At 50.4% G+C, this 115,343-nt stretch carries 108 protein-coding genes, 1 other RNA gene, 1 pseudogene and 1 other annotated feature (1 of these 111 cut by a window edge); of the genes and pseudogenes, 43 read left to right on the top strand and 67 right to left on the bottom strand.

All coding sequences use genetic code 11. From position 1 onward, the window contains the following. The 12 genes in view from sseF to spiC are tightly spaced (at most 52 nt apart) and all read right to left on the bottom strand, a layout consistent with a single transcriptional unit that may run on beyond the window. Positions 1-417 carry the 5' portion of a type III secretion systems effector SseF gene (gene sseF, locus F4V72_RS04780; RefSeq protein WP_063390402.1) on the bottom strand. It extends 372 nt beyond the left edge of the window, so only the first 417 of its 789 coding nucleotides appear in the window; its start codon is at positions 415-417; its stop codon lies beyond the left edge, outside the window. A gap of 15 nt (positions 418-432) precedes the next feature. Next, complete coding sequence (locus F4V72_RS04775; protein WP_023248077.1) at positions 433-867, bottom strand: SycD/LcrH family type III secretion system chaperone; 435 nt, start codon at positions 865-867, stop codon at positions 433-435. A gap of 52 nt (positions 868-919) precedes the next feature. Then, positions 920-1,336 (bottom strand): pathogenicity island 2 effector protein SseE, encoded by a 417-nt coding sequence (locus tag F4V72_RS04770; RefSeq protein ID WP_024149672.1) that lies wholly within the window; start codon positions 1,334-1,336, stop codon positions 920-922. A gap of 2 nt (positions 1,337-1,338) precedes the next feature. Further along, positions 1,339-1,929, bottom strand: a complete 591-nt coding sequence (sseD, locus tag F4V72_RS04765; protein WP_136058251.1) for an SPI-2 type III secretion system translocon protein SseD — start codon at positions 1,927-1,929, stop codon at positions 1,339-1,341. 15 nt (positions 1,930-1,944) lie between these two features. Next, complete coding sequence (locus F4V72_RS04760; protein WP_114048777.1) at positions 1,945-3,402, bottom strand: type III secretion system translocon protein; 1,458 nt, start codon at positions 3,400-3,402, stop codon at positions 1,945-1,947. 2 nt (positions 3,403-3,404) lie between these two features. Beyond that, on the bottom strand, positions 3,405-3,878 hold the full coding sequence (gene sscA / locus F4V72_RS04755) for a CesD/SycD/LcrH family type III secretion system chaperone SscA (RefSeq protein WP_023248073.1): 474 nt from the start codon (positions 3,876-3,878) through the stop codon (positions 3,405-3,407). Beyond that, positions 3,875-4,465, bottom strand: coding sequence for an SPI-2 type III secretion system translocon protein SseB (gene sseB / locus F4V72_RS04750; RefSeq protein WP_023248072.1), 591 nt, complete (start codon positions 4,463-4,465; stop codon positions 3,875-3,877). Before sseB ends, sscA begins: the two co-directional genes overlap by 4 nt. A 6-nt stretch (positions 4,466-4,471) precedes the next feature. After that, the gene (gene sseA / locus F4V72_RS04745) at positions 4,472-4,798 is read right to left on the bottom strand and encodes a type III secretion system chaperone SseA (RefSeq protein ID WP_023248071.1); all 327 of its coding nucleotides are present in this window, start codon (positions 4,796-4,798) and stop codon (positions 4,472-4,474) included. 34 nt (positions 4,799-4,832) lie between these two features. Continuing rightward, entirely contained in the window at positions 4,833-5,084 is a 252-nt protein-coding gene (gene ssaE, locus F4V72_RS04740) for a type III secretion system chaperone SsaE (RefSeq protein WP_023248070.1), read from the bottom strand. Positions 5,085-5,091: 7 nt separating this feature from the next. Then, entirely contained in the window at positions 5,092-6,303 is a 1,212-nt protein-coding gene (sctD, locus tag F4V72_RS04735) for a type III secretion system inner membrane ring subunit SctD (protein WP_023248069.1), read from the bottom strand. Beyond that, entirely contained in the window at positions 6,284-7,777 is a 1,494-nt protein-coding gene (locus F4V72_RS04730; protein WP_023248068.1) for an EscC/YscC/HrcC family type III secretion system outer membrane ring protein, read from the bottom strand. The genes sctD and F4V72_RS04730 overlap by 20 nt, the downstream gene beginning before the upstream one ends. A 1-nt stretch (position 7,778) precedes the next feature. Continuing rightward, positions 7,779-8,180: an SPI-2 type III secretion system protein SpiC gene (gene spiC, locus F4V72_RS04725; RefSeq protein WP_136058250.1), complete on the bottom strand. Its 402-nt coding sequence runs from the start codon at positions 8,178-8,180 to the stop codon at positions 7,779-7,781. 399 nt (positions 8,181-8,579) lie between these two features. Here spiC and F4V72_RS04720 point away from each other — a divergent pair, with 399 nt between their 5' ends. From F4V72_RS04720 to mlrB, 4 genes are all read left to right on the top strand, one after another. After that, a complete protein-coding gene (locus tag F4V72_RS04720) occupies positions 8,580-11,330 on the top strand; it encodes a two component system sensor kinase (protein WP_053529785.1) in 2,751 nt (916 codons plus the stop codon). A gap of 43 nt (positions 11,331-11,373) precedes the next feature. After that, the gene (locus F4V72_RS04715; RefSeq protein WP_023248065.1) at positions 11,374-12,012 is read left to right on the top strand and encodes a two component system response regulator; all 639 of its coding nucleotides are present in this window, start codon (positions 11,374-11,376) and stop codon (positions 12,010-12,012) included. A gap of 179 nt (positions 12,013-12,191) precedes the next feature. Beyond that, positions 12,192-12,920: a MerR family transcriptional regulator gene (locus F4V72_RS04710; protein ID WP_023248064.1), complete on the top strand. Its 729-nt coding sequence runs from the start codon at positions 12,192-12,194 to the stop codon at positions 12,918-12,920. A 174-nt stretch (positions 12,921-13,094) separates the two neighbouring features. Further along, positions 13,095-14,054 (top strand): transcriptional regulator MlrB, encoded by a 960-nt coding sequence (mlrB, locus tag F4V72_RS04705; RefSeq protein ID WP_023248063.1) that lies wholly within the window; start codon positions 13,095-13,097, stop codon positions 14,052-14,054. A gap of 122 nt (positions 14,055-14,176) precedes the next feature. Here mlrB and fumD read toward each other — a convergent pair whose 3' ends face one another. The 3 genes from fumD to ttrS all read right to left on the bottom strand — a co-directional run bounded on the left by fumD (position 14,177) and on the right by ttrS (position 16,860). Further along, the gene (gene fumD / locus F4V72_RS04700; RefSeq protein ID WP_023248062.1) at positions 14,177-14,389 is read right to left on the bottom strand and encodes a fumarate hydratase FumD; all 213 of its coding nucleotides are present in this window, start codon (positions 14,387-14,389) and stop codon (positions 14,177-14,179) included. Between the two features lie 97 nt (positions 14,390-14,486). After that, on the bottom strand, positions 14,487-15,107 hold the full coding sequence (gene ttrR / locus F4V72_RS04695) for a tetrathionate respiration response regulator TtrR (protein WP_023248061.1): 621 nt from the start codon (positions 15,105-15,107) through the stop codon (positions 14,487-14,489). Next, positions 15,082-16,860: a tetrathionate respiration histidine kinase TtrS gene (gene ttrS, locus F4V72_RS04690; protein WP_077950775.1), complete on the bottom strand. Its 1,779-nt coding sequence runs from the start codon at positions 16,858-16,860 to the stop codon at positions 15,082-15,084. The genes ttrR and ttrS overlap by 26 nt, the downstream gene beginning before the upstream one ends. 181 nt (positions 16,861-17,041) lie before the next feature. Between ttrS and ttrB the strand changes: the two genes are divergently transcribed. The 10 genes from ttrB to lpp all read left to right on the top strand — a co-directional run bounded on the left by ttrB (position 17,042) and on the right by lpp (position 28,818). Next, on the top strand, positions 17,042-17,776 hold the full coding sequence (gene ttrB / locus F4V72_RS04685; RefSeq protein ID WP_343230078.1) for a tetrathionate reductase subunit TtrB: 735 nt from the start codon (positions 17,042-17,044) through the stop codon (positions 17,774-17,776). Then, complete coding sequence (gene ttrC, locus F4V72_RS04680) at positions 17,777-18,799, top strand: tetrathionate reductase subunit TtrC (RefSeq protein WP_121767723.1); 1,023 nt, start codon at positions 17,777-17,779, stop codon at positions 18,797-18,799. It abuts the gene before it with no gap. Further along, positions 18,792-21,854, top strand: a complete 3,063-nt coding sequence (gene ttrA, locus F4V72_RS04675; protein WP_063390395.1) for a tetrathionate reductase subunit TtrA — start codon at positions 18,792-18,794, stop codon at positions 21,852-21,854. Before ttrC ends, ttrA begins: the two co-directional genes overlap by 8 nt. Before the next feature lie 312 nt (positions 21,855-22,166). Next, positions 22,167-23,393: a PfkB family carbohydrate kinase gene (locus F4V72_RS04670; RefSeq protein WP_136058249.1), complete on the top strand. Its 1,227-nt coding sequence runs from the start codon at positions 22,167-22,169 to the stop codon at positions 23,391-23,393. A gap of 11 nt (positions 23,394-23,404) precedes the next feature. Further along, positions 23,405-24,142, top strand: coding sequence for a glutamine amidotransferase (locus F4V72_RS04665; RefSeq protein ID WP_053508094.1), 738 nt, complete (start codon positions 23,405-23,407; stop codon positions 24,140-24,142). Positions 24,143-24,200: 58 nt separating this feature from the next. Then, on the top strand, positions 24,201-25,094 hold the full coding sequence (locus tag F4V72_RS04660) for a proline iminopeptidase-family hydrolase (RefSeq protein ID WP_136058248.1): 894 nt from the start codon (positions 24,201-24,203) through the stop codon (positions 25,092-25,094). A gap of 21 nt (positions 25,095-25,115) precedes the next feature. Further along, positions 25,116-26,459: an APC family permease gene (locus F4V72_RS04655; protein WP_079836406.1), complete on the top strand. Its 1,344-nt coding sequence runs from the start codon at positions 25,116-25,118 to the stop codon at positions 26,457-26,459. 163 nt (positions 26,460-26,622) lie between these two features. Continuing rightward, the gene (locus tag F4V72_RS24710; RefSeq protein WP_418895915.1) at positions 26,623-26,853 is read left to right on the top strand and encodes a hypothetical protein; all 231 of its coding nucleotides are present in this window, start codon (positions 26,623-26,625) and stop codon (positions 26,851-26,853) included. A 7-nt stretch (positions 26,854-26,860) separates the two neighbouring features. Continuing rightward, positions 26,861-28,273: a pyruvate kinase PykF gene (gene pykF / locus F4V72_RS04650; RefSeq protein WP_023248052.1), complete on the top strand. Its 1,413-nt coding sequence runs from the start codon at positions 26,861-26,863 to the stop codon at positions 28,271-28,273. Between the two features lie 308 nt (positions 28,274-28,581). Beyond that, positions 28,582-28,818, top strand: coding sequence for a murein lipoprotein Lpp (gene lpp, locus F4V72_RS04645; RefSeq protein ID WP_001082307.1), 237 nt, complete (start codon positions 28,582-28,584; stop codon positions 28,816-28,818). Between the two features lie 68 nt (positions 28,819-28,886). On the opposite strand, the gene ldtE is transcribed toward lpp, so the two are convergent. The 7 genes from ldtE to sufA form a co-directional block, all read right to left on the bottom strand. Then, positions 28,887-29,888: a L,D-transpeptidase LdtE gene (gene ldtE, locus F4V72_RS04640; RefSeq protein ID WP_070801183.1), complete on the bottom strand. Its 1,002-nt coding sequence runs from the start codon at positions 29,886-29,888 to the stop codon at positions 28,887-28,889. A 154-nt stretch (positions 29,889-30,042) separates the two neighbouring features. Further along, positions 30,043-30,459, bottom strand: coding sequence for a cysteine desulfuration protein SufE (gene sufE, locus F4V72_RS04635; RefSeq protein ID WP_079796286.1), 417 nt, complete (start codon positions 30,457-30,459; stop codon positions 30,043-30,045). A 12-nt stretch (positions 30,460-30,471) separates the two neighbouring features. Next, positions 30,472-31,692, bottom strand: coding sequence for a cysteine desulfurase SufS (sufS, locus tag F4V72_RS04630; RefSeq protein WP_023248049.1), 1,221 nt, complete (start codon positions 31,690-31,692; stop codon positions 30,472-30,474). Continuing rightward, a complete protein-coding gene (gene sufD, locus F4V72_RS04625) occupies positions 31,689-32,960 on the bottom strand; it encodes a Fe-S cluster assembly protein SufD (protein WP_053508100.1) in 1,272 nt (423 codons plus the stop codon). Before sufD ends, sufS begins: the two co-directional genes overlap by 4 nt. Then, positions 32,935-33,681 (bottom strand): Fe-S cluster assembly ATPase SufC, encoded by a 747-nt coding sequence (gene sufC, locus F4V72_RS04620; protein WP_023248047.1) that lies wholly within the window; start codon positions 33,679-33,681, stop codon positions 32,935-32,937. The genes sufD and sufC overlap by 26 nt, the downstream gene beginning before the upstream one ends. A 16-nt stretch (positions 33,682-33,697) precedes the next feature. Beyond that, positions 33,698-35,185, bottom strand: coding sequence for a Fe-S cluster assembly protein SufB (sufB, locus tag F4V72_RS04615; protein WP_053508102.1), 1,488 nt, complete (start codon positions 35,183-35,185; stop codon positions 33,698-33,700). Positions 35,186-35,193: 8 nt separating this feature from the next. After that, the gene (gene sufA / locus F4V72_RS04610) at positions 35,194-35,562 is read right to left on the bottom strand and encodes a Fe-S cluster assembly scaffold SufA (protein WP_023248045.1); all 369 of its coding nucleotides are present in this window, start codon (positions 35,560-35,562) and stop codon (positions 35,194-35,196) included. A 426-nt stretch (positions 35,563-35,988) separates the two neighbouring features. Here sufA and F4V72_RS04605 point away from each other — a divergent pair, with 426 nt between their 5' ends. Beyond that, the gene (locus F4V72_RS04605) at positions 35,989-37,335 is read left to right on the top strand and encodes an L-cystine transporter (RefSeq protein WP_136058247.1); all 1,347 of its coding nucleotides are present in this window, start codon (positions 35,989-35,991) and stop codon (positions 37,333-37,335) included. 287 nt (positions 37,336-37,622) lie between these two features. Here the strand turns inward: F4V72_RS04605 and F4V72_RS04600 are convergent, their stop codons facing one another. The 3 genes from F4V72_RS04600 to ydiJ all read right to left on the bottom strand — a co-directional run bounded on the left by F4V72_RS04600 (position 37,623) and on the right by ydiJ (position 41,373). Then, complete coding sequence (locus F4V72_RS04600) at positions 37,623-37,811, bottom strand: YdiH family protein (protein ID WP_001537749.1); 189 nt, start codon at positions 37,809-37,811, stop codon at positions 37,623-37,625. 98 nt (positions 37,812-37,909) lie between these two features. Beyond that, the gene (gene menI, locus F4V72_RS04595; protein ID WP_023248043.1) at positions 37,910-38,320 is read right to left on the bottom strand and encodes a 1,4-dihydroxy-2-naphthoyl-CoA hydrolase; all 411 of its coding nucleotides are present in this window, start codon (positions 38,318-38,320) and stop codon (positions 37,910-37,912) included. Next, positions 38,317-41,373 carry a D-2-hydroxyglutarate dehydrogenase YdiJ gene (gene ydiJ / locus F4V72_RS04590; RefSeq protein ID WP_150342427.1) on the bottom strand — a complete coding sequence of 1,019 codons (3,057 nt, stop codon included), beginning with the start codon at positions 41,371-41,373 and terminating at the stop codon, positions 38,317-38,319. The genes menI and ydiJ overlap by 4 nt, the downstream gene beginning before the upstream one ends. Before the next feature lie 264 nt (positions 41,374-41,637). On the opposite strand from ydiJ, the gene ydiK reads away from it, so the two are divergent. The 3 genes from ydiK to aroD all read left to right on the top strand — a co-directional run bounded on the left by ydiK (position 41,638) and on the right by aroD (position 43,866). Beyond that, entirely contained in the window at positions 41,638-42,756 is a 1,119-nt protein-coding gene (gene ydiK / locus F4V72_RS04585) for an AI-2E family transporter YdiK (protein WP_023248041.1), read from the top strand. A 182-nt stretch (positions 42,757-42,938) separates the two neighbouring features. Further along, positions 42,939-43,046: antisense sRNA RprA (gene rprA / locus F4V72_RS04580), an RNA gene on the top strand. A gap of 61 nt (positions 43,047-43,107) precedes the next feature. Then, complete coding sequence (gene aroD / locus F4V72_RS04575; RefSeq protein ID WP_053508108.1) at positions 43,108-43,866, top strand: type I 3-dehydroquinate dehydratase; 759 nt, start codon at positions 43,108-43,110, stop codon at positions 43,864-43,866. A 99-nt stretch (positions 43,867-43,965) separates the two neighbouring features. On the opposite strand, the gene ppsA is transcribed toward aroD, so the two are convergent. Then, on the bottom strand, positions 43,966-46,344 hold the full coding sequence (ppsA, locus tag F4V72_RS04570; protein WP_136058246.1) for a phosphoenolpyruvate synthase: 2,379 nt from the start codon (positions 46,342-46,344) through the stop codon (positions 43,966-43,968). Between the two features lie 336 nt (positions 46,345-46,680). Between ppsA and ppsR the strand changes: the two genes are divergently transcribed. The 3 genes from ppsR to hemP all read left to right on the top strand — a co-directional run bounded on the left by ppsR (position 46,681) and on the right by hemP (position 49,063). Next, positions 46,681-47,514 carry a posphoenolpyruvate synthetase regulatory kinase/phosphorylase PpsR gene (gene ppsR / locus F4V72_RS04565; protein WP_023248038.1) on the top strand — a complete coding sequence of 278 codons (834 nt, stop codon included), beginning with the start codon at positions 46,681-46,683 and terminating at the stop codon, positions 47,512-47,514. A 155-nt stretch (positions 47,515-47,669) separates the two neighbouring features. Beyond that, positions 47,670-48,716: a 3-deoxy-7-phosphoheptulonate synthase AroH gene (gene aroH / locus F4V72_RS04560; protein ID WP_023248037.1), complete on the top strand. Its 1,047-nt coding sequence runs from the start codon at positions 47,670-47,672 to the stop codon at positions 48,714-48,716. Positions 48,717-48,871: 155 nt separating this feature from the next. After that, entirely contained in the window at positions 48,872-49,063 is a 192-nt protein-coding gene (gene hemP, locus F4V72_RS04555; protein WP_023248036.1) for a hemin uptake protein HemP, read from the top strand. A gap of 35 nt (positions 49,064-49,098) precedes the next feature. Here the strand turns inward: hemP and selO are convergent, their stop codons facing one another. The 6 genes from selO to btuC form a co-directional block, all read right to left on the bottom strand. Next, the gene (selO, locus tag F4V72_RS04550; protein ID WP_023248035.1) at positions 49,099-50,541 is read right to left on the bottom strand and encodes a protein adenylyltransferase SelO; all 1,443 of its coding nucleotides are present in this window, start codon (positions 50,539-50,541) and stop codon (positions 49,099-49,101) included. Positions 50,542-50,605: 64 nt separating this feature from the next. Then, positions 50,606-51,316, bottom strand: a complete 711-nt coding sequence (ydiV, locus tag F4V72_RS04545) for an anti-FlhDC factor YdiV (RefSeq protein ID WP_023248034.1) — start codon at positions 51,314-51,316, stop codon at positions 50,606-50,608. Between the two features lie 311 nt (positions 51,317-51,627). Then, positions 51,628-52,092 (bottom strand): C40 family peptidase, encoded by a 465-nt coding sequence (locus F4V72_RS04540; RefSeq protein WP_023186823.1) that lies wholly within the window; start codon positions 52,090-52,092, stop codon positions 51,628-51,630. 76 nt (positions 52,093-52,168) lie between these two features. Beyond that, complete coding sequence (gene btuD / locus F4V72_RS04535; RefSeq protein ID WP_023248033.1) at positions 52,169-52,918, bottom strand: vitamin B12 ABC transporter ATP-binding protein BtuD; 750 nt, start codon at positions 52,916-52,918, stop codon at positions 52,169-52,171. After that, positions 52,918-53,469 carry a glutathione peroxidase gene (locus F4V72_RS04530; RefSeq protein ID WP_080070601.1) on the bottom strand — a complete coding sequence of 184 codons (552 nt, stop codon included), beginning with the start codon at positions 53,467-53,469 and terminating at the stop codon, positions 52,918-52,920. The genes btuD and F4V72_RS04530 overlap by 1 nt, the downstream gene beginning before the upstream one ends. A 91-nt stretch (positions 53,470-53,560) precedes the next feature. Next, on the bottom strand, positions 53,561-54,541 hold the full coding sequence (btuC, locus tag F4V72_RS04525; protein ID WP_023248031.1) for a vitamin B12 ABC transporter permease BtuC: 981 nt from the start codon (positions 54,539-54,541) through the stop codon (positions 53,561-53,563). Between the two features lie 680 nt (positions 54,542-55,221). Between btuC and F4V72_RS04520 the strand changes: the two genes are divergently transcribed. Further along, positions 55,222-56,580, top strand: a complete 1,359-nt coding sequence (locus F4V72_RS04520; protein ID WP_080168442.1) for a hypothetical protein — start codon at positions 55,222-55,224, stop codon at positions 56,578-56,580. A 989-nt stretch (positions 56,581-57,569) separates the two neighbouring features. Here F4V72_RS04520 and F4V72_RS24315 read toward each other — a convergent pair. Continuing rightward, a pseudogene (locus tag F4V72_RS24315) lies at positions 57,570-58,156 on the bottom strand (phage portal protein); the annotation flags it as partial. A 154-nt stretch (positions 58,157-58,310) separates the two neighbouring features. On the opposite strand from F4V72_RS24315, the gene F4V72_RS04505 reads away from it, so the two are divergent. Next, complete coding sequence (locus tag F4V72_RS04505; protein WP_023248028.1) at positions 58,311-58,451, top strand: Hok/Gef family protein; 141 nt, start codon at positions 58,311-58,313, stop codon at positions 58,449-58,451. Between the two features lie 354 nt (positions 58,452-58,805). On the opposite strand, the gene ihfA is transcribed toward F4V72_RS04505, so the two are convergent. From ihfA to F4V72_RS04460, 9 genes are all read right to left on the bottom strand, one after another. Beyond that, positions 58,806-59,105 (bottom strand): integration host factor subunit alpha, encoded by a 300-nt coding sequence (gene ihfA / locus F4V72_RS04500; protein ID WP_001229266.1) that lies wholly within the window; start codon positions 59,103-59,105, stop codon positions 58,806-58,808. A 4-nt stretch (positions 59,106-59,109) separates the two neighbouring features. After that, entirely contained in the window at positions 59,110-61,497 is a 2,388-nt protein-coding gene (gene pheT, locus F4V72_RS04495) for a phenylalanine--tRNA ligase subunit beta (RefSeq protein WP_053529796.1), read from the bottom strand. Between the two features lie 15 nt (positions 61,498-61,512). Continuing rightward, positions 61,513-62,496, bottom strand: coding sequence for a phenylalanine--tRNA ligase subunit alpha (gene pheS / locus F4V72_RS04490; protein ID WP_000018570.1), 984 nt, complete (start codon positions 62,494-62,496; stop codon positions 61,513-61,515). 62 nt (positions 62,497-62,558) lie between these two features. Then, positions 62,559-62,683: a sequence feature (Phe leader region), on the bottom strand. Further along, positions 62,634-62,678, bottom strand: a complete 45-nt coding sequence (gene pheM / locus F4V72_RS04485; RefSeq protein ID WP_001386830.1) for a pheST operon leader peptide PheM — start codon at positions 62,676-62,678, stop codon at positions 62,634-62,636. Its footprint overlaps the feature before it by 45 nt. A gap of 115 nt (positions 62,684-62,798) precedes the next feature. After that, entirely contained in the window at positions 62,799-63,155 is a 357-nt protein-coding gene (gene rplT / locus F4V72_RS04480; RefSeq protein WP_000124850.1) for a 50S ribosomal protein L20, read from the bottom strand. Positions 63,156-63,205: 50 nt separating this feature from the next. Next, on the bottom strand, positions 63,206-63,403 hold the full coding sequence (rpmI, locus tag F4V72_RS04475) for a 50S ribosomal protein L35 (protein WP_001124225.1): 198 nt from the start codon (positions 63,401-63,403) through the stop codon (positions 63,206-63,208). A gap of 95 nt (positions 63,404-63,498) precedes the next feature. After that, the gene (infC, locus tag F4V72_RS04470; protein ID WP_001574431.1) at positions 63,499-64,041 is read right to left on the bottom strand and encodes a translation initiation factor IF-3; all 543 of its coding nucleotides are present in this window, start codon (positions 64,039-64,041) and stop codon (positions 63,499-63,501) included. A gap of 3 nt (positions 64,042-64,044) precedes the next feature. Continuing rightward, a complete protein-coding gene (gene thrS, locus F4V72_RS04465; RefSeq protein WP_053509387.1) occupies positions 64,045-65,973 on the bottom strand; it encodes a threonine--tRNA ligase in 1,929 nt (642 codons plus the stop codon). A gap of 259 nt (positions 65,974-66,232) precedes the next feature. Then, positions 66,233-67,087, bottom strand: a complete 855-nt coding sequence (locus tag F4V72_RS04460) for a DNA/RNA non-specific endonuclease (RefSeq protein ID WP_070803562.1) — start codon at positions 67,085-67,087, stop codon at positions 66,233-66,235. A gap of 453 nt (positions 67,088-67,540) precedes the next feature. Between F4V72_RS04460 and F4V72_RS04450 the strand changes: the two genes are divergently transcribed. Continuing rightward, positions 67,541-68,500, top strand: a complete 960-nt coding sequence (locus F4V72_RS04450; protein WP_023248023.1) for a lipid A deacylase LpxR family protein — start codon at positions 67,541-67,543, stop codon at positions 68,498-68,500. A gap of 48 nt (positions 68,501-68,548) precedes the next feature. Here F4V72_RS04450 and F4V72_RS04445 read toward each other — a convergent pair whose 3' ends face one another. After that, positions 68,549-69,307, bottom strand: coding sequence for a DUF481 domain-containing protein (locus tag F4V72_RS04445; RefSeq protein ID WP_023248022.1), 759 nt, complete (start codon positions 69,305-69,307; stop codon positions 68,549-68,551). A gap of 288 nt (positions 69,308-69,595) precedes the next feature. Between F4V72_RS04445 and pfkB the strand changes: the two genes are divergently transcribed. The 3 genes from pfkB (at position 69,596) to F4V72_RS04430 (ending at position 71,882) form a co-directional block, all read left to right on the top strand. Beyond that, positions 69,596-70,528, top strand: a complete 933-nt coding sequence (pfkB, locus tag F4V72_RS04440) for a 6-phosphofructokinase II (RefSeq protein ID WP_136058245.1) — start codon at positions 69,596-69,598, stop codon at positions 70,526-70,528. Positions 70,529-70,624: 96 nt separating this feature from the next. Then, positions 70,625-70,915 carry a type V toxin-antitoxin system endoribonuclease antitoxin GhoS gene (gene ghoS, locus F4V72_RS04435; protein WP_053509393.1) on the top strand — a complete coding sequence of 97 codons (291 nt, stop codon included), beginning with the start codon at positions 70,625-70,627 and terminating at the stop codon, positions 70,913-70,915. Between the two features lie 106 nt (positions 70,916-71,021). After that, positions 71,022-71,882, top strand: coding sequence for a fructosamine kinase family protein (locus F4V72_RS04430; protein WP_053509395.1), 861 nt, complete (start codon positions 71,022-71,024; stop codon positions 71,880-71,882). A 57-nt stretch (positions 71,883-71,939) separates the two neighbouring features. Here F4V72_RS04430 and F4V72_RS04425 read toward each other — a convergent pair whose 3' ends face one another. Next, on the bottom strand, positions 71,940-72,476 hold the full coding sequence (locus F4V72_RS04425) for a YniB family protein (protein WP_000222158.1): 537 nt from the start codon (positions 72,474-72,476) through the stop codon (positions 71,940-71,942). 148 nt (positions 72,477-72,624) lie between these two features. On the opposite strand from F4V72_RS04425, the gene hxpB reads away from it, so the two are divergent. From hxpB to tcyP, 3 genes are all read left to right on the top strand, one after another. Continuing rightward, a complete protein-coding gene (gene hxpB, locus F4V72_RS04420) occupies positions 72,625-73,293 on the top strand; it encodes a hexitol phosphatase HxpB (RefSeq protein WP_053529799.1) in 669 nt (222 codons plus the stop codon). A 137-nt stretch (positions 73,294-73,430) separates the two neighbouring features. Continuing rightward, entirely contained in the window at positions 73,431-74,030 is a 600-nt protein-coding gene (locus F4V72_RS04415) for a metal-dependent hydrolase (RefSeq protein ID WP_024149668.1), read from the top strand. 136 nt (positions 74,031-74,166) lie between these two features. After that, positions 74,167-75,558 carry a cystine/sulfocysteine:cation symporter gene (gene tcyP, locus F4V72_RS04410; RefSeq protein WP_001010654.1) on the top strand — a complete coding sequence of 464 codons (1,392 nt, stop codon included), beginning with the start codon at positions 74,167-74,169 and terminating at the stop codon, positions 75,556-75,558. Between the two features lie 102 nt (positions 75,559-75,660). Here the strand turns inward: tcyP and cedA are convergent, their stop codons facing one another. Next, complete coding sequence (gene cedA, locus F4V72_RS04405; protein WP_000977509.1) at positions 75,661-75,903, bottom strand: cell division activator CedA; 243 nt, start codon at positions 75,901-75,903, stop codon at positions 75,661-75,663. Between the two features lie 217 nt (positions 75,904-76,120). On the opposite strand from cedA, the gene katE reads away from it, so the two are divergent. After that, a complete protein-coding gene (gene katE / locus F4V72_RS04400; RefSeq protein WP_136058244.1) occupies positions 76,121-78,373 on the top strand; it encodes a catalase HPII in 2,253 nt (750 codons plus the stop codon). A 43-nt stretch (positions 78,374-78,416) separates the two neighbouring features. Here the strand turns inward: katE and chbG are convergent, their stop codons facing one another. From chbG to osmE, 7 genes are all read right to left on the bottom strand, one after another. Continuing rightward, the gene (chbG, locus tag F4V72_RS04395) at positions 78,417-79,175 is read right to left on the bottom strand and encodes a chitin disaccharide deacetylase (RefSeq protein ID WP_023248014.1); all 759 of its coding nucleotides are present in this window, start codon (positions 79,173-79,175) and stop codon (positions 78,417-78,419) included. A gap of 12 nt (positions 79,176-79,187) precedes the next feature. Next, complete coding sequence (locus F4V72_RS04390) at positions 79,188-80,543, bottom strand: 6-phospho-beta-glucosidase (protein WP_053509405.1); 1,356 nt, start codon at positions 80,541-80,543, stop codon at positions 79,188-79,190. Between the two features lie 124 nt (positions 80,544-80,667). Next, positions 80,668-81,510: a transcriptional regulator ChbR gene (gene chbR / locus F4V72_RS04385; RefSeq protein ID WP_023248012.1), complete on the bottom strand. Its 843-nt coding sequence runs from the start codon at positions 81,508-81,510 to the stop codon at positions 80,668-80,670. Between the two features lie 10 nt (positions 81,511-81,520). Beyond that, the gene (chbA, locus tag F4V72_RS04380) at positions 81,521-81,868 is read right to left on the bottom strand and encodes a PTS N,N'-diacetylchitobiose transporter subunit IIA (protein WP_000459884.1); all 348 of its coding nucleotides are present in this window, start codon (positions 81,866-81,868) and stop codon (positions 81,521-81,523) included. 50 nt (positions 81,869-81,918) lie between these two features. Further along, positions 81,919-83,277 (bottom strand): PTS N,N'-diacetylchitobiose transporter subunit IIC, encoded by a 1,359-nt coding sequence (chbC, locus tag F4V72_RS04375; protein ID WP_053529803.1) that lies wholly within the window; start codon positions 83,275-83,277, stop codon positions 81,919-81,921. 82 nt (positions 83,278-83,359) lie between these two features. Beyond that, complete coding sequence (chbB, locus tag F4V72_RS04370) at positions 83,360-83,680, bottom strand: PTS N,N'-diacetylchitobiose transporter subunit IIB (protein ID WP_000412161.1); 321 nt, start codon at positions 83,678-83,680, stop codon at positions 83,360-83,362. Positions 83,681-83,980: 300 nt separating this feature from the next. Beyond that, a complete protein-coding gene (gene osmE / locus F4V72_RS04365) occupies positions 83,981-84,322 on the bottom strand; it encodes an osmotically-inducible lipoprotein OsmE (RefSeq protein WP_001039301.1) in 342 nt (113 codons plus the stop codon). A gap of 216 nt (positions 84,323-84,538) precedes the next feature. Between osmE and nadE the strand changes: the two genes are divergently transcribed. Next, complete coding sequence (gene nadE, locus F4V72_RS04360) at positions 84,539-85,366, top strand: ammonia-dependent NAD(+) synthetase (RefSeq protein WP_023248010.1); 828 nt, start codon at positions 84,539-84,541, stop codon at positions 85,364-85,366. Between the two features lie 120 nt (positions 85,367-85,486). Beyond that, positions 85,487-86,368, top strand: coding sequence for an excinuclease Cho (gene cho / locus F4V72_RS04355; RefSeq protein WP_053529805.1), 882 nt, complete (start codon positions 85,487-85,489; stop codon positions 86,366-86,368). Positions 86,369-86,442: 74 nt separating this feature from the next. Here the strand turns inward: cho and spy are convergent, their stop codons facing one another. The 6 genes from spy to astC all read right to left on the bottom strand — a co-directional run bounded on the left by spy (position 86,443) and on the right by astC (position 93,291). After that, positions 86,443-86,928: an ATP-independent periplasmic protein-refolding chaperone Spy gene (gene spy / locus F4V72_RS04350; RefSeq protein ID WP_001229001.1), complete on the bottom strand. Its 486-nt coding sequence runs from the start codon at positions 86,926-86,928 to the stop codon at positions 86,443-86,445. 335 nt (positions 86,929-87,263) lie between these two features. After that, the gene (gene astE, locus F4V72_RS04345) at positions 87,264-88,232 is read right to left on the bottom strand and encodes a succinylglutamate desuccinylase (RefSeq protein WP_070803566.1); all 969 of its coding nucleotides are present in this window, start codon (positions 88,230-88,232) and stop codon (positions 87,264-87,266) included. Then, positions 88,225-89,568, bottom strand: a complete 1,344-nt coding sequence (gene astB / locus F4V72_RS04340) for an N-succinylarginine dihydrolase (RefSeq protein WP_063390380.1) — start codon at positions 89,566-89,568, stop codon at positions 88,225-88,227. The genes astE and astB overlap by 8 nt, the downstream gene beginning before the upstream one ends. Continuing rightward, positions 89,565-91,043, bottom strand: a complete 1,479-nt coding sequence (astD, locus tag F4V72_RS04335; RefSeq protein ID WP_080070597.1) for a succinylglutamate-semialdehyde dehydrogenase — start codon at positions 91,041-91,043, stop codon at positions 89,565-89,567. Before astD ends, astB begins: the two co-directional genes overlap by 4 nt. Next, a complete protein-coding gene (astA, locus tag F4V72_RS04330; RefSeq protein WP_136058243.1) occupies positions 91,040-92,074 on the bottom strand; it encodes an arginine N-succinyltransferase in 1,035 nt (344 codons plus the stop codon). Before astA ends, astD begins: the two co-directional genes overlap by 4 nt. Further along, positions 92,065-93,291, bottom strand: coding sequence for a succinylornithine/acetylornithine transaminase (gene astC, locus F4V72_RS04325; protein ID WP_136058242.1), 1,227 nt, complete (start codon positions 93,289-93,291; stop codon positions 92,065-92,067). Before astC ends, astA begins: the two co-directional genes overlap by 10 nt. 445 nt (positions 93,292-93,736) lie before the next feature. Here astC and xthA point away from each other — a divergent pair, with 445 nt between their 5' ends. Further along, positions 93,737-94,543 carry an exodeoxyribonuclease III gene (gene xthA, locus F4V72_RS04320; protein WP_023248003.1) on the top strand — a complete coding sequence of 269 codons (807 nt, stop codon included), beginning with the start codon at positions 93,737-93,739 and terminating at the stop codon, positions 94,541-94,543. Positions 94,544-94,615: 72 nt separating this feature from the next. Continuing rightward, positions 94,616-95,032: a pyrimidine (deoxy)nucleoside triphosphate diphosphatase gene (locus F4V72_RS04315; RefSeq protein ID WP_053509420.1), complete on the top strand. Its 417-nt coding sequence runs from the start codon at positions 94,616-94,618 to the stop codon at positions 95,030-95,032. Here F4V72_RS04315 and F4V72_RS04310 read toward each other — a convergent pair. After that, the gene (locus tag F4V72_RS04310) at positions 94,992-95,267 is read right to left on the bottom strand and encodes a YnjH family protein (RefSeq protein ID WP_023248001.1); all 276 of its coding nucleotides are present in this window, start codon (positions 95,265-95,267) and stop codon (positions 94,992-94,994) included. The two genes, F4V72_RS04315 and F4V72_RS04310, sit on opposite strands and share 41 nt — an antisense overlap. A gap of 238 nt (positions 95,268-95,505) precedes the next feature. Between F4V72_RS04310 and gdhA the strand changes: the two genes are divergently transcribed. After that, positions 95,506-96,849 (top strand): NADP-specific glutamate dehydrogenase, encoded by a 1,344-nt coding sequence (gdhA, locus tag F4V72_RS04305; RefSeq protein ID WP_053509427.1) that lies wholly within the window; start codon positions 95,506-95,508, stop codon positions 96,847-96,849. A gap of 29 nt (positions 96,850-96,878) precedes the next feature. On the opposite strand, the gene topB is transcribed toward gdhA, so the two are convergent. The 3 genes from topB to F4V72_RS04290 all read right to left on the bottom strand — a co-directional run bounded on the left by topB (position 96,879) and on the right by F4V72_RS04290 (position 100,545). Next, complete coding sequence (topB, locus tag F4V72_RS04300; RefSeq protein ID WP_023247999.1) at positions 96,879-98,828, bottom strand: DNA topoisomerase III; 1,950 nt, start codon at positions 98,826-98,828, stop codon at positions 96,879-96,881. A 4-nt stretch (positions 98,829-98,832) separates the two neighbouring features. Further along, positions 98,833-99,876, bottom strand: a complete 1,044-nt coding sequence (gene selD / locus F4V72_RS04295) for a selenide, water dikinase SelD (RefSeq protein WP_053509430.1) — start codon at positions 99,874-99,876, stop codon at positions 98,833-98,835. 117 nt (positions 99,877-99,993) lie between these two features. Beyond that, positions 99,994-100,545, bottom strand: coding sequence for an NAD(P)H nitroreductase (locus F4V72_RS04290; RefSeq protein WP_023247997.1), 552 nt, complete (start codon positions 100,543-100,545; stop codon positions 99,994-99,996). Between the two features lie 173 nt (positions 100,546-100,718). Here F4V72_RS04290 and sppA point away from each other — a divergent pair, with 173 nt between their 5' ends. The 3 genes from sppA (at position 100,719) to pncA (ending at position 104,366) form a co-directional block, all read left to right on the top strand. Beyond that, entirely contained in the window at positions 100,719-102,575 is a 1,857-nt protein-coding gene (gene sppA / locus F4V72_RS04285; protein ID WP_114048762.1) for a signal peptide peptidase SppA, read from the top strand. A 92-nt stretch (positions 102,576-102,667) separates the two neighbouring features. Beyond that, positions 102,668-103,684: an asparaginase gene (gene ansA, locus F4V72_RS04280; RefSeq protein ID WP_053529810.1), complete on the top strand. Its 1,017-nt coding sequence runs from the start codon at positions 102,668-102,670 to the stop codon at positions 103,682-103,684. Positions 103,685-103,709: 25 nt separating this feature from the next. Further along, positions 103,710-104,366, top strand: coding sequence for a bifunctional nicotinamidase/pyrazinamidase (pncA, locus tag F4V72_RS04275; RefSeq protein WP_053509437.1), 657 nt, complete (start codon positions 103,710-103,712; stop codon positions 104,364-104,366). A 154-nt stretch (positions 104,367-104,520) separates the two neighbouring features. On the opposite strand, the gene F4V72_RS04270 is transcribed toward pncA, so the two are convergent. Beyond that, positions 104,521-104,799: a YeaC family protein gene (locus F4V72_RS04270; RefSeq protein WP_053509439.1), complete on the bottom strand. Its 279-nt coding sequence runs from the start codon at positions 104,797-104,799 to the stop codon at positions 104,521-104,523. Between the two features lie 41 nt (positions 104,800-104,840). Continuing rightward, positions 104,841-105,254 (bottom strand): peptide-methionine (R)-S-oxide reductase MsrB, encoded by a 414-nt coding sequence (gene msrB, locus F4V72_RS04265; RefSeq protein WP_023247992.1) that lies wholly within the window; start codon positions 105,252-105,254, stop codon positions 104,841-104,843. Positions 105,255-105,595: 341 nt separating this feature from the next. Between msrB and gapA the strand changes: the two genes are divergently transcribed. Then, positions 105,596-106,591, top strand: coding sequence for a glyceraldehyde-3-phosphate dehydrogenase (gapA, locus tag F4V72_RS04260; protein WP_000153505.1), 996 nt, complete (start codon positions 105,596-105,598; stop codon positions 106,589-106,591). A 335-nt stretch (positions 106,592-106,926) separates the two neighbouring features. Next, positions 106,927-107,811 carry a D-hexose-6-phosphate mutarotase gene (locus F4V72_RS04255; RefSeq protein WP_023247991.1) on the top strand — a complete coding sequence of 295 codons (885 nt, stop codon included), beginning with the start codon at positions 106,927-106,929 and terminating at the stop codon, positions 107,809-107,811. Between the two features lie 98 nt (positions 107,812-107,909). Here F4V72_RS04255 and F4V72_RS04250 read toward each other — a convergent pair whose 3' ends face one another. The 3 genes from F4V72_RS04250 to F4V72_RS04240 all read right to left on the bottom strand — a co-directional run bounded on the left by F4V72_RS04250 (position 107,910) and on the right by F4V72_RS04240 (position 111,093). Next, on the bottom strand, positions 107,910-108,767 hold the full coding sequence (locus tag F4V72_RS04250; protein ID WP_136058241.1) for an aldo/keto reductase: 858 nt from the start codon (positions 108,765-108,767) through the stop codon (positions 107,910-107,912). 94 nt (positions 108,768-108,861) lie between these two features. Beyond that, positions 108,862-110,058: an anaerobic sulfatase maturase gene (locus F4V72_RS04245; protein ID WP_136058240.1), complete on the bottom strand. Its 1,197-nt coding sequence runs from the start codon at positions 110,056-110,058 to the stop codon at positions 108,862-108,864. Between the two features lie 288 nt (positions 110,059-110,346). Next, on the bottom strand, positions 110,347-111,093 hold the full coding sequence (locus F4V72_RS04240) for a MipA/OmpV family protein (RefSeq protein WP_053509447.1): 747 nt from the start codon (positions 111,091-111,093) through the stop codon (positions 110,347-110,349). A gap of 422 nt (positions 111,094-111,515) precedes the next feature. Here F4V72_RS04240 and yeaG point away from each other — a divergent pair, with 422 nt between their 5' ends. Together yeaG and F4V72_RS04230 are read left to right on the top strand one after the other, a co-directional pair. Continuing rightward, positions 111,516-113,450: a protein kinase YeaG gene (gene yeaG, locus F4V72_RS04235; RefSeq protein ID WP_079806029.1), complete on the top strand. Its 1,935-nt coding sequence runs from the start codon at positions 111,516-111,518 to the stop codon at positions 113,448-113,450. Positions 113,451-113,572: 122 nt separating this feature from the next. Beyond that, entirely contained in the window at positions 113,573-114,859 is a 1,287-nt protein-coding gene (locus F4V72_RS04230) for a YeaH/YhbH family protein (RefSeq protein ID WP_023247987.1), read from the top strand. The last annotated feature ends 484 nt before the right edge of the window (positions 114,860-115,343 follow it).

The raw sequence follows: 115,343 nt of genomic DNA, 5'->3' as shown, positions 1-115,343 counted from the left end.
CGCCAGCTTACTGACCACAAGAGCAACGCTATCACTGGAAGTTTGTAACGGCTCCTTTTGCTGACATATCAATTGATAATTATGATACGCACAGCAAGCATCCCCGGTGGCAATCACTAGCGCAGCACCCGCAAGAATAACAATGGGTAACCCTGCCCCGCCAGAAATTACCGCTGCAGCGACCGATAATCCGAACACGACTGTCGCACCCAGCGCACGAATAGTGTATTGAATAAAATGCATAGCATAATCCCTCTGTTGCTTTACCTGTTCAGGCGTAAGCAACACAGATGTTATGGGGGCATCAGGGACTGGAATTTCAGGGGGAGGAAACGATGTCCCCTCCGCTTGCATATCGGAAGGAATACTATTATTCCCGGCTATATTGCTTGCCGCTGGTGGAATATGAACCTCCATATTTCGCCCTGTTATTTAAGCAATAAGAGTGTCAAACATTGTTTGAGCATTCTGGCGAATCTCACTCCATGAGGCATCCGCATAACTCATCTTGATTGCAGTTTGGAAAGCCTCCCTCGCCAGCCCTGATTCCCCCATCATTTTGAGACAGACGCCTGTTTGGTAAACCGGTTCTGGATGACTGACATCCAGCATCAATGCATGGCCATAGAAATTGATGGCCGTTGAGTATTCTTTAAGCATCATCCAGGCGCCAGCTAATGCAATATGGGCACGCCAACTCCATGGCTGGGCCATCACCAGCCAGCTAAAATCGATTACGGCGCGCGAATAATCCCCCTCCTGCCATGAGGCATAACCTCTGGCATAGACGGTTTCTGGATCAACAGATAAGAGCTGTTCCAGAATTTCTTCCGGTACTTTGTTTTTCTGATTTTCACTCATCATCATACCTATTGATTGCTATTTTTCCCTTAATAGAGGTTTACGCCAGGGATGTCATTTAAAAACGCCGCTGGGTAAGATGCTCGGCGGATAAAATTGTCCAGCTATCGCCATCCAGCAGGCTAAAGGTCGCTCCCATTACTGTCAGGATGCGCAATAATTTCCTGCGTAACAATGATTGTTTTTCATCCAGAACATCGGTGATTATTAACATCTTTAAACATGTTAACTGCGGGTGATGAACAAATATCCCGCGTAAAAGCCCCAGTAAGTGAAACAATTGCTGTGGTCGGGGCTGCCCGGACGTCAGGCGCCTTAACTCACAAATAATCATTTCCTCTGCCTCAATACGATATACCACCAGGTAAGGCGATAATATAAACTGCTGCCCAAGCAATATAGAGGTTTCCCCTAAATATGCAGGCTCAGTTAACACCTGATGCCGGCGCAACCATTGCTCTATTTCTTGCACTATTTTTACCTCGTTAATGCCCGGAGCATTTGAGCAAGAATATCGACCATTGACGTCCCCATACCCATGATTTGCTGCATGATTTCAACCGCTTTCTCCATAATATCCATCAAGTTTTTGTTATAAGAGTTGGCCCCATTTTGTTGCAGCTCGGCAATCGCTTTATCTTGATCGCTTTGACGTTGCGCTACACCAGCCCCCTGGCCCATGACGCCCCCAGCAGTGTGTCCCATGGCTTGACCTAATATAAGGCCGGTTTCCCCGCCTGCAGCCCCGAGTCCTATCGTCAGCACTCCTGAGAACATTGCGCCACCCGCAGTAATCATTGATGCTTTAAACGCTTGATCAATCGTTTTCATTTGCGTCTGTAAGACATTGACCTGCAGTTCCCAAGTCAACCTCTGCCTTGTTTCATTATAGGTACGCATAATATCGCGCAGCTTTTTGGCAAGCTCTATTAGCTTCGTCCAAATTACATCAAATAACAGAAGCAATGATTCAGTATCCACTCTCTCCCCGGATTGAGATTGAGCCGAAGAAGGCGCTAACAAGGAAGACAACATTGGTGATGCTGGTGCTACGTTACTCGCTTCCATATTTTTATCCTCGGATTAAGCGCGCCAGCCAGCCATTTTCGACTGAACGCTACCATAATTATCAATGGTATCTAATGCATCTTTAAGCGCTATGCCGCTATCTTTATAAAGCGCCTGTAAGCGTTTTTGTTCCATCTTTTTTTGGCCTTCCGTTTGTTCTATTATGAAATCCAGAAACCATTGCTGAGCCATTAATTGCTCTATTTTTTTTTCGAGCTTCGCTTTTTCTACTTTAACCACGCCTGTATTTATCTGATTACCTCCCTCGGTTACACATCTGATAGCCTGTAAGCCTTTAAATGAACAATCCCTCAGTAATGCATTCATAATTTTTTTAAACATATTGAAGAGGACCTTATTACGAAAACTTTTTGACAGAAAGTTTTCCCCTTCTTGCGCACATTTTTCCATGGCTTCTTTTGCCGCTTCTTTCGCCATGGCTTTCACCCCTGCTTTGGTAAAGCTTTTTCCTGCGCTTCGCGTCATATTTTGTTCTACGTCATGAGAAAACTCGGCAGACTCCTGTGCCATCTCATCCGTCATCACCATTTCACGTTCCAGCGGCTCAAATTGTTGGGAAAATTTTTCGCTCACCGCGTCGCCAAACTCTTCAGCCAACGCCTCCATTTCTGCTTCGCCTGCACCTACCATACGCTCAGCGATTTCTTCGCCGAAACAGGAGTCAAGCACTTTTGCAGCGGCGCCAGTCAAGCCTCTCGTCGCCATAAAAGCACGGCCAATCTGGAAAACATCCAGTGCCAGCGCGACAGTTTCACAGCCAAACTGAATTTTACTTGTAACGTCAATAATCGCCTGACAGGTATCGTGGTCAGCACCGAACATCATTGCTGTTTCGGCTCCGGCTTTAATCATTCCTGCACAACCTGCGGCCATATAGGCTACACCGCTAGCCATTTCTGCGGGATTACCGGACAGAAAACCTTCCACCACTTTTAAGGCGCCAAGCACGGTTTCAAATATGCCGGTAATCCAGTCAAAAATAGCGCCAAAAATGCCCGCTTTACGTGCTTTATCCTCCTGCTCTATCGCTTTCTGGATCTGCTCCTGATACTCCTTCACCTGCTTATCACGTACTGTATTTTGCACCTCAGTTGCTCGATCAAGCTGTTGGCATAACGATTGAGCGCTACTACCGAAGACGCTAATTATTAATGTCGTCATCATCATTGATAAAACCGTGGGATTCATCTGCATAAAGTCAGGCAATGATGATGGGCTATTATGATCTCCGGGGACGGCATTAAGCAGTTGCTTCAACGCGTTGTTTGCCTCTGGAAGGCTAATTTTCCCTGCTGCCTCACACGCTACTCTGGCATTGTCACAAGTAAAATCTACACGCGGCTGGCGTTTTCCCAGCGATCCCGAGGAAACACAACTGACATTGCTTAAATGATGATGTAATAAGGCGTTTACTCCCGCGGCGCTATCGCCATTACTGTGGATTCGATTCATTCTTAGCTCCTGTCAGAAAGTTGCTGTAACATCTTTTCTGCACGCAGTCGGAGGATTTGATGTTCACTGGCCTCGCCGCAAATACGCACCACGGCCCTTAACGCTTTCCTTGCATAACGAACGTTATCACACGCGAGATAGCATTCCGCTGCGGCCCAGGGCGCCTGCGGCGCATCCAGCTTAATCTGTGCCGCGCGTCCATAGGCGTATATCGCTTCTCCCCAGAGTTTTTGAGCCTGGCAGCATTCCCCTAACCGAAACCAGTAGTCAAATGACCAGGCATCATATATCGTCAGCAATTGAAAAAGTCGCGCTGCGCCGGCGAACTCGTTTACATCCATAAGCTGCATGGCATAGCGATACAGAGTATTAAGCGGCTGTGTCACATCCTCATCTAACAACATACGCAGCGAGCCGCCACGCCGGAAAAATCGTATCGTGTCATAGGCTTGCTGTAAGGTCGGCTCTTTTTTCATGAATACGTTTTCTGCGCTATCATACTGGAAATCTCCCCCCACTTACTGATAAGCCCCGTCAGTTGGGTAAGGACAGCATTAAGCTGCTGAGACATTTTTTGAATTGTTAACTGTCCCTGACTCATAAGATCGGTATTCCGGTTGGCGTCATTATCCAGAGCCGCTTTGACTGCCTGCAGGCCGCCTTTATCCAGTTTCCCCTTAACACCATATTTAGCTATATATTGATCAATGGTCATACCATTAACGAGAATACCATTGTCACGCATGTATTTAATTACATCCTCAGGCACCTCCTCTGTGGTTTTGGCATCTCCTTTGGCTGCTTCAGCAATAACCGCATCCATTTCATTTGACTTTTCCTGGGTATTTCTGGCACGTTCAGCGTTCTTCTGGATCTGTATAAACTTATCGTTTGCGATAGCCTGAATAACCATAAGGAGAATAAGTAAAACACCATACCCTTCGGCAAAAGGATTTTGCTGGGATAAGTCATCCTGACTCCCGGTATCTGTATTGCTGACGCCAAAATCATTATTAAATACAATAGGGTTATGATTTCCCCAAAAGACATTTCCTGAAGACATTGGGCTTTACCTTTTTGTTTTGCCTGGCGGTATCTCCACCAGGGATTGAGTATTAAGTTGTTGCAGCCGTGCTTCAAGTTGTTTAAACAAAGTTACTATTTTCTTTAAGTCTCTCTCGGCCTCCTGGTTAACCCCGGTCACGCCTTGTGGAAATAACTTATCAAGGATAGGATCTGTCTCACTGTTTTTTTTGGGATACTGCGCCCTTTCAGAAAGCTGTTGACTCACCTTAGCCCTGATTTGATTAAATTTTTTAAGATAGTGATTTAGCTGCATAAAACTTTGCTCTAAATCGCGATATTCACTAAAAGCAGCCTTTTTCTTTATCATCATTATCCTCCTATATAACGATAGAGAAATTAACGTGCTAACTAAGCGTTTTTTCACTTCCTCCCACAAGCGCACAGTTATGGTAACGATAATAAATGGTGTTGATGATATTTTCAGCCTGATCGATTGCTTCAATCAATAAGGTGTTTTGCTGATATTGCTGCGGGTCCTGTATCTTACTGTTGTTCTCTTCTAATTGCCGCCGGGCAGCCCTTAATTGTAAAATTATTCCTTTGGCCTCTTCACGCGAATGAAGCAGCAAGTCTTCTAACTGAGTCAGAGTTGTCATATTTCACTCACTTAAAATCTAATGGATAGTTAATCAAAGTATCATCATTTTTAATCGTTACCACATCGGCACTCAGATGGACAATTTCTCCCCCATCGGGTAACAGCGCCCCTACGCGTAAACGCTCCTTATTGGTTAGTAATAAATAATCACCATGACGGCTCTGCACAAAGCCAGCTACTGGTGCGGGCAGATATTTTCCTCCATCATGAGAAGGCGCAATATCCTGATAGATTAAAGAAAGAGCAGGGTCCTTTTTCTTTAATGCTGCCAGCATTTCTTGCAGAATACGTTGATGAGATTCATCCAGTACGCCACTGATAACAAAAGAGCACCGTATTGGCGTAACATTAACAAGGCCCACTAAACCGTTCTCTATTATCGCAGCAATAATATCATTCCCCTGAGATTGATGAGAATAACTAATCTTCCAGTGCAACAGCCCGGGGATATCTGCAAGTAACGGTTGAACCTTACGCCATCGCTGATCCATCCGTATATCATCATGAATTAACACACTACCAGGCCCTTCGCTGGATACTTCAGCATGGGGGTAATCCATTTTTATCAAAATATCCTGCACTTCTCGTATCAATAAGTCATCACAGATTACACTATCCCGGTACATAACCCCCCATGATTCGAGCGTCGCTCTCACCTTTTGCATCTGTTCGTTTGACGAGCAATAACCTGACAATTGCAGGCTTCCATCTTCTTTCCATTGTGCCCGGACATAATGAATGTTGCTTTTATCTAATAAAAGCTTAACCCGCAAAGGTAAATCATTTACCGTTTCAGGCTGACCACCAATACTTGACAAGGCCCCCATTCCACCGATGAAAATCAAGAATACGCCAGCCAACCACCAATGCCGTAATCTGGAAATCGGTATTTGGTAACTGGCAAGATCACAATCCGATTTACCAAACGCCATAGCAATCCCCGCAACCTGCAAAACCCCACTGGACGGTAGCGGCTTATTTTGATTGAATCTGCGTCCATTAACTCTAACCCTGGCTTTCCCTGCATCAACAAACAAACTCTCTTCCTGTTCTCTCAGTACAATCTTTCCATTTATAGTAAGCGGAATACAAATATCACACCCCTTCTCCCCCAGTGACAGGCGTCCTTCATTCAGCCATACTTCCCGGCCTTGTAAAAGGCGATCTAAAAAACGTATTTTCCAGGAACTCGTCGGATTAGCCATGAGATATGCCATTATTTACTACTGAAGCTTTAATTAAAAAAAGCCTGATTACACTATGTACTTGAGTCGTATCATTGCGAAACAAATGCCCTAAGACAGGAATATCGCCTAATAAAGGAATTTTATTTTGCGAACGGATTTGCTTACCTTGTTTAAATCCTCCCAGCAATAGACTTTGTCCGGCCAATAATGTGGCTTGCGAAGCAATTTCAGAATTTTGCACCTCGGGTAGCGGATTTGTTTCGCTTTGTGTATCACTTTGTTGACCATCCTGAATATTGAGATTCAGCATTATTTTTTGCATGCCATTATCGTTTAATAACCGAGGCGTAACGCGCAGCAAAGAACCCGTCGTGATGGATTCAAGCTTAGCCACTTTTTCCCCCTGTAGTTTAGTATAGAAAGTAATATTCTTATCCAGTACAGCCTGGATATTATTTAAAGTAACGACAGATGGTTGGGAAAGTACATAAGCCTGAGAACTTTTTTCCAGTGCATTCAAACGCACCATAAAGTTTGAAGTATCGCTGATTACCGTTGAAAAACCGCTAGTACCACCGTCATTCAGACCCGAATTGAAAGCAATCTTCTTCCCACCCAGCGACACTGCCGTCCCCCAGTCGATTCCTAACTGGTTAATATCTCCAGCATTAACATCAATAATTTTCACAGAAATCTCTATCATCTGTTGGCGTTGATCTAATTCTGTGATGAGTTTCCGATACCCCGCCATATTGGCCGCATAATCACGAACGATCACTGCATTTTGTCGTGGATCGGCAGCAAACATAGGTAATGCCTGTGTCGCGGGTGAACCATCACTCGGAGATGCCGCCGGTACGCCAGATTTACTCATCTCACGTAATACACTCACAACGCCAGGGACCACGACAGCTTGATCTCGATATTGGTATTGAGTATCCATCGCAGTAGCATACTTAAGTGTGTATATATTCACACTTACCGCACTATCTTTTCGTTTGACTAACGCATTATCCAGTACTGAAGCTAATTGAGTAATGCGAGTCAGACAACTGGGAACACCGCTCACCTCCACTGCGCTAGTACCGGCAATTTCTTTAACCACGCATCCCGGTGATGAAAGGACATTCTGGCTACGTAAGTAATGAATGAACCGTCCAGTAGGTAAGATATTGAAAGTGATAACCTGATGTTTTAATAATGATGTGGGATATACATATAGCATATTGCCATCAAACCAGGTAAGTAGATCATATTGTGTTGCCAGGTTATTCAGAATATCCACTGGCGGTTCTGGAGAAATCTTCCCACTAAATGTGGCTGTTATTGATGGACTAATAGTAATAGCTGTATCATAGTTCTCTGAAAGAAGATGTAAAACCTCTGCTAATGGCATTTGTCTGGCATAGAGGGTAAAGTCATTACCTTTCCATGATAGCTCATCACTCTTTGCCGTACTGAGTATAAATAGTAACATTAAGATTAAGCTTCTATTTGCTATCATTTTATAGCCCACCCGAATAAAGTTTATGACGATTGCGTATTACATTTTTTAAAACACAAGTTAAAGCCAAATGTTTTTCTATCTCGATAGCAATAAGCTCAGCGTCACTACTTGTGGTATAATAACCGTTTAACCATCCTCCATCCGTTGTGAGCTGTATAGCATAATCATGGATGTCTGGGTGTGCTGCAAGCAGTAGTGTCACATAGGCAAGACAAGGCTTAGGTAAGATTTCCAGGTCATTTAAGAACAAAGAAATAGAAAACGCTTCTGAGAAGAGTTCTCCCCTGGCAGGATGTCCATCAATAGTCATTATCCAGAATCGACTATTACCTTCAGTCTTAATATCCCGGATCAATGGAATGCCTTTTAAAACAGCCAGCATGAACCCCTCCTCATACATAAAAAAGAGTTTCTATCAAATTCGCTCACAACCACATCCGTAAAAAGCCTGATTCACATTTATTTCAACGATACTCTTCTTATACAATATCAGGATATTGTCTACATATACATTGTTCGGCGCACTCCTATCACTCAGATTTCCCTATAGATTCACAATTATATTTTTGCCACTGACACGACTTATTACAATTAGAAAAATTATTTATCAAATAAACTGTTACGATGTTTTTGCGCTACCTCGTATTAGAAAGTAATTGTAGTCATCGAGTGGATTATATATGAAGAAATTTATCTACCTAATGATAACACACTCGATTAATCTTCTATTGAAACTATATGTACTGCGATAGTGATCAAGTGCCAAAGATTTTGCAACTGGCAACTTAAGGAAAGCATTATGAATTTGCTGAATCTCAAGAATACGCTGCAAACATCTTTAGTAACCAGGTTAACCTTTTTATTTTCATTAACAATAATAACTATTTGGATGCTATCTGTATTTTCAGCGGCTTATATATCAATGGTTCAGAAACGACAGCATATAATAGATGACTTATCCATTATCTCCAGAATGAATATTGTACTAATCAATCAACGTTTTGAAGAAGCTGAGCGTGACGCCAAAAAATTAATGTATCAATGCTTATTAGCTACTATTAATCGCCATAGCGATACCTTCCCTGGGCTTAGTCGGCACCTGTCTGTCGATTCCCCAAATTGCACACCGACGCTAAACCGGGATAAGCATCGTGTCTTTCTTCCATCCTATAATATCGATAAAAGAAGTTATCATTACGATAGCTTTATTCTTAACCATAAAAATGAAATCCCATTATTACCGGCTGATAACTCTCCAGGATACTCTACTCTACAGCTTATGAGACTAATACGTTTTCCTTTATACCCAACCCATGCAGACTTCTACTGGAGTAAGCCAGAATACATAAACGGCATAGGATGGAGTGTTTCCGTTGCGTTTTCCGCTCAGCAGGGAGTATTTTTTGGAATGACTATTGAGCTTCATGATCTCATGTCTAATAGCCATCCACAATTAGATGATAGTATTCAAGTATGGATAGATCAGAATAACCACTTATTACCGTTTTCATACACATCTAAAAAAATACGTACACTGTTAGAACATGTAACGCTGCATGACGGATGGCAACAGATTCCCGGTTTTCTAATATTACGCACGCCCCTGCATGGCCCCAGATGGAGCCAGGTTATTCTATACCCATACGATAATTTATTTAGCCGCATCTTAAAAACTATCCTTCAACAAATCCCCTTTACGTTAACAGAGTTGGTGTTGATGACGTCGGCTTTTTGTTGGTTACTTCATCGCTCACTGGCCAAACCGTTATGGCATTTTGTCGATGTCATCAATAAAACTGCAACTGAGCCGCTAAGCACACGTTTGCCAGAAGAAAGACAGGATGAATTAGGCAGTATTGCCTGCGCTTTTAACCAACTACTTGATACCCTACAAGTACAATACGACAATCTGGAAAGCAAAATCGTAGAACGCACCCAGGCTCTAAATAAGGCAAAAAAACAAGCCGAACAAGCAAGCAAACGTAAAAGTATTCATCTTACGGTAATAAGTCATGAGTTACGTACCCCAATGAATGGCGTACTCGGTGCGATTGAATTATTACAAACCACCCCTTTAAACATAAAACAGCAAGGATTAGCAGATACAGCCAGGTACTGTACATTGTCTTTGCTAACTATTATTAATAATCTGCTGGATTTTTCACGCATCGAGTCTGGTCATTTCACATTGCATATGGAAGAAACGGCGTTACTACCGTTACTGGACCAGACAATGCAAACCATCCAGGGACCAGCGCAAAGCAAGAAGTTATCATTACGTACCTTTGTCGGCCAACACGTCCCGCTTTATTTCCATACCGATGGTATCCGTTTACGTCAAATTCTGGTTAATTTACTCGGAAACGCAGTGAAATTTACCGAAACCGGAGGGATACGTCTAACGGTTAAGCGTCATGCGGAACAATTAATATTTCTGGTTAGCGATAGTGGTAAAGGGATTGAAATGCAACAGCAATCTCAAATCTTTACTGCTTTTTATCAAGCGGACACAAATTCGCAAGGTACGGGCATTGGACTAACTATTGCTTCAAGCCTGGCTAAACTGATGGGCGGTAAACTAAAACTAAAGAGTATTCCCGGAGTTGGAACCTGTGTATCGCTAGTATTATCCTTACAAAAATACCAGCCGCCGCAACCAATAAAAGGGACATTGCCAGCCCCTATCAGCCTACATCGTCAACTTGCTTGCTGGGGGATACGCGGTGAACTACCCCACCAGCAAAATGCGCTTTTCAATGCAGAACTTCTGTATTTTCCTGGAAAACTCTACAATCTGGCACAACAGTTAATATTGTGTATACCGAATACACCAAACATAAATATTTTGGTACAACCCTGGCAGTTGCAAATTCTTCTGGTTGATGATGCCGATATTAATCGGGATATCATCGGCAAAATGCTTGTCAGTCTGGGCCAAAATGTCACCATTGCAGCCAGTAGTAACGAGGCTCTGGCTTTATCGCAACAGCAGCGATTCGATTTAGTACTGATGGATATTAGAATGCCAGAAATAGATGGCATTGAGTGTGTACAATTATGGCATGATAACCCGGCTAATTTAGATCCTTATTGCATGATTGTGGCGCTATCAGCTAGCGTAGCGTCAGAAGATATTAGTCGTTGTAAAAAAAATGGGATACATCATTACATTACAAAACCTGTGACCCTGGCTACCCTGGCTCGCTATATCAGTCTCGCTGCAGAATACCAGCTTTTACGAAATATCGAATTGCAGGAGCAAGATCCGAACCGCTGTTCAGCGCTACTGGCGACAGATGATATAGTCATTAATAGCAAGGTTTTCCAGTCACTGGATCTCTTGTTAGCTGATATTGAGAATGCTGTGTCTACTGGAAAAAAAATCGATCAGTTACTTCACACATTAAAAGGCTGTTTAGGTCAAGCAGGGCAGACTGAATTGGCATCCTATGTAGCAGACATTGAGAATCGCGTAAATATGGGGAAAATCATCACTATAGAGGAACTAACCGACTTACGTCAGAAAGTACGTATGATCTTCAAAAACTAAACCATCACTTAATGTTTATCTTAATTTTCGCGGAGGCAGCAAAATGAAAGAGTATAAAATCTTATTAGTGGACGATCATGAAATCATCGTTAACGGTATTATAAATGCCTTATTACCCTGGCCTCATTTTAAAATTGTAGAACATGTTAAAAATGGTCTTGAGGTTTATAATGCTTGTTGTGCATATGAGCCTGACATACTTATCCTTGATCTTAGCTTACCGGGAATCAATGGCCTGGATATCATTCCCCAATTACACCAGCGTTGGCCAGCAATGAATATTCTGGTTTACACTGCATATCAACAAGAGCATATGACCATTAAAACGTTGGCCGCAGGTGCTAATGGTTATGTTTTAAAAAGCAGTAGCCAGCAGGTTCTGTTAGCGGCGTTACAAACGGTAGCAGTAAACAAGCGTTACCTTGATCCGACGTTGAATCGGGAAGCTATCCTGGCTGAATTAAACGCTGACACCACCAGTCATCAACTACTCACTTTACGCGAGCGACAGGTTCTGAAACTTATTGACGAGGGGTATACCAATCAAGGGATCAGCGAAAAGTTACATATCAGTATAAAAACCGTCGAAACGCATCGAATGAATATGATGAGAAAGCTACAAGTTCATAAAGTGACAGAATTACTTAACTGCGCCCGAAGAATGAATTTAATAGAGAATTAGCCAGGGGTATCCTATGGTATTGAGCATTTTGTCATATTTTGATGAGCCTTACGCCATTCAGTATTGCTCATCATCTACAGAAGCCATGCGGATGCCCTACTATGCCACACAATTTATCACTACCTTAATCTCCGGTTAGTCGTGATATAGTAAAATCCCTTTATTTAATGGGCTTCATCATGTCGTATTCTATCGGCGAATTTGCCAGACTATGCGGTATCAATGCCACTACGCTCAGGGCATGGCAGCGACGCTATGGTTTGTTGAAACCGCAGCGTACTGACGGCGGACATCGCTTGTACAGCGATGACGATGTTCGACAAGCGCTTAGTATCCTCGACTGGATGAGAAAAGGCGTGCCGATAAGCCAGGTCAAACCTTTGCTGTCGCGTCCAATCATTCGCCTGGGCGATAACTGGATAACGATCCAGGAAACGATGCTTCAACATCTCCACGAAGGGCGAATTGACGCGCTACGGCAGTTGATTTATGACTGCGGCCGCGAATATCCCCGAGCGGAACTGGTGACCTACTTATTACGTCCGTTGCGCAGCAAAGTGTCAGCGCATCTTCCCGCCGTGATGACGCTGCGCGAAGTACTGGATGGCATCATTATTTCTTACACCTCTTTTTGTCTTGAAGGCGATAGAAAAGCGCCAGGCTACAATGCATTTATTAGCGGCTGGCATCTCTCAGATCAGTGCGAAATCTGGCTGGAAGCGTTGACACGTACCGGACAAGGGTTGCGGATCGATGTTCTTCCTTCCCCACCAGCCGTACTGGCGCCCGAACTTTTCGCCCAGAGAAAATGGTTTCTGGTGACTACCGGAAAGCTCACTGCCGGGCAGAAAAAGCAGCTTGCCCAATGGCGCAACGTTGTCGTTTCGCTTGAGGTTATCACGCTATAAGCCCTTAAATGCACTTTCCACCTTCATTCTATCTCATTGATATTCCAATACATAAAAAATAATCCTCACGAAAACTTAGACAAAAAAACAAAATTGTGTAAGTTTTAAATCAATGCAAGATAACATCTTGCGCCATTCGGCGTCAGTCGTCGTGCTTTCAATGAGGGGGAAATCATGAATAATAAACCCGTAGTCGGCATTAGCGGATGTCTGACTGGCGCCGCGGTACGCTTTGATGGCGGACATAAACGTATGGATTTCCTCATGAACTCTCTGGCGCCGTGGGTGACCTACAAACCGATCTGTCCGGAGGTTGCGATCGGCCTGCCCGTTCCTCGCCCTGCGCTGCGTCTTATCCAGATGACCTGCGGCGACATTCGGATGCGCTATAGTCATGTCCCGCACGATGACGTCACCGATCGGATGAACGCCTTTGCCGATCGGTTTTTACCAACGATGGGCGAACTGACGGGATTTATTGTGTGTGCAAAATCGCCCAGTTGCGGAATGGAGCGCGTTCGCCTGTATGATGAAAAGGGTAATCGGGGCCGCAAAACTGGTACCGGACTGTTTACCGCCGCAATAATGGCCAAATATCCCTGGCTGCCGGTAGAAGAAGATGGTCGTCTGCACGATCCGGTATTACGCGAAAATTTCATCGCACGCATCTTCGCGCTACATGAATTAAATGCGCTACGCGCGCAGGGCCTGAGTCGTCACAGTTTGCTCGCGTTTCATAGCCGATACAAACTACAGCTTCTCGCGCACCACCAGGCTGGCTACCGCGAAATTGGCCCTTTTGTTGCGCATCTGCATGAGTGGGACGATCTGGATGCCTTCTTTGTCTGCTACCGGGAAAAACTAATGGCTATCTTGCGCCATCCCGCTTCACGTAAAAATCACACCAATGTGCTGATGCATATCCAGGGCTATTTTCACCGCGCGCTGAACAGCAGGCAACGCGTGGAATTGCGCGAGGTGATTCTCGGCTATCGCGCGGGCCAGCTACCGATCCTCGCGCCGTTAACGCTACTGAAGCACTACCTGGCGGAACATCCGGATGACTATCTGCGCACGCAGAATTATTTTGAGCCGTACCCTGGTACGTTAGGGTTGCGTTTAGCCATCACCTGATAACCCTACGCATCGCTAACGGCGGGCAAATAGCCCGCCGTGATGACAATATCGCGAATGCTCAAAGGCGATACTACTATCATTTCGTTATTGCCAACAGGCCGTTTCCACCATGATACTGGCTATGACCCCGCCAGAGCGTTAATCACCGCTTCCATAGCCTGTTTTTCTAACGCGCTACGTTGGATACGTTGATTCGCCAGCGCGGTTCGTAACATACCCGCAATAACTATATGCTTCGGCTCCTGCCCCAGATCGCGCATTTCCAGCACGACTTTGCCCACCACTCTGCACATCTCGCGGTACAGTTCGTCATCTTTTGTCGGTTTTGCCATACGTTTTACTCGTCGCCAGCTCAAACCAACAGAATATAACAGTCTTCGCTATTAAACAAAATTTGATGCAAATCAAAGAAATGACGCAGTTTATTATTCATGAATCATACGTTGTTCGTATTCTGGTCTCTGGCGAGGCCAGTTTTTCGAAACGCCTAATCAGTTCCGCCAGGCTACCGGCCTGCATTTTTTCCATTACTCTGGCGCGGTGCACCTCTACGGTACGCACCGCGATATTCATCGCTTCCGCAATTTCACGGTTCATAAATCCTTTTGCCACCAGGCTGGCCAGTTCACGCTCTTTCGGCGTCAATTGCTGGTAACAAAGCATAATCTCACGACGCACCACCGCTGCCGATGAAACCGTCAGCGCACGCTCCAACGCCGCCTGTAGCGGTTTTACCGATACCGGTTTTTGCAGAAAATCGACAGCGCCGCGTTTCATCTGCTCCACGGCCATCGGTACATCGCCATGTCCAGTAAGAAAAACAACCGCCAGGGTACTTCCGCACTGGCGCAACGCATCATGAACGCCCTGCCCATCCAGGACCGGCATTCGCATATCCAGTAATACTACACCGGTCTGATAGAGACTGGCCTGCGCCAAAAAATCCGCCCCCTGCCTCCAGCATTTTACGTCATATCCCAGACTTTCCAGTAAAAACGCGCACGCGTTAGTAACCGCCGTATCATCATCCAATAGATGAATTATCGCCATCCCTGCCTCCATTTTCATGTAAGAAATGTATCGTGACTACCGTTCCCGCCAGGCCGTCCGGTGCGGTCTGGTTCCTGATGCTGATATCGCCACGACCATACCGCACCAGCCGCTGGCAAATCGCCAGCCCTAAGCCCATCCCCTCTTTGCGAGTGGTCATAAACGGCTGAAAAGCCTGACGTAATAGCGCCTGATCGATTCCCCCGGCGTTATCCTGTAAAACAATGCTGACGCCATTTTCAGTGCGTTCAGCCACGACCCATAAATGGGTGGCGCCTGCCTGAGCCGCATTAAGAATGATATTCGCCAGCACCTGTTCCAGCAGCACTGACGGCAGCGTTACGCGCAGCGCGGCGCTAACCTCGGTATGCAGAGTCACTGACGGAAACTGCTGCGCCATACGCAACAGTTGCCAGACGTGATCAATCGCCTCGCGAATGGCTATCACCTTCCACTCTTCGGTCAGCACCGGGTTGCCCTGCGCCTGGCTGACCCAGTGACGCAGGTTACGCAAAGTGTCCGCACCGCGTTGCGCCTGCTGGTCAATTTGTTCCAGCGCCGGCAGCAAGGGATGCTGTTCATCTGCAACGCGCAACCGAATCAGGCACCCCTGGGCGTAATGTCGAATCGCGGAAAGCGGTTGATTAAGTTCATGGGCAAATCCGGAGGTCATTTCACCTAACACGCTCATTTGCCGGGCGGTCTCCAGCGCCCGCTCATGCTGATGGAGTACCACGCTATTACGTTCCAGTTGTTTTCCGCGTCGACGCACCAGCAGCATGACCCAAATATAATTGAGCGTGAGCAACAGAAATGCCAGCGTCATGCCGCCAACCATCAACTGATGTTGAATTAACCAACTTTTGACATCCAGCCACAGTCGACGCTGCTGAGGGTGCTGACGAACATCACGCAGCAACGCTTCCACCTGACTGGTTGACGCAGGCGCGCCCCAGTGAAATGACGCGGCGGCGGGCGCGTTGAATAGCGCCCGCGTTACGCGATCCGCCAGCGCATCACTTACCGCGGGTAGCGCCGCGAACGACCAGTCAGGATATAACGGCGTACTGGTTAAACAAGGAAGGGTCGTCGGTCGGGAAAGCAGCGCGATAAAATCCTTTTTATTAATCAATCCTTCCTGATCCATATTTTCTAATAGGCACACCGGCACAATTGCCACCTGCACCGCTTTTTCGCGCAGCATATAGACTAAGGCATCGCCAGGAAACCCGGTAAAACGGAGATGGAAATCGCGCTCCGGGCGTAAGCCCACGTCGCTGAGCGCTTTATAGCCTAATAAATAACCGCCAAATGCCTGAGCATCAATCGCGCCGACTGTCTTACCGATCAGATCGTGCGCCGTGGTGATCCCGCTATCGCGCCGGGTAAGGATCACGCTACCAATGACATTGCCAATCGTTTTCCCATCGCGCGTAGAGCGCAGGGAAGCCAACCAGCGGAGCGGCGCATGGCTGTTCAGTTGGACAAATTGCGCCGGGTTAGTTATCACAAACTGCACGGTTCCCCGGTTAACGGCCTCCTGCATTTGATGCAGATCCAGCGGCTGGATGTGAAAGGTTTCGCCGGGAAGCTGTTGATTTAATGTTTTTGCCAACGGCTGCCAGTGGCTGCGCGTAGACGCCTCGCCGCGCATGGCCAAAATACCGATGTTCCACGTCCCTGCCCATGCGCCATGACAAATTAGCCCTACTGCCGCCAACACCGCCAGGCGACTTACGGTTTTACCTCTCACCCCTATATCCCTGTCAATTATGTTGTTTTAGATCAACAACAAGCCGGGTATGTGGTTAACCACAATAGAGCTCTCCCCGTCTCGATTTTTACACTGTAAATCATCGACATTCTTTATTCATTACACATGAACCAACATCGTGACAAATGTTTCATTGTTGGCAATGTGGACGGGAGTCAATATGGACAGCAGTAAACGGCAATTTCTCCAGCAACTTGGCGTCCTGACCGCTGGCGCCTCACTGGTTCCGCTGGCTGAAGCGAAATTTCCTTTTTCGCCGGAGCGACATGAAGGCTCTCCCCAACACCGCTACGCCATGCTTATCGACCTGCGACGCTGTATCGGCTGCCAGTCCTGTACCGTAAGTTGCACTATTGAAAATCAAACGCCGCAGGGCGCGTTTCGTACGACAGTGAACCAATACCAGGTCCAGTGTGAAGGCAGCCAGGAGGTCACGAATGTGCTATTACCGCGTCTGTGCAACCATTGCGATAACCCTCCCTGTGTGCCGGTCTGCCCGGTACAAGCCACCTTTCAGCGGGAAGACGGCATTGTGGTGGTGGATAACAAACGCTGCGTCGGCTGCGCCTACTGTGTACAAGCGTGTCCTTACGATGCCCGATTTATCAATCATGAAACGCAAACTGCCGATAAATGCACGTTTTGCGTCCATCGTCTGGAGGCCGGGCTGCTACCCGCTTGCGTAGAGTCCTGCGTCGGCGGCGCGCGTATTATTGGCGATATCAAAGATCCCCATAGCCGCATCGCCACCATGCTTCATCAACATCGCGACGCTATCAAGGTATTAAAGCCGGAAAACGGCACGTCGCCCCATGTTTTCTACCTGGGTCTGGACGACGCCTTTGTCACCCCCTTAATGGGCCGTGCGCAGCCCGCGCTTTGGCAGGAGGTTTGAATGACGCATTCACTCATCATTGAAGAAGTGCTGGCTCACCCGCAGGACATTAGCTGGCTACCGTGGGCAGTACAATATTTCTTTTTTATTGGCATTGCCGCCTGCGCCGCACTGTTTGCCTGTTATCTTCACTGGCGGAAAAAAGACGCCGCGACAGAAGAAAATCGGGCATTACTGATTGCCATTACCTGTGCGATTACCGCACCGCTGGCGCTGACGGCGGATCTGCACCAGACCGCGCGCGTCTGGCATTTCTATGCCTGGCCGACCCCCTGGTCGTGGATGCCCTGGGGAGCATTATTCCTGCCGCTGTTTACCGGATTTCTCGCCCTGTGGTTCCTGGCGCAGCAGATGAAACGATTATTGAATAAAAGTTACAACGTCACTAAATGGTTGGCGTTAGCCAGCGCGCTTTGCGCGGTGGGTCTGCTGATTTATACCGGCCGCGAAGTCTCCGTTGTGCTGGCGCGCCCGATCTGGTTTAGCTACGCCTTCCCCGTGGCGATGTTTCTTAGCGCCTTACAGGCATTCTTCGCCCTGATGATTGTCGCCGCCCGACGCGACTCGGTAAGGCTGCCAAAAATACTGTGGGGACAAATCTGGACGCTGGCGGCGCTGGGGCTGCTTGTGGCCATGTGGGTCAGCGGCGATACCCTTTCCGGCACGGCAATCCGTCAGTGGATTACCGTCGCCCTGTCAGCCAAATATTACGCTGTCGGCTGGATAGCGCTGTGGGTATTAACACTGCTGTTCTGTAGCATGGCGCTACGTCATCCCTTATCGCAGCTAAGACGCGTCCTGCTGGTTCTGAGTGCACTGGCGTTATGTTGGCTGATGCGCTGGACATTGTTGATTCAGGTACAAACCGTACCCAAGTTCAACGCGCAATTTAACCCTTACTCGTTACCAGGCGGAACGGATGGCTGGCTGGCTATTCTCGGCACCTTCGGCCTGTGGATCGCGCTACTGATTATTATTCGTGAAACGCTGAACGGACTCACCAGGAGATTACAACATGGCTAATTTAACCCGTCGTCAGTGGCTAAAAGTCGGTCTCGCCGTCGGTGGGATGGTCACTTTTGGTTTGAGCTACCGTGATGTGGCGAAACGCGCAATTGATGGCCTGTTAAACGGGACGTCCGGCAAGGTAACGCGCGACCGCATCTTTGGCAATGCGTTAATTCCGGAGGCGCAGGCGCAAACGCACTGGCAGCAAAACCCACAACAAACCATCGCCATGACGCAATGCTTCGGCTGTTGGACACAGTGCGGTATCCGCGCCCGGGTTGATGCAGATGGCAAAGTGATTCGCATCGCCGGCAATCCATATCACCCCTTGTCGCAGGAACACCCGATTGATCCGTCCGTCCCTTTTAGCAAAGCCATGGAGCAACTGGCGGGAGAAAGCGGTCTTGACGCCCGCTCAACCGCCTGCGCGCGCGGCGCCACGCTGCTGGAAAGCCTGTACAGTCCGCTACGACTGCTTGAACCAATGAAACGCGTGGGTAAACGCGGCGAAGGGAAATGGCAGCGCATCAGCTTTGAGCAGCTTATTGAAGAAGTTGTGGAAGGCGGCGATCTGTTTGGCGAAGGTCATGTGGACGGACTGCGCGCTATTCATGCGCCGGATACGCCAATCGACGCAAAGCACCCCAGTTTCGGGCCAAAAACCAATCAGTTATTGGTCACGAATACCAGCGACGAAGGCCGCGATGCGTTTCTGCGTCGTTTTGCGCTAAATAGCTTCGGCAGCAAAAATTTCGGCGCGCATGGCGCCTACTGTGGACTGGCTTACCGGGCTGGCTCCGGGGCGCTGATGGGTGATCTGGATAAAAACCCGCATGTCAAACCCGACTGGGAAAACGTAGAGTTTGCGCTATTTATGGGCACCTCCCCGGCACAGTCCGGCAATCCATTTAAACGCCAGGCGCGCCAGTTGGCGAGCGCCCGGCTGCGTGAGAATTTTCAATACGTCGTGGTCGCCCCCGCGCTACCGTTATCAACGGTGCAGGCCGATCCTCGCGGTCGCTGGCAACCGGTCCTGCCCGGCAGCGATTCGGCGCTGGCAATGGGGATGATCCGCTGGATCATGGATAATCAACGTTATAATGCTGATTATCTGGCGATTCCCGGCGTACAGGCGATGCAGCAGGCCGGAGAGCAAAGTTGGACCAACGCCACGCACCTGGTCATTGCGGATGAACTTCCGACGCTTGCCGGACAACACCTGACGCTGCGGCATCTTACGCCCGATGGCGAAGAGACCCCCGTCGTGCTTAATACCGACGGCGAGTTGGTCGCTGCGTCCACCTGTCAACAGGCGCGGCTTTTCGTGACGCAGTACGTTACGCTCGCTGATGGCCAACGGGTCACGGTGAAGAGCGGGTTGCAACGCCTGAAAGAGGCGGCAGAAAAACTCTCGCTGGCGCAATACAGCGAACAGTGCGGCGTGCCGGAAGCGCAAATTATCGCGCTGGCGGAAACCTTTACCGGTCACGGACGTAAAGCCGCGGTCATCAGTCACGGCGGCATGATGGCCGGCAATGGGTTTTATAACGCCTGGTCGGTCATGATGCTTAACGCGCTGATCGGCAACCTCAGCCTGTCCGGCGGCGTCTTTGTCGGCGGTGGCAAATTCAACGGCGTAAGCGACGGCCCCCGCTACAACATGAACAGTTTTGCCGGAAAAGTGAAACCGTCCGGGTTAAGTATTGCCCGTAGCAAAACCGCTTATGAAACATCGGAAGAGTACCGCGACAAAATTGCCGCCGGGCAATCCCCTTATCCAGCCAAAGCGCCATGGTATCCCTTTGTGGCAGGCCAGCTTACCGAACTGTTGACCTCTGCGCTCGAAGGCTATCCTTATCCGCTTAAGGCCTGGATTTCCAATATGAGTAACCCGTTTTACGGTGTTCCCGGTCTACGCGCCGTCGCGGAAGAAAAACTAAAAGACCCTCGTCGACTGCCGCTCTTTATCGCGATTGACGCCTTTATGAATGAAACGACGGCGCTGGCGGACTACATTGTGCCGGATACGCATAATTTTGAGAGCTGGGGCTTTACGGCGCCCTGGGGCGGCGTAGCCAGTAAAGCCACTACCGCCCGCTGGCCGGTTGTCGCCCCCGCCACCCGCCGAACGGCGGACGGGCAACCTGTCTCAATGGAAGCATTTTGTATTGCGGTAGCAAAACGGCTCCGTCTGCCCGGCTTCGGCGACCGGGCGATAACCGATTCGCAGGGCAACGCTTTTCCACTGAACCGGGCGGAAGACTTCTATCTGCGCGTAGCCGCTAATATCGCCTTTATGGGCAAGACGCCAGTTGCGCCGGCAAATCAGGAAGATATTACGCTTACCGGCGTCACCCGCATTCTGCCAGCGATTCAGCACACGCTTAAACCTGATGAGGTCAGTCGCGTAGCGTTTATCTACTCCCGTGGTGGCCGGTTTGCGCCAGAGGGTAGCGGCTATACGGATCAACGATTGGGTAACGCCTGGGAAAAACCCTTACAGGTCTGGAATGCGGATGTCGCCGCCCATCGTCACGCCATCACCGGGGAGCGCTTCAGCGGTTGCCCGGTCTGGTATCCGGCGCGTTTGTCGGATGGACGAGCGATTGACGACCAGTTTCCCGTTGGGCAGTGGCCGCTGAAACTGATTTCATTTAAATCCAATACCATGTCCAGCTCAACAGCCGTCATCCCGCGCTTACACCATGTGAAGCCAGCAAACCTGGTGGCGCTGAATCCACAAGACGGCGAGCGTTATGGACTGCAACATGGCGATCGGGTACGGATCATTACGCCGGGCGGTCAGGTCGTGGCGCAAATCAGTTTGTTAAATGGCGTGATGCCTGGCGTCATCGCCATCGAACACGGATATGGCCACCGCGAGATGGGCGCAGCGCAGCACTCTCTGGACGGCGCGCCCATGCCGTATGATCCGCAAATCAGGGCAGGCATAAACCTTAACGATCTGGGTTTTGCCGATCCGACAAGAACCGTCAACAATACGTGGCTCGACTGGGTTTCCGGCGCAGCGGTACGTCAGGGGCTGCCGGCAAAAATCGAGCGTATATAACCCCGGGGCCGGAGAGCGACATCGTTTATTTCATCGACTGATAAGCGAACGCTGTCCGGCTTCGTATACTCACTGAATCGTGCAAGCCCAACTATTTTAAGTTCATGCCGTCATATTACATAGAAAATATATGACAACACTCATAAAACTATTTCCCCCTTCTGTAAGAAATTAATATTTAACACATTGCCTGCGCTTCTGGTTATTTACACTTATTTGGGGTTACTTCCGGTTCAGCGCATAATCTGTGATTGAATTCACCGCATGACAACATTGCCATAAATACAATTCAACTCACTACCCGGAGGCAATATGTTTAAAGAAGAAAGACGTCATGCCATCATTAATTTACTGATAAAAGATAATAGTGTTAGCGTCAGTAAACTTTCAGGCCTTTATAAGGTCAGCCAGGAGACTATTCGTTCCGATCTGCGTTTTTTTCAGAAATCCGGTATGCTTCAGCGTTGCTATGGCGGAGGGATTTTAAACCATGACGCGCTTAGTAAGCTTATCACTGAAAATAAGATTGATATCTCCAGCACTATCGCCACGCCAATCCATCAGGATGCAAAACTGCGCCGGGAAAGCACAAAAAAAGCAGGCAAGGTATGTGTCTTAGGTTCATTTAATATTGATGTCTCAACAACCGTGCCGTGGTTTCCGCAAAGCGGAGAATCCATTCTGGCCAGTCATTTTGGATTCTATCCTGGCGGTAAAGGAGCCAACCAGGCGTTGGCGGCAAACAATGCCGGTGCTGCGGCACATTTTATTTTTAAAGTGGGCAAGGATCAGTTCAGCGCATTTGCGATGAATCATATTATTCAATCAGGCATCGCCTCATACAGCGCGTATCAAACAGATAAAGCGCCAACCGGCAGCGCATTGATCTATGTCTCCTCCGTTGATGGCGATAATATTATCGCCATCTATCCTGGCGCCAATATGATGCTCACCACGCAAGAGATTAACGAACAATACCGTTATATCGCCGAGTCTGACGTTATGTTAATGCAGCTCGAAACAAACATTGAAGCACTGGCTGAGTTTATTCGGTTGGGAAAACAAGAAAATAAAACAATTATCCTGAATCCTGCCCCCTATACAAAACAGGTGACGCATTTATTATCTGATATTGACATCATCACGCCGAATGAAACTGAAGCCTCTTTTTTATCCGGCGTAACCATTACTGATATTAATGATGGGAAAAAAGCCGGAAATATTATTCTGCAATCCGGGGTGAAAAAAGTCATCATTACCCTTGGCGCCCGTGGTTCTCTGCTCTGTGAGCACGCCCGCACGTTGTATATTCCTGCGTGGAGCGCCGTGGTAAAAGATGCCGCTGGGGCCGGCGACGCTTTTAATGGCGCTTTAGCCGCCGCGCTGGCGCGACAAGCAGACCTGGTCGCTGCCATTCAATATGCCTCCGCTTTCGCTTCTCTGGCGGTGGAACAAGTCGGTGCGTCGAGTATGCCTCAGCACTTGCAGGTTTTACATCGAATGCGTACCCAATCTAATAAAGTAATTAACATTAATTAACAGGTGACATAATGAAAATTTTATTTATTGGCGAGTCATGGCACATTCATATGATTCACTCTAAAGGTTTTGATAGCTTTACATCGAGCAAATATGAAGAAGGCGCAGACTATTTATTATCCTGCTTACGCCAGGGTAATATCGATGTGGACTATATGCCTGCCCATATTGTGCAAACTCGTTTTCCACAAACCGCCGAAGCGTTAGCCTGCTATGATGCGATCGTCATCAGTGATATTGGTAGCAATACCTTCCTGTTACAAAACAGAACGTTTTATACTATGAATATTATTCCTGATGCGTTACAACTTATCGCAGATTATGTTGCTGAGGGCGGTGGCCTGTTGATGATCGGCGGGTATTTATCCTTTACCGGAATAGAAGCGAAAGCCAATTATAAAAATACAATTCTGGCGGAGGTGTTGCCGGTTGATATGCTGGACGTAGATGACCGCGTAGAATTACCGCAAGGATGTAAAGCAGTAAATACAGCGGTAGAACACGTTATTACCCAGCCGTTTAGCGAATGGCCGCCGCTGTTAGGCTATAACAAGCTTATCGCCAAAGAAAAAAGTCATACCCTTGCTGAAATTAATGGCGATCCGCTGTTAGTTATGGGCACCTATAATAAAGGGAAAGTATGTTGCTTTGCCAGTGATTGTTCGCCGCACTGGGGAAGCCCACAATTTCTGCAATGGGAACACTACGCCACATTCTGGTGTAATGTTCTACTCGCGATAAAAAAATAATATTACCCAGGCGAACATGGATTTCGCCTTCCCTGCCACACACTGAGTAGTTAAAAATATGAATAATACTTATCTCTATGGCGAAATGTTTTCTGAAAGCATATTGACGAGCTATCGAATTTATGGCGACAGAAAATCATTACTCACGCCGCTAATTATCCTTCATGGCGGCCCTTCTGGCGGCTTTGATTATTTATTAAATTATCGTCATCTGGCTGATGACGGGCGCATGGTAATATTTTACGATCAATATGGTTGCGGTCGTTCAACACATTTTCCTCATGCCGATGCGTCTTTCTGGACTATTGCGCGTTACCTCCGTCAATTAACCCAATTAATTGATCACCTGGGTATTGGGCACGGGTATTCTATACTGGGACATTCCTGGGGCGGAATGCTTGCCGCAGAGCACGCCTGCTTACAGCCTGCCGGGCTTCGCGGGGCGATACAGGCCAGTTCACCGGCCAGTATCGCCCTGTGGCAACAGGAAGCCATGCGGCTCTTTAACGCCCTGGCGCCGATGTCCGATGACAATATCAAAGACGTCATTATGCCCGCCGTCATTTATCAAAACCCACCAGAACAGCTCGTCGCTTACTATGCCAGACACGTTTATACCCTCGCGGAAGAAGCCGTTCATGTTCAGATCTCTAATGCGCAGTTCGCCGCCGACCCTACGGGTTATCACATTTTATGGGGAACAAATGAACTGGCGGTAAATGGCAAGCTTGCCAACTGGGATATTACGCCCCATTTGCGCCAGATACGTTGCCCTGTTCTGGTGCTACGCGGCGAAAACGATCAGGCAACCGAGCGCGTCGTCTCTCCGCTTCTCTCTCACATTTCAGACTGCCGCGCGGTCACTATTCCCCACAGCAGCCATAACCCGCATGAAGAAAATATCGCGCCCTGCCTCGCAGCGGTAAGCGCGTTTTTACGCGACCTGGCATAAAAAGCCATTAAGGTATTTATCATGAAAAAAGTCAAAAAATTGTCTCTCACTGATTTAGTGCTTTATGGTCTGGTGTTTATGGTGCCTATCGCGCCAGTCTCTCTTTATGGCGTCGTTTATAATCTTTCGCACGGTATGGTTGCACTGGTTTATATTATTGGCGCTATTGCGATGTTTTTTACTGCATACAGCTACTCTACCTTATCGCAGCATATTTCATCGTCGGGTTCAGCCTATGCGTATGCCGGCGTATGCATTAATCCCGCCGCAGGGTTTCTTACCGGATGGATATTATTGCTGGATTATCTTTTGTTCCCTACACTCGTGGCAGTGCTGGGCGGCGTCGCGGTCCACGCTATTTTACTGCAAATCCCGGTCTGGGTCTGGCCGTTGATTTATGTGGCTATCGGCACCGGAATCAACTATCTCGGTATACAGCAAACGGCGAAATTCGATAAGTTACTGGTCGTTATTCAACTCAGTATTCTGGCGATTTTCGTTCTACTGATTGTACGTCTGATGATGCTGGACAGTAGTCAGATAACGCTTTCCTTCCGGCCTTTTTTCGATTCACAGTGGTTCACCCCCGGACTAATCGCGACGGCGATTTCGGTAGCTGCGCTGAATTTTCTCGGCTTTGACGCTATCAGTACATTAAGTGAAGAAAGCGAAGGCGGGGGGCGCGCCGTCAGTAAAGCAACGCTGTTAGCGTTAGTTTTAGCGACGGTACTGTTTATTATCGTTGTGGCGTTTGCGGCTTTCGCCACCGGTAACGTCGACCGCTTCGCGGAAGGTAATGCGACGAATGAAGCATTTTTCACCATTGCCGGCAACGTTGGCGGTATCTGGCTTAAAGTGGCGTTTTCCATCATCGTGGCGTTTGTGTGCGCCGTCGGCAACATTATTACTGCGCAAACGGCGGTGTCCAGAGTGCTATTTTCAATGGGGCGCGACCGAATGTTGCCCGCCTTCCTCGCTCACATCCATACCACGCGTAAAACGCCGGATTATGCCATTCTGTTTACCGGCGGCGTCACCCTGCTGCTCAGCTACCTGTTTTCCGGCAAGATTGAATCTATCTCCACGCTGGTGAACTTTGGCGCACTTTTCGCTTTTTTTGTCGTGAACCTGTGTGTGTTTATTCTGTTTAATTTCCGGATGAAAGCCCAGCGGCGCATTTTTGCCCATGTTATTTCGCCAATCATGGGGATGATCGTCATCGGCTACGTCTGTTTAAACATGAACATTCACGCTTTGATACTCGGAATTAGCTGGGCGGCGATCGGGATAGCGATTCTGTGCTATCGAAAAGCGCACAACCAAAACATCGCCATCGACCTGGAAGGCAAAAAGTTGCTTGATTGACATCATACGCAACAATACTCCCTGTTGCGCAACGCCGCCCATGTTCGGGCGGCGTCATCGCCAGATACATTGTAAACATTGTAATAACAAACCGTTGTGGATCTGCACAGATGTCCTGTGAAACAGGGTTTTCATTTTCCTTTTATGTAAATTTCAGCGTATAATGCGCGCCAATTGTCTCTTGAATGGTTTCAGCGCATTGGACTGTAAAACTCAACGACTAAAATTATCCCCTTTCCGTTGGGCTGAAACGCGAGCACACATTCCTCTGCACGCTCTTTCGATGTCACCTATCCTTAGAGCGAGGCATCATCACTTTAGCAACACAGGCTTAGCTTCCGGGCCGTGCGCGCCTGAAGCCAGATTTTCATATCCTCCTCAACTTAAAGACTAAGACTGTCATGAAAAAGACGAAAATTGTTTGTACTATCGGTCCGAAAACCGAATCCGAAGAGATGTTAACCAAAATGCTGGACGCGGGCATGAACGTGATGCGTCTGAACTTCTCTCATGGCGATTATGCAGAACACGGTCAGCGTATCCAGAACTTGCGCAACGTGATGAGCAAGACCGGTAAAAAAGCCGCTATTCTGCTTGATACTAAAGGACCAGAAATCCGCACCATTAAACTGGAGGGCGGCAACGACGTTTCTCTGAAAGCGGGTCAGACCTTTACTTTTACCACCGACAAATCCGTGATCGGTAATAATGAAATCGTTGCCGTCACCTATGAAGGCTTCACCTCCGATCTGTCAGTTGGCAACACCGTACTGGTTGACGATGGTCTGATCGGTATGGAAGTAACCGCCATCGAAGGCAATAAAGTGATTTGTAAGGTGCTGAACAACGGCGATCTGGGCGAAAACAAAGGCGTTAACCTGCCGGGCGTTTCTATCGCTCTGCCCGCACTGGCTGAAAAAGACAAACAGGACCTGATCTTTGGTTGCGAACAGGGCGTTGACTTTGTTGCGGCTTCCTTTATCCGTAAACGTTCTGATGTTGTCGAAATTCGCGAGCATCTGAAAACCCACGGCGGCGAAAACATCCAGATTATCTCCAAGATCGAAAACCAGGAAGGCCTGAACAACTTCGATGAAATTCTCGAAGCTTCCGACGGCATCATGGTTGCGCGTGGCGACCTGGGTGTAGAAATCCCGGTTGAAGAAGTGATCTTCGCGCAGAAGATGATGATCGAAAAATGTATCCGCGCACGTAAAGTCGTGATCACGGCGACTCAGATGCTGGATTCCATGATCAAAAATCCGCGTCCGACCCGCGCGGAAGCAGGCGACGTTGCGAACGCCATCCTCGACGGTACGGATGCAGTTATGCTGTCCGGCGAATCTGCAAAAGGAAAATACCCGCTGGAAGCCGTTTCTATCATGGCGACCATCTGCGAACGTACCGACCGCGTCATGAGCAGCCGTCTGGATTACAACAACGACAGCCGTAAACTGCGCATTACGGAAGCGGTATGCCGCGGCGCGGTAGAAACCGCCGAGAAACTGGAAGCGCCGCTGATCGTGGTAGCGACCCAGGGCGGTAAATCCGCTCGCGCCGTGCGTAAATACTTCCCGGACGCCACCATCCTGGCGTTGACTACCAATGAAGTGACCGCCCGTCAGTTAGTGCTGAGCAAAGGCGTGGTGTCGCAGCTGGTGAAAGAAATTAATTCTACTGATGATTTCTACCGTCTGGGCAAAGATGTCGCCCTGCAAAGCGGCCTCGCCCAGAAAGGCGACGTTGTAGTGATGGTCTCCGGCGCGCTGGTTCCAAGCGGCACCACTAACACCGCCTCTGTTCACGTACTGTAATAATTGTTATGTGAATTAAGTTGTTTAAAAAAGCGCCCTCGCGGCGCTTTTTTTATTTAATCGATAGCTGCTATTAATAAAAAATCAAATCGGATTTTACTATCTAATTGCAGATTATCTAAGAAGAATCCGATGGAAGCCCCCTGTTTTATTTCGGTTTTTAGGGACTTTCATGCTTTTCGATGCTTCTTTGAGCGAACGATCAAAAATAAGTGCATTCCCATCAAAAAAATATTCTCAACCTAAAAAAGTTTGTGTAATACTTGTAACGCTACATGGAGATTAACTCAATCTAGAGGGTATTAATAATGAATCGTACTAAACTGGTACTGGGCGCGGTAATCCTGGGTTCTACTCTGCTGGCTGGTTGCTCCAGCAACGCTAAAATCGATCAGCTGTCTTCTGACGTTCAGACTCTGAACGCTAAAGTTGACCAGCTGAGCAACGACGTGAACGCAATGCGTTCCGACGTTCAGGCTGCTAAAGACGACGCAGCTCGCGCTAACCAGCGTCTGGACAACCAGGCTACTAAATACCGTAAGTAATAGTACCTGCGTAATAAAAATGGCGCACATTGTGCGCCATTTTTTTGTCCGTCTGTTTGCCGCGAAAGCTACTGCGTCGCGCGCGTTTGCCCCTCTTCCCCGACAAAACCGTTCTGAGCGGATTCGACTGCTGTCGTATTTGCCACCGACGTCTGCCTGGCGCTCACGCTGACAGGATACCCGGCTCGCCGGTATAGCGCCTTATCGACCAGGCGACTATCCACCCCTTCCGCGTTTCTGAACGAGGTAAACTCCGTAGGCAGCGCGTAAGGCATCGTCTGCACGTTTTGCTCTTCTTCCGGTGATAGCGGCCGGTGCACCTCTACATAACGAATGCCATTCGGCTCGACAGAGAATTTCACCGGCTGGTTAATCACTTTTACCGGCGTCCCCGTTCTGACCTGCGCAAATAACGCTTTAATGTCAGGCGCATTCATGCGAATGCAACCGGAGCTCACGCGCAGGCCAACGCTATCCGGCGCGCTGGTGCCATGAATAAGATATTCTCCATTACCGTGCGCCAGACGCAGCGCATAGCGTCCCAGCGGGTTATTTGGCCCGGCAGGGATCACCGGCGGTAGCGTGATCCCCCGCTCAAGCGAACGTTGGCGTATGCCCGCCGTCGGCGTCCACGTCGGGTTGGGGATCTTTTGCCCTATCCGGGTGTCCATGACGGGAGTCTCCAGTCCCTGCAAACCGATGCCGATGGGATACACCTGAACGCGATTTTCTCCCGGCGGGTAATAATACAACCGTAGCTCCGCGAGGTTGACGATAACGCCTTCCCTGGGCGCATCCGGCAATAGCATCTGCGAGGGAATGGTAATTAACGTACCAGGCTTAGGCACCGGCGCAATCGTATTGTTCGCTTCAAGAATGAGCATCGCCGCCGTATCAAAACGCCGGGCGATAGCCTGCAGGTTTTTATCACCTTCCTGTACGGTATAGGTTTGATTCTGACCAATAAGACGGCTGCCTTCGGGCGGCAATGGATAATCAACCGCCCAGGCCGCCTGTAACGCGCTATACGCGCTGATAAATGTAAGAGTAATGAAAGACGCACGTTTCATACCAAACCTCCTGTATTCCTGGTGATGTCCCCTGCGACGACTGATAGCGCTTCGCTTATCAGAACAACAAAATACACGCTCTGTCCACTATGGATAAAGCGACGTCGCCGTCCGGCAAAGGATTTGACATCAGGTAGAACGCTGTCTGTATAGTTTAGCTAAGAGTGGCGGCCTTAGCGCGAATTGCGCGAATCATTGCTTCCAGCCCCTGAGAACGGGAAGGCGTGAGGTGCTGCGCAAGCGCCATTTTTTCAAACCATGGCCGTACATCAAAATGCACAATATCCTGCGCCGTCATTTGGTGGTACAAAATAAACACCACCGCCATAAGGCCTTTGACGATCGTCGCGTCGCTGTCGCCCTGCAATTCGATAATGCCGCCAGCGTTTCGCCGCATCACGATCCACACCTGGCTCTGACAGCCCTGAATCGTATTTTGCGGATTACGATCCTGCGTATTTAATTCCGCCAGGCGCTGCCCCAACTCAATAATATATAAATATTTCTCTTCCCAATTAGCGCAACGCATAAAGTTACGCAGCAATTTTTCTTTATCCGGTAGCGCAGCCATAAAACCTCACTGTTATCCTAATAAACGGTGGATACGCGTTAATCCTGCCACCAGTCGGTCCACTTCTTCATGGGTGTTATACATCGCCAGCGAAGCCCGGCACATTGCCGGCACGCCATACCAGGCCATGAGCGGCATCGCGCAGTGATGCCCCGTTCGTACCGCGATACCGTAATTATCAAGGAAGCTGCCAACGTCATAAGCATGGTGTTTACCCAGGTTAAAAGCGACGACGCCCAACCGCTGCGCCGGACCATATAGCGTAATATCAGGCACCTGCGCCAGTTGCTCCAGCGCATAGTGCATCAGTATTTGCTCATAATCGCCAATCTTATCCAGGCCCAGCGACGTCACATAGTCAATTGCCGCGCCGAGACCGATGATACCGCCAGTATTCGGCGTTCCCGCTTCAAAACGCCAGGGCGCCTTCGCCCATGTCGTTCCCTGCGTCAGGCTAACAGTCGCGATCATCGACCCGCCCCCTTCCCACGGCGGCATCTCTTGCAGCAACGCCTCTTTAACATACAGAATACCGATGCCGGTCGGCCCGTAGAGTTTATGGCCGGAAAAAACGTAAAAATCGCAGTCCAACGCCTGGACGTCAACAGCATGATGCATCACAGCCTGTGCGCCATCCACCAGCACTTTCGCCCCATGCTGGCGCGCCAGCGCAATCATGTCCGGCAGCGGGTTTTCCGTCCCCAGCACGTTGGAAACATGGGTAATGGCCAACAGCCGGGTTCGGTCATCGAACAGCGTTGCTAAAATCTCCAGCCGTAGCGTACCGTCAGGATTCAATGGGATCACGCGCAGTTCAGCGCCTTTGCGCTCGCACAGCATCTGCCAGGGAACGATGTTAGCGTGATGCTCCATCTCGCTGATAATAATGTTATCCCCGGCGCGAATATTTTCCGTTCCCCAACTGTTGGCGACAAGGTTAATGCCCTCCGTCGTACCGCGCACGAAAACCAGTTCTTCTGCGGAGCGGGCGTTAATAAACCGCGACGCCTGCTTACGCACATTCTCCATGCTTTCGGTCGCCTGCGCGCTTAACGTATGGATACCACGATGTACCGCAGCGTAGCCGTGACGGTAGAAGGCAGATTCAGCGTCAATCACCTGATTGGGTTTTTGGGCGCTGGCTGCGCTGTCCAGGTAAGCCAGCGGCAGGCCGTTAATTTCACGTTGCAATATGGGAAAATCCGCCCGTACCTTTTCAACAGAAAATGTCATGCTAAGCCTCCGGGCAGTCGCTGGCCAATTCGCGCCAGTACCTGCTGTTTAAGGGCGCTATCATGGATAGCTTCCGTTAACTCTGCGGCAAACGCGTAAAGAATCATGTGCCGCGCCTCCTGCTGCCTGATGCCGCGTGATTGCAGATAAAACATCTGCTCATCGTCAATACGCCCGATCGTCGCGCCGTGGCTGCACTTCACGTCATCGGCATAGATCTCTAATTGCGGTTTGGTATCGACTTCGGCCAGTTTCCCTAATAGCAGGTTATTATTGGTCATCTGACCATCGGTTTTAATGGCGTGTTGTGCCACGTTGATCAGACCATTAAAGACCGCGCGTCCTTTGTCGCTGACGATGGTCTTGTGCAACTGGCGGCTGTTACAGTAGCCTTTGTTATGTTCCAGCCATGTCCGCGTATCGCAGACTTCATTTTTTACCGGCATCGCCAGGCTATTAAGTCGAAGCGTCGCGTTTTCGCCATTCAGTTGTGTGCTGGTGTGGTGACGTAGTACTGCGGCGCCCAGCAGAAAACTGTGGCTAAACGCCGAGGCGTCTGTCGCCAGCAGAAGATCGTTATGCGCAAAGTGATAGCTGGACGCATTTTCAAACGCCAGTTTGATATGGCGCAGTTGCGCATTCCCTGCAACTTTCATCGTCAGACGCGCGCCGGTAAAATGTTTTGCCTCTGTAAGGCTGACATAATGCTCAATAACCGTCGCCTCCGCGCCCTCCGCCAGCGCCAGATGGTGGCGATAATGCGCAGTGTTTAGCTCGTCGCCAGCCACGCCCTGGGTGATATGCATTAACAGTAGCGGTCTGGTCGGACGCTGATTTTGCCGTACCTGTATATACGTAACACATTGCGCCAGGCTTTCCGTCAGATGCAGAAAAACCTCGGGCTGTACCGGCGCGGCAAGCGTCTGGCGCTCATCCATGACGCTAACGTCAAATCCGCTGTTTTGCGTGCTATCACTGAGCTCTGGCATAAACCGCCCGTCGACAAACACCAGCCGCACGGCATCGATTTGCAACGCCAACGCATCACGCTGTACGGCGCTGATAGTCGCAAACTGCTGGATAAACTGGCTATGAGTTAAGCCCTCCAGCGGTGTGTATTTCCAGTCTTCATGTTTACGCGTTGGCAATCCCAGACGCAACATCTGTTGTAAATGTTGTCTTGCCTGCTCAGTTCGACTTTCTCCTTTCTCTTCAAAGAGATGCTGCCATTGTTGTAGCGCTTTACTGCTGTTCGGTAAGCCAGCCATAACCCTGCTCCTCCAGTTGTTTGACCAGAGTAAAATCGCCGGATCGGACAATTCGCCCCTGATAGAGGACATGGACGTAATCGGGCTTGATGTAGTCCAGTATGCGCTGATAGTGGGTCACGATAATAAAAGCGCGTTTATCGTCGCGTAGCGCGTTGACGCCTTCCGCCACAATTTTCAACGCATCGATGTCCAGTCCGGAGTCAGACTCATCAAGGATGCACAGTTCCGGCTCCAGCACCGCCATTTGCAAAATATCATTGCGCTTTTTCTCCCCGCCGGAAAAACCGACGTTTACCGAACGGGTCAGTAAATCTTCCGGCATTTTCAGCAATGCGATCTTTTCTTCCATCAGATCCTGAAAATCAAAGCGATCCAACGACGCCTGCCCTCGGTAGGCGCGCACGGCATTCAGCGCGGTTTGCAGGAAAAACTGGTTACTGACGCCGGGGATTTCTACCGGGTACTGGAAGGCCATAAAAATCCCTTCGCCCGCCCGTTCTTCCGGCGACAGTTCAAGCAGATCTTTACCTTTGAACGTAACCGAGCCGCCAGTGACCTCATAATCTTCACGTCCCGCCAGAGTAGCGGAGAGCGTGCTTTTTCCGGAACCGTTCGGCCCCATAATGGCGTGAACTTCGCCGGGGCGAATCTCCAGATTCAGGCCACGCAAAATTGCTTTTTCTTCCACACTGACCTGTAACTCTTTGATGCTTAACATGGGTTTTCCTTAATCATTAACCGACGCTGTGCTCAAGACTAATCGCCAGCAGTTTTTGCGCTTCAACGGCAAACTCCAGCGGCAGTTCCGAGAAAACGTCTTTACAGAAACCGTTGACGATCATCGAAATAGCGTCTTCTTCGCTGATGCCGCGTTGCAGGCAATAGAAAAGCTGATCTTCACCGATGCGTGATGTTGTCGCCTCGTGCTCTAGCTGCGCGCTGTTATTACGGCATTCAACATACGGGAACGTATGCGCGCCGCAGTCCGCGCCAATCAACATGGAGTCGCATTGTGTGAAATTTCGGGCGTTGGTCGCCGTCGGCATAATTTTTACCAGCCCACGGTAGCTGTTCTGGCTGTGCCCGGCGGAAATGCCTTTTGAGATAATGGTCGAGCGCGTGTTTTTACCGATATGGATCATTTTGGTGCCGGTGTCAGCCTGCTGATGTCCGCTGGTCAGCGCCACGGAATAGAACTCGCCGATAGAATTATCACCGCGCAGAATACAGCTCGGGTATTTCCAGGTAATCGCCGAACCGGTTTCCGACTGAGTCCAGGACATCTTGCTGTTTTCCCCTTCGCACAACGCACGCTTGGTCACAAAGTTCAGAATGCCGCCCGTGTTGTTGTCGCCCGGGAACCAGTTTTGTACGGTGGAGTATTTTACTTCAGCGTCTTTATGGATGATGACTTCCACTACCGCGGCGTGGAGTTGATAACTGTCGCGTACGGGCGCGGAGCATCCTTCGATATAACTCACATAGCTGCCTTCATCTGCCACCAGAATCGTGCGCTCAAACTGACCGGTTTTCTCGGCGTTAATGCGAAAATAAGTGGATAGCTCCATTGGGCAACGCACGCCTTTGGGAACATAGATAAACGTCCCATCGGAAGCGACCGCCGCATTCAGCGCGGCAAAAAAGTTATCGTTCCCCGGAACGACGGTGCCAAGATATTTCCTGACCAGGTCAGGGTGATCGTGTATCGCTTCACCAAAAGAACAGAAAATAATGCCCTGCTCCGCCAGTTTTTCACGGTATGTGGTCGCCACGGAGACAGAGTCAAAAATCGCATCTACGGCGACCTCTTTCCCTTCGCGAACGGGAACGCCAAGCTGCTCGAAGGCGTCTTCAACCTCTTTACTCAGAAAAGTATTCGCGCCTGTTTGCTGTACGGCTCCCGGCTGGGAAACGCAGCTATCGTCGCAGTTTCCGCATGATGGCGCAGAGTAATAGCTGTAGTCCTGATAGTTCAGTTTATCGTAGTGCGCCTTCAGCCAGTGCGGTTCATCCATTTCCAGCCAGGCTCTATAGGCATTGAGACGAAATTCCAGCATCCACTCAGGTTCGTTACGCTTTGCGGAAATCGCACGCACCACCTCTTCGCTGATGCCTTTTGCCAGTTCATCAGTGGGTAATTGCGTGAAAAATCCTTCTTTGTAATTAAGGCGTCCGCCTGTCCAGATGCCGACCTCTTCCGTTGCTTCAGTATTACGAGACATAGTACCGCCTATACCCCAAAACTTTCGCCGCAGCCGCATTCATTCTGGGCTTTGGGGTTATGAAATTTAAATAACTGGTTCAGCCCTTCCTGTACGTAATCCACTTCTGTTCCGTCAATAAAAGGCATCGCCTGTAACGGCGCGAAGAGCTTTGCACCTTCGACTTCAAAAACCAGATCGTCTTTATCCGGTTCCCGAACGGTATCCAGAACATAGCCGAATCCGGCACATCCCGTCTGTTTTACGCTTAACCGCACGCCCAACATGCCCGGCTGCTTTGCCGCCAGTTCACGTATGTGCGTCGCCGCCGCTGGCGTTAACGTCAGCCCTTGCCAGGGGAAGTCCTCCGGGTTAAACGTTCCTGAATGCAATTCCATAGGGTTACCTCGCGTTCTTAATCACCAGGATATAACAGCATGTTAGTGATAATGATTATCACTTCAACCCCTTAACCACAGGGGCTTTCCGACAAACGGTCAGATTGAGCGCCTTTTATTAAGCATAGACTCTGTCCGCCAGGCCATAAGACAGACAAAAATTCATTTAATATGTTGATATTTAATGAGTTAAAAGATATTGACCGTTCTGACAGGTCAAAAACGAAAAGATGTATAGAAAATGACTATTTAATTAATAGGCTGTCGACGTTGTTGGGCAGCGAGGTCAGAACCCCATTTTTTGTATGGATACCTGGCGTTCCACTCTTTATAATCCGCAACGGTTCTATAACTCAGTTTGGGCTATAGGTTTATGTTAACTCTTTCCGGCATTTCAGGTGCTGAATGAGGCAAGAGGCTTAAAATATGGTTGTCACGCTCGCGTATATCGCACTTTTTTTGGTTTTCTCGTGGGTCATCTTCAGAATTAATCAAAAAAGCGACTCCCTGTCGAAAAGCGTTTTTATCGCTATCTTTTTAGGGGCTGTTATTGGTTTATCCCTGCATTTTATTTCAGCAAATCACACTAAAACTATTATCGAATGGTACAGCATCGTCGGCAATGGTTACGTCAACCTGTTAAAACTGGTCGCTATACCGCTAATTTTTATTTCTATTATTTCTGCCATCAATAAACTGGAAAATAGCGCCGGCATCGGAAAAATGTCGCTGACGATCGTCGGGTGCATGTTATGCCTGGTGATGATTGCCGGTTTTATCGGATTACTGACCGCTCATATACTGGGACTTGACGCCAGCGCTTTTGTGCACATGCCGTCAACATTGACCACCGAAGAAGTCAACAAAACTGCCGCCGTGTCGATTCCCCAGTTGATAACATCGCTGATCCCGACGAATATTTTTCTTGATCTTACGGGGGCCAGAAGTGTTTCCGTTATCGGAATCGTTATCTTCACGCTAATAGCGGGGATCGCCCTGTTAAAAGTCAAAAAAGAGGCGCCGCAAGAAGGTCAGAAATTAAGCGCAGGCATTAACGCTATTCAGATCTGGGTGATGAAGATGGTACGTATCGTTATTGCATTAACGCCCTATGGCGTCATGGCATTAATGATTACCGTATTTTCATCATACCGCCTTGAACAATTCGCCAGCTTACTTGGTTTTATCGGCGCCTGTTATATTGCGATTTTAATGATGTTTATCGTGCACGCCATTTTGCTGGTCCTCAGCGGTAATAATCCAGCACGTTATTTCAGAATGGTCTGGCCTGTCTTAACCTTTGCGTTTGTTTCCCGCAGCAGCGCAGCCTCTATTCCGCTGGCCATTTCCGCTCAGGAAAAATTTGGCGTACAAAGCACCATTGCCAATATTTCCGCTTCGTTTGGCTCCAGTATGGGACAAAATGGCTGTGCCGGGATTTATCCGGCTATTATGGTGGCGATGATTGCGCCCACCATCGGCATTGATCCGCTCTCGCTGCATTTTCTGGTCGCGATGTTGCCCGCTATTGCGCTGGGGTCCATTGGCGTAGCCGGCGTCGGCGGCGGCGGTACGTTCGCGGCGCTGATTGTCCTGTCGACGTTGAATTTTCCCGTTGCGCTGGTCGGTATTTTTATTGCCATCGAACCTATCGTTGATATGGCCCGCACGGCACTGAACGTTAACGGATCGATGATGTCAGGTGTGCTGGCTAACCGTATTTTGAACAATAACACGGCTGACGACATGCCAGCGGTTATTGATAGACCTTAGTTTTTTGCGCGCCAGGGAAAAGAAAAACCCTTAAGTCTGTTCAATACAGGCTTAAGGGTTCCGGCCCCATCCGGCGCTTATCTCCGGCACTCTTAATGGCTTAGCTCTTGAAGGGGCATAAGAATAATCTCATAAAGAGAGCACGCCTTTTTAGCACAAATGGCGATCTGTGTTTTTTTAAACAAAATCAAGGGGATTGCATATTACCAGATGAAATTGTCTGGTGAGATTGCCTGGCAACATAGCCGGATGGCGGCGAACGCCTTATCCGGCCTACACAGACTTTATTAATGCACGCCCAACCGCCAGGCGAAATAGATCTCTTCTTTCAGTTCGGTTGCAGAGAGGGTGAGGAGATCGGCAAACTCTAACTCCAGCTGTTTTAAACGTTTCAGATACTGCGCGGGAGAAAGTTCGGTTTTATCACGGCGTAAGAATTCAATCGCCAGTTGGGTTGGGTCTAAATCAGTAGACATATCATCCTCGCTTATGTGTAAACGTGCACAGTATATCACCTTTTTCTGCGCACATTTTGACCAAAAGCAATATGCATCACACTTTTACGGTGACAACGTCACACAATCGCTGTAGTAAGACGCGAAGAACAGCACAGACGTCCCTGTTCATCAAAGATGTCTATCTGCCAGACCTGATGGCGAGCCCCGATATGCAACGCTTTACAGACGCCCCGCACGCGCCCCTGACGTGCCGACCGTACATGGTTGGCATTCACCTCCAGACCCACCACCTTTTGCTCCCCCTGCGTACACAGATAGCCTGCGACCGAACCGATACTTTCCGCCAGTACCACAGACGCTCCGCCATGCAGCAAGCCGAACGGTTGTTTGGTGCGATGATCGACGGGCATTGTCGCTTCCAGCGTATCATCCCCAATATGCTCAAAGTGGATATCAAGCAGGCCAACCATATTCCCTTCCCCCATCGCATTTAGCGCATCGAGGGTCACTTCGCGTTTCCAGATCATCCCATAATCTCCAGTAATGCCTGCAACGGGTGACGCACGCCCGTACCTTCAATGCGTTTGACCTGGCTTCGGCAGGAATAACCGGTTGCCAGGCAACGGTTTCGCGGTAGACGTTGCATCGCCTGATGCCAGAATAGCTCATAAATTCCCAGCGAATTTTGATGATTGGTTACTTCATGTCCATAAGTACCCGCCATACCGCAACAGCCTACGCTGACATTTTCCAGCTTCGCGCCAAAATGGGCGAAGATGGCGGCCCACTGCGCAGGCGCGCCGGGTAAAGCCGTGACTTCCGTACAATGGCCAAAAAAGTACCACGGTTCGCCGCTCACCTTGACGGACAGTCTTGTATTTATTTCCTGCGCCAACCATTCATTCACCAGCAACACATGAAAATCGCCGCGCTGTTCGCCCAGCGCCAGTTTGTATTCGTCGCGATAACATAGCACCAGCGCCGGATCGACGCCCACCATCGGCATCCCCAACGCGGCGATCCGATTAAGAAATTCAGAGGTTTTTTTCGCCGTTTTCGCAAAGCGATTAAGAAAACCTTTAATATGCTGCGCCTTACCATTCGGCGAGAACGGCAACAATACCGGTCTCCTGCCCAGTTTTTCCGCCAGGCGGATAAAATCCGCCACGACCCGAGCATCGTAGTAGCTGGTAAACGGGTCCTGAACCACCAGTACCGTTTTCGCTTTTTGCTCAGCGCTCATGCGCTCCAGTTGTTCAAGCGTCATATTGGCGGACGGATGGCCCACCAGTTGCTGTTGCAACGAGGGGGCGGAAAGCAGCGGTAAGTCCACCATACCGATATGTTTTTTCGCCAGATTACGAACCATCGGTTGGTTAATAAAAAAGTTAAAGGTCTTTGGCGCACGCGCCATCAGCGGCGCATAGGTCTCGACCGTCGCCACCAGATGATCGCGTACCGGACGCAGATAACGCGTATGGTAAAGCTGTAAGAAACGTGAACGAAACTCCGGAACATCGATTTTAATCGGACACTGGGTCGAGCAGGCTTTACACGCCAGACAGCCGGACATGGCCTCTTTAACTTCATGGGAAAAGTCATACTCGCCTTTGCGTCTGTGCCAACTATTCCGGGTACGGGCAATCAGCGTGCGCAAGCTGGCGCGTTTTTCCGGCAGATCCTTTTCCAGCTTCAACGGATCGACGCCGCGATCGGCCAATAGACGGAGCCATTCCCGCACCAGCGTCGCCCGCCCTTTCGGCGAGTGGATTCGGTTAAGGCTAATTTTCATCGACGGGCACATCGGGCTTTTCGCATCGAAATTAAAACACAGGCCGTTACCATTACACTCCATAGCGCCGCGCCAGGTCTGCCGTACCGCCAGCGGGATTTGACGATCCCAGGTGCCGCGTTTTACCGCATCCACCTTCATCATCGGCGCCTCTATCCCCTGCGGCGGACAAATTTTACCCGGGTTAAGTCGATTGTGCGGATCAAAAGCCGCTTTTATTTTGCGCAGCTCGCCATACAGGACTTCCCCGAAAAAGGCCGGGCTGTATTCCGCACGGAAGCCTTTTCCATGCTCGCCCCACAACAGCCCGCCGTATCTGGCGGTCAGCGCGACGACCTCATCGGAGATCTGTTTCATCAACAGTTCCTGCTGCGGATCGCACATATCCAGCGCCGGACGCACATGCAGCACCCCGGCATCCACGTGACCGAACATGCCGTAACTTAATCCATGACCATCCAGCAGGGCGCGAAATTCGGCGATGTAATCGGCCAGATGTTCAGGCGGCACGCAGGTATCTTCCGCAAAAGGAATCGGTTTAGCAGCACCTTTCGCATTACCCAGCAGCCCTACCGCTTTTTTACGCATCGCGTAAATACGCTCAATACCCGTCAAATCGGTACAAAGTTGCCAGCCGATCACACCCGCTTCCGCACGCGCCATCAGGCCATCCAGCCGGTGGCACAGCGCCTCGATCTGTCCGTCAATAAGCGCTTCATCGTCACCCGCGAATTCCACGATATTCAGGCCAAGCATCTCTTTATCCGGCACATCGGTAATCAATTCGCTAACGGAGTGCCAGACAATATCTTCCCGCGCGAGGTTAAGGACTTTAGAATCGACCGTCTCGACGGATAAGGCGCGCGCGTCAACCATAAAAGGGGCATTACGCAGCGCGGAATCAAAGGAGTCGTATTTTACATTCACCAGACGGCGGACTTTGGGTATCGGGGTAATATCCAGCCGGGCTTCAGTAATAAACGCCAGCGTCCCTTCCGACCCTGTTAAGATGCGGGTGAGATCGAAGCGGGTCATGTCATCGTTAAAGACGTGGCGTAAATCGTAGCCTGTCAGGAAGCGATTGAGCTTTGGAAAGCTATCGAGGATAAGTTGACGATTTTCCAGGCAGGACTGATAGACGGTCTGATAGATGCGGCCTGGCGTCGTCGTGTTTTCACCCAGCGTCTGGGCAAGCTCTACGGGCATCGATTGCGTGTCAAGGATATCGCCCCCCAACAATACGGCCCGTATGCCTAAGACGTGATCTGACGTTTTTCCATAGACCAGCGAGCCCTGACCGGAAGCATCGGTATTAATCATACCGCCCAGCGTTGCGCGATTACTGGTGGAAAGCTCCGGCGCAAAAAAATAGCCATACGGCTTTAGCGCCTGATTAAGCTGATCTTTTATAACTCCCGCCTCTACCCGCACCCATCCCTCTTCAGGATTAATTTCAATAATGCGGTTCATATAGCGGGACATATCAACAATAATGCCCTGGTTTAGCGCCTGGCCATTAGTGCCAGTACCGCCGCCTCGCGGGGTAAATATCAGCGACGTAAAGCGCGGCTCCGCCGCCAGACGGGCAAGAAGCGCGACATCCGCCGTAGAACGAGGAAACACAACAGCATCGGGAAGAAGCTGGTAGATACTGTTATCGGTCGACATTGTCAGACGGTCGGCATAGCTGGTTGCCGTATCGCCCGTAAACCCTTGCTGCTCCAGCGCCTGCAAAAAATTGAGCACCAGCTGAACGACGCCGGGTGCCTGAGAAATTTGTGGAATCATTATATTGACCCTTTCCTGCGGTCTATGTTGTGAACGGTGGCGCCCAACCCGGCGAGCGCGAGCGGTCTACGCACAGGAAGGGATGCTTAATCGTTTGCGTGTTGCGTTATTTGTTGTATCACATTTTTTTCCTGTGCGCCCAACAGAATTACATGCAGAATCGGCCTGTTAAAAACCGCTGAAATTGCTCATCATTATAGGGTGTGGTTTGCATGTTCACGTCGCGCCAACGTTCTGGCGCAAAGACAAAGGTGAAAAGTATTTATGGTAAATGTTCGTCAGCCCAGGGATATTGCGCAAGTGCTGCTATCGGTGCTGTTTTTAGCCATCATGATTGTGGCCTGTTTGTGGATAGTACAGCCTTTTATTTTAGGGTTTGCATGGGCAGGTACGATTGTTATCGCGACCTGGCCCGTTTTGCTGAAATTACAAAAAATATTGTGGGGCCGCCGCTCGCTTGCCGTACTGGTCATGACGTTGCTGTTAGTGCTGCTCTTCGTTATTCCCGTCGCCTTGCTGGTTAACAGCATTGTCGATGGTAGCGGCCCGCTCATCCATGCAGTGACTGGCGGCGATATGACGCTACCCGATCTTGCATGGTTAAATAATATTCCGTTGGTTGGCGCCAAACTGTATGCCGGATGGCATAGTCTGCTGGATATGGGCGGTAGCGCTATTATGGCGAAAGTGCGTCCTTATATCGGCACAACCACGACCTGGTTTGTCGGTCAGGCGGCGCATATAGGACGCTTTATGATGCACTGCGCCCTGATGCTGTTGTTTAGCGCCCTGCTTTACTGGCGCGGCGAACAAGTGGCGATGGGAATACGCCATTTTGCCTGTCGTCTCGCGGCTAAACGCGGCGATGCGGCGGTTCTGCTGGCTGCCCAGGCGATCCGTGCCGTGGCGCTTGGCGTGGTTGTCACCGCGCTGGTACAGGCAGTACTTGGCGGCGTCGGGCTGGCGATTTCCGGCGTGCCTTACGCTACCCTGTTGACGGTAGTGATGATCCTTTCGTGTCTGGTTCAATTAGGGCCGTTGCCGGTACTGATTCCAGCCATTATCTGGCTTTACTGGACAGGCGACACCACCTGGGGCACCGTACTGCTGGTATGGAGCGCCGTCGTCGGCACTCTGGATAACGTGATTCGCCCGGTACTCATCCGCATGGGCGCCGATTTACCGCTGCTTCTGATCCTTTCCGGAGTGATCGGTGGCCTGATTGCATTCGGCATGATTGGTCTGTTTATTGGACCGGTGCTTCTGGCCGTGACCTGGCGTTTGTTCTCCGCGTGGGTAAATGAAATTCCGGCGCCAACGAATGAACCAGAGGAGATCCTTGAAGAGCTGGATGAAATCGAGGAAGCCAACAAACAGTCATAATCCAGTCGGGCGGCATCGCCGCCCGATGCTTTAGCGACGTTTATCAATTCAACGCACTCCCCATTTTGATTCGCCTGTCTGCTCCCCACCACATCTCATTTCTGTCTCAAATTCGTTACAGTTTTTAAACTATTGAGACGAATCTGATCGACGCAAAAAGTGCTCATGCCTACTATTAGCACACGGTTATAAATCAACGCATTGATTTATAAGCATGGAAATCCCCTGAGTGAAACAACGAATTGCTGTGTGTAGTCTTTGCCCGTCTCCCACGATGGGCTTTTTTTTTACTTCAAGCGGCCAGCCTCACCGTTCATAATGGCGAGAAGAAAAAAAACCGACAGGACACGCATGAAAACCGTCACCGTAAAAAATCTTATCATTGGCGAAGGGATGCCCAAAATTATCGTGTCGTTGATGGGGAGAGACATCAACAGCGTGAAAGCGGAAGCGCTGGCCTACCGCGAAGCCACATTCGATATTCTGGAGTGGCGCGTGGATCACTTTATGGATATCGCATCGACTCAATCCGTTCTTACCGCTGCGCGTGCTATCCGCGATGCGATGCCTGACATTCCGTTACTGTTTACTTTCCGCAGCGCCAAAGAAGGCGGCGAGCAGACGATAACCACTCAGCATTATCTCGCGCTTAATCGTGCCGCAATCGACAGCGGCCTGGTCGATATGATCGATCTTGAGCTATTTACCGGTGATGCTGACGTTAAAGCCACTGTCGATTATGCCCACGCGCATAATGTTTATGTCGTGATGTCTAACCACGATTTTCACCAGACGCCGTCCGCAGAGGAAATGGTTCGGCGGCTACGTAAAATGCAAGCGCTCGGCGCGGATATTCCCAAGATTGCCGTTATGCCGCAAAGCAAGCATGATGTATTAACGTTACTCACTGCCACGCTGGAGATGCAGCAACGCTACGCCGACCGTCCGGTAATTACTATGTCGATGGCGAAAGAGGGTGTCATTTCACGTCTGGCAGGGGAAGTGTTTGGCTCTGCCGCCACGTTTGGCGCGGTGAAGCAGGCTTCGGCGCCGGGGCAAATCGCCGTTAATGATCTACGCAGCGTATTAATGATTCTGCACAACGCCTGACCCGGCATAATGCCGGCGTCGAGCGGCATACGCCCTATCCGGCCTACACAACATGTTTCTTGTGCAGGCCGGATAAGCATAGCGTTATCTGGCCGCGGTTTACTTCTTCAGTTCCGCCAGACTCAGCCAGGTCTGAACCACGGTATCCGGGTTCAGCGACAGGCTGTCGATCCCCTCTTCCATCAGCCAGGCAGCAAAGTCTTCATGGTCAGACGGCCCCTGACCGCAAATTCCAACATATTTGCCCTGTTTTTTTGCCGCGCGAATCGCCATCGACAGCAGCGCTTTCACCGCGTCGTTACGCTCGTCAAACAGTTCGGAAACCACGCCGGAATCGCGATCCAACCCCAGCGCCAGTTGTGTCATGTCGTTAGAACCAATCGAGAATCCATCAAAATATTCGAGGAACTGTTCAGCCAGCAAGGCATTGGACGGAATCTCGCACATCATGATGATCTTCAACCCATTCTCGCCGCGTTTGAGCCCCTGACGCGCCAGCTCTTCGACGACCGCTTTCGCCTGGTCGACCGTCCGCACGAACGGGATCATGATTTCGACGTTGGTAAGGCCCATATCGTTGCGCACGCGTTTCACCGCTTCACATTCCAGTGCAAAACAATCGCGGAAACTTTCTGCGACGTAACGACCCGCGCCGCGGAAGCCCAGCATCGGGTTTTCTTCATGCGGCTCATAGCGTTCGCCGCCGACCAGGTTGGCGTATTCGTTGGACTTAAAGTCAGACAGGCGAACGATGACGCGTTTCGGGTAGAAGGCCGCGCCTAACGTCGCGATCCCTTCCGTCAGTCGACCAACGTAAAATTCACGCGGCGAGTCAAACCCCTTCATCATCTCACGAATGTCGTTTTGCAGCGCGGCATCCTGGTCGTCAAACTCCAGCAGCGCGCGCGGGTGAACGCCAATCATACGGTTAATGATGAATTCCAGTCGCGCCAGACCTACACCTTCATTCGGCAGGCAGGCAAAGTCAAATGCCCTGTCCGGGTTGCCAACGTTCATCATTACCTTCAGCGGTAGCTCTGGCATGGTATCTACGCTGGAGCTTTTTACGCTGAAATCCAACATGTCAGCATAAACATAACCGGTATCACCTTCCGCGCAGGAGACGGTCACTTTTTCGCCATCTTTCATGCGTTCGGTGGCGTCGCCACAGCCGACTACCGCCGGAATGCCCAATTCGCGGGCGATAATCGCCGCGTGACAGGTTCGCCCGCCACGGTTAGTGACAATCGCCGCCGCTTTTTTCATGATCGGTTCCCAGTCCGGGTCGGTCATGTCGGTGACAAGGACATCACCAGGCTCAATACGGTTCATTTCGCCGATATCATGAATAACTTTCACCGTACCCGCGCCGATACGATGACCAATGGCGCGACCTTCGGCAATGATTTTCCCCTGCGCATGTAGCGTATAACGCTCCATCACCTGGCCGCGAGAGCGCACGGTTTCCGGACGTGCCTGCACAATAAAGAGCTTACCGGTATGACCGTCTTTCGCCCATTCGATATCCATCGGACGACCATAGTGCTGCTCAATCTGCACCGCCTGTTTCGCCAGTTCCTGCACTTCTCCGTTGGTGAGCGAGAAAATGTCGCGCTGTTCCTGCGGCACATCTTCAATCTTCACTTGCTTGCCGTGTTCCTGAGTGGCGGCGTAAACCATGCGGATTTTTTTCGACCCCATGGTGCGCCGCACGATGGCCGGACGGCCTGCCGCCAGGGTTGGCTTATGCACATAAAATTCATCCGGGTTAACCGCGCCCTGCACCACCATTTCACCCAAACCCCATGCCGAGGTGATAAAGACCACCTGGTCAAAGCCGGATTCGGTATCGATAGAGAACATCACCCCTGACGAGGCGAGATCGGAGCGAACCATTCGCTGCACGCCAGCGGAAAGCGCTACGCCGCGATGATCATATCCCTGGTGAACGCGATAAGAGATGGCACGATCGTTAAACAGAGAAGCAAATACGTGTTTCACTGCTACCAGTACCGCATCGAAGCCCTGAACGTTAAGAAACGTTTCTTGCTGACCCGCAAACGAAGCATCTGGCATATCTTCCGCCGTAGCGGAGGAGCGTACGGCAAAAGAGGCATTTTCATCATCCGACGAAAGCTGCGCATAGGCATCGCGGATAGCGTTTTCCAGCGTCGGCTGGAAAGGAGTGTCGATAATCCACTGGCGGATCTGCGCGCCCGCTTTCGCCAACTGGGAGACATCATCAACATCCGTCTTATCCAGCAGTTCATAAATGCGCTGGTTTACGCCGCTTTGATCCAAAAACTGGTTAAACGCATCAGCAGTGGTTGCAAAACCATTCGGTACGGATACGCCCATGCCGGAAAGGTTAGTAATCATTTCACCCAGGGAGGCATTTTTGCCCCCAACTCTGTCTACATCATTCATGCCGAGTTGGTTATACCAAAGCACCAGCGGTGACGAGCCATTGTTGGACATCGAACAATCCTTTTGTGATAAATGAACGAGTTTAAGAAACACATAATTGCGTATTTATCCTGGCATACTTAAACCCGCGAAAAAAACGGTGAATCGTTCAAGCAAATTTATTTTTTCATTTTTTCAGATTGTTTACGTATTTGCGCAAACCCACGCATGGCGCGGCATTCCCTTAATAACCCTCGGTATAAACTGCGTTTCCAGGAAATGAAACACACTTTTCATTAATTATAAAAAGCATATGTCATTTTATAAAATAAGCGACAAATTATACGTTTCCCGTTACTTTTAATTTATGCTTTCAGATAATTATGTTTACTCTTCAGGATGAACAGAATGGATAATGTTGTTGATCGCCATGTTTTCTATATTTCTGATGGTACCGCCATCACCGCCGAGGTTCTGGGTCACGCGGTTATGTCGCAGTTTCCGGTGACGATCAGCAGCATCACGCTGCCATTCGTGGAAAACGAAAGTCGCGCCCGCGCCGTCAAAGACCAAATTGACGCCATTTATCAACAAACCGGTGTTCGCCCGCTGGTGTTTTACTCGATTGTTTTACCTGAAATTCGCGCCATCATCTTACAGAGCGAAGGGTTCTGCCAGGATATCGTCCAGGCGCTGGTGGCGCCGCTTCAGCAGGAGATGAAACTGGACCCGACGCCGATCGCTCATCGTACTCATGGGCTTAATCCGGGTAATCTGAACAAGTATGACGCCCGTATTGCCGCTATCGATTATACCCTGGCGCATGATGATGGCATTTCGTTGCGCAACCTCGATCAAGCCCAGGTGATTTTACTTGGCGTTTCGCGCTGTGGAAAAACGCCCACCAGCCTCTATCTGGCGATGCAATTTGGTATTCGCGCGGCTAACTACCCTTTTATCGCCGATGACATGGATAATCTGACGCTGCCGACATCGTTAAAACCTTTGCAACATAAACTGTTCGGACTGACGATTAACCCTGAACGCCTGGCGGCTATTCGCGAAGAACGCCGTGAAAACAGTCGCTACGCCTCGTTGCGTCAGTGCCGCATGGAAGTGGCGGAAGTCGAAGCGCTGTATCGCAAAAATCAGATCCCCTGCCTGAACAGTACCAATTATTCCGTTGAAGAGATAGCCACCAAAATTCTCGACATTATGGGGCTTAATCGCAGGATGTACTAATAAACTAGTTCAATGGATTGTTTTTTGTTATCATGCCGTTCTGCCTGCGGGGTGTGACACGCCTCGCACTTGAAATCAGCAGGGATTGGTTTATCGTGATGCCCATCACTTCCCGGTAGTCCTGCCGTTGAAGCAACAAATTTCTGAGACTTGTAATGAACAGAACCGACGAACTCCGTACTGCGCGTATCGACAGCCTGGTGACACCGACCGAACTCGCGCAGCGGTATCCTGTATCTACCTCCGTCGCCAGTCACGTCACCGACTCCCGACGCCGGATAGAAAAAATTTTAAATGGTGAAGATCCACGGCTACTGGTCATTATTGGCCCCTGTTCGATTCACGATCTGAATGCTGCCATGGAATACGCAACGCAGCTCCAGGCGCAACGCCAAAAGCATCAGGCACGTCTGGAGATCGTAATGCGCACCTATTTTGAAAAACCGCGCACCGTAGTGGGATGGAAAGGCCTGATTTCCGATCCCGACTTGAATGGAAGTTACCGCGTCAATCATGGGCTTGAACTGGCGCGTCGCTTGCTATTGCAGGTGAACGAACTGGGAGTACCGACCGCCACAGAATTTCTTGATATGGTCACCGGCCAGTTTATTGCCGATCTGATCAGTTGGGGAGCGATTGGCGCGCGTACCACCGAAAGCCAGATCCATCGGGAAATGGCCTCTGCGCTCTCTTGCCCGGTCGGCTTTAAAAATGGTACGGATGGCAACACTCGCATTGCCGTTGACGCCATTCGCGCCTCCCGCGCCAGCCATATGTTTCTCTCGCCGGATAAAGACGGACAGATGACTATCTACCAGACGAGTGGAAATCCGTATGGGCACATCATCATGCGCGGCGGTAAAAAACCGAACTACCACGCTGAAGATATTGCCGCCGCCTGCGATACGTTGCATGAATTTGATCTGCCGGAACATCTGGTCGTCGACTTCAGCCACGGCAACTGTCAAAAACAGCATCGCCGCCAGTTGGACGTATGTGATGATATTTGCCAGCAGATTCGTAATGGTTCCACGGGGATTGCCGGGATTATGGCAGAGAGTTTTTTGCGGGAAGGCACGCAAAAAATTATCAGCGGCCAACCATTAGTGTATGGTCAGTCCATTACCGATCCCTGCCTGAACTGGGAAGATACGGAAGTTCTGTTGGAAAAACTCGCCGCTGCGGTAGACAGCCGCTTTTAATACCCCGCCCATCCTGCCGGGATGGGCATTTCTTCGACACTTTGCCTGCCCTTTTCTCTACGCGCGTACGCTTCCCTCACAGAATTAGCACTTGCTGTTACCGCATTAATTATTGATAATAATAATCATTGTGAGTTTGATTATTGATAAACATCATGCCGCGTATGGATAACACCGAATTGCCCCACCCTAAGGAAATAGCCAATGAAACGCTTCTCCCTGCCGCTGAACGGCGCGTCAACAGTCAGGCGCTATTAGGTCCGGACGGCAAAGTCATTATCGATCACAACGGTCAGGAGTATCTGCTGCGCAAAACTCAGGCCGGCAAGCTACTGTTAACCAAATAACGTTCCCGCCAGCAGACGATTCTGCTGGCGTCAGGCTAACTTGAACAACTGACTTCCAGCCGCTTTCCCCACTCCGGCGGTCGGCTGGCATAGTCATCATCTCGATCGGTAAAAGGCTGTCGTAAAACTTCATGCAACCGATGCAGTTCCGCCATGTCTCCCTGTTCAGCCGCATCTATCGCGCGTTGCGCCAGCCAGTTGCGCAATACTACCGCGGGATTCACGCTTTGCATCTGCTGTTGACGCAGCGCATCATCCACCGCCTCTGTGCGCAATCGCGCCCGGTAGCGGTCGAACCAGGCATCGAACGCCGCGCGATCGATAAACGTATCCCGCAACGGCGATGAGGCGCTCTGTTGCTCCGTATGGCTTAACATCCGAAATGTACGGGTATAATCACTCCCTTCGCGCGCCATCAGGCTAAACAATTCATTCAGTAAAACGTTATCGTCTTTTTGCCCGGTAAAGAAGCCCAGCTTCTGTCGCATTCGCTGCCCGTAGTGCGTTAACAACGCATCCTGGTAGCGATCCAGCGCTCTGTTTAAAGCGTCGATCTCAATAAAAGGGGTTAACGTCTGCGCCAGACGTTGTAAATTCCACAGCGCCACCGCCGGTTGATTATCGAAGCGGTAACGTCCCTGATGATCGGAATGGTTACCAATGAAGCCAGGATCGTAGTCGTCGAGAAAACCAAAGGGACCATAGTCGATAGTCAGCCCCAGAATCGACATGTTATCCGTATTCATAACGCCGTGCGCAAAACCGACGGTTTGCCACTCGGCGATGAGTCTTCCGGTACGCGCCGCCACCTCTTCAAACCACAAATCATACTTTTCCGGCGCATCCTGCCATTGCGGCCAGTAATGACGAAGAGCGAAATCGGCCAGTTGCTGAACTTTTTCCGGCTCACGGCGGTAGTAGAAATGTTCGAAATGACCAAAACGCATATGACTTTGCGCCAGTCGCATTAACATCGCGCCCGCTTCCTGCGTCTCTCGCTGAACAGGCGTATCGCTGGTTACGATAGATAACGCGCGTGTAGTGGGGATACCCAGATAATGCATGGCTTCGCTGGCAAGGCTTTCTCGTATGGTTGAACGCAGGACGGCACGTCCATCCCCCATTCGCGAATAGGGTGTTAATCCGGCGCCTTTCAGATGCCAGTCGAGGGCCGAGCCATCCGCCAGGAGCTGTTCGCCCAGCAAAATACCGCGTCCATCACCGAGTTGCCCGGCCCAGACGCCGAACTGATGCCCGCTATATACCTGCGCGACAGGCGACATGCCGGGCAATAAGATTTCACCGCCCCAAACGCCAGCGCCGTTTGTAACGTCAAATAGCGAAGCGGGAATGGCTAACTGCTGCGCCAGTTTGTCATTATACCAAATCAGACGCGCATTTTTTAACGGTGTGGGTAAAAGCGCGGTATACGTTGCTGGCAGTTCATCGCGCCAACGGGCAGTAAAAGACAGGGTCATAGGGCCTCCTGTCTCCAGTGTAGACGGTTAATCACCGGTTAAACACCGGCAAACAGAAAGGTTATCACTGAACGAGTTTAATTAGCTGGCTTACCGGCACCGGAGGCCATAGTCCTCCCTGAAATGCGCTAAATCCCAATGGCGCAGCGCGTGCAAACATCGCCTCATTATCAATGCCGGCAATCATCAGAGATTCGCAGCTAGAGGAGATCTGTGCAACTATAGCGTGCATGAACGGTTCGAATGAGATCATTTCAGCACGCTGCTGAATAAAATTTTTATCCAACATGACTCGCTTGAAAAGCCCATCGAAAATAGCTTTAGTTGACGCTTCTCCTGCCCCAAAATTTGCCAGCATTAATGGGAAATGCATTGCCAGATTGGCTAACGTTTCATTCTCTTTACCCTGGTTTAATCCAGGATAATTCTCATTTATAGCCAATTCAAGAAACGGAAAACGCGCCGCCCTGGAAAAAAGTTCGCTATCTAATAATAATAAGCCACTAATTGCGGGGGGTAAATTAAGCCATGCAATAAGTTTATGCTGAATAAAAAAGTGTTGGCACGTTTCTAACAGTGCAAGTTTTTCAACAAACAGACAGTATTGTTCCTCCACCGAAAGGCGTGGCACTACCAACTCAGTCGGCATCCGCACAGCACCGTCTTCAGTAGCAAACGTCGCAATAATTTCTAAGCCAGCAAGCCGAGCGTTTTTATCCATTGCAGGAAGGAAAAAGAGTTCGGAATGGTAAAGCTCATCAAGTGAAGCAATCATTACGCCAGTCCCATAGTTAGGGCGTTATTCGCCATCCAGTCACTACGGACGGAAACAGACGTAACTTCAGATACTAATTGAAGCGTCATCATTTTTCTTTTTACCGGTAAACCGGTTCCTTTTTTAACTTACTCTGATTATAAACCAATATCCAACGTTGTACTTTTAACAGGGCGTGAACATGCCCATTTTTAATAGAAGTATGTTTGTAAATGCTACGGTTATATCATTATATAGGATGACAGCAGACGTCATAAGTTCAACCAGCGATATGCTAAAAATAGACCATAAAAATTATGTCGTCTGCGAGATTAAATTCGTCGTGCCTGCCAGAAGCTTTTCCGCCAGTACACATTATCCAGCGATGAACGCATCACGCCACGGCTGGTAGAGGCATGAATAAACTCATTATTTGTATCGTAAATACCAACGTGTAAACCACTTTCGCCTGAACCGGTTTTAAAGAAAACCAAATCTCCGGGAAGCAATTCATCTTTATCGATTCTGGTGCCAATTTTTGATTGTTCACGCGTATCGCGCGGCAACTGCAAATCAAACTTGTCGCGCATAGTGACGACCACAAAACCGGAACAGTCCACGCCTCTGCGACTCATACCACCATAGCGATATGGCGTGCCGCGCCAGGACTGCAACTGATCGTTAAGACCTGCAATGACGGTAATCGAGTCTGATAACCTGGCATTTGGTGCCGGTGCCTGATGAGTACTGCATCCTGCCAGGAATAATGCTGTGATAACAAGAAGCCAAAAACGCATGCCGCAACAATCCTCTGTTTTTATTCTGGTATTAATTTAGCGTCGAAATTACCTGCTTTTCAAGAAACGATTTCACTTAAGTGGCCGATATGAGCATTTGATGCCCCTCGACGTCGAGTCGTCGAAAGCACATTCCGTAAGCTTGCGCCAGATAAGAGGGGGTGAGCACCTCCTCCCGGCGGCCGCAGGCAATGAGTTTACCGCGCTTTAGTAACCAGGCTTTATGCGCATGGCGCAGCGTGTGGTTCAGATCATGACTGCTCATTACAATCGCGATTCCAGCCTGACACAATTGATGCAATACCCGGTCCAGAGCGTTTTGTTGCGCAACATCAAGGCTATTCATCGGCTCATCAAGTAACAATAACTGACCGACCGGATTAGCGTCGGGATGAATTTGTAGTACGACAGCAGCAAGGCGAACACGCTGCCACTCGCCGCCGGAAAGCTGATTGACGCTTCGCCCCAGTTTGTCGCCCAATCCAAGCATATCGGCCACCTCGTTAAGCTGCCCGGTTCGCATTTTGTCAGGTTGATGCAATGTCAGGTAATGCCAGACTGGCATGGCGAACGGCGGATTTTGCTGTTGCGCAAGATAAGCACGGTGTTGGGCAAGCTTTGCCGCCGCCCATGTATCCAGCAACGCTCCGCCAAATCTAATACTCCCCTCACCGGAGGTTAACCCCGCCATACGCGCCAGCAGAGTACTTTTCCCGGCACCGTTCGGCCCAACAAGGTGAAGAATCTCTCCTGCACTTACTTCGCCGGAAAGCGGCCCCAGGCGGGTGCTCTCGGCGACATCCTTTAATTGCATCAATTGAGACATTATTTTGCCAACGCGATTTTTATACTTTCCATCACAATGGGATCTTCAGGCGTCATATCCGGTGAAAAACGCTGTACCACCTGACCATCCCGGCCTACCAAAAATTTTTCAAAATTCCACAGAATATCATCCGGATAGAGTGGCGTACGCCCTTTGCTCACCATCCGTTCGTAAAAACCACTCTTCTCCGGCGCAACGGCCGTTGGCGCAGCGGCTATCAGTTTTTGATACAGAGGATGGCGTGTTTCGCCATTCACATCGATTTTGCTGAACATCGGGAACGTTACGCCCCAGGTGCTGGCGCAGTAGGTTTTAATCTCTTCTTCGCTGCCTGGCTCCTGCCCCATAAACTGGTTGCAGGGGAAGCCCAACACAACAACCCCCTGATCTGCCCACGCTTTCTGGATATTTTCCAACTGTTCATATTGTGGCGTCAGACCGCATCTGGAGGCGACATTCACAATGAGCAGCACTTTTCCGGCGTATTTTTCAAGCGTAGTGGCCTCTCCATCAATCGTCGTAACGTGAGTATTAAGAAGCGAGTTTTGCATGGTGTCTCCCTGATGTCGGTAAAATAGTGGGTTTCATCGTTAGCCTTTAATCATAGACTGCGAATGATGAAAACAGTTGTTTACCAATGCGCTAACGCGCGGATTTGAGCAACAGCCAGATAAACACCGGCGCGCCCAACGTGGCGGTGACAACTCCGATAGGCAGTTCAGCCGACGCCAGCGCCAGCCGGGCGACCACATCAGCTAATAGCAGGGCGATAGCCCCGGCCAGCGCGCAGCCGGGAAGTAAAACCCGATGATCGGTTAAACCGCATAAACGCAGGATATGCGGAATAACCAGGCCAATAAATCCAATCGCCCCCGCCATCGCCACGCTAACGCCCACCATCCAGCCGGTAGCGACGACCAACAGATTGCGCCAGAACCACAGCGGCAGGCCGAGCTGACGGGCCGAGGTTTCCCCTAGCACCAGCATATTCATCGGTTGCGACTGGCAACATATCCAGATCAGCACCGGGATGAGCGCAATCATCAGCCAGCTCTGCTGCCAGTCAACGCCGCCAAATCCTCCCATCATCCAGTACATTAATTGCCGCAGATCGAAAGAGGTGGAAAAATAGATAGCCCATGTCATCAGAGCGCTACAGATAATGCCCAGCGCGACGCCCGCCAACAGCAAACGGCTGGTAGAGAGATGGCGGCGCGCAAAACGCAGCAGAATTAACGTAATAGTGAGCGCGCCGGCTATGGCGCACAGCCCCAGCGACCATCCTGGCAGTTGCCCCTGCCCCAACAAGACGGCGGCAATAAGCCCAACACCAGCCCCATTCGAAACGCCGAGCAGGCCCGGTTCGGCAAGCGGGTTTTCAAACAGCGCCTGCATCACGGCGCCAGATAGCGCCAGCGCAGCGCCAACCAGTAATACAGCAAGCGTACGGGGAAGGCGAATTTGCCAGACAAACAGTTCTCCCCGGGCGCTTAACCAGTCACCTGGAGCAATCCACTGTTCGCCTGCGCATAAGCTCAGCAGTGTAGCCAGTAGCACCAGCAGTGACAGGCTCAGAAGCCAGCGAAGGTTTCGTCGCTGTTGTTGGCGGGCAAAAGTCAGCATGTTATCCATTTAGCTGAAAAGAGGTAGCGTGATTTTACGGTGGGTATTCCCTACTTGAAAGAAAAAAGGCCGCAATGCTGCCATATTAGTCCCGGTAAAATCAATAATTTACATTTAAAACAACCACTTACTTAAACAATAAACCACACATAAACACGGATTGTACTATAGAAGCGGTCACTTTGTGGATCAATGCGAAACATATTTTGCTATCAGAAAAGCAACAACAGCGGTCACAATGACGGAACCTACAGGAATAATAATCGCACTCCATTTCCATTTTGTATTGTCATCAACTCTATCGAACCGCCTGTTCACGTCCTCCGCAATCCGCTCGCAGCGCTTGTCCATTTGTGGACTGCCCCTACTACAGTCAGTATCCAGCTTTCAGGAGAAAATTCGCAGCATAAAAATCTTCAGTAAATTTCAATCCTGCAAATCGTGGCAGGTAACAATAATGCCTCGATATTATTAAACATCTCTTTTTATATGTTATTTAAGCATTATTTAGTTAATCCAGATGATAATACCAATTAGCTCATAATCGTAATAGTTTGTTTGATCATTGAAGTTTTCAAATGCTGTACTCGCTCAATCAAGACAAGGTTTCATGATGGCAACTCAAAATTTTGTAAGATGATTAACCATGTGTTTTAACGCGTTCACTCAGGAGGTATAAAATGACAACAACACTTAATAACAATATAAAAGAATATTTCATAAAAAATAATTGTAAATATGAATTGCAACCCGACGTTACTTTTCCAGTAACAATTCCTGCAAACCAGGACATTCTTATCAAGGTTGCCGGCAATGACACTACCCTTGTTGACGAAGAGCGGTGGAGTTCTCACGAAAAAACTTTACTCCCCTCGCTTATAACAAGTATAGGAAATAATGCAAAAGTTAAAATAGAAATAACACAATGTTCAAATGTCACCATTAACAAAAGATTATCGTTAGGTTCCTCCATTAATCAAAATGGAAGCAAGTCACAAGCTGCCCTTATTGATTCAGTCATTACTGGAACCATAGGACGTAATGTAACTTTAAAAATATTAATTGTAGACTCGGCCAATATCATACTCAATGCGCAAGATAGCAGCTTAATTATTAATGACGCCGATCTAATTAAAGAAATAATTAATATAGATGATGGGGACAACCCTCTTGATAATTTTAAACTAGATGTAGAATTAATAAATTGCGCTAACATTCATTGTCCAGAAGATAATAAGGAGTGTGGAGTTGTTTCTATAAATGATGGTCAGTTAATAGACGAAATACTTGATTGTGGGGAAATAAAAAACAAGAGTAATATAAATATCAAAATAAAAGACAGTGCAAACGCACATGTCAACTCTATAAATATAGTTGAAGGAGAGTTAGTGGATGAGTTAATAGATTGTTTATCCATTGCAGATAGCTCTGTTGAAATCAAAATATCATCATCTGTATCAACATCTGCAAATACAATTTCTATTACAGAAGGGGAGTTGCTCGATGAAACAATGGACGTTAAAAACCATATCAGAAACAGTAAAATTGATGCAACAATCACCAATTCCGCAAATGCTTTCTACTCGGCGACAATGACTATTACAGGAGGGGAATTAATAGATGAGATAATAGACACTAATGAGATAACAAATTCAAAAATTGAAATAAAATTAACCACTAGTGGCTGTGCATCATACATTGGAAATAACGCAGGTCACACTTTTACCTTAACAAATGGTGAGTTGATCGATGAGATTATCGACTGTTCCAATAATATTAGTGATAATAACCCTATATCAATCACTGTAGAAAACAGCGCCAATCTAATAACACAAAACTCTTCAAACCACGTTCCAGTCTTGAATATAACTAATAGTCAACTATTGGATGAGTTAGTCGACTGCCCAAATATCAACAATAACTCTATAACTGTTGAAATATCATCTTCAGGAAACATTGCATTAGCGAATTCAATTTTAAATTCTTCTAATATGAATTTAATAGAACGTATAATTGATACAGAAAACACTACGAAATGACTAAGGAGATTGAAATGGCTATTAGCATCGGAAACACTGTAACTACGAATGTTTGCAAGAGTTTTAATTTACTCTGCATTTTTTCTGTCCCGTTAGGAGAACTAATAAATACAAATAATTTATTTGATAGTAATTTTTTAAAAAACAACAATATCTACTCCACAATTTCTTCCTCAGGTGAAACACCCATTTCAGATGATTTTATTCAAGCCAAACCATGCTTCCCGCTATCGACCTAAGCAGACGGAGAAACCAGGTAAAAACAATAAATTAGCAATCAGAAGTAATATGATAAATATCAGAAAGGAAGCCATTGACAATGAAAATAATAATTCAAATAATACTACCACCAACTTTTATTTTTTCGTTCGTCAATGGTTCCTCTTTATGAATACACAGGATCGGTTCACTGATCCGCTCGCCACAAGCCCAGATTAGCGAACCGCGCAGCGGTGAGTCTGCCAGGGCGAAGAAGCGGAATTACTGATGACCTGAACATTTACGCGCCGCAACCTGAATAAAAGCGTTTATCCGGCGCGCAAAATGGTACTCATATAACTGATTGCAAAGCTGCACAATAGCGCACAATTTTGCACAATTTTTTTGTGCCTATTTTTTGCCCTTTCCGGCCTGTACTGGCGCGGTCTGAGGCCGGATCGGTGCGTGCACAAAAATTGAAGCGTTTGCCGCGCACAGGTGACGGGGGAACAGCCCACGCAACGGCGGCTGGAAGGCAACCCGTCGAAAACATAGCTAAATCGCCGTGTGAGCGCCTTTGTGTACGACGAACTGGCTCGCATTCGATTGCTAAGGCGTGCACCTGTCTGCGTGATGCTGAGGCGTTATTTTTAAAGAGAGATTAAGTGAAGGCGTGGCCGCTAACGTGCTGAGATCCGGCAGGTTAATAAGCAGAAAGCAGGCAGGGATAGTGAAAAAATTTATGCTGTATAGTGTGGCAGGTCATGGTCAGCGATAACCTGCCAGAGGTATCAGGCGCTGTTCTGTTCCAGTAGTGCGTAAGGGTTAAAGCGTACCACCTCTTCGCCAGGCCAGTCATTGATATATTTGAGGGCTTCCATTGCCGGATTAAGTTCATTGATAGCGAAGACGCGCACTGCTTTTTCTATGTCGCCAAACATCCCTTCTCGCCCGGCATAGCACCCAGCAATTGCGGCGGTACGCGATGAAAGGTCGGCACATCATCACGCGAAGACGCTTTGATATTCATAAACTCATCTTTGGCGGTGATTTGCTGGAATGGCAGGATCTACACCCCGTCTTTGCCCCCGCCAGTGATCGGGATCAGCAGGTTTTTAAACGCGCCGCCGCCCCGCGATTCCGTTAACGTTTTTTTCAGCGCTTCCATGCTCTCGCGGTTAACGGCGGCTGTTCCGATGTGGATAATGCAGCCCGCGTGTGAGCCGTTGTCATAGTAGTATTTGCGAAACTGATCCGCAGAACGTGAGAGACTGGCCGACAGCAACGCCCCGATATATTCAAGCATTCCGTAGATCTCCTGACTGATATCGGGATTAATGATGTGGCAGACCTCCCCGCACCGGAAGGCATAAACATCCCTACCGGATTCAGTGTACCAAGTCGCGGGTGCCTTCGATGCTGGTCGGAGGTCCACTGGAAAGGCCCCGGAAACATTACTGTTAACCGAGGCCCTAACCGTCTACCCTAAGCAAGTGATAGGTTAGTGCCTCTCCGAAAAACGAGCAAGCGCCATGCTGCAAAAACCGTTACTGGTCATCACAATTTTTGTGGTGATAGTCCTCACATTCTCCATGCTGCATGGATCGTTATGTGAAGTGCGTATGAAGTTTTGGGGAGCGGAGTTTGCGGCGTTCTTACAATGTAAGCAGTAAGGAAACCGCGACGGGGGTGCAATCCCTCGTCATTCGGTTGTTTAAGGTGACAATCGTAAGGCACCCTTTCTCTACCGGGTATGTACGAAGTCAAAAAGTCGAAGCCCACGACGTCAAACCGTGGGCTTTTTTTGCATTCTGAATTTAAAAACGTGGTCACCTTGAGGATTATTCAAGCGCAAAAACAATTAATAATCAATAAGTTACATGAAGAAAAAAGGCCGCAATGCGGCCTTTTTAGTTATACGCGTCATCTTTCAGGCTGACAGATACGCTGTCATCCCGCTGATCTACTTTCGGAATGGCAGCGTATCTGCCGCAATGCACCCTGATGGATGTTATGCCTGGATCTGATTACTCTTCTTTGGGCGAAGCGTTTTCGACCCGGCTCTTTAACTTCTGTCCGGGTCTGAAGGTCACCACGCGCCGTGCTGTAATAGGAATATCTTCACCCGTTTTCGGGTTACGCCCCGGACGTTGATTTTTATCACGCAGATCGAAGTTACCAAAACCAGAGAGTTTCACCTGCTCACCGTTTTCCAGAGCACGACGGATCTCTTCGAAAAACAGTTCAACCAGTTCTTTGGCATCCCGCTTGCTAAGCCCAAGCTTATCAAACAGATATTCTGACATTTCAGCTTTTGTAAGCGCCATAGGTTCAATCCCTCAATGATGCCTGGAATCGCTCTTTTAATGCCTCTACACATTTGGCGACGGTAGCGGCAATCTCCTCTTCTTCGAGTGTACGGTTGGTATCCTGAAGGATCAGGCTGATAGCGAGGCTCTTATAACCCTCCGCAACACCCTTACCGCGGTACACGTCAAACAAGTTTACGCCAACTACCTGATTTACGCCAACTTTCTTACATTCGGATAAAATATCCGCTGCGGGAACGTTTTCTGCAACAACAACCGCTATATCGCGACGGTTAGCCGGGAAGCGTGAAATCTCCCGCGCCTGAGGCACGATACGGTCTGCCAGCTTATTCCATTCCAGTTCAAACACCAGCGTACGACCATTCAGATCCAGTTTACGTTCCAGTTCAGGGTGAACAACCCCAATAAAACCAATACGTTCATCTTTCAGATAAATCGCCGCAGACTGTCCCGGATGCAGCGCCGGATTCATCTCCGCCTTGAACTGGATCTCACCCAGTTTGCCGGTTAAATCCAATACAGCCTCCAGATCGCCTTTCAAATCATAGAAATCAACGGTCTCTTTTGCCAAGTTCCAGTGCTCATCATAGCGGTTGCCACAAATCACGCCAGCCAGCATCAGATCCTGCCGAATACCCAGATTGGCTTGTGTATCCGGAACGAAACGTAAACCGGTTTCGAAAATACGCACGCGATTCTGCTGACGGTTCTGGTTATAAACCACCGTCGCCAGCAATCCACTCCACAGAGACAGACGCATCGCCGACATCTCAACGGAGATAGGGTTTGGCAACAGCAGCGCTTCTGCACCTGGGTGGATGAGCTGTTGTACTTTAGGATCGACAAAGCTATAGGTAATCACTTCCTGATAGCCTTTGTCGTTCAGCATCGTTTTAACCCGCTTCAACGACAGAGAGGCTTCACGGTGCGTACCCATGATTAAACCCGCCTGGATTGGCTCGTCCGGAATATTGTTATAGCCGTAGACGCGGGCGACCTCTTCCACCAGATCTTCTTCAATCTCCATATCGAAACGCCAGCTCGGCGCCACGGCTTTCCACTCGTCCTGACCTTCGGTCACTTCACAGCCCAAACGACGCAGAATATCACTGACCTGCTCATCCGCAATATGATGTCCGATCAGGCGATCCAGTTTACTGCGACGCAGCGTAATGGTGGCGCGTTTCGGCAACGTTGCTTCGTTGCTCACATCAATTATCGGACCCGCATCACCGCCGCAGATATCAAGGAGCAGACGAGTGGCGCGCTCTATCGCTTTATATTGCAGCGCCGGGTCCACCCCGCGCTCGTAGCGATGAGACGCATCGGTATGCAGACCGTGGCGGCGAGCGCGACCGGTGATAGACAGCGGATTAAAGTACGCGCACTCCAGCAGCACATTTTGCGTTTCGCCGTTCACGCCGGAATGTTCGCCGCCAAAAATACCGGCTATCCCCAGCGCTTTATGGTGATCGGCGATCACCAGCGTGTCCGCATTTAATGTCGCTTCGCTACCGTCCAGCAGGACGACGGTTTCACCCTCTTTTGCCATCCGCACGACAATACCGCCATCAATGCGATCTTTATCGAAAGCATGCATTGGCTGACCCAGTTCGAGCAGCACATAGTTCGTGACGTCAACCACCGCATCGATGGAGCGAATACCGCAGCGACGCAGTTTCTCTTTCATCCACAGCGGCGTCGGCGCGTTAACATTGATGCCTTTTACCACCCGGCCAAGATAGCGTGGACACGCATCAGCGGCCTCTACAGTAATCGGCAGCGTATCGCTGATGGTTGCCGTAACCGGTGCCATTTCCGGCTCCTGGAGCGGCGCTTTGTTCAGTACAGCCACATCGCGCGCGACGCCGATGATGCCTAAGCAATCCGCACGGTTCGGCGTGACGCTAATTTCGATGGTATTGTCGTCAAGCTTCAGGTATTCACGAATATCGGTACCTGGCGGCGCATCCGCCGGCAGTTCGATAATGCCGCTGTGATCGTCGGAAATCCCCAGTTCGGAGAAGGAGCACAGCATCCCTTCAGACGGTTCGCCGCGCAGTTTCGCCGCTTTAATTTTGAAATCGCCCGGCAGGATGGCGCCAATGGTGGCCACCGCTACTTTCAGCCCCTGACGACAGTTTGGCGCGCCGCAGACGATATCCAACAGGCGTTCGCCGCCGACGTTGACTTTCGTTACACGCAATTTGTCAGCGTTCGGGTGCCGGGCGCACTCAACCACTTCCCCAACCACAACGCCATTGAAGCTTCCCGCGACCGGCTCAACGCCGTCTACTTCCAGGCCAGCCATCGTAATCTGGTTGGCCAGCGCATCGCTATCAATTGCCGGGTTAACCCACTCGCGTAACCACAGTTCGCTGAATTTCATTGTTTTATCCTGCCTTTATTTAAACTGTTTGAGGAAACGCAGATCGTTTTCGAAGAATGAACGCAGGTCGGTGACGCCGTAACGCAACATAGTCAGGCGCTCCATCCCCATACCAAAAGCGAAGCCGGAATAGATTTCCGGATCGATACCGACATTACGCAGCACATTCGGATGCACCATCCCGCACCCCAGCACTTCCAGCCATTTGCCGTTTTTACCCATCACATCCACTTCCGCAGAAGGTTCGGTAAACGGAAAATAAGAGGGGCGGAAGCGAATCTGCAAATCTTCCTCAAAGAAATTACGCAGGAAGTCGTGCAGCGTACCTTTGAGGTTGGTGAAGCTGATGTTGGTATCAACAATCAGGCCTTCCATCTGATGGAACATCGGAGTATGCGTCTGGTCGTAGTCATTACGGTATACGCGGCCCGGCGCAATAATACGGATCGGCGGTTGCTGCGCTTTCATCGTCCGGATCTGGACGCCGGACGTCTGGGTCCGCAGCAGACGGGTCGCGTCAAACCAGAAAGTATCATGATCGGCGCGGGCCGGATGATGACCCGGAATGTTTAACGCATCGAAGTTATGGTAGTCATCTTCGATTTCCGGGCCCGTCGCCACGGTAAAACCAAGCTCGCCGAAGAAGCTTTCAATACGGTCAATGGTACGCGTGACCGGATGCAGACCGCCGTTCTCAATACGGCGCCCCGGCAGGGAGATATCGATGGTTTCAGCGGCCAGACGGGCATTAAGCGCTGCGCTTTCCAGCTCGGCTTTACGCGCGTTAAGAGCCTGTTGTACCTGCTCTTTCGCTGCGTTAATGACTGCCCCGGCTGCCGGACGTTCTTCCGGCGGCAGATCGCGTAGGGTCGTCATCTGAAGGGTTAAATGCCCTTTCTTGCCCAAATATTCGACGCGTACATTGTCTAACGCGGCAACATCTGACGCCTGGTTAATGGCGGCCGCTGCATTGGCAACCAGCTCTGCGAGATGTGACATGGTTTTCCTCATTGTGTCGGTGAAGACACCGGTTCATTGGACGTAATCTCTCAATTTCAGGTACAAAAAAAGCCTCCATCAGGAGGCTTTTTTTGCGCTGTTTTTCGTTTCGTTTTTCACGCGCTAGCCTCCTGAGATCAGGTGCTAAAGTAAAAAAAGAAACGGAAAATAGCAGCGTTCATGCTTGCGTTACCTTATGTGGTAAAACCGGATATCCTTTATTGAAAAGGGTTACAGGTCAATTGTCAACTCACTGAACAGTAAATAAAAGAGAGGGAGCCAGGCTCCCTCTTTTCACTGGCTTATGCCAGAGCTGCTTTCGCTTTTTCAACCAGCGCGGTGAACGCGACTTTGTCGAATACGGCGATATCAGCCAGGATCTTACGGTCGATTTCAACAGAGGCTTTTTTCAGGCCGTTGATGAATTTGCTGTAAGAAATACCGTTCTGACGTGCTGCTGCGTTGATACGCGCAATCCACAGTTGACGGAACTGACGCTTACGTTGACGACGGTCACGGTAAGCATACTGACCAGCTTTGATAACTGCCTGGAAGGCAACGCGGTATACGCGAGAACGCGCACCGTAGTAGCCTTTGGCTTGTTTCAAAATTTTCTTGTGACGTGCGCGTGCAATTACACCACGTTTTACGCGAGCCATATGTGCTCTCCTGTATCTATTCTAATTAAAAAGTTAAAAACGTTAACGGCTTATGCGTACGGCAGGCACGCGATAACCAGGCCCAGATCGCCTTTAGAAACCATGGCTTTCGGACGCAGGTGACGTTTACGTTTAGTCGCTTTTTTGGTCAGAATGTGACGCAGGTTAGCGTGCTTGTGCTTAAAACCACCTTTACCGGTTTTTTTGAAGCGCTTAGCAGCACCGCGTACGGTCTTAATTTTTGGCATTTTAATAACTTCCACTTCGCATTGTTAATAAACGAAACATAGGCGAACAAAACCTGTGAAGCCCGAAGGCTTCACAGAATTGTTACTTGAAGGCCTTACTGTTTCTTCTTAGGAGCAAGCACCATGATCATCTGGCGGCCTTCGATCTTCGTCGGGAAGGATTCGACCACTGCCAGTTCTTGCAAATCGTCTTTCACGCGATTAAGCACTTCCATACCGATTTGCTGGTGGGCCATCTCACGACCGCGGAAACGCAGCGTGATTTTGGCCTTATCGCCCTCTTCGAGAAAGCGAATCAGGCTGCGGAGTTTTACCTGATAGTCGCCTTCATCTGTCCCAGGACGGAATTTAATTTCCTTCACCTGGATAACTTTTTGCTTTTTCTTCTGTTCCTTAGAAGACTTACTCTTTTCATAGAGGAATTTGCCGTAATCCATTATACGACAAACCGGCGGCTCGGCGTTAGGGCTGATTTCGACTAAGTCTACTCCGGCTTCTTCAGCTTTTTCCAGAGCTTCTCTCAGACTCACAATACCAAGCTGCTCGCCTTCCAGACCTGTTAAGCGAACTTCTTGCGCGCGAATTTCGCTATTAATACGATTCGGACGCGCCGTTTGAACTCGTTTTCCGCCTTTAATACTTTATTCCTCCAGTTGTTGAAGACTGCGGCTGCGAATCTCTTGTTGCAGCTTCTCAATCACGTCATTTACGTCCAGACTGCCCAGGTCTTTACCGCGGCGGGTGCGAACGGCAACTTTGCCTGCTTCCACCTCTTTATCACCACAGACCAACATATAAGGGACACGACGTAAAGTGTGCTCGCGGATTTTAAAGCCAATCTTCTCATTTCTCAAGTCTGCTTTTACACGAATGCCTGCATTTTGTAGTTTCTGCGTCAATTCGTTAACATATTCAGACTGCGAATCGGTAATATTCATCACCACTACCTGAACCGGCGCAAGCCAGGTCGGGAAGAAACCAGCGAACTCTTCGGTCAGGATACCGATGAAGCGTTCCATCGACCCAAGAATCGCACGGTGAATCATTACCGGCACCTTACGCTCGTTGTCTTCGCCTACATAGGAAGCGCTCAGACGAGACGGTAAGGAGAAGTCCAGCTGTACTGTACCGCACTGCCATGCACGATCGAGGCAGTCATATAGGGTAAATTCAATTTTCGGACCGTAGAATGCACCTTCACCCAGTTGATACTCAAACGGGATATTATTTTCTTCCAGCGCAACCGCCAGATCCGCCTCAGCACGATCCCACATCTCATCGCTGCCAATACGTTTATCAGGACGAGTGGAAAGCTTGACGACGATCTTCTCGAAGCCAAAAGTACTGTACATATCGTAGACCATACGAATACAAGCGTTAACTTCATCGCGGATCTGCTCTTCTGTACAGAAGATATGCGCATCATCCTGCGTAAAGCCGCGCACGCGCATCAGACCATGCAGAGCGCCTGATGGCTCGTTACGGTGGCAGCTACCGAATTCCGCCATACGCAGCGGCAAATCACGATAGGATTTCAGACCCTGGTTAAAGATCTGAACATGGCCCGGGCAGTTCATCGGCTTGATGCAATATTCGCGGTTTTCTGAAGACGTGGTGAACATCGCATCTTTATAGTTGTCCCAGTGCCCGGTTTTTTCCCACAACACACGGTCCATCATGAACGGGCCTTTAACTTCCTGATACTGGTACTCTTTGAGTTTAGAACGAACAAAGACCTCCAGCTCGCGGAAGATAGTCCAGCCGTCGTTATGCCAGAACACCATGCCCGGCGCTTCTTCCTGCATATGATACAGGTCGAGCTGCTTACCAATTTTACGGTGGTCGCGTTTTGCGGCCTCTTCCAGGCGCTGCAGATAGGCGTTCAGGGCTTTTTTATCTGCCCATGCCGTACCGTAAATACGTTGCAACATCTTATTATTGCTGTCGCCACGCCAGTATGCGCCGGCGGTTTTCATCAGTTTAAAGTGATGGCAGAAACGCATATTCGGCACGTGCGGACCACGACACATGTCGACATATTCTTCATGATGGTACAAGCCAGGCTTATCATCATGGGCGATATTTTCATCAAGAATAGCCACTTTGTAAGTCTCGCCGCGTTTCACGAAGGTTTCGCGCGCGTCGTGCCAGCTCACCTTTTTCTTGATAACGTCGTAATTTTTCTCGGCGAGCTCATGCATCCGCTTTTCGAGCGCTTCGACATCTTCCTGGGTTAGCGTGCGGTCAAGATCAACGTCATAGTAAAAACCGTTGTCAACAACCGGGCCGATCGCCATTTTCGTGTGCGGCCAGAGTTGCTTGATGGCATGACCTAACAGATGCGCGCAAGAGTGACGAATGATCTCAAGACCCTCTTCATCTTTTGCGGTGATGATGGAAAGCGTCGCATCATTTTCAATCAAATCGGAAGCATCAACCAGCTCGCCGTTCACACGGCCCGCAATGGTGGCTTTCGCCAGGCCAGGACCAATGTCCAGCGCAACATCCATCGGGCTTACAGGGCGGTCATAATGGCGTTGGCTGCCATCAGGAAGAGTAATAACAGGCATGTTATATCCTTATTTGCAGTGGTGACCCATACGCAAGATCACATACAAAGAGAAAATTAATTTATTGACAGTGAGTTGTGTATCCATCTAACCAACAATTGCTAAATTGGCGCACAACCTTCGGCACAGACGAAAATCGATATTTTCGTCCGGCATGACGATGGTAACATTAATAAAAGGGAGATTGCATCACTCTGTATCAAATCAAGGTCTTTGACAGGATTTCCCCGTTATCTTTCTACGTTCCGCATAGCGCTTCTCATCGACAACCTAACTTCTGCGCCAGGTTCCCCTTTGTTGTTTTCACCTCGCTGGCTACCGCTTCAGGCAAGGCAGACCACAACGTCAGCACTGGCTTCGTTTTACGTTCGATAGTGTCCACGGTAACCTGATAGTCGCAAAAACTTGCTGAACGGGGCGTATTCTGATCCATGATAAACGCGGCATAATTTCCTTCACTTTTTGACGGCGCCGTTCCGGTAAATAGAACCTTCCAGTACCCGCTGGGAATTTCTACCGTAGCATCTTCTGGCAATGTAGCGATATGCCGTTCAAAAAGAGGACCGGTCACCACATGTACTACGGATATATCACCCTGTTTGGCAAGTTCGCGCACCCGGTTTTCCAGTGAAGCCCATGCCCCCTGGTTCAGGGCGGATTTCTGCGGCGTAATATTCGATAAATAATTTAACGACGGCCAGTCAGATACGCCGCCCAATCCCGCCAACGGCGCCTGATGTCCCCTATCGACTTTTAATAGTGCATGGGCATTTTTATAGGCGGAAGGTGCCAACGTATCCGAGGGCGATAAATCGGGATCTTGCGCCCAGTTTCGCGGGCGACCGCTTGCCTGGCTGGTTTTTGTCACGCTATAGGCAACCCAGTTGGCAAATTTCGTGGCGCTATTATTATTGAGCGTATACGCATAGCGGTAGATTGTTTGTTGACTTCCTCCTTGAGGGCAACCAACGCTACAGTTATCAGGTTGCTGAGCGAGTATTTTACGATGGGGTAACTCGGGTGTCGATGTTGTATCCTGGGGGTGATACGATGTTGCACATGCGCTTAATAAAATTACGGGCAGTAATTTTAACAGGTTAATGGTTTTATACACTCTGCATTCCTTAATAATAACCACCCTAATAATTAAGGAGGTAAGAATTTGGTTATATTAACCTACCAGGCGTTAAGTGACTTCATCATTAAGGACAACTCTACCACAGCAAAAATTAATAACAGGTAAACATTAAAACCATAAAAGAAAATGAGCTTAAAAGAATACAACATGATATTCATGTTGATACCGAAGGGCATCATATTATATGCATAATCGTGAAACCAACCGTTGTTCGCACTCAGATAGTGAATGAGAAAATGGGTATTCAATAACATCTGGCGCAGATTTTTTAACACCATTTTTCAACATTAAGACAACGTATCCTCTCAATGACTCGCTGCTGGCAGGAGTTTAGTTATATTAGCGGTTTAATAAGCACTGCGCATCATGCCGCTGTGCTTATTGCTTTGTGAAAATAAGATTATTCACTTTCATATTCAGGGGTAAAAAGTGAACAAATACAGCTATTGCGCAACGATGCTTGCCGCCATACTCAGTACGACCACAATGGCTAATGCCAGTAGCCTTGCTATTTCAGTGGCGAATGATGATGCAGGTATATTTCAACCATCCTTAAATGCCCTTTATGGGCGCCAGGCTGCAGACCGGGGTGATTATACCGTCGGGCTATTTTTAGGTTACAGCCACGATCTCACAGACGCCAGTCAGCTCTCTTTTCATATCGCCCAAGATATTTATTCTCCGTCAGGCGCTAACAAGAGAAAACCCGAAGCCGTCAAAGGCGACCGTGCCTTCAGCGCATTTCTTCATACCGGACTGGAGTGGAATTCATTAGCCACGAATTGGCTACGTTATCGTTTTGGTACCGATATCGGTGTTATTGGTCCTGACGCAGGCGGTCAGGAAGTTCAGAATCGAGCGCACCGAATAATAGGCGCAGAAAAATATCCCGCCTGGCAGGATCAAATTGAAAACCGTTATGGTTATACGGCAAAAGGAATGGTGTCCCTTACACCAAGTATTGATATTCTTGGCGTCAATGTGGGCCTCTATCCAGAGATATCTGCTGTCGGCGGCAATCTCTTCCAGTATTTGGGTTACGGCGCAACCGTTGCGCTGGGAAATGATAAGACCTTCAACTCTGATAATGGGTTTGGGTTACTGTCCCGCCGAGGGTTAATGCATAGTCAAAAAGAGGGATTGATATATAAGGTATTTGCTGGCGTTGAGCGCAGGGAAGTTGATAAAAACTACACGTTACAGGGGAAAACGCTGCAAACAAAAATGGAAACGGTGGACATTAATAAAACCGTGGATGAATATCGCGTCGGTGCTACCATCGGCTATTCTCCCGTCGCATTTTCTCTTTCTTTAAACAAAGTCACGTCGGAATTTCGCACCGGAGACGACTATTCTTATATAAACGGCGACATCACCTTCTTCTTCTGAGACGTCGCTACGGAATAACCGGGTTACGCAACGTAACCCGGAGCAAGATTACATCTTATAGCCCAGCGTTACCGTAGTGCGACGATCGGTATGTTCAGGCGCTGATTCAGGCGGCTGCGAGTTCCACGTCAAATTATACCCCACCTTTAAGCCAAAATGTTCGTTAATGGCGACATTGAGGGCCGTTTCCGAATTTAGTGTGGTGTCTTCTGCGCCAAATACTGACACCCCCTGCGTAAACTTAGCATTGTCAGTTAACTGCCAGGCATAGCTGCCGGAAGCATAACCCAGCGGCTGCGTTTCAGTGGTATCGTCCGTATGTTCGTCATAGCGAACCCCCGGACCGAATTCAAAACGAAAGCTGTGCACTGGACCATTAAGGAACTGCCGCCCGTAACCGGCGGTCAGTACGTCGCGCTGACGATAACCGTTGAAACGGTCTGTCAGCCAACTGGCCTGGCCAAAGGCATAATCATAATCCGTCATATTAAAACGGTTACGCGCGCCTACCGCATATTTTTCTGAAGAGCGTTCATCATTAGAGGAGGTATTGCTGGCATTGCCCCATAATGACCAGGCGGTACGTTGTCCGTACCAGGTCATCGCTGTGTCAGCCGTTAAGGAAGAACTTTTGGTATTGCCTGACTGGGCAAGGTAACCCGCATTCAGATTACCTTCAAAAGGTTTCTTCGCGGTAGAGGGATCATCCATGACAGTAAAAACGGAATCATCGGCGGCAGCATACAGAGACGCGAACACGCCACCCGCCAGCATAACTGCAGCGGGTACTGTCTTCAAAAGCTTCATTTATAAAGAGTCCGTACAACTAAAAAAGAGACCACGACGGTCCCGGAAACTTTCATAGGGATCAATGACAAACGCCCCTGGAAAGGTAGCGAATTATAAGAAGCCCCGAATAACATAGCAATCAATTACTATTTCATTTTTTGAATAAGAACCCTCCCAAAGCATTAATTTATTTATATATCTTTATACCGTACTTTTTTAAATAAAGATTCGGAAAATCATATCGTTAATTCCTTCACTTTCCGGGGATTAAGTGCCAGACTGAAATCAGCCTAACAGGAGGTAACGATGGTACGTATCTATACGTTGACGCTTGCGCCCTCTCTCGATAGCGCAACAATCACGCCGCAAATTTATCCCGAAGGTAAACTGCGGTGCTCCGCGCCGGTATTCGAACCCGGCGGCGGCGGTATTAATGTCGCCCGCGCCATTGCGCATCTTGGCGGCACCGCGACCGCGATTTTTCCGGCCGGTGGCGCTACCGGCGAACATCTGGCCGCACTACTGGCTGACGAAAATGTCCCCGTTGTTACCGTCGATGCGAAAGACTGGACGCGTCAGAACCTGCACGTCCACGTCGAGTCCAGCGGCGAGCAATATCGTTTTGTTATGCCCGGCGCCACGCTGGACGATGACGAATTTCGTCAGCTTGAAGAACAGGTGCTGGAAATTGAATCCGGGGCAATCCTGGTTATCAGCGGCAGCCTTCCGCCCGGCGTTAAGGTCGAGAAACTCACACAACTGATTTCCGCCGCGCAAAAGCAAGGTATTCGCTGCATTATTGATAGCTCTGGCGACGCGCTCACTGCCGCGCTGGCGCTTGGCGATATCGAACTGGTGAAACCTAACCTGAAAGAATTGAGCGCGTTGGTCAATCGTGATCTGACGCAGCCTGATGATGTGCGTAAAGCGGCCAGGGAATTAGTGCAAAGCGGCAAAGCGCGCCGGGTAGTTGTTTCTCTGGGGCCGCAAGGGGCGCTGGGTGTAGACAGCAAGAATTGCATCCAGGTTGTTCCTCCCCCGGTGAAAAGTCAAAGTACCGTCGGCGCAGGTGATAGTATGGTGGGTGCTATGACGTTAAAACTGGCGCAAGACGCGTCGCTGGAAGAGATGGTGCGCTTTGGCGTGGCGGCAGGCAGCGCCGCTACGCTCAATCAGGGTACGCGTCTGTGTTCTCGTGACGATACCCAAAAAATATACGCCTATCTTTCCGCGCAATAATCGCCTCCCCCTCGCCGAGGGGGAAATCGGAAAATCGGTTGACGGGCGGCGTATCCGCCTCTGTTAAAAACACATTTACTTCCAACGAGGTGAACGATGGCCAGTGGCGATATTACCCGTTATGTGATTACCGTAACCTTCCATGAAGATTCCCTGACCGAGATTAACGAACTCAATAACCATCTGACGCGCAGCGGTTTTTTGCTGACGTTAACGGACGGTGCAGGAAATGTGCATGAACTCGGCACCAATACGTTCGGCTTTATTAGCACTCAGAGCGCTGATGAAATCAAAGCGCTTGTCGCCGGACTGGCGAAAAGCGCGTTAGATAAGGATGTCGACATTACCATAGCGACCTGGGAGGAGTGGAGTAAAAACGCACAATAAGTGCCATTCCCGCCGCGGCACGTCCGCGATGTGCGTTAGTTCGTATTTTTTAACCGCATTTTTGCGCTAACCTTATGATCTGGCAGACAACGTGGGGAGAGACATTATGTGGCAAGCTATCAGTCGTCTTTTAAGCGAGCAAGTCGGTGAAGGCGAAATCGAACTGCGTAATGAACTGCCTGGCGGAGAAGTTCATGCCGCATGGCATTTACGTTATGCAGGCCATGATTTTTTCGTGAAGTGCGATGAACGAGAAATGCTTCGCGGTTTTACCGCTGAAGCCGATCAGCTGGAGCTACTCTCCCGCAGTAAAACCGTTGTTGTGCCTAAGGTATGGGCGGTAGGTTCGGATCGGGATTACAGCTTTTTAGTCATGGACTATCTCCCGCCCCGCCCGCTGGACGCTCATAATGCGTTTATTCTTGGGCAACAGCTGGCGCGCCTGCACCAATGGAGCGATCAACCACAATTCGGTCTCGATTTTGACAACGCGCTCTCTACCACGCCGCAGCCGAATACCTGGCAACGCCGTTGGTCGACTTTTTTCGCCGAACAGCGCATTGGCTGGCAGCTTGAACTCGCCGCGGAAAAAGGCATTACCTTTGGTAATATTGACGCCATTGTTGAACATGTTCAGCAACGTCTGGCGTCGCATCAACCACAGCCTTCTCTTTTGCATGGCGATCTATGGTCAGCGAACTGCGCGCTTGGCCCTGACGGCCCCTATATCTTTGATCCAGCCTGCTATTGGGGCGACAGAGAATGTGATCTGGCGATGCTGCCGCTGCATACCGATCAGCCACCGCAGATTTATGACGGCTATCAGTCCGTTTCGCCGTTACCGCTGGATTTTCTCGACAGGCAGCCGATTTACCAGCTCTACACCCTGCTTAATCGGGCAAGGCTGTTTGGCGGTCAACAACTGGTCATTGCGCAAAAAGCGATGGATCGGTTGCTTGCGGTATAGGTACGGATCTATGCCGGATACGCTTCGCATACCACACGCTATCCGGCATTTTTCAGATTACATGAAACCTAATAAAGAAAAGAAAAAGTAGCCGAGCACGATAATAATGACTGGCAAAATATAGAGCGGGAAAAACTGTAAAAAGATGGTATGGTGCGGCACCACGATACGTGACTCTATCTGCTCACGCGTTAACCCTTCCGCGCCTTTTGCTTTTTCCAGAATCAACTGATCTTCCACGCCTTCACGTAAAAAACGCGACTGGCGGCTCATTCTGGCGCCGGAATCCTGCATCGCCAGCCCGACAAAAATCAGGATAAAAATCAGCCAGAAACCGATATTCAGGCTTCCCTGAAAATTTGGCGTCGGCGAGTTGTACCAAAAAACATTCAGAAACGGCGTATTCACGCGCATCATGTCTATCATTACGTGGGTAAAATCCAGCATTACCGCATTTATCCCCTCCTGCTTTTCACTGTGCGCATACATAAATTTAAGGACTGAGATGAGCGTGGAAAGCAGTGCCGGAATAAAAATAACCCACCCTACAACTCTTTTTAGGATTGCAATGCGTCCAGCTTGTTGATACGTCATGAGTTCCCCTTGATAAAGACGCGTCGTTTTGGCCTAAGTCTACCTGTTGATTCCCGTTTTCGCCTGATCTTTAAGGGCGATATACTAAGAACATGGTCATAATGAACGCTTAATTCGTTATTTTTTAATCTCAACAGGAGAGGTTGTGATGTCAACCCCACGTCAAATTCTTGCGGCAATTTTCGATATGGATGGACTACTGATCGATTCCGAACCGCTCTGGGATCGCGCTGAACTGGATGTGATAGCAAGTTTAGGCGTAGATATTACTCGACGCCATGAGCTGCCCGACACGCTTGGGCTACGCATTGATATGGTTGTGGACCTCTGGTTTGCGCAGCAACCGTGGAACGGCCCCGATCGCCAGGAAGTGACAAACCGTGTTATTGCCCGCGCGATTACGCTTATCGAAGAGACACGCCCTCTTTTGCCGGGCGTGCGTGAGGCCGTGGCGCTGTGCAAAGCGCAGGGGCTATTAGTAGGGCTGGCCTCGGCATCGCCGCTACATATGCTGGAAAAAGTGCTCACCATGTTTGAACTACGCGACAGTTTTGACGCACTGGCTTCTGCGGAAAAATTGCCCTACAGCAAACCGCACCCACAGGTCTATCTGGATTGTGCGGCCAAATTAGGCGTTGATCCATTAACCTGCGTGGCGCTGGAGGACTCGGTGAATGGTTTAATCGCGGCAAAGGCGGCACGAATGCGCGCTATTGTAGTGCCGGCAGAAGAGAACCAGCACGATCCGCGCTTTGCGCTGGCGAATGTCAAACTTAACTCGCTGACGGGGCTGACGGCGACGCATCTACTCGGTTAAGATGTTTCCGAAACGAAGTCAACCGTCGATTAGCCGCTGAGCCAGGTGGCAAGCGGCTTTGACAGAGACAAAGAGTTACAACGTCACCACTTCCGCCTACTGTATAAAAACCCTATACTGTATGAATTGACAGTTTGGTGGGTTTTATCATGACGGCGGAAGGACATCTTCTTTTTTCTATAGCCAGCGCGGTTTTCGCCAAGAATGCCGAGTTAACGCCTGTCCTTGCGCAGGGCGACTGGTGGCATATTATTCCTTCGGCTATTTTGACCTGCCTGCTGCCGGATATCGACCACCCCAAATCTTTTCTGGGTCAGCGCCTGAAATGGGTATCGAAACCGATCGCCCGAGCATTCGGTCACCGGGGGTTTACCCATAGTCTGCTGGCGGTCTTTGCCCTACTGGCGACCTTTTATCTCAAGGTACCGGATACGTGGATTATCCCGGCGGATGCGCTGCAAGGCATGGTACTCGGCTATTTAAGCCATATCGTCGCGGATATGCTCACGCCCGCGGGCGTTCCCTTACTGTGGCCGTGCCGCTGGCGTTTCCGCCTGCCTATTCTGGCGCCGCGCAAAGGCAATCAACTGGAGCGATTTTTATGTATGGCGTTGTTTGCCTGGGCGGTGTGGATGCCGCAGTCGATTCCGGAAAATAGCGCCATACGCTGGTCTTCGCAGATGATCACTATCCTGCAAATGCAGTTCAATCGTTTTATAAATCACCAGATTGATTAGTAAATCAACGCCAAAGTCATTTTTGGCATAAACCATTCCATTTGAATATAAGAGCCAGCTCACAGTTCTGCTAATCTTGCGCCAACAGAATCGCTAAAACACAGCGCTTCATAATAAAAAAATCAGGAGAACGGGGATGAATTTTCCATTAATCGCGAACATTGCGGTGTTCGTCATTCTGCTGTTTGTACTGGCGCAGGCCCGTCATAAACAGTGGAGTCTGGCTAAAAAAGTACTTGTCGGCCTTGTGATGGGCGTGATCTTTGGTCTGGCCCTGCACACCATTTATGGCGCTGACAGTCAGGTGTTAAAAGACTCCATTCAGTGGTTCAATATTGTCGGCAACGGTTATGTGCAATTGCTGCAAATGATTGTGATGCCGCTGGTATTCGCCTCTATTTTAAGCGCCGTGGCACGACTGCATAATGCCTCTCAATTGGGAAAAATCAGTTTTCTGACTATTGGCACGCTGCTATTTACTACCCTTATCGCGGCGCTGGTGGGCGTGCTGGTGACAAATCTGTTCGGGCTGACGGCGGAAGGACTGGTTCAGGGCGGCGCGGAAACCGCGCGTCTGAATGCCATTGAGACGAGTTATGTCGGCAAAGTGGCCGATCTCAGCGTGCCGCAACTGGTGCTCTCTTTTGTGCCGAAAAACCCGTTTGCGGATCTGACTGGCGCAAACCCTACGTCTATTATCAGCGTGGTGATTTTCGCCGCGTTTCTGGGCGTTGCCGCGCTCAAACTGCTGAAAGATGATGCGCCAAAAGGCGAGCGCGTGCTTGTTGCTATCGATACCCTGCAAAGCTGGGTGATGAAGCTGGTGCGTCTGGTGATGCAACTTACGCCTTACGGCGTACTGGCGCTGATGACTAAAGTGGTTGCCGGCTCTAACCTGCAGGACATCATTAAGCTTGGAAGCTTCGTGGTAGCGTCATATCTTGGTCTGGCGATAATGTTTGTGGTTCACGGCATACTATTGGGCGTGAACGGGATTAGCCCGCTGAAATATTTCCGCAAGGTATGGCCGGTGCTGACATTTGCCTTTACCAGCCGCTCCAGCGCCGCCTCCATTCCCCTAAATGTCGAAGCGCAAACCCGCCGCCTGGGCGTGCCGGAGTCCATCGCCAGCTTTGCTGCCTCTTTTGGCGCAACCATCGGTCAAAACGGTTGCGCCGGTCTTTATCCTGCGATGCTGGCGGTAATGGTTGCGCCGACGGTCGGCATCAACCCCTTAGACCCCGTATGGATAGCCACGCTGGTGGGTATCGTTACCGTAAGTTCGGCGGGTGTTGCCGGCGTTGGCGGCGGCGCGACCTTCGCCGCGCTGATTGTGCTGCCTGCCATGGGCTTACCGGTCACGCTGGTCGCGCTGTTAATCTCCGTCGAACCGTTGATTGATATGGGCCGTACCGCACTGAACGTGAGCGGCTCAATGACCGCTGGTACGCTGACCAGCCAGTGGCTGAAGCAGACCGATAAAACCATCCTCGATAGCGAAGAAGACGCCGAACTGGCGCATCGATAATACATTATCGGCAGTTCACATCGTTTGAGACACGACGCTCAACAACTCAAAATGTCTGTCACTAAAAACGCCGGTCTCCAGTACCGGCGTTTTTGTTTTTTCTTAGTCAGCGATTTCGTTTTCCTGGCGAACCTGATTCGCCCAACGCTGCGCCGATTCTGGCACACTAAAGGCGGGCGACCGTTGAAATGACTCCCCCATCAGAACAAAGGCAACATACTTACCGCGCAGTATCCAGACGTCGCGAAACGTATCCATTTTTATCGCATGTTCCGGCGGCGCGGGTTCAACACGCGGAATATAGCTAATAATCTGGCGATTTTGCTGGCGAAGAGGTTTCATCATTAATGCTTCACTAAAAGAGGCTAAGGCTAAAAATCAGAAAAACACTATTTTAGCCGATCTTCGCCCCCGACGTCCTGTCCCACGCGTGCGATTTCCCCGTTGCGCCTTTTTCTGCCGTTCCGCTCTCCCCCGGCATAATTGCTGAAATGTTCTATAGTTAGAGTGATTTTGACTACTACCACGCCCATTTCAGTGATGAAAGCAGGAGACGAGTTCAATGTCGCATAATGAGAAATCCTCCCATCAGTCCCCCGTGCATGATACCCGTGAATCACAGCCTGGTCTGGATTCCCTGGCGCCATCAGACGGTTCACATCGCCCCACGCCAGAACCGACGCCGCCGGGCGCACAACCAACGGCCCCCGGCAGCTTAAAAGCGCCCGAGACCGCGAATGATAAGCTCACCGCCCTCGACGCCTTTCGTAAAGGCAGCGAAAATTATGCGCTAACCACCAATCAGGGCGTGCGCATCGCCGACGATCAAAATTCTCTTCGCGCCGGCAGCCGTGGCCCTACGCTGCTGGAAGATTTTATCCTGCGCGAGAAAATTACCCATTTTGACCATGAGCGTATCCCGGAGAGGATCGTTCACGCCCGCGGCTCTGCAGCACACGGCTATTTTCAGCCATATAAAGACCTGAGCGACATCACGAAAGCCGCGTTTCTGTGCGATCCACAGAAAATTACCCCGGTCTTTGTTCGCTTTTCGACAGTACAGGGCGGTGCAGGGTCTGCTGATACCGTACGTGATATCCGCGGTTTTGCGACCAAATTTTATACCGAAGAGGGAATTTTCGATCTCGTCGGCAATAACACTCCGATCTTTTTTATCCAGGATGCGCATAAGTTTCCGGATTTTGTGCACGCCGTTAAGCCCGAACCACATTGGGCTATTCCGCAAGGGCAGAGCGCGCATGACACCTTCTGGGACTATGTTTCCTTACAGCCTGAGACGCTGCACAACGTCATGTGGGCAATGTCGGATCGCGGCATTCCACGCAGTTATCGAACGATGGAAGGGTTCGGCATTCACACCTTCCGCCTGATCAATGCGCAAGGGAAAGCGACCTTTGTCCGTTTCCACTGGAAACCGTTGGCAGGTAAAGCCTCGCTGGTGTGGGATGAGTCACAAAAACTGACCGGTCGAGATCCGGATTTTCACCGCCGGGATCTGTGGGAGGCCATCGAAGCGGGCGATTTCCCGGAATACGAGCTGGGCCTACAACTTATTGCAGAAGAGGATGAATTTAAATTCGATTTTGATCTGCTCGATCCGACCAAACTGATCCCGGAAGAGTTGGTGCCAGTACAACGCGTCGGCAAAATGGTGTTAAACCGTAATCCGGATAACTTTTTCGCTGAAAACGAACAGGCGGCATTTCATCCGGGACATATCGTTCCCGGCATTGATTTTACCAACGACCCGCTGTTACAGGGGCGTCTGTTCTCTTATACCGACACGCAAATCAGCCGCCTGGGCGGGCCAAACTTCCACGAAATTCCGATTAACCGCCCCACCTGCCCCTACCATAACTTCCAGCGTGACGGTATGCACCGGATGGATATCGACACCAATCCGGCGAACTATGAACCGAACTCCATTAATGACAACTGGCCGCGCGAAACGCCACCGGCGCCAAAACGCGGCGGCTTCGAATCATACCAGGAACGCGTGGATGGCAATAAAATCCGCGAGCGCAGCCCCTCTTTCGGTGAATATTACGCGCACCCACGCCTGTTCTGGCTCAGTCAGACGCCGATAGAGCAGCAGCATATTATTGACGCGTTCAGCTTTGAACTGGGTAAAGTCGCCCGCGCGTATATTCGGGAGCGGGTGGTCGATCAGTTAGCGCATATTGATGTCACGCTGGCTCAGGGCGTCGCGCATAATCTCGGTTTTGAGCTCACCCATGAGCAAACGCAAATTGCCCCGCCTCCTGATGTCAACGGTCTGAAAAAAGATCCGGCGCTCAGCCTGTATGCGGTGCCAGACGGCGATGTTAAAGGCCGCGTGGTCGCTATTCTGCTGAACGACAAGGTTAACGCCGCCGATCTGCTTACCATTTTGCAGGCCTTAAAAGCCAAAGGCGTCCACGCAAAACTGCTCTATTCACGGATGGGTGAAGTAACGGCTGATGACGGTTCAACCTTAACCATTGCAGCAACCTTTGCCGGCGCGCCGTCGCTAACGGTCGATGCGGTAATAGTACCGTGCGGCAATATTGCCGATATCGAGAGTTGCGGCGATGCCCGATACTACCTTCTGGAAGCCTACAAACATCTGAAGCCCATCGCACTGGCAGGCGATGCCCGACGGTTTAAGGCGCTATTAGACATTGATAATCAGGGAGAAGAAGGACTTATTGAGGCAGATAACGTTGACCACCACTTTCTGGACACCCTGCTAACGCTGATGGCGGCACACCGAGTCTGGTCGCGTGCCGGGAAAATTAACGCGATTCCTGCATAAACGGCAAAAAATGCGGCGCATTCTTGCGCCGCAAACTCAGGAGCTAAATATCAAGAAAACTGCCAGGACGATATCCACGTTCCGCAATCGCTGCCTTGAGTGACGCAGACGTCAATACATCCAGTTCAGTTAAGCGGGGGTAACAATAGGCACTCTGGCGAATAATGTTGTCAACAAACGCCGGATGACACATCACCTCCAGAGAGGTTTCTCCTCGGTGCGCCGAAGCATCCAGAATGCGTAAAAAGCACGCTTCGGCGATCTCCTCGCCGTAAAACTCACTACTAAATCCTTGAGTACTGCGCAAATCCGACGGCAGATCGTCTGCGTTCAACACCGTCTGGCGGTCGATACGCAACGCAATCCCGCGCTGCGCCGCAAAGCGGGCGACGATGGGGAAAATTTGCGGGAACATATGCACATGATGGTGGCTGTCGAGATGCGTTGGCTCGCGGCCAAATACTTCGATAAAACGCTGATACTGACACGCCAGTTCATGCGCAATTTCATCCAGCGGAAGCGTATCCTCCTCCGCCATTTGCCAGATCCATTTCCCCAACAGGCCATCTCGCGTCAGGCCCGGCATCTCTGAAACCGGTTTGCCTAACGTCAAAACAAAATGCATTCCCACCCCCAGCGCGGGCAGCTCGCGGCTAAGCTGCGCCGCATGGTCAATAGCCTCGCCATTGACCAGCGCAGTCGTGGAGGTCACAACGCCGTTGCGATATGCTTCAACAATGCCGTAATTTTGCCCTTTACTCAGGCCAAAATCATCTGCATTCACAATCAACACGCGTTCCATAGCCTACCTCTGTCAGAGTTGCTTATCTTTAAGCGCTTCGATGCAAGCAGCAAAATTAGGCAACCATTTTTCATGCGCCAGAATGAGCTCACGCGCCAGGACTTCTGCGTCGCGGTCGGAATGCACCAGCGGACTCAGGTTAAGCGCCAGCAGCACATCATTGAAGTTTCCGCTCAGCGCCGCATTACTGGCTGCGATCTCAAACCCTTTAATGGTATGGATAAGCCCCAGCACTTTTTCGTCAAAACGGGTGATACGCGGGTGCGGCGCCGCGCCATTGCGTCCCAGAATGCAGGTCATTTCCACCGCCCAGTCCGCCGGGATATTCTCTACATGCCCATGATGTGGAATATTAACGTAATGCTCCGTCTGCTTGTCATTATAAATAGCGTTAATGACTTCACAAGCAGCATCGGAATAATAAGCGCCGCCGCGCTGCTCAAGCTCTTTCGGTTTCACGTTTAGCTCAGGATTTTTGTACAAATCGAAGAGTTGTTTCTCCACTTTTTGCACTACCTGAGCGCGCGCACCACCTTTGTAGTATTCGCCCATTTCAATAGCCAACATCTCTTTTTGCTTGAAGTAATACAGCAAATAAGAGCACGGCAGCATGTTCAGCGAGCGAATCAATCCTTCACTAAACGGCAGATCAAAGATATTTTTTACGGTTGACGCTTTCAACTGACCGGACGCCACGCCATCCAGTAATTCTGCGAACCGTGAGGTGCCATTTACCAGCACATCTTTAATAAAGACCATATGGTTTAAACCAAACAGGTCAATGGAAAGATCGTCATTCTCATTCAGCGCCAGCACGTCATGAATAAACATTTTCATGCCGACAGGAATATTACATACGCCGATGAATTTTTTAAAGTTGGTATGGCGATAAACCGCTTCCGTCACCATCCCCGCCGGATTAGTAAAGTTAATGACCCACGCATTCGGACATAACTCTTCAACATCTTTAATGATGCCAAAAATAACCGGAATGGTACGCAGCCCTTTAAATAAACCGCCAGCGCCGTTGGTTTCCTGCCCCAGATAGCCGTGGCTAAGCGGGATACGCTCGTCCAGCTCACGGGCTTTAAGTTGACCAACGCGTAGCTGGGTAGTGACAAAATTAGCGTCTTTCAGCGCTTCCCGGCGATCCAGCGTTTTATACAGTTTTAGCGGAACGCCTGCTTTATCAATCATTCGCTGGCAGAGGTCATAAATAATGTCCAGCTTCTCTTTCCCATCTTCAACGTCAACCAGCCATAATTCAGTGACAGGTAATTCATGGTAGCGTTTAATAAAGCCTTCAAGTAATTCAGGGGTGTAGCTGCTCCCGCCACCAATAGTGACGACTTTTAATTTCTGGCTCATAATATCTCCCTTCAGTGCATGGCACTGATATGTATTACGCTATGCCCGCTCATAAGAAATAGCGTGACGTTCCTCGCGCTATTGGGGCAAGTGTGAAATGTGGTTAATCGAGCAATGCAAACCGTTATTCATTAATTTCCGTCAATCGTTTCCGATAACTATTCGGCGTGAATGAGGTCATTTTCTTAAACGTTTTAATAAACAGGCTTGGACTACTATACCCAGCCTCATAAGCAATATCCGTAACCGAATAGTTGGTCATTTCCAACTGTTTCTTGGCAAAGTTAATGCGAATCTCATTAATGATTTGCATCGGCGTTTTGCTGTAATAACGTCGGGTGGCGCGCGTCAGATACTCCTGGGATTTTGCCGACAGGCGTACCATATTTTCCAGCGCATTTTCGCCAAACTGCGTTTTATCATGCATTATCTCAACGGTTGTTTTCAGCCATTGTGGAATATCATCATAAACCTGCTCTTCGCGGTAATGGCGTAAGCGGTTTATAATATAAAATGTCACCACTTCGATAAATTCGTCGAGCCCATTGCCGCGAAAATTCAGCGATGCAATCACCGTTTCAATATAGGTTAGGAAGGTACTATTCACCCTATATACCTGCGATGCCACAAAACAAAACGGCAGTAACGGAAGATAATGCTGTTCAAAAAAACGTTTACTAATTCCTACGTTCAGGATACGCGTTGCGCCAAACTCATAGAAACTTTGGTGATTCGATCCCACCGGGATAAAAACAAAATCTCCACGTTCCAGCAGCACACGCTTTCCGTTGATTTCCTGGTAATAGCGTCCGGTTAATACCAGGGTAAATTCATAGTAGTCGTGCTGATGCAGCCCGGTGACGCTTTCCGTCTTGTTATAGATAAACACATGGAAATTTTTGCCATTGAAGAGCTGCTGCTCATAAACCGTTTTGATTTCCGTCGCGTTAACCTGTAACTGCATCATCCGCCCCCTGTTATTTCAGTTTCTCATGGAGCTCAATCAACTCGGCAATCAGTTCACGAGCCAGCATTGATGTCATCAAATGATCCTGAGCGTGAACCAGGACCAGACTGACTTTCATTTTACCTTCGCCCTGATCGCCTTCAATGAGTTTTGTCTGCACAAGATGCGCTTCATTGAGCGCCATACGCGACTGGTCCATCATCGCTTTCGCCGCCTCAAAATCGCCTTCTTTCGCTTTTCTGAGCGCGCCATATGCCAGGCTGCGCGCCTGGCCAGAATTGATGATAAGCCCCATAACGACTTCTTCGAGTTCCTCAGCCGCTGTCTGGCTATCTACAACATTTTCAAGATCAAACATAGTCTTTCCTCTGATTTAGCCCGGCATGGCATCCCATGCCGGCGCGGAGTTTAGAATTTCAGTGCGTTAGCGATATCTTCTTCGCTTTCTTCCTGCTCGATGGCGTTCTGCGCTTTGTTGGCAACCACCACGAAGGGGAGATAAATCAGGGTTGCGATCGCCAGGTTAAATAGCGCGACCAGTAATGCGGCGACGCTGCCGTTGGTGTTAAAGAACGCCCCCAGCCCGGTTGGCATGGTCCACGGCGCAATATTGGTAATCGGCGGAATAATACCCAAATAGTAAGCCATCAGCGTAATCGCCGCCAGAATCGGCTGTACCAGAATAAAGGGGATAAACATCACCGGGTTCATAATAATCGGCAGGCCAAACAGGATGGGTTCGTTAATCTGGAAGATACCCGACGGCAGCGCCAGTTTTGCCACCTGGCGATAGTCCGCGCGACGAGATGCGAGGAAGATAGCGATGATCAGACCCAGCGTTGCGCCGCTACCACCGAGGAAGATATAAGAATCCAGCATCGGCTTCGCCCACACATGGAACGTTTTACCCGCTTCCAACGCCGCATCGACGGAGCCAAACTGCTGGTAAATAGAGATGTTTTCCAGCGCCCAGGGTGTCATGATGCCGCTGTCCAGCGCGGTCAGCGCCAGCGAACCATGAATACCAAAGAACCACAGCAGCGGTACAAAAATGACATATGCCCACCCTACCACGCTACCCAGCGATGCCAGCGGCGTAGAGATAGTGTCCATAATAATCTGATGGAAGTTAGAACCGTAATTAGCCAGCGCCCAGGAAATAATCCCCATAATAGAGAGAATAATAAAGCCGGGAATTAATGCTGAGAATGAACGAGACACCGAAGCCGGTACGCTGTCCGGTAGTTTAATCACCCAGTTGCGCCGGACAACAAACGTAAACATCTCCGCGACCACCAGACCAATAATAATACCGGAGATAATATTCGCGCCGCCCAGCCAGTTAGCGCCTACGGCATAGGCCTCGCCTACGCTATACGGCGTTACGGTCATAAATGCCGCCACGGAGAGCAACCCGGCGGCCAGTGCGTCAACCTTACGCTCTTCCGCCAGCGCCATGCCGATAAAAAATGGCGCCATGAGCGACATAATGCCCAATGTGCCGTTATAGACGTTCCCGCCGATGCCTTTCAACCCATTCAGCGTTTCAATGGTTGAGGCATCAAGCCGAATGCCCATGGAATAAAAAAACGACCCCTCCCCAAAGCTCAGGAAAACGTTATTAATTAATACAAACATCGCCCCCGCAAGGGTTAATGGCATTAAACGAATAAAGCCGTTCTTGATTGCATTAACGTGTGGCTGCTTTCCTATTTTTACAGCAAAAGGAAGGAGTACCTTTTCAAGTGAAGCAATGACGTTACTCATAGAAAAATACCCTTAAATACCGCAATAAAATATTGCGGTTAGTGTATGAAATAACTCTTTGACGGGAAAAATTAAAAAATAATTAATTCGCAGCGGCTTTTTTAATTGCCGCTACCGCAGCTTTAAGCACGCCTAAACCATCTACCTTGCCGTACAACATTGAATCAATGACTTCTACCGGTTTACCGGGTAATAAACGCTGAATTTCGGGGAGCATATAAGCAATTTGCGGGCCTAATAACACAACATCCGCTGCCGGGCCTTTTTCACCGGCCAGGGTTTCAGGGAATGCTTCAATAATAACCGGCACTTCATATTTTTCAGCCTGGGCGCGCATTTTCGATACCAGTAATGACGTTGACATGCCCGCAGAACAAAACAGATAAATGTGTTTCTTTTCCATAAAAACCTTCCTCATGTGCGATTATCTGTCAACCAGATACTCCGCAAGCCTCAACCTGCATCCATACTCTGGGCGACTTGCGTAACCGGATTTACTTTTTTAGGTGGCTGAAATGAGTATACGGGATCGGACCGCCGGATGGTATTTCCTTGACCCACTAAATTGTCTCTCATTGACCTGGCGTTATGACCCCCCTCACATTTCGGGCAAATAATTCGCGATAATAAATAAGGTTATTGCCGACACAAAAAAACCGGCTCGTTGGCCGGTTTCCTTGAATGTTCAGGCAATGTACAGTTGTTACTGCTTCGGCGCCTGTGGGTCAGTATCGTACTCCGCACAGGTCTGATAGCCGGAGTTAATCACGTGCCCAGTATCATCCAGCGCAACAAAGTAGGTTTCCGCTTTACCATCACGTTGACCCAGGATGTAGGTCTGACAGGTACCGCGCGCATGAATCATGCTCACTTCAGATGACGGTTTGCCCGCAATCTGCGCAACCTGCGCCCTGCTCATGCCTTTTTTAACGTCTTTAACGACAGGCTCAACAAATTGGTCTTTTGTACGATCATACGCCGTACAGCCTGCCAGCATAGTCATTACCGCCGCTGCGCTTAAAATTCCTGCTACGTTCTTGTTCATTTTCCGTCCTCTTGTTTATCAGCGTGTTATGTAAGCCTGGAATACATCAGAACATTTTTCAAGCCGCGGCTCGCCACAAAAAGTCTTTCGGAAAATTCTCTACGCAGATACATGTTGGTTTAAACACCGCTTAGCCCGTCAAACCTTGTCGTTTCAGCGGCAAAGGGTTAGCTTTAACAGAGTAATGATTCATTTTTTAATGTCGAAGGGGGTTAAATGACTCTGCAGCAAGAGATAATCCAGGCGCTTGGCGCGAAACCGCATATCAACCCTGAAGAAGAAATTCGCCGCAGCGTGGATTTTCTTAAAGCGTACCTGAAAACCTATCCCTTTTTGAAATCGCTGGTGTTAGGCATCAGCGGCGGGCAGGATTCGACGCTAGCCGGTAAACTCAGCCAGATGGCTATCGCCGAATTGCGGGAAGAGACCGGCGATAACGCGCTGCAGTTTATCGCCGTTCGTCTGCCTTATGGCGTACAGGCCGATGAGCAGGATTGCCAGGACGCCATTGCTTTTATTCAGCCGGACAGAGTACTCACCGTCAATATTAAAGGCGCCGTCCTCGCCAGCGAGCAGGCGCTGCGCGAAGCGGGAATTGAGCTGAGCGATTTTGTTCGCGGCAATGAAAAAGCCCGTGAGCGAATGAAAGCGCAATATAGCATCGCCGGTATGACTCACGGCGTCGTGGTGGGCACCGACCATGCGGCGGAAGCGGTAACCGGGTTCTTCACCAAATATGGCGATGGCGGTACCGATATTAACCCACTTCATCGCCTTAACAAACGCCAGGGCAAACAGCTTCTCGCAGCGCTGGGCTGTCCTGAGCATCTGTATAAAAAAGTCCCCACCGCCGATTTGGAAGATGACCGCCCCTCACTGCCTGATGAAGCCGCGCTGGGCGTAACGTATGACAATATTGACGATTATCTGGAAGGTAAAACGCTGGACTCCGCCATCGCTAAAACTATCGAAGGCTGGTATGTAAAAACTGAACATAAGCGCCGTTTACCGATTACGGTATTCGACGACTTCTGGAAAAAGTAAGCGTACTTCTACTGTTGTGCCGGATATCGCTCGTCTATCCGGCCTCCTCTCTTCCCAGCCTCTTTTTTAATCACACATCCGCTGTTATACTGGATGAATAACCAGTTAACGGAGAGCACTGTGGTACGGCGTCAATCAGCCCCCCGTCTTGAGTTTGAAGCGGCGGCCATTTACGAATATCCAGAACATTTACGTCCTTTCCTCAGCGAGTTGCCAGCCTTACCAGGCGTCTATGTATTTCATAGCGAAAGCGATACGCTGCCACTTTATATCGGTAAAAGCGTGAATATTCGCAGCCGGGTACTTTCACATCTGCGAACGCCTGACGAGGCCGCTATGCTGCGACAGTCGCGGCGGATAAGTTGGATCTGCACCGCTGGGGAAATGGGCGCTTTGCTGCTGGAGGCACGGCTGATCAAAGAGCAACAGCCGCTGTTTAACAAGCGGTTACGTCGTAATCGCCAGCTTTGCTCTCTACAGTTGAGCGAACAAAAGATTGAGGTCGTTTCCGCCCGCAGCGTCGATTTTTCCCATGAGCCAAACCTGTTTGGCCTCTTCGCCAACCGTCGGGCGGCGCTGCAAAGATTACAGAACCTCGCCGATGAACAAAAATTGTGTTACGGCCTGCTGGGGCTTGAACCGGTAAGCCGTGGGCGCGCCTGTTTTCGTTTCGCTCTGAAGCGCTGCGCTGGCGCGTGTTGCGGACAAGAAAGCCCGCAGACGCATTTTCTTCGTCTGCAGGCATCACTGGAACGGTTACGTGTGGTTTGCTGGCCCTGGAAAGGCGCTATCGCGTTAAAAGAGAGTCGCCCACAAATGACCCAGTTCCACATTATCAACAACTGGTTATGGCTGGGGGCGGTACCCTCGCTGGATGAGGCCGCCACACTAGTGCGCGCACCTGCGGGCTTTGATCAGGACGGCTATAAAATTCTCTGTAAGCCATTAATGTCAGGTCAATATGAGATCATTGAACTGAACACCGGCTATCGCCTGTCATAAAGAAAACCGCCGATCCTGTCCACCTCAACGACTGTGTTGTCGACAAGACCGGCGGTCTTAAATTATGCGGAAAGTTATTCTGCCGCAGCAGGCATTTTACCTTCTTGCGCCGGGCGTTCTGTCAGACGCTTCTCAAAATTAGCGTTATATTGCTTTTTCTGTTCCGGCGTCAGAACGTTATAAATTTTATTCTGGGTTTCCATATGCGCCAGCATATTAGCCTTGCGCTGCGCTTCCATTTTCGTAATTTGCGCTTCGGCTTTGGCTTTATCGAAGGTATCGCTGGCAATAATATCATGCATGGCGCGACGCTCTTCCAGCGGCGGGCGTTTCATTTGCTCGCGCTGCGCTTTCATAATGTCGCGAATTTGTTGCTTCTGCGCGTCCGTCAGGTTCAGGTTTTTAAACATCATATCGTGATGTGGGCCAAACTTACCTTTATGCTGCATCATTGGCTTCGCATCCGCTGGCGCGGCGGTGGTAGTCTCAGCGGCATGAGCCAGATTCGCAGCACCCATCGCCAGGGTAGAGGCAACAAACAGAGCAGTCAGTTTACGCATATTTCCATCCTTCCTTTCAGTTATTTTTACGGCATATTTAAAACAGCGCCGTGTTGTCGTGATTAACTTTAACCGTCTTAGCGTCAATTAGTCATAACAACGGTAAAACAATGAAAGTATAAAAAACACCTTTTCGCCAATTGTGAAGAAAAAAAGAATAAATTGCGCAGAGTTGAAAGAGAAATATACAACAGAATGATATAGCAGAAATTATGCAGAACTATAACGCAGCAACGCTTATTAATAAAGCAATTCTCCAGGAATAATCCGTAATAGCATGAAACTGTGTCCCAAATCATCCCTGTAACCCTAACGTGAGCTTACAGGGACATTTATCAGGGAAGCCTTTCCAGCATTAATCCGGCCCGCAATCCGCAGGCGACGGAGGGGTTAGGAAAGAGAACATATTCAACGTCATGCGTCACCGTCACGCGCTTATCCCCCTCCTCGGCCAGCAACGTTCCCTTTGTAAAGGCAGTAAAATTCAGCGTTTGCGCATCCATATAAAGCGCGAAATTGTCGCTGTGACGCGTGATTTGCGACACCACCCGATAGCGTAGCGGCGGCGAAGACGAGGTTGACGTTTCGAGACCGCTCAGCAGCGCCGACAACGCCTGCGAGGTTACGCTGAACTGCGTCAGATCGTTTTGCCCAAACGGCAGCGCCTTCCCCAACTCCAGCGTACAGGAAAGCGCGCCGAAATGTTCAGAGCTAAAGTGCGTAAATGTACCGCCGGGCGTCTGATGAAATACCAACGCCTCCAGCCCTGCCGCGCCCAGCCACGCCAGAAAATCCGCCTCCCACGGGCGGTCGCGCTGCGGCAGTACACCAAAACGCAAATGATGCGAGCCACGAATGGCGGTATGCAGATCCAGATGCCAGCGTACCCGCGCCTGGCCATATGAAAAGAAGGTCTCCAGACTTAGCTCTAGCTCACGCGCTCGCCGCGTTTCATCGCTTTCGGCAAAGGACTGCCAGCGCCCGCCGAACATACGGTTCATATCACTGTGGCAATAGCGTGTTCCCGCGGCCAGCGCCTGCGGATTGCCGAGTACCACCAGCACTCGCCACGTTAAAGTCAAGCTGCCGGCACACAGTGCCGACAGCAGCTTATCCAGCATCTCTACCGGCGCGGTTTCATTGCCGTGTATACCCGCAGAAAGAATTAACGCGCGGTCGACCGGCGCATCGGGCGTAAGTTCAAGCAGACCATGGCCTAACCAGCGCCAGCGAAAACCCGCGCCCTGCCCATGCGTCACCCGTGGCGTCGTTCCGCTTAGCGTCAACGCCAGAAAGTTATCCATCAGCCGCCCCCGTTTGCTGGAAAGGATAAACCGACCCCAAATCCAGCAGACGCGTTAACACATCCAGCGCCTCCCGGCCTTCTCGCAGTAATAACGGATCGGCAAGATCGGCGCCGGTCAGGCGATCGCGATAATAACGATCCGCCCACGCGTTGAGGGCCGTAAACAGGGCGTCATTCATCATTACCGCTGGATTCACCGCCCGTCGTTCTTCTTCTGTTAACACCACGCGTAATCGCAGACAGGCCGGACCACCGCCGTTGGCCATACTTTCTCGTAAATCAAATACCTGCATCGCGCTGATGGGGTTATCCTCCGCCACCAGCTTATTCAGATAGCGCCAGACGCCGACATGGTCCTGACATTCCTGCGGCAACACCAGCAGCATTGAGCCGTCGTCACGACTTAGCAACTGACTATTAAACAGGTAGGTCGCCACAGCATCTGATACAGAAACCTCGCCGGCGGGTACCTCTATCGCCATAAAACCGTCAACGCGCGTACGCAACTGATTAATGAGCATTTCCTGCCGGGCAAACGCCGTTTCGTGACAAAACAATACCTGTCGATTCGAGACGGCGATGACATCATTATGGAATACGCCTCGATCGATGACCTCCGGGTTTTGCTGAGCGAAGATAACCTGTTGCGGATTCACCTGATTAAGACGCGCCACGGCCTCGCTGGCTTCGCGGGTCTGGCGTGCCGGGTAACGAGCGGGTCGCATTTCATTCTCTTCTTCGCGCCCATAGACAAAAAGCTGCACGCCTGCCGAACCATATTCGCCGCCAAGACGGTTATGATTCGCCGCGCCTTCATCTCCCAATAATGCGACCTGCGGTAACGCGCTATGCACTGAAAACTGGCTTTCATCGCGAAATATGGCGCGTAGCAGTGCTTCGGTAACTGGTGCCTCAATAGAGCGATGAAATTTATTGTTTAAATTCGCCACCGTCAGGTGAACTTTCCCGTCCAGCGCGTCTGCCGATGGGCAAACCGTCGCCGCATTCGCAACCCACATTGACGACGCTGAACTCACGCTGGAAAGCCAGCGTGGTGCCTGACGCGCAACCTTATCCAGAATCTGCTCATCGCTACCCGTGAAGCCGAGCTGACGCAACGCCGGAATAAAAGGCCGCTCATGCGGCGGGATCACGGCCTGGGGAAAACCGGCATCCGCCAGGGCTTTCATCTTTAGCAGCCCCTGCTTTACCGCCAGACGCGGGTTCGACACCTGAAAACGGTGGCGGGTCGATGCCTCATTGCCGAAGGATAGCCCAGCATAATGGTGCGTAAGCCCCACCAGTCCGTCAAAATTAACCTCATACGCCGTCATACCGCCTCCCTGCGAGAAAAGTCGAGGCCGGGGCTTAATGTCGCAGGCAACGTCAGTTCGGGAGATTCCAGACTGGCCATCGGCCAGGCGCAATAATCGGCGGCATACCAGGCGCTGGGCCGATGGTTGCCAGACGCGCCGACACCGCCAAACGGCGCAGTACTCGCCGCCCCGGTGAGCGGTTTATTCCAGTTAACGATCCCTGCCCGCGCCTCCAGCAAGAGCTGTTCGAACTGCGCGCGATCCGTCGACACCAGCCCACACGACAGACCAAAACGGGTATTATTCGCCAGACGAATCGCCTCATCGAAATGATCATAACGCCAGACGCTCAGCAGCGGACCAAACACCTCTTCATCCGGCACATCCGCGACGCCCGTCAGTTCAATGATACCAGGCGTCAGCAGGGAGGTTCCCTCTTTGACCTTCCGCGGCGCCAGTAGCGTGCGTCCGCCTAATGCCTCTCGTTGACGCCAGGCTTCAATGACCTGTTGCGCCGCCTGCGCTGAAATCAGTCCGCCGATAAACGGCTGCGGATCGTCGTCCCATCTGCCGGGCTGCAGACGTCCGGCGACGTCAACCAGACGCGCCAGAAATGCATCTCCCTGCGCACCCTGTTTTACCAGAAGGCGTCGCGCGCAGGTACAGCGCTGTCCGGCGGTAATAAACGCCGATTGCAGCGTCAGATGTACCGCCGCATCCATATTTGCCGCATCCTCAATAATGAGCGGGTTGTTTCCGCCCATTTCAAGGGCCAGGATTTTTTCCGGCTGGCCGGATAGCTGGCGATGAAGCTGATATCCGGTACTGGCGCTGCCGGTAAACAGCAGTCCGTCGAGATCGTCGAGCGAACTTAGCGCTTGTCCGGTCTCCCGGCCGCCCTGCACCAGATTAAGAACCCCTGCCGGTAGCCCCGCCCGTTCCCAGAGTTTTATTACCGTTTCCCCGGTCCATGGCGTTAACTCGCTAGGCTTGAAGATCAGCGTATTGCCTGCCAGCAACGCGGGCACAATATGACCATTCGGCAAATGGCCGGGAAAGTTATAAGGCCCGAATACCGCCAGCACACCGTGAGGACGATGGCGCAACGTCGCGGCGCCATCGGCAAGTTCGTTTTTTTGTTCGCCTGTTCTGGCATGGTAAGCCTTAATCGAGATGGCAATCTTATTGATCATCGCCGTAACTTCCGTCGCCGCCTCCCAGCGCGGTTTACCGGTTTCACGGGCGATGACTGCCGTGAGATCGGTTTTATGCGCCTCCAGCAGGACGGCAAATTTCTCTACGATAGCCTGTCGCGCTGCAAAAGGCTGTCTGGCCCAACGAGGAAACGCCGCGCGCGCTGCCTGGCAGGCCTCGGTGACCTGCGCCGCAGCCGCGTCATTCCCCTGCCAAAGTATCTCCGCGCTCACCGGATTAGTTTTGCTGCGGCGTTCGCCCTGACCGGTTATCCAGTCGCCGTTTATCCATAGCGTCATACGGTTTTCTCCTCTGCGCAAAGACGTACCAGCCGAACGTGGTCGCCCGCGCGACATTTCAGCGCATCCAACTGCGCGGCGGTAAATACAAGTTGTGAAGTCTGCGGATCGGCGCGCACCAGTGCGGCCCGAAAGTGGTGATAGTTTTCATTGGCAACCAGACATGCCGGATAGTCGCCAGGCGCGGGTTGCCCTTCCACGACTTCCACCAGTCGGCTTTTACGAATGGCCCGTACGCGGTCAATATCACACTCCAGCGTCGGCCCGCCGTCGAAGATGTCGATATAGTGGCGATAGCGAAAGCCTTCCTTTTCCAGCACCGCGCGGGCTGGTGCTGTTTGCGGGTGGACTTCGCCAATCACGGCCTGAGCCTCTTCAGATAAGAAATGGGTATAAATAGGATGTTTGGGCATCAGCTCGGCGATAAACGCTTTTTGCCCGGTACCGCATAAAAAGTCCGCCCGGCTGAAATCCATAGAAAAAAAGCGTTTGCCGAGACTTTGCCAGAAGGGAGAATAACCGTGCTCGTCAATGACGCCGCGCATTTCCGCCACGACTTTCTCATTGAATTTATCGCGAAACGCGGCCATAAACATAAAGCGCGATTTTGACAACAAGTAGCCGTTACCCTCTTTACGCCATTCGGGATCGAGAAACAGCGTGCAAAGTTCACTGCTGCCGGTGTGATCATTACTCAGGAATAATGTTGGCAACGCGTTATATACATTCAGCTCTTTGGAGGCATGAACCAACGTACCGACACGATAGTTATACCAGGGGTCGTTAAGGCCGACCGCGACCTCAATGGCGCAGATCCCGCCAACCTCTCCCGTTTCACTGTCCTCGAGAACGAATACATACCCTTGCTCGCTTTTTGGCTGCTCGCCGGACCAGGTTTTTAGCGCGCGTTCAATGCGGGCCGCCAGCGTCGCTTCATTTGCCGGTAGCGAGGTTAAGCCGCCGCCCGTTTTGCCTGCAAGCTGCATCAGCGCGGCGATATCCGCATGTTCGACAGGACGAATCACCCGCATGATGCGCCTCCCGTCTGAAGGCGTTCGCACGCCAGGGCAAAACGATCAAGCCCGGTGGCTATCTCCTCGTCGCTCACATTTAACGCTGGCGCAAAACGCACCACGTCGCCGCCGGCGATAAGCACCATGACGCCTGCTTTTGCCGCTTCCTGGGCGATGAGTTTGGCTTTTCCGGCAAACTCCGCCTGTAATGCACAGCCAAGCAGTAGTCCCAGCCCGCGAATTTCACTGAACATGCCAAAACGTTCGTTAATGGTATTTAACCGTTCAATAAACACATCGTGGCGCTGCCTGACGCCGTTTTGCATCTCCGGCGTATTGATGATATCCAGCACTTTTCCGGCGACTGCCGTCGCCAGCGGATTACCGCCATAGGTGGTGCCATGCGTACCTGGCGTCATGACGCTGGCATAGTCTTGCGTGGTCAGCATCGCGCCGATCGGGAAGCCGCCGCCCAGCGCTTTAGCGGTCGTCAGGATATCGGGCGTAACGCCATAATGGATATACGCATACAGTTCGCCGGTACGTCCAACGCCCGTCTGCACTTCATCAAAAATCAGTAACGCCTGATGCCGGTCGCACAATTCACGTAGCCCCTGCAAAAAAGCTTTCGTGGCGGGGATCACGCCGCCCTCGCCCTGCATAGGCTCTACGATCACGGCGCAGGTATTGTCATCGATGAGCGCACTGACGGAGTTCAGATCGTTATAGGCGGCGTGACGAATATCCGGCGGCAGTGGCGCAAAGTCCTGTGAATAGGTGGGTTGGCCGCCAGCGCTAACGGTAAAGAGCGTGCGTCCGTGGAACGCGTTTTTAAAGGCCACAATGCCGCTTTTATGATTGCCGACACGATCGCGGGCGTATTTGCGCGCCAGTTTTAACGCTGCTTCATTCGCTTCAGCGCCTGAATTACAAAAGAAAACGCGTTCGGCGAAGGTAGCGTCGATAAGTTTTTTCGCCAGTCGCAGCGCCGGTTCATTGGTGTAACCGTTCCCGGTATGCCAGAAGCGGCTCGCCTGTTCATTTAACGCCTCGCGCAGCGCCGGATGCGCATGTCCCAATGCGTTGACCGCGATTCCGCCAGCAAAATCAATATACTCTTTCCCCTGCTGATCCCACAGACGTGAGCCTTCTCCGCGTACGGGAATAAAAGGCGCAGGAACATACACCGGCACCATCCATTCCTCAAAGTTTTCACGCGTAACTGACAGAGACATAGCGACCCCTTTCGGTAAAAATAAAGTTATTTATATGTTAAATAATATGAGTGTTTGCGCTGTAAATGTAGATTGCAGCGTTCGTGCCAGCCAGCGTTAAAATTGCATAAACGGAAGTGATGGACGGTAAATCAATGGCTTACAGCGTAACGATATTCACTTTTACTGCATGAAAAGTGAATATTCCCGCATAGTCGCTGACTAAAAAGAGGAAAAAGCGAAATATTATTCAGTTGCCAAATATAATTCTGGAATTGTGATCTTATACGAAATTTACTGGAAATTACCGCCCCGTTCTGGCGCATCTGCATTCAAACAGCGCCATTTTTGCTCTATAGAAAACACCATACGCTTCCATTGGCCGAATCTGACGATGAGTGGCAGTCACCCGGCAAAATTTCTGCTACCATCCCAACACGATTCACCTTGCAAAGTGGCAGTGACTATGAAATTTGTCTCTTTTAATATCAACGGCCTGCGCGCCCGTCCCCATCAGCTTGAAGCGATTGTCGAAAAACACCAGCCCGATGTGATCGGTCTACAGGAGACAAAAGTCCACGACGAAATGTTCCCGCTCGAAGAGGTTGCGAAGCTGGGCTATAACGTTTTCTATCATGGACAAAAGGGCCATTACGGCGTCGCGCTGCTAACAAAAGCCACGCCAATTTCCGTCAGACGCGGTTTCCCGGATGATGGCGAAGAGGCGCAACGCCGCATTATCATGGCGGAAATCCCCTCGCCGCTGGGTAATATCACCGTCATTAACGGCTATTTCCCGCAGGGGGAAAGCCGGGATCATCCGCTGAAGTTCCCCGCGAAAGCGCAGTTTTACCAGAACTTGCAAAATTATCTTGAAACGGAACTCAAATGCGATAATCCGGTATTAATTATGGGCGACATGAATATCAGCCCGACCGATCTGGATATTGGCATCGGCGAAGAGAACCGCAAACGCTGGCTGCGTACCGGTAAATGCTCCTTCCTGCCGGAGGAGCGTGAATGGATGTCGCGGTTACTGAAGTGGGGATTAGTGGACACATTCCGTCAGGCGAATCCAGAAACGACGGATAAATTTTCGTGGTTTGATTACCGCTCAAAAGGTTTCGTGGATAATCGCGGACTGCGCATCGATCTCTTGCTGGCAAGCGCTCCGCTGGCGGAACGTTGCTCAGAAACCGGTATTGACTATGACATTCGCAGTATGGAAAAACCCTCCGACCATGCGCCGGTCTGGGCGACGTTTCGTGTTTGATTCCGCTATCTGATTAACCGTAAGACCGGGATAGCGCGACGCTTCCCGGCAGGAATAACGACCTTAACGAAAATGATAAAAAAACTCGATGTTGTTGCTGCCATCATTGAACGCGACGGCAAAATTCTGCTGGCCCAGCGCCCAAGTCATGCGGATCAAGCCGGCTTATGGGAGTTTGCCGGGGGTAAAGTCGAACCCGGCGAAACCCAGCCGCAGGCGCTTATCCGCGAACTACGCGAAGAGTTAGGAATTGACGCCACGCCCGGCGTCTATATCGCCAGCCATCAACGCGACGTGTCTGGCCGACGGATTCATTTGCACGCCTGGCATGTGCCTGCGTTTAACGGTCTGATTTGTGCGCTGGAACATCAGGCATTCGCCTGGTGTACGCCGGAGGAAGCGTTGGAGTACCCGCTCGCCCCGGCGGATATTCCGCTATTGCAGGCGTTTATAGCTTTACGCGACGCCAGACTAACGGATTTGTGCTGATGGTTTTTTCGTCACGCTGGCACTGGAGCACTACCCCTTCCACTTTTATTACCGCGCCTTCGGAGTAATTCTGATCCTGGTAAACGCAGCACTGAATGCAGGGCTGGGACGACTGACCGTGCGTGCTGAAAACTTCCGGCGGGACATTCACCTGGATATCAGGACGACTGTTCTGGTTTGCCAGCGCGACCATTGGCATTACCGACATCACGGCGATCACAAGGCTTCGGCGCATAGGATTTCCTTATTTTTCTGGGCATATTCTCAGTATAACGGTAAGCCGCCGCGAAAACTTTAATCCTCTTTCGTCATCGCTTTTAGTTATGACCCTCGCCCCGTTATGAATTTACTTAGCGGCGTTATTTTTTTCTTGCTTACCGTCACATTGCTGATGGTATAGTCGAAAACTGCAAACGCTTATTCTGATAACACGCAAATACAACCACATTAATATATAAGAGGTTTTTATATCTATGGATCAGACATGTTCTCTGGAATCGTTCCTCAACCATGTACAAAAGCGCGACCCGCATCAAACCGAGTTCGCGCAAGCCGTCCGTGAAGTCATGACCACCCTGTGGCCGTTTCTTGAACAAAACCCCCGTTACCGCCACATGTCTTTACTAGAACGTTTGGTTGAACCAGAGCGCGTGATCCAGTTTCGCGTGGTGTGGCTGGACGACAAAAACCAGGTGCAGGTGAATCGCGCCTGGCGCGTGCAGTTCAACTCTGCTATCGGCCCCTATAAAGGCGGTATGCGCTTCCATCCTTCGGTAAATCTTTCCATCCTTAAGTTCCTCGGCTTTGAACAAACCTTTAAAAATGCCCTCACCACGTTGCCGATGGGCGGCGGTAAGGGCGGCAGCGATTTCGATCCGAAAGGGAAAAGCGAAGGCGAAGTGATGCGTTTCTGCCAGGCGCTGATGACTGAACTGTATCGCCATTTAGGGCCGGATACCGACGTGCCTGCCGGTGATATCGGCGTGGGCGGGCGCGAAGTGGGCTTTATGGCGGGAATGATGCGCAAGCTTTCCAATAACAGCGCCTGCGTTTTCACCGGCAAAGGGCTTTCCTTCGGCGGCAGTCTGATTCGCCCGGAGGCGACGGGCTATGGACTGGTCTACTTCACCGAAGCGATGCTTAAACGTCATGGTCTCGGTTTTGAAGGGATGCGCGTCGCCGTGTCCGGCTCCGGCAACGTAGCGCAATATGCCATTGAGAAAGCGATGGCCTTTGGCGCGCGCGTGGTTACCGCGTCGGATTCGAGCGGGACGGTGGTCGATGAAAGTGGCTTCACGCAAGAGAAGCTGGCGCGTCTGTGTGAAATTAAAGCCAGCCGTGACGGTCGCGTCGCTGACTACGCCCGTGAGTTTGGTTTAACCTATCTGGAAGGCCAGCAGCCCTGGAACGTACCGGTGGATATCGCCCTGCCATGCGCGACGCAGAATGAACTGGACGTTGACGCCGCGCGCGTACTGATTGCCAATGGCGTAAAAGCCGTGGCGGAAGGGGCAAATATGCCGACCACGATTGAAGCGACCGATCTGTTCCTTGAGGCGGGCGTACTGTTTGCGCCGGGTAAAGCCGCCAACGCGGGCGGCGTGGCGACATCGGGGCTGGAAATGGCGCAAAACGCCGCGCGGTTGAGCTGGAAAGCCGAGAAAGTGGACGCCCGTCTGCATCACATTATGCTGGATATCCACCACGCCTGTGTGGAGTACGGCGGCGACAATAAGCATACCAACTACGTTCAGGGCGCCAACATCGCCGGTTTCGTGAAAGTCGCCGACGCCATGCTGGCGCAGGGCGTCATTTAATCCCGTCGTCAGGCCAGATGGCTTTGCGCTTATTCGGCCTGACGACCTGTCTCCTCAGCAGGCGGGCTTTTTTTGCCCGCTCGCTTGCGCGGCGCGCTCTTTTTCTTTTCTCCGCCGCCTGGCGCTACAATCCCTCTGAAGCGCTTCACCGGCGTGCGCTTAGCCTGATCGATCAGCTGATACAACGTGCCGACCAACGGTTGCATAAAATCCTGGTAACGGCACTGCTTTTCGCTGATTTGCGTCAGAACAGATTCCCAGTGCGCGGTCATATCCGGACGGGCCGCCATTTCCGGCAGCGAATGTATTAACGCTTTTCCAGCATCGGTAGAATGAATGTAGCGCCCTTTTTTAGTCAGAAAGCTACGCTTGAACAGCAGCTCGATAATCCCGGCGCGCGTGGCTTCCGTCCCCAGCCCATCGGTCGCACGCAGGATCTTTTTCAGATCTTTATCCTGCACGAAGCGGGCAATTCCGGTCATCGCGGAAAGCAATGTCGCATCAGTGAAATGACGCGGGGGCTGGGTTTGGCGTTCGACCACTTCCCCCTTTTCACACAGCAACTCATCACCTTTCGCGACAACCGGCAGCGGCGTACCGTCGTTCTCCTCGTCGCGCTCTTTACTGCCCAGTAACGTCCGCCAACCGGCCTCCGCCAGAAAACGCGCTTTGGCGACAAATTTCCCTTTGGCGATTTCCAGTTCAATAACGCATTTACGAAACACCGCGTCCGGGCAGAACTGCATCAGGTACTGACGCGCAATCAGGGTATAAACTTTCGCTTCATTTTCCGTCAGATGGACAGAAGAACTGCGCGCCGTCGGAATAATCGCGTGGTGCGCATCCACTTTTTTGTCATCCCAGCAGCGATTGCGCGTATCAGGATTAACCACAGGCTGCGGCAGTAAATCCGGGGCGTGGACGCTAATCGCGTTCATTACCGCGTGCCGTCCGGCAAAGTGTTCTTCCGGCAGATAACGGCAGTCGGAACGCGGATAGGTAATCAGCTTGTGGGTTTCATATAGCTTCTGACAAATATCAAGCACGTTTTGCGCGCTCAGGCCAAAGCGTTTGGCGGCTTCAATCTGCAGCGTCGAGAGCGAAAACGGCAGCGGCGCGGATTCTGATTCCCGTTTATCATTATAACTGGTTACCAGAGCGGGCTGACCGTTGATCCGGTTCACCACATGCTCCGCCAGCGGACGATGAAGCAAACGCCCCTCTTCATCCTGATAAGGTTCGCACGCCTCGCTCGGCTGCCAGATAGCGGTAAAACGCTCGTCGGCAGGCGTAACGATGTGCGCCTTCACTTCAAAGAAGTCTTTGGCGACGAAGTTCTCAATCTCTTCATCTCGCCGCACCACCAGCCCCAGTACCGGCGTCTGCACGCGTCCCACGGATAACACGCCCTGATAGCCCGCATTACGGCCCAGGATCGTGTAAGCGCGGGTCATATTAATGCCATACAGCCAGTCCGCTCGCGCTCGCGCCAGCGCGGAGACGCACAGCGGCACGAAGTCGCTGTTCGCCCGTAGCCTGTCGATAGCACGCTCGACCGCCTGCGGGTTAAGGTCGTTTATCAGACAACGCTGCACCCGCTGGCGCTTTTCGGCAGAAAGCTGGAGATAATCCAGCACTTCATCAACCAGAAGCTGCCCTTCACGATCCGGGTCGCCGGCGTGAATAATTTCACCGGCTTGATGCAAAAAGCGCTTAATCACGTTGAGTTGTTTGGTGACGGAAGGTCGAGGCTGAAGCTGCCATTTTTCCGGCACGATAGGCAGGTCAGCCAGATTCCAGCGCGCATAACGGCTGTCATACGCATCGGGCTGCGCCTGTTCCAGCAAATGACCAATACACCAGGTGACGACCTGCCCGTTTCCGCATTCAATAAAACCATCGCCTTTACGGTGCGGCTTTGGCAGCACATCCGCAATGGCGCGCCCCAGACTCGGTTTTTCGGCAATAAACAACCGCATCAGGTTAACGAATCTCAACCATAGCACGACCGCCGCGGGCGTCGACCAGCTCGCCAATCGCGGTCAGATCGATACCAAATTCCGCCGCGGTGGCTTTAACGTCGTCTTCGGCGTCCGGCGTTACCGCCAGCAGCAAACCGCCTGACGTTTGCGGATCGCACAGCAGGCTACGAACTTCACGCGGCATGTCGCCCATCAGATGACCATAGCTGGCGAAGTTGCGCTCTGTGCCGCCTGGTACGGCACCCAGAGCAATATACTCTTCCACGCCCGGCAGTTTAGGGATGTCCTGATAGCAAAGCAGCGCCTGCACGCCTGCGCCCTGGCACATCTCGCTCAGGTGCCCCAGCAGACCAAAACCGGTAACGTCAGTCATGGCTTTTACGCCGTCGATATTGGCAAACGCCGCGCCAGCAACGTTCATCCGACACATGACTTCCGTCGCCAGCCCCTGATGTTCAGGTTTAAGCAGCGATTTTTTCTCGGCGGTGGTCAACACGCCAATCCCCAACGGTTTGGTCAGAAAGAGTTTGCATCCAGCCTGCGCGGTACTGTTTTTCTTCACCCGTTCGGTCGGCACCACGCCAGTGACCGCGAGACCAAAGATCGGCTCCGGGGCATCAATAGAGTGTCCACCCGCCAGCGCAATACCGGCCTGACGGCAGGCAAAACGCCCCCCCTCGGTCACTTCACGCGCAATATCGGGCGACAGGGTATTAATCGGCCAGCCAAGGATCGCGATCGCCATAATCGGTTTACCGCCCATCGCAAAAATATCGCTGATGGCATTTGTTGCCGCAATGCGGCCAAAATCAAACGGATTATCGACTATCGGCATAAAGAAGTCGGTGGTGCTGATAATACTGGTGCCATTACCCAGATCGTAAACCGCCGCATCATCGCGGGTTTCATTACCCACCAGCAGATTCGGGTCGACGAACTTCGCCTGCTCGCTATGCAGGATAGTCTCCAGCACTTTAGGGGAAATTTTACAACCGCAACCAGCGCCGTGGCTGTATTGCGTTAAACGAATGGCTTGCTCGCTCATGGACATCTCCTGTCATTGCATTCGCGCTATGGTAGCGCTCATTCCCTGATGTGGTAAGTATCACTGTCTGAATTACCGCGCCTTTGCTCAGAATCCAGACAGTTTTATCCCTCAGCGTCAGAAATAACGCACAAACGGCGTGGGGTCGGGGGTACTGATCGTCGTTGACGCTTTGAGCTGCGGCGTGCCGAGATAGAGAAAACCAACAATTTTATCCTGAGGGCGGCACTCAAAGGCTTCCCGCACGATAGCGCTCTCAGTTAACGCGCCGCTACGCCAGATACCATTAAACCCTTGCGCAATCGCCGCCATTTGCATTGCCATCACCGCGCATCCGGCGGACATCTCCTGTTCCCACACGGGAACCTTATGGTTTTCTTCGCATCTCGCCACCACGGTAATGATCAGCGGCGCGCGAAACGGCGCATTACGCGCTTTTTCGATCGCTTTCTCATCCTCCCCGGCAGCGGCAGCGCCTTGTTCAAGCACGGCGCTGAAACGGTCGCGCCCCTCTCCTTCAATCACAAAAAAACGCCACGGCTGTAGAGACTTATGATCGGGAACTCGCATTCCTGCCCGCAGAATGTTCTGTAATTGCTCTCCGACAGGCGCCGGTTCTGCGAGACGAGAGGCGCTACGACGGTTGATCAGCAGTTCTAGTGCATCCATTTGATTAACTCCAGCAATGATATTTATTCACAAAATTAACACGGGAGCGGATTTTGTTACAGCACAGGCAGTGATTCCTGCTGACAACTGCCTGATGGGTCATTACGATAGCCACATCTTAATGCTTTATCCTCATCAAGGTATAAGCGTTGTTACTCAGATAGGGAGAATACATGCGAACCCTGTGGCGATTTATTGCCGGATTTTTTAAATGGACGTGGCGATTGTTGAATTTCGTCCGTGAAATGGTACTCAACCTGTTCTTTATTTTTCTGGTCCTGGTGGGCGTTGGGATCTGGATGCAGATCGGTAACGGCAGCAACAGTGAACAAACGGCGCACGGCGCTCTGCTGCTGGATATTTCCGGCGTCATTGTGGATAAACCGTCCACCAATCATCGTCTGGGCGCGCTGGGTCGCCAGTTGTTTGGCGCCAGCTCCGACCGTCTGCAGGAAAACTCCCTGTTTGACATTGTCAACGCTATTCGTCAGGCGAAAGATGACCGTAACATCACCGGTATCGTTCTGGATCTGAAAAACTTCACCGGCGCCGATCAGCCATCAATGCGCTATATCGGTAAAGCGCTGCGCGAATTCCGCGACAGCGGCAAACCGGTTTTTGCCGTGGGTGAAAACTACAGCCAGGGTCAGTATTACCTCGCCAGCTTCGCCAATAAAATTTGGCTTTCCCCACAGGGTCAGGTAGATCTTCACGGCTTCGCTACGAATGGCCTGTACTACAAAACGCTGTTGGATAAACTGAAAGTTTCTACCCACGTTTTCCGGGTCGGCACCTATAAATCCGCCGTCGAGCCGTTTATCCGCGACGATATGTCGCCCGCCGCCCGCGAGGCCGACAGCCGCTGGATAGGCGAACTGTGGCAGAACTACCTGCATACCGTTTCCGCCAATCGCCAGATTTCGCCACAACAGCTCTTCCCTGGCGCGCAGGCTATTATCGACGGGTTAACCAGCGTGGGCGGCGACACCGCCAAATATGCACTCGACCATAAACTGGTGGATGCCCTCGCCTCCAGCGCAGACATTGAAAAAGCGCTGACGAAGCAGTTTGGCTGGAGCAAAACCGAAAATAACTATCGGGCGATCAGCTATTACGATTATTCGCTGAAAACGCCTGCGGGTAACGGCGGTACTATTGCAGTTATTTTCGCCAATGGCGCAATTATGGATGGCGAAGAAACGCCAGGGAATGTCGGCGGCGACACTACAGCATCGCAGATCCGCGACGCACGCCTTGATCCTAAAGTGAAAGCAATTGTGCTGCGCGTCAATAGCCCAGGCGGTAGCGTCAACGCCTCCGAAGTTATCCGCGCCGAACTGGCGGCGGCAAAAGCGGCTGGCAAACCGGTGGTGGTCTCAATGGGCGGCATGGCGGCCTCCGGCGGTTACTGGATCTCTACGCCGGCAAACTATATCGTGGCCAGCCCCAGCACGCTGACGGGTTCAATTGGCATCTTCGGCGTCATCAATACGGTAGAAAACAGCCTGTCGTCGATTGGCGTACACAGCGACGGCGTCTCCACCTCGCCGCTGGCGGAGATTTCGATGACCAAAGCGCTGTCGCCGGAAGTGCAGCAGATGATGCAACTCAGTATTGAGTACGGCTACAAACGCTTTATCACGCTGGTGGCAGAAGCGCGTAAGCGTACGCCGGAACAGATTGATCAAATCGCTCAGGGCCATGTCTGGACAGGAGAGGACGCGAAAGCCAATGGTCTGGTGGACAGTCTCGGCGACTTTGACGATGCCGTCGCCAAAGCGGCAGAGCTGGCGAAACTGAAACAGTGGCATCTTGATTACTATCAGGACGAACCAACGGTCCTTGATATGGTAATGGACAGTATGACCGGATCTGTACGCGCCATGCTGCCGGAGGCTATTCAGGCGATACTCCCGGCGCCGCTCGTTTCCGCCGCCAACACGGTGAAGGCCGAGGGGGATAAACTGGCGGCATTTAACGATCCGCAAAACCGTTATGCGTTCTGTTTGACTTGCGCGAACGTTCGCTAATGCTTCATCAATAGCCATGCCGGATGGCGGTTACTTATAGCTGCCATCCGATAATCATTAATACGTCCTTTGCGACACGACTAAACATTATCATGCAAAAGAAATCAATTTACGTTGCCTATACCGGCGGTACTATCGGTATGCAGCGCTCAGATCAGGGGTATATCCCGGTGTCCGGGCACCTTCAACGTCAGTTGGCGCTGATGCCGGAATTCCACCGCCCGGAGATGCCGGATTTTACCATCCATGAATATGCCCCGCTGATGGATTCATCAGATATGACGCCGGAAGACTGGCAGCATATCGCTGAAGATATCAAAGCGCACTACGATGAGTATGACGGTTTTGTTATTCTGCACGGCACCGACACGATGGCGTTTACCGCATCGGCGCTCTCTTTCATGCTGGAAAATCTGGGCAAACCGGTTATTGTGACAGGGTCACAAATTCCGCTGGCTGAGCTGCGCTCCGACGGGCAAATTAATTTGCTGAATGCGCTTTATGTCGCCGCCAACTACCCTATTAATGAAGTAACGCTGTTTTTTAATAATCGTCTGTTCCGCGGCAATCGCACGACCAAAGCACATGCGGATGGTTTCGACGCTTTTGCCTCTCCTAATCTGCCGCCCTTGCTGGAAGCGGGAATTCACATTCGCCGTTTAAATACGCCTCCCGCGCCCCACGGCTCTGGTGAATTAATCGTTCATCCTATTACGCCGCAGCCGATAGGCGTAGTGACTATTTATCCGGGGATTTCCGCCGAGGTAGTACGTAACTTTCTGCGTCAGCCGGTAAAAGCGCTGATTCTGCGCTCTTATGGCGTAGGCAACGCGCCACAAAATAAAGCGTTTTTACAGGAGCTGAAAGAGGCCAGTTCACGCGGCATCGTGGTCGTTAACCTGACGCAATGCATGTCAGGGCGAGTCAACATGGGCGGGTACGCTACCGGTAATGCGCTGGCGCACGCTGGCGTGATTGGCGGTGCCGATATGACCGTCGAAGCCACCTTAACCAAACTGCATTATTTGTTAAGCCAGGGTCTGGACACTCAGGCGATTCGTAGCGCGATGGCGCAAAACTTGCGTGGTGAATTGACGTCGGATGATTAAAAATCCCGACGACAAGGAGGATATAATGACAAACCGGGCCTTATTACTGGTCGACTTGCAAAATGACTTTTGCGCCGGCGGCGCGCTGGCTGTGCCGGAAGGCGACAGCACTATCGATATCGCCAACTCTCTTATTGACTGGTGCCAGCCCCGCCAGATTCCGGTGCTCGCTAGCCAGGACTGGCATCCCGCGAAGCATGGCAGCTTCGCCAGCCAGCATCAGGCGGAACCCTATAGTCAGGGAGAGCTGGACGGTCTGCCGCAAACGCTCTGGCCGGATCACTGCGTTCAACATACCGACGGCGCGGCGTTACATCCCCTGCTTAGCCAACATGCGCTCGACGCCACCATTTATAAGGGTGAAAACCCGCTGATTGACAGCTACAGCGCGTTTTTTGACAACGAACATCGGCAGAAAACTACCCTTGATACCTGGCTTCATGAGCGTGACGTTACCGAGCTTATCGTGATGGGGCTGGCGACCGATTACTGCGTAAAATTTACGGTGCTGGATGCATTACAGTTGGGCTATGCCGTTAACGTGATCACCGATGGCTGTCGCGGCGTGAATATTCACCCGCAGGATAGCGCGCACGCGTTTATGGAGATGGCAGCGGCAGGCGCGACGCTGTATACGCTGGCAGACTGGAAAGAGACGCAGGGACCGGATACGTCGCGTTAGCATCGCTGCCAGACAAAGCTCAACGCAGGCAGGAGAGCGTTTCTAACGAAACTCTTCTCGTTTCAATGCCAAAACAAAACGCAACATCATATACAGCACAACTCATCGGCAATGAAAGAGCCGGATGGCGGCTACGCCCTCTCCGGCCTACCAATTACTGCATTTTCAATGTCGTAATCGGCTTTGACGTAATACCGAAATCCGCTTTGAGCTGCTGCTTACTTTTCATCACCATCTGACCATGAGTATCGATCGTCATATGTTGCGCTTCGGTATTGTGCCGCGCCTGCCATAGCATCACCAATTGCAGGCTGTTTTCTTTCTGTTCCGGCGTTAACGCCACACCGTCCGGCCATTTACCCAACTCAACAGCGGTGGATAAACGTTGATACACTTCCGGCGTCATGCTGTTAATGATCTCATCAAGATTCATGATGTATCCGCTCCTGTGGAATAATTTGCTGAATCGTTTTTTCAGCCTTTCAACTGATCGCCGTTTTTTTCGTCAGAAAAGGCGAGCGAGGCCGAGTTAACGCAATAGCGTTCACCGGTCGGCTGCGGACCATCCGGGAAAACGTGTCCGAGATGCGCATCGCAGTTTCCGCAACGAATTTCGACACGCTGCATTCCATGAGAAAAATCGTCTATGTAACGAATCGCCTCTTCGCTGACAGGCTCGTAAAAGCTGGGCCAGCCGCAGCCTGAATCGTATTTGGTGTGGGAGTGAAAAAGCGGCGTATCACAGACCAGGCAGTGATAAACCCCATCGCGTTTATTATGCAGTAGGCGTCCAGTAAATGGCGGTTCTGTGCCACGATCCTGCGTCACATAGAATTGCATTTCGGACAATTTTTTCTTGAGTTCTTCTGCTGAAGATTGGTTAGCCATTTTCTCACATCTCACTTTAAACGTGCTCACATTGCCTGACCGATTCTAACAAAACATTAACACCTCAGTACCAACTTTTGTTCTAAACTTGATCATTGCGAAATGGCGGCTTACGAATCGTGACTGATGTCACATTATTATCTCGGTTGCCCTTTAAAATTCGGGGCGGCGCCCCCATGTGGTTTCCAGCCGAAAGGAAGAGTGAGGCGAATCAGCCGCGCAAAGGTTGTGCAGAGGATTGATTTGTCGCAATGATTGACACGATTCCGCTTGACGCTGCGTAAGGTTTTTGTAATTTTACAGGCAACCTTTTATTCACTAACAAATAGCTGGTGGAATATATGACTATCAAAGTAGGTATCAACGGTTTTGGCCGTATCGGTCGCATTGTTTTCCGTGCTGCTCAGAAACGTTCTGACATCGAGATCGTTGCAATCAACGACCTGTTAGACGCAGAGTACATGGCATACATGCTGAAATATGACTCCACTCACGGCCGTTTCGACGGTACTGTTGAAGTGAAAGACGGTCATCTGATCGTTAACGGTAAAAAAATCCGTGTTACCGCTGAACGCGATCCGGCTAACCTGAAATGGGACGAAGTTGGTGTTGACGTAGTGGCTGAAGCTACCGGTATCTTCCTGACTGACGAAACCGCGCGTAAACACATCACCGCTGGCGCGAAAAAAGTGGTTCTGACTGGTCCGTCTAAAGACAACACCCCAATGTTTGTTAAAGGCGCTAACTTTGACAAATACGAAGGCCAGGACATCGTTTCCAACGCTTCCTGCACCACCAACTGCCTGGCGCCGCTGGCTAAAGTTATCAACGACAACTTCGGCATCATCGAAGGTCTGATGACCACTGTTCACGCGACTACCGCAACCCAGAAAACCGTTGACGGCCCGTCTCACAAAGACTGGCGCGGTGGCCGTGGCGCATCTCAGAACATCATCCCGTCCTCTACCGGCGCTGCTAAAGCGGTAGGTAAAGTACTGCCGGAACTGAATGGCAAACTGACTGGTATGGCGTTCCGCGTTCCGACTCCGAACGTATCCGTTGTTGACCTGACCGTTCGTCTGGAAAAAGCTGCTACCTACGAGCAGATCAAAGCTGCTGTTAAAGCTGCTGCCGAAGGCGAAATGAAAGGCGTTCTGGGTTACACCGAAGACGACGTTGTATCTACCGATTTCAACGGCGAAGTATGCACTTCCGTGTTCGATGCTAAAGCAGGCATCGCGCTGAACGACAACTTCGTGAAACTGGTCTCCTGGTACGATAACGAAACCGGTTACTCCAACAAAGTACTGGACCTGATTGCTCACATCTCCAAATAAGTTGAGATGAAACAGTCATTGGTAAGAGCGACTCAGGTCGCTCTTTTTTTTTCCTGAAAATATACCCGTCATACTTCAAGTTACAGGTGTGTTGGCTACGCTCTTTCACCCGAATCACTGACGGAAGTCAAGCTCATCGGGATGAATCAGGGATATCCATGTCCCTGGCCGAAGGTAACCTCCGGTTGCTCAAATTCGTTCCTGACGAATTTGTCGTTCACTTGCCGCGTTACCCGGTCTGCGACCTCGCCCCTTCGGGGCCAGCGCAAGCACTGGTCAAGGCACAAGCGCCTTGTCCTGCAACTCGAATTATTTAGGGTAAAGAGGATTGCGTAATGATTAATAAAATTTTTGCTCTTCCGGCTATCGAACAGTTTACCCCTGTCCTTTCCCGCCGCCAGCTTGATGACCTTGATCTGATCGTCGTTGACCACCCGCAGGTTAAAGCCTCTTTTGCATTACAGGGCGCGCACCTTCTCTCCTGGAAACCCGTCGGTGAGGAAGAGGTATTGTGGCTCAGTAATAATACGCCTTTCAAAACCGGCGTGGCGCTACGCGGCGGCGTACCGATCTGCTGGCCCTGGTTTGGACCTGCGGCTCAACAAGGTCTGCCGTCACACGGCTTTGCGCGTAATCTGCCGTGGGCGCTAAAAGCGCATAATGAAGATGATAACGGCGTAATGTTGACATTTGAGCTGCAAAGCAGTGAGGCCACCCGAAAATACTGGCCGCACGATTTCACGCTGCTGGCACGTTTTAAAGTAGGCAAAACCTGTGAAATTGAACTGGAAGCGCATGGCGAGTTTGCAACCACATCCGCTCTCCACAGCTATTTTAACGTTGGCGACATCGCCAGCGTTCAGGTCAGCGGACTCGGCGACCGGTTTATTGATAAAGTTAACGACGCCAAAGAAGGAGTCCTGACCGACGGCGTGCAAACCTTTCCGGACCGTACCGATCGCGTTTACCTCAATCCTGAAGCATGTAGCGTGATCCACGATGCGACATTAAACCGCACGATTGATGTGGTTCACCATCATCATCTTAACGTCGTAGGCTGGAACCCTGGCCCGGCGTTGTCCGTCAGCATGGGCGACATGCCGGATGACGGCTATAAAACATTTGTGTGCGTTGAAACGGCTTACGCTACTGCGCCGCAACAAGCCACAGAAGAAAAGCCATCTCGTCTGGCGCAGACTATCTGCGTCGCTAAACGCTAAAAGTGAATTGATACCAGCGTTTCTGTAGGCCCTGGAAGGTGCCAGCCGCCATCAGGCATTACTTGCCGAATGGCGGTGCTTACGCATTTTATCCGGCGTCACACCATATCCAACGCGGTTTTCCCTTTTGGCGCAGGCCAGGCGTTGTCCAGTAAGGCAAGTTCGTTTGCTGACAAGGCGATCTTGAGCGCCGCCGCATTTTGCTTCACGTGTTCTGTACTGCCGGCTTTCGGGATCGCCACCACGCCCGGATTCGCAATCACCCACGCCAGTAAGATTTGCGCCGCCGTAGCGTTATGCGCGCACGCAATTTCATTCACCACCGGATGATTCAGTAAACCGCTACATAATCGGCCGGCCTGCGCAAGCGGACTATAGGCCATTACTGGCATCCGCTGTTGTTGACACCACGGCAATAAATCATACTCAATACCGCGTGACGCCAGATGATAGAGTACCTGATTTGTCGCACATTGCTGTCCCCCCGGGATGCGCCACAGCGCCTGCATTTCGTCATAATCAAGATTAGAGCCCCCCCAACGGCGAATTTTCCCCTGCGCTATTAGCCGCTCCATACCCTCAACGATCTCTTCGAATGAAAAGCTTCCGGCCCAGTGCAACAGATAGAGATCGAGATAATCTGTTTTCAGACGACGCAGGCTTCCCTCACAAGCGGCAACTATCTTCTGGCCACCAGCGTTCCACGGGTACACTTTTGACACCAGAAATGCCTCATCACGTCGCCCCACCAGCGCCTCGCCCACGACCTTTTCTGCCCCGCCGTCGGCATACATTTCAGCCGTATCAATAAGGCGTAACCCCAAATCCAGCCCCGCGCGCAGCGCCGAAACCTCGCGCTGACGATGATCTGCGCGCTCGCCCATATACCATGTTCCCTGTCCTATAGCAGGAAGCGTCTCCTGCCCGCAAAACGTTACGTTTTTCACTGTCTTCATTTCCTTTTCAATGTCACTCGACGGTAAAACAATACAGGACGCTTATACCCCAGGTAATGTTCGGCATCATACCGCGTAGGGGGCGATTTTCTTGTCACTGACGAATGTCATCCGCAATCATGTCGACGATGCGGGTAATATGCGCGGCGGGTCGATGATTCAATAATAATTGACGCATCACATTCATATAGGGCGTCACATGTTGAAAGAACTCCAGATATCCTTTACAGAGATAATTTTGTCGTTCGCCGCCGTCCATACAAATTCGGTGTTTCGGACAGCCGCCGTAACAGGCAAAGCGCCATGTACAGTTCTGGCAGCGTGAGGAAAGGTTTGCTTTAGCCGCGCCAAACTGCTGCTGAAAAGGAGAGGCCGCCATTTCTTCTAAAGAGTGTTGCCGTAGACTGCCCAGTTTATAGGCGGGAAAAACAAAATGGTCGCAGCTAAACACGTCGCCATTCTGCTCCACCAGCAAACTTTGTCCGCAGGTCGGCTGCATCGTACAAAGCGTGGCGGGCTCCCCCATCCAGACGCCAAGTAAGTTGTCAAAAAGCTGTACAAATATGCGTCCGACATCGTGACGTATCCATTGATCAAAAACATCGCACATAAATGCGCCCCACCCTTCAGGCGTGACGGAAAAGGGCATCAGCGAAGGCGAATCATCATTGCCAGATAACGTCAAAGAACGCTGCGCTTTTTGCGCGAGCGGCTCAACAATGGGAATAAATTGCAGGTGCTTACTTTCCAGTTCCTGCGTCAAAAAATGATAAATAGCGTTGCCATGACGGCATGACGCATCATTCACGACAGTGAGTGTGTTGAACTCGACATCATTTACCTGCAGAAGGCGGATAGCATTAACGACTCGGGAAAAAGACGCCCGCCCTGACGGCGTTTTCCGGTAATGATCATGAACGACTTGCGGCCCATCAATCGATATACCGATCAGGAACTGGTGCTGCGCAAAGAAAGCAGCCCACTCTTCATTGATTAATACGCCATTGGTTTGCAGACTGTTGTAGATAGTTTTGCCGTTGGCATAGCGTTGCTGCAAGCGCACCACTTTTTGGTAAAAAGAGAGGCCGCATAGCGTCGGCTCTCCCCCCTGCCAGCAAAACGAGACTTCTGAGGATGGCGTATCATCAATTACCCGGCGGATATACGTCTCCAGCACATCATCAGACATGACGCGCTGCCCCCGGGGTTTATCAAGATAGAAACAATATTTGCAGGATAAGTTACACAGACTGCCGCCAGGCTTGGCTACTGTGTTGAATACTATGCTCATTCGTCTTACTCGCGGTGAAGAATGGGTATAGCATAAACGGGACGTTATAGGGAGATAGTCACCAGCATTGCAACAATTACTACACTAATTGTTAGCGCAATTGTAATTACCTGGATTTTTCATATAAACGACTCGTTTTTTAAACGGATGTAACAAAGCGTGAACCACGTAAGCCTGTACCATACCCGGTTAACAGCGCATTGATATACGCCACAATATTCGCGTATCAGTCAGCACAAAGCCTGCATAACGCAGGCTTTGTAGCGGTTTTCCGACAAATTCAATCAATCAGAATCTATAGGTTACGCCAGTAGAAAGGATACCGGTCCAGGATTTATCCACCATCGGGCTATCGGTAATTTCATCCGACAGACGGGTGTAGCGCGCAGTACCGTATACGCTCCAGTTACCCGCGAAATTATAGTTAGCGCTAAGCTCAAGATACGGGTTCCAGCTATCATTTGGGTTATAGCCGCGCAGGCCGCTACGCGAAGACTCTTTACGTGATACGCCGTAATAATAGTCGTTCTGGTTCTCGCTATTCCATTCTACCCCGATACCTGGCGTTAAGGTCAGCCCGCCATTGGTATACCGATACAGCCAGGCCAGATCCCAGACGATACCGTTACTGTTATCCAACGTATCCCCTGCCAGAGAGGTACGCAGGAAACCATATTGGGTGTGATGCGCGTAAGAGACGCCCGCCATCATAGTACTTTTACGCCTGTCCAGACGACGCAACTGATGGTCGTCGCTGTCGCCCGGCTTGAAGTACATCGGGGACCAGTACGCCATGATTGACAACTTATCGGTATTGTCATTCCACAGGTAATAACCGCCGCCCAGACCGCGGAACCAGAAATTTTCGCTTTCATAAGCGATGACCGGTATCGGGTAAACATCACTATCGTAATCTTTATAAGGGTGTTCAACCACACCAACGCCTGCGCCCAGCGTCAGGTTGCTTTCAGCGTGCGCGACGCTGGCGGACGTTGCGATAAGCATGCCAAGAGCCAGAAGTTTAAGTTTGGTCACAATCCATAATTCCTTATTCAAATGTTCTGCGGCAAAAGTGTAACCGCCAATACTTATAAGCCCAACTATTTTACACAATGTAACCGTTTAATATCACCATCACAGATTATTTTCAGATGATCGGCTGATGATCGTTATGTGACCGGAAACGCTTTTTCTGACATTAACCAGGCTTTTCCACCCGATGAGTTATTGATATGTCATCGAAATCTACTGGCGCGTACAGGCAAGTTTTGCAAATGCCATCTACGCTTAATGTTAAGAAGGTGTATCACCGGGCACGTTGATCTCCTGACCAATAAAATGGCATGAGAGTTGCTTTTCCTTAGCAGAGACGGCGTTCAGTCTACCTCTTCCGGGAGCCTCTACTATTCATATGAACGGCTCTTAACATGTGCGAAAAAACGAAAGGATGGCATATCATGAATATATTCGATCACTATCGCCAGCGCTACGAAGCTGCCAAGGACGAAGAGTTCACACTGCAGGATTTTCTTACCATTTGCCGGCAAGATCGCAGTGCTTATGCCAACGCGGCAGAGCGGCTATTAATGGCTATTGGCGAGCCTAATATGGTCGACACTGCCCAGGAACCCCGACTTTCTCGACTCTTCTCCAACCGGGTGATTGCTCGCTATCCTGCGTTTGAAGAGTTTTACGGCATGGAAGACGCGATTGAACAGATTGTCTCTTATCTGAAACATGCGGCGCAAGGGCTGGAAGAGAAGAAGCAAATTCTCTATTTGCTGGGGCCTGTGGGGGGTGGCAAATCATCGCTCGCTGAACGGCTGAAATCGCTAATGCAGCGCGTCCCAATTTATGTTTTAAGCGCCAACGGCGAACGTAGTCCGGTCAACGATCATCCGTTATGCCTGTTTAATCCACAGGAAGACGCGCAGATTCTGGAAAAAGAGTACGGTATTCCGCGCCGCTATCTCGGTACGATTATGTCCCCGTGGGCGGCCAAACGGCTGCATGAGTTTGGCGGCGATATTACTAAATTCCGCGTGGTGAAAGTCTGGCCCTCTATTCTGGAACAGATTGCCATCGCCAAAACGGAACCCGGCGATGAAAACAATCAGGATATTTCGGCGCTGGTCGGCAAGGTGGATATTCGTAAACTCGAACACCACGCCCAGAACGATCCGGATGCGTATGGTTACTCCGGCGCGCTGTGCCGCGCTAACCAAGGGATCATGGAGTTCGTCGAGATGTTTAAAGCGCCTATCAAGGTGCTGCACCCATTGCTGACCGCAACCCAGGAAGGTAACTACAACGGCACGGAAGGTATTTCCGCCCTGCCCTTTAATGGCATCATACTTGCCCACTCAAACGAATCTGAATGGGTGACTTTCCGTAACAATAAAAATAATGAAGCCTTCCTCGACCGTGTCTATATCGTGAAGGTGCCTTATTGCCTGCGAATCTCCGAAGAGATCAAAATCTACGAGAAATTACTTAATCATAGCGAGCTGACTCATGCGCCCTGCGCGCCGGGCACATTGGAAACACTTTCGCGTTTCTCGATTCTTTCTCGCCTGAAAGAGCCGGAAAATTCCAGCATCTACTCGAAAATGCGCGTTTATGACGGTGAAAGCCTGAAAGATACCGACCCAAAAGCCAAATCGTACCAGGAGTATCGCGACTACGCGGGCGTGGACGAAGGGATGAACGGTCTCTCCACCCGATTCGCGTTTAAGATCCTCTCCCGCGTGTTCAACTTTGACCATGCGGAAGTGGCGGCCAACCCGGTACATCTGTTCTACGTTCTGGAGCAACAAATTGAGCGTGAGCAGTTCCCGCAGGAGCAAGCTGAGCGTTACCTGGAGTTCCTGAAAGGCTACCTGATCCCGAAATACGCCGAATTTATCGGCAAGGAGATCCAGACGGCCTATCTCGAATCTTACTCTGAGTACGGACAGAACATTTTTGATCGTTACGTGACTTATGCGGATTTCTGGATTCAGGATCAGGAGTATCGCGACCCGGATACCGGTCAACTGTTCGATCGCGAGTCGCTAAACGCCGAGCTGGAAAAAATTGAAAAACCAGCGGGTATCAGTAACCCGAAAGATTTCCGTAATGAGATAGTAAACTTTGTTCTGCGCGCCAGAGCCAACAATAGCGGCCATAATCCAAACTGGACCAGTTACGAGAAGCTGCGCACGGTGATTGAGAAAAAAATGTTCTCTAATACCGAAGAGTTGTTGCCAGTCATTTCCTTTAACGCCAAAACATCAACTGACGAGCAGAAAAAGCACGACGACTTTGTCGATAGGATGATGGAGAAAGGGTATACCCGTAAGCAGGTTCGTTTGCTGTGCGAGTGGTACCTGCGCGTGCGTAAATCGTCATGATGTTAATGCCCGGTGGCGCTTTCGCTTACCGGGCCTACAAAGTAATGTTCTGTAGACTGGCTAAGCGTTAGCGCTATCCGGCACTGACAGAATAGGCGCATAGTTGGCAGTACGGGGGGCATATGACCTGGTTCATAGACCGACGTCTTAACGGCAAAAATAAAAGCACGGTGAATCGCCAGCGCTTTTTGCGCCGTTATAAAGCACAAATTAAGCAGTCGATCTCCGAAGCGATTAACAAACGCTCAGTGACCGATGTCGACAGCGGAGAATCCGTCTCTATTCCAACCGATGATATTAGCGAACCGATGTTTCATCAGGGGCGCGGCGGTCTGCGCCATCGCGTTCATCCGGGTAACGATCACTTTATCCAGAATGATCGCATTGAGCGTCCGCAAAGCGGTGGCGGCGGCGGTTCCGGGAGTGGTCAGGGTCAGGCCAGCCAGGACGGCGAAGGCCAGGATGAGTTTGTTTTTCAGATTTCAAAAGATGAGTATCTGGATCTGCTCTTTGAAGATTTAGCGCTGCCTAATCTGAAAAAAAACCAGCATCGACAGCTTAACGAGTATAAAACTCACCGCGCTGGTTTCACCTCAAACGGTGTGCCGGCCAATATCAGCGTAGTTCGTTCGCTACAAAACTCTTTGGCGCGCCGCACCGCGATGACGGCCGGAAAACGCCGCGAACTGCACGCACTGGAAGCGGAACTGGAGACCATCAGCAACAGCGAACCAGCGCAACTGCTTGAAGAGGAACGATTACGCCGGGAGATTGCCGAACTGCGGGCTAAAATCGAGCGAGTACCGTTTATCGACACCTTTGATTTACGCTATAAAAATTATGAAAAACGGCCTGAGCCCTCCAGCCAGGCGGTAATGTTCTGTCTGATGGACGTCTCAGGTTCGATGGATCAGGCAACCAAAGATATGGCCAAGCGTTTTTACATTCTGCTCTATCTGTTTTTAAGCCGAACGTATAAGAACGTAGAAGTGGTTTATATCCGCCACCATACCCAGGCGAAGGAAGTGGACGAACATGAGTTCTTTTATTCGCAAGAGACCGGGGGGACGATTGTCTCCAGCGCGCTTAAACTCATGGATGAAGTGGTTAAAGAGCGCTACGACCCCGGACAGTGGAATATCTATGCGGCGCAAGCGTCAGACGGTGATAACTGGGCCGACGACTCACCGCTGTGCCATGAGATTCTGGCGAAAAAACTGCTGCCGGTAGTGCGCTATTACAGCTATATCGAGATTACCCGCCGCGCCCACCAGACCTTATGGCGAGAGTATGAACATCTGCAGGCGACGTTCGATAACTTCGCCATGCAGCATATTCGCGATCAGGAAGATATTTATCCGGTATTCCGCGAATTGTTTCAGAAACAGAGCGCCAATCAAAGTGCATAACCATAAATCAGCCCGTAATGCGTCACGGGCTGATTTATTACAAACTCAACGTTCACATTATTCGGCTGAAATAATTTTCCGTAAATAGCCTGGATGAAGATGCTCTGCCATATTGGGGAAATTAATCCCTTAACGCAATGCTATCACGCTAATATCACTAACACCAAGGCCATTCCCAGCCAAAAGGTAGCTCAGGCTCCTCTTCACCCTGACCAAGTATAGTACCCCTTCTGAATATGAGCAGCGGGCATGTGTTCAGGAGGTTGCGCATCTGTCATTACCGATACTGAAAAACCTGCCGCTATTAATATAAAAAACCGATAAAAAACATTTGCTTGAGCCGTTTCATCGTGCCTCCTGCGGAAGTACATTATTATCCTTACCACGTCACATTCCTTTTCACCGTAATAATAGTGGCTATTTTATTTTCGTTAGTGTTAAAGCGATGCCGTTAATTAACAACTTACTTTTTGCGACAATAGTC

The sequence above is a fragment of the Salmonella enterica subsp. diarizonae genome, from assembly GCF_008692785.1.
GTDB lineage: Bacteria > Pseudomonadota > Gammaproteobacteria > Enterobacterales > Enterobacteriaceae > Salmonella > Salmonella diarizonae.
This window is presented reverse-complemented; position numbering and strand designations above follow the sequence as displayed.

What these genes read in the sequence shown, in the direction of transcription:
- F4V72_RS24710 (WP_418895915.1), top strand. Translation starts at nt 26,623, where the DNA reads ATGCGCGCCAATTGTCTCTTGAATGGTTTCAGCGCATTGGACTGTAAA.
- ssaE (WP_023248070.1), bottom strand. Translation starts at nt 5,084, where the DNA reads ATGACAACTCTGACTCAGTTAGAAGACTTGCTGCTTCATTCGCGTGAA.
- F4V72_RS04250 (WP_136058241.1), bottom strand. Translation starts at nt 108,767, where the DNA reads ATGAAGACAGTGAAAAACGTAACGTTTTGCGGGCAGGAGACGCTTCCT.
- F4V72_RS04245 (WP_136058240.1), bottom strand. Translation starts at nt 110,058, where the DNA reads ATGAGCATAGTATTCAACACAGTAGCCAAGCCTGGCGGCAGTCTGTGT.
- F4V72_RS04310 (WP_023248001.1), bottom strand. Translation starts at nt 95,267, where the DNA reads ATGCGCCGAAGCCTTGTGATCGCCGTGATGTCGGTAATGCCAATGGTC.
- ydiV (WP_023248034.1), bottom strand. Translation starts at nt 51,316, where the DNA reads ATGATTGCTTCACTTGATGAGCTTTACCATTCCGAACTCTTTTTCCTT.
- F4V72_RS04730 (WP_023248068.1), bottom strand. Translation starts at nt 7,777, where the DNA reads ATGATAGCAAATAGAAGCTTAATCTTAATGTTACTATTTATACTCAGT.
- sseB (WP_023248072.1), bottom strand. Translation starts at nt 4,465, where the DNA reads ATGTCTTCAGGAAATGTCTTTTGGGGAAATCATAACCCTATTGTATTT.
- sctD (WP_023248069.1), bottom strand. Translation starts at nt 6,303, where the DNA reads ATGGCATATCTCATGGCTAATCCGACGAGTTCCTGGAAAATACGTTTT.
- F4V72_RS04600 (WP_001537749.1), bottom strand. Translation starts at nt 37,811, where the DNA reads ATGTCTACTGATTTAGACCCAACCCAACTGGCGATTGAATTCTTACGC.
- sufD (WP_053508100.1), bottom strand. Translation starts at nt 32,960, where the DNA reads ATGGCTGGCTTACCGAACAGCAGTAAAGCGCTACAACAATGGCAGCAT.
- F4V72_RS04255 (WP_023247991.1), top strand. Translation starts at nt 106,927, where the DNA reads ATGATTAATAAAATTTTTGCTCTTCCGGCTATCGAACAGTTTACCCCT.
- xthA (WP_023248003.1), top strand. Translation starts at nt 93,737, where the DNA reads ATGAAATTTGTCTCTTTTAATATCAACGGCCTGCGCGCCCGTCCCCAT.
- F4V72_RS04520 (WP_080168442.1), top strand. Translation starts at nt 55,222, where the DNA reads ATGACAACAACACTTAATAACAATATAAAAGAATATTTCATAAAAAAT.
- F4V72_RS04710 (WP_023248064.1), top strand. Translation starts at nt 12,192, where the DNA reads ATGTCGTATTCTATCGGCGAATTTGCCAGACTATGCGGTATCAATGCC.
- aroD (WP_053508108.1), top strand. Translation starts at nt 43,108, where the DNA reads ATGAAAACCGTCACCGTAAAAAATCTTATCATTGGCGAAGGGATGCCC.
- ldtE (WP_070801183.1), bottom strand. Translation starts at nt 29,888, where the DNA reads ATGAAACGTGCGTCTTTCATTACTCTTACATTTATCAGCGCGTATAGC.
- ydiJ (WP_150342427.1), bottom strand. Translation starts at nt 41,373, where the DNA reads ATGATTCCACAAATTTCTCAGGCACCCGGCGTCGTTCAGCTGGTGCTC.
- ydiK (WP_023248041.1), top strand. Translation starts at nt 41,638, where the DNA reads ATGGTAAATGTTCGTCAGCCCAGGGATATTGCGCAAGTGCTGCTATCG.
- F4V72_RS04430 (WP_053509395.1), top strand. Translation starts at nt 71,022, where the DNA reads ATGTGGCAAGCTATCAGTCGTCTTTTAAGCGAGCAAGTCGGTGAAGGC.
- gapA (WP_000153505.1), top strand. Translation starts at nt 105,596, where the DNA reads ATGACTATCAAAGTAGGTATCAACGGTTTTGGCCGTATCGGTCGCATT.
- pheT (WP_053529796.1), bottom strand. Translation starts at nt 61,497, where the DNA reads ATGAAATTCAGCGAACTGTGGTTACGCGAGTGGGTTAACCCGGCAATT.
- F4V72_RS04715 (WP_023248065.1), top strand. Translation starts at nt 11,374, where the DNA reads ATGAAAGAGTATAAAATCTTATTAGTGGACGATCATGAAATCATCGTT.
- cedA (WP_000977509.1), bottom strand. Translation starts at nt 75,903, where the DNA reads ATGATGAAACCTCTTCGCCAGCAAAATCGCCAGATTATTAGCTATATT.
- lpp (WP_001082307.1), top strand. Translation starts at nt 28,582, where the DNA reads ATGAATCGTACTAAACTGGTACTGGGCGCGGTAATCCTGGGTTCTACT.
- astD (WP_080070597.1), bottom strand. Translation starts at nt 91,043, where the DNA reads ATGACGCTATGGATAAACGGCGACTGGATAACCGGTCAGGGCGAACGC.
- chbA (WP_000459884.1), bottom strand. Translation starts at nt 81,868, where the DNA reads ATGTTTGATCTTGAAAATGTTGTAGATAGCCAGACAGCGGCTGAGGAA.
- pfkB (WP_136058245.1), top strand. Translation starts at nt 69,596, where the DNA reads ATGGTACGTATCTATACGTTGACGCTTGCGCCCTCTCTCGATAGCGCA.
- rpmI (WP_001124225.1), bottom strand. Translation starts at nt 63,403, where the DNA reads ATGCCAAAAATTAAGACCGTACGCGGTGCTGCTAAGCGCTTCAAAAAA.
- astE (WP_070803566.1), bottom strand. Translation starts at nt 88,232, where the DNA reads ATGGATAACTTTCTGGCGTTGACGCTAAGCGGAACGACGCCACGGGTG.
- F4V72_RS04665 (WP_053508094.1), top strand. Translation starts at nt 23,405, where the DNA reads ATGAAAATTTTATTTATTGGCGAGTCATGGCACATTCATATGATTCAC.
- F4V72_RS04540 (WP_023186823.1), bottom strand. Translation starts at nt 52,092, where the DNA reads ATGCGTTTTTGGCTTCTTGTTATCACAGCATTATTCCTGGCAGGATGC.
- thrS (WP_053509387.1), bottom strand. Translation starts at nt 65,973, where the DNA reads ATGCCTGTTATTACTCTTCCTGATGGCAGCCAACGCCATTATGACCGC.
- sppA (WP_114048762.1), top strand. Translation starts at nt 100,719, where the DNA reads ATGCGAACCCTGTGGCGATTTATTGCCGGATTTTTTAAATGGACGTGG.
- F4V72_RS04445 (WP_023248022.1), bottom strand. Translation starts at nt 69,307, where the DNA reads ATGAAGCTTTTGAAGACAGTACCCGCTGCAGTTATGCTGGCGGGTGGC.
- F4V72_RS04670 (WP_136058249.1), top strand. Translation starts at nt 22,167, where the DNA reads ATGTTTAAAGAAGAAAGACGTCATGCCATCATTAATTTACTGATAAAA.
- tcyP (WP_001010654.1), top strand. Translation starts at nt 74,167, where the DNA reads ATGAATTTTCCATTAATCGCGAACATTGCGGTGTTCGTCATTCTGCTG.
- hxpB (WP_053529799.1), top strand. Translation starts at nt 72,625, where the DNA reads ATGTCAACCCCACGTCAAATTCTTGCGGCAATTTTCGATATGGATGGA.
- spiC (WP_136058250.1), bottom strand. Translation starts at nt 8,180, where the DNA reads ATGTATGAGGAGGGGTTCATGCTGGCTGTTTTAAAAGGCATTCCATTG.
- ttrB (WP_343230078.1), top strand. Translation starts at nt 17,042, where the DNA reads ATGGACAGCAGTAAACGGCAATTTCTCCAGCAACTTGGCGTCCTGACC.
- aroH (WP_023248037.1), top strand. Translation starts at nt 47,670, where the DNA reads ATGAACAGAACCGACGAACTCCGTACTGCGCGTATCGACAGCCTGGTG.
- ihfA (WP_001229266.1), bottom strand. Translation starts at nt 59,105, where the DNA reads ATGGCGCTTACAAAAGCTGAAATGTCAGAATATCTGTTTGATAAGCTT.
- ttrR (WP_023248061.1), bottom strand. Translation starts at nt 15,107, where the DNA reads ATGGCGATAATTCATCTATTGGATGATGATACGGCGGTTACTAACGCG.
- katE (WP_136058244.1), top strand. Translation starts at nt 76,121, where the DNA reads ATGTCGCATAATGAGAAATCCTCCCATCAGTCCCCCGTGCATGATACC.
- F4V72_RS04720 (WP_053529785.1), top strand. Translation starts at nt 8,580, where the DNA reads ATGAATTTGCTGAATCTCAAGAATACGCTGCAAACATCTTTAGTAACC.
- ansA (WP_053529810.1), top strand. Translation starts at nt 102,668, where the DNA reads ATGCAAAAGAAATCAATTTACGTTGCCTATACCGGCGGTACTATCGGT.
- chbR (WP_023248012.1), bottom strand. Translation starts at nt 81,510, where the DNA reads ATGATGCAGTTACAGGTTAACGCGACGGAAATCAAAACGGTTTATGAG.
- pheS (WP_000018570.1), bottom strand. Translation starts at nt 62,496, where the DNA reads ATGTCACATCTCGCAGAGCTGGTTGCCAATGCAGCGGCCGCCATTAAC.
- F4V72_RS04230 (WP_023247987.1), top strand. Translation starts at nt 113,573, where the DNA reads ATGACCTGGTTCATAGACCGACGTCTTAACGGCAAAAATAAAAGCACG.
- ppsA (WP_136058246.1), bottom strand. Translation starts at nt 46,344, where the DNA reads ATGTCCAACAATGGCTCGTCACCGCTGGTGCTTTGGTATAACCAACTC.
- spy (WP_001229001.1), bottom strand. Translation starts at nt 86,928, where the DNA reads ATGCGTAAACTGACTGCTCTGTTTGTTGCCTCTACCCTGGCGATGGGT.
- rplT (WP_000124850.1), bottom strand. Translation starts at nt 63,155, where the DNA reads ATGGCTCGCGTAAAACGTGGTGTAATTGCACGCGCACGTCACAAGAAA.
- btuC (WP_023248031.1), bottom strand. Translation starts at nt 54,541, where the DNA reads ATGCTGACTTTTGCCCGCCAACAACAGCGACGAAACCTTCGCTGGCTT.
- astA (WP_136058243.1), bottom strand. Translation starts at nt 92,074, where the DNA reads ATGCGGGTGATTCGTCCTGTCGAACATGCGGATATCGCCGCGCTGATG.
- chbB (WP_000412161.1), bottom strand. Translation starts at nt 83,680, where the DNA reads ATGGAAAAGAAACACATTTATCTGTTTTGTTCTGCGGGCATGTCAACG.
- F4V72_RS04290 (WP_023247997.1), bottom strand. Translation starts at nt 100,545, where the DNA reads ATGGATGCACTAGAACTGCTGATCAACCGTCGTAGCGCCTCTCGTCTC.
- msrB (WP_023247992.1), bottom strand. Translation starts at nt 105,254, where the DNA reads ATGGCTAACCAATCTTCAGCAGAAGAACTCAAGAAAAAATTGTCCGAA.
- sufC (WP_023248047.1), bottom strand. Translation starts at nt 33,681, where the DNA reads ATGTTAAGCATCAAAGAGTTACAGGTCAGTGTGGAAGAAAAAGCAATT.
- astB (WP_063390380.1), bottom strand. Translation starts at nt 89,568, where the DNA reads ATGACGGCGTATGAGGTTAATTTTGACGGACTGGTGGGGCTTACGCAC.
- sseD (WP_136058251.1), bottom strand. Translation starts at nt 1,929, where the DNA reads ATGGAAGCGAGTAACGTAGCACCAGCATCACCAATGTTGTCTTCCTTG.
- pykF (WP_023248052.1), top strand. Translation starts at nt 26,861, where the DNA reads ATGAAAAAGACGAAAATTGTTTGTACTATCGGTCCGAAAACCGAATCC.
- F4V72_RS04760 (WP_114048777.1), bottom strand. Translation starts at nt 3,402, where the DNA reads ATGAATCGAATCCACAGTAATGGCGATAGCGCCGCGGGAGTAAACGCC.
- sseA (WP_023248071.1), bottom strand. Translation starts at nt 4,798, where the DNA reads ATGATGATAAAGAAAAAGGCTGCTTTTAGTGAATATCGCGATTTAGAG.
- pncA (WP_053509437.1), top strand. Translation starts at nt 103,710, where the DNA reads ATGACAAACCGGGCCTTATTACTGGTCGACTTGCAAAATGACTTTTGC.
- sufS (WP_023248049.1), bottom strand. Translation starts at nt 31,692, where the DNA reads ATGACATTTTCTGTTGAAAAGGTACGGGCGGATTTTCCCATATTGCAA.
- ttrC (WP_121767723.1), top strand. Translation starts at nt 17,777, where the DNA reads ATGACGCATTCACTCATCATTGAAGAAGTGCTGGCTCACCCGCAGGAC.
- hemP (WP_023248036.1), top strand. Translation starts at nt 48,872, where the DNA reads ATGCCGCGTATGGATAACACCGAATTGCCCCACCCTAAGGAAATAGCC.
- sufA (WP_023248045.1), bottom strand. Translation starts at nt 35,562, where the DNA reads ATGGAATTGCATTCAGGAACGTTTAACCCGGAGGACTTCCCCTGGCAA.
- menI (WP_023248043.1), bottom strand. Translation starts at nt 38,320, where the DNA reads ATGATCTGGAAACGCGAAGTGACCCTCGATGCGCTAAATGCGATGGGG.
- F4V72_RS04775 (WP_023248077.1), bottom strand. Translation starts at nt 867, where the DNA reads ATGATGATGAGTGAAAATCAGAAAAACAAAGTACCGGAAGAAATTCTG.
- topB (WP_023247999.1), bottom strand. Translation starts at nt 98,828, where the DNA reads ATGCGGTTGTTTATTGCCGAAAAACCGAGTCTGGGGCGCGCCATTGCG.
- fumD (WP_023248062.1), bottom strand. Translation starts at nt 14,389, where the DNA reads ATGGCAAAACCGACAAAAGATGACGAACTGTACCGCGAGATGTGCAGA.
- F4V72_RS04660 (WP_136058248.1), top strand. Translation starts at nt 24,201, where the DNA reads ATGAATAATACTTATCTCTATGGCGAAATGTTTTCTGAAAGCATATTG.
- selO (WP_023248035.1), bottom strand. Translation starts at nt 50,541, where the DNA reads ATGACCCTGTCTTTTACTGCCCGTTGGCGCGATGAACTGCCAGCAACG.
- yeaG (WP_079806029.1), top strand. Translation starts at nt 111,516, where the DNA reads ATGAATATATTCGATCACTATCGCCAGCGCTACGAAGCTGCCAAGGAC.
- nadE (WP_023248010.1), top strand. Translation starts at nt 84,539, where the DNA reads ATGACTCTGCAGCAAGAGATAATCCAGGCGCTTGGCGCGAAACCGCAT.
- sufB (WP_053508102.1), bottom strand. Translation starts at nt 35,185, where the DNA reads ATGTCTCGTAATACTGAAGCAACGGAAGAGGTCGGCATCTGGACAGGC.
- F4V72_RS04315 (WP_053509420.1), top strand. Translation starts at nt 94,616, where the DNA reads ATGATAAAAAAACTCGATGTTGTTGCTGCCATCATTGAACGCGACGGC.
- F4V72_RS04530 (WP_080070601.1), bottom strand. Translation starts at nt 53,469, where the DNA reads ATGCAAAACTCGCTTCTTAATACTCACGTTACGACGATTGATGGAGAG.
- osmE (WP_001039301.1), bottom strand. Translation starts at nt 84,322, where the DNA reads ATGAACAAGAACGTAGCAGGAATTTTAAGCGCAGCGGCGGTAATGACT.
- selD (WP_053509430.1), bottom strand. Translation starts at nt 99,876, where the DNA reads ATGAGCGAGCAAGCCATTCGTTTAACGCAATACAGCCACGGCGCTGGT.
- chbG (WP_023248014.1), bottom strand. Translation starts at nt 79,175, where the DNA reads ATGGAACGCGTGTTGATTGTGAATGCAGATGATTTTGGCCTGAGTAAA.
- gdhA (WP_053509427.1), top strand. Translation starts at nt 95,506, where the DNA reads ATGGATCAGACATGTTCTCTGGAATCGTTCCTCAACCATGTACAAAAG.
- ppsR (WP_023248038.1), top strand. Translation starts at nt 46,681, where the DNA reads ATGGATAATGTTGTTGATCGCCATGTTTTCTATATTTCTGATGGTACC.
- F4V72_RS04505 (WP_023248028.1), top strand. Translation starts at nt 58,311, where the DNA reads ATGCTGCAAAAACCGTTACTGGTCATCACAATTTTTGTGGTGATAGTC.
- ghoS (WP_053509393.1), top strand. Translation starts at nt 70,625, where the DNA reads ATGGCCAGTGGCGATATTACCCGTTATGTGATTACCGTAACCTTCCAT.
- btuD (WP_023248033.1), bottom strand. Translation starts at nt 52,918, where the DNA reads ATGTCTCAATTGATGCAATTAAAGGATGTCGCCGAGAGCACCCGCCTG.
- F4V72_RS04270 (WP_053509439.1), bottom strand. Translation starts at nt 104,799, where the DNA reads ATGAATCTTGATGAGATCATTAACAGCATGACGCCGGAAGTGTATCAA.
- F4V72_RS04655 (WP_079836406.1), top strand. Translation starts at nt 25,116, where the DNA reads ATGAAAAAAGTCAAAAAATTGTCTCTCACTGATTTAGTGCTTTATGGT.
- ttrA (WP_063390395.1), top strand. Translation starts at nt 18,792, where the DNA reads ATGGCTAATTTAACCCGTCGTCAGTGGCTAAAAGTCGGTCTCGCCGTC.
- sscA (WP_023248073.1), bottom strand. Translation starts at nt 3,878, where the DNA reads ATGAAAAAAGAGCCGACCTTACAGCAAGCCTATGACACGATACGATTT.
- mlrB (WP_023248063.1), top strand. Translation starts at nt 13,095, where the DNA reads ATGAATAATAAACCCGTAGTCGGCATTAGCGGATGTCTGACTGGCGCC.
- sufE (WP_079796286.1), bottom strand. Translation starts at nt 30,459, where the DNA reads ATGGCTGCGCTACCGGATAAAGAAAAATTGCTGCGTAACTTTATGCGT.
- F4V72_RS04425 (WP_000222158.1), bottom strand. Translation starts at nt 72,476, where the DNA reads ATGACGTATCAACAAGCTGGACGCATTGCAATCCTAAAAAGAGTTGTA.
- chbC (WP_053529803.1), bottom strand. Translation starts at nt 83,277, where the DNA reads ATGAGTAACGTCATTGCTTCACTTGAAAAGGTACTCCTTCCTTTTGCT.
- astC (WP_136058242.1), bottom strand. Translation starts at nt 93,291, where the DNA reads ATGTCTCTGTCAGTTACGCGTGAAAACTTTGAGGAATGGATGGTGCCG.
- F4V72_RS04605 (WP_136058247.1), top strand. Translation starts at nt 35,989, where the DNA reads ATGGTTGTCACGCTCGCGTATATCGCACTTTTTTTGGTTTTCTCGTGG.
- F4V72_RS04390 (WP_053509405.1), bottom strand. Translation starts at nt 80,543, where the DNA reads ATGAGCCAGAAATTAAAAGTCGTCACTATTGGTGGCGGGAGCAGCTAC.